Source organism: Actinoplanes ianthinogenes (assembly GCF_018324205.1).
In the GTDB taxonomy this organism is placed as follows: domain Bacteria; phylum Actinomycetota; class Actinomycetes; order Mycobacteriales; family Micromonosporaceae; genus Actinoplanes; species Actinoplanes ianthinogenes.
Genome location: NZ_AP023356.1, coordinates 8,658,401 through 8,772,073, shown reverse-complemented (window position 1 = coordinate 8,772,073; position 113,673 = coordinate 8,658,401). Strand labels below are relative to the sequence as shown.

At 72.0% G+C, this 113,673-nt stretch carries 102 protein-coding genes and 3 pseudogenes (2 of these 105 only partly in view); 56 read left to right on the top strand and 49 right to left on the bottom strand.

All coding sequences use genetic code 11. From position 1 onward, the window contains the following. Positions 1-394 carry the 3' portion of a glutathione peroxidase gene (locus tag Aiant_RS39545; protein ID WP_229831083.1) on the top strand. It extends 104 nt beyond the left edge of the window, so the window shows 394 of its 498 coding nt (coding positions 105-498); its start codon lies off the left edge, out of view; it ends in the stop codon at positions 392-394. A 5-nt stretch (positions 395-399) separates the two neighbouring features. Here Aiant_RS39545 and Aiant_RS39540 read toward each other — a convergent pair whose 3' ends face one another. Both Aiant_RS39540 and Aiant_RS39535 read right to left on the bottom strand, forming a co-directional pair. Further along, the gene (locus Aiant_RS39540) at positions 400-861 is read right to left on the bottom strand and encodes a hypothetical protein (RefSeq protein ID WP_189334865.1); all 462 of its coding nucleotides are present in this window, start codon (positions 859-861) and stop codon (positions 400-402) included. Between the two features lie 27 nt (positions 862-888). Continuing rightward, on the bottom strand, positions 889-1,521 hold the full coding sequence (locus tag Aiant_RS39535; RefSeq protein WP_229831085.1) for a GNAT family N-acetyltransferase: 633 nt from the start codon (positions 1,519-1,521) through the stop codon (positions 889-891). A gap of 147 nt (positions 1,522-1,668) precedes the next feature. Between Aiant_RS39535 and Aiant_RS39530 the strand changes: the two genes are divergently transcribed. The 7 genes from Aiant_RS39530 (at position 1,669) to Aiant_RS39500 (ending at position 12,337) form a co-directional block, all read left to right on the top strand. Then, positions 1,669-2,796: a hypothetical protein gene (locus tag Aiant_RS39530; RefSeq protein WP_189334866.1), complete on the top strand. Its 1,128-nt coding sequence runs from the start codon at positions 1,669-1,671 to the stop codon at positions 2,794-2,796. Between the two features lie 2 nt (positions 2,797-2,798). Next, positions 2,799-3,941: a hypothetical protein gene (locus tag Aiant_RS39525; protein ID WP_189334867.1), complete on the top strand. Its 1,143-nt coding sequence runs from the start codon at positions 2,799-2,801 to the stop codon at positions 3,939-3,941. A 27-nt stretch (positions 3,942-3,968) separates the two neighbouring features. Further along, complete coding sequence (locus tag Aiant_RS39520) at positions 3,969-5,453, top strand: hypothetical protein (protein WP_189334868.1); 1,485 nt, start codon at positions 3,969-3,971, stop codon at positions 5,451-5,453. Then, the gene (locus Aiant_RS46765; protein WP_189334869.1) at positions 5,444-8,836 is read left to right on the top strand and encodes a tetratricopeptide repeat protein; all 3,393 of its coding nucleotides are present in this window, start codon (positions 5,444-5,446) and stop codon (positions 8,834-8,836) included. The genes Aiant_RS39520 and Aiant_RS46765 overlap by 10 nt, the downstream gene beginning before the upstream one ends. Before the next feature lie 98 nt (positions 8,837-8,934). Continuing rightward, positions 8,935-9,138 (top strand): hypothetical protein, encoded by a 204-nt coding sequence (locus Aiant_RS39510; protein ID WP_189334870.1) that lies wholly within the window; start codon positions 8,935-8,937, stop codon positions 9,136-9,138. After that, positions 9,105-11,843, top strand: a complete 2,739-nt coding sequence (locus Aiant_RS39505; protein WP_229831088.1) for an ATP-binding protein — start codon at positions 9,105-9,107, stop codon at positions 11,841-11,843. The genes Aiant_RS39510 and Aiant_RS39505 overlap by 34 nt, the downstream gene beginning before the upstream one ends. A gap of 74 nt (positions 11,844-11,917) precedes the next feature. Next, positions 11,918-12,337: a VOC family protein gene (locus Aiant_RS39500; RefSeq protein WP_189334871.1), complete on the top strand. Its 420-nt coding sequence runs from the start codon at positions 11,918-11,920 to the stop codon at positions 12,335-12,337. A gap of 3 nt (positions 12,338-12,340) precedes the next feature. On the opposite strand, the gene Aiant_RS39495 is transcribed toward Aiant_RS39500, so the two are convergent. After that, positions 12,341-12,886, bottom strand: coding sequence for a hypothetical protein (locus tag Aiant_RS39495; protein ID WP_189334872.1), 546 nt, complete (start codon positions 12,884-12,886; stop codon positions 12,341-12,343). A gap of 192 nt (positions 12,887-13,078) precedes the next feature. Next, positions 13,079-13,651, bottom strand: coding sequence for a hypothetical protein (locus Aiant_RS39490; protein WP_189334873.1), 573 nt, complete (start codon positions 13,649-13,651; stop codon positions 13,079-13,081). Positions 13,652-13,848: 197 nt separating this feature from the next. Between Aiant_RS39490 and Aiant_RS39485 the strand changes: the two genes are divergently transcribed. From Aiant_RS39485 to Aiant_RS39470, 4 genes are all read left to right on the top strand, one after another. Further along, positions 13,849-14,991 (top strand): RCC1 domain-containing protein, encoded by a 1,143-nt coding sequence (locus Aiant_RS39485; RefSeq protein ID WP_189334874.1) that lies wholly within the window; start codon positions 13,849-13,851, stop codon positions 14,989-14,991. 53 nt (positions 14,992-15,044) lie between these two features. Next, the gene (locus tag Aiant_RS39480) at positions 15,045-15,551 is read left to right on the top strand and encodes a DUF2199 domain-containing protein (protein WP_189334875.1); all 507 of its coding nucleotides are present in this window, start codon (positions 15,045-15,047) and stop codon (positions 15,549-15,551) included. 86 nt (positions 15,552-15,637) lie between these two features. After that, positions 15,638-15,994 carry a YciI family protein gene (locus Aiant_RS39475; protein ID WP_189334876.1) on the top strand — a complete coding sequence of 119 codons (357 nt, stop codon included), beginning with the start codon at positions 15,638-15,640 and terminating at the stop codon, positions 15,992-15,994. Beyond that, positions 15,991-17,232: an RNA polymerase sigma factor gene (locus Aiant_RS39470; protein WP_189334877.1), complete on the top strand. Its 1,242-nt coding sequence runs from the start codon at positions 15,991-15,993 to the stop codon at positions 17,230-17,232. Before Aiant_RS39475 ends, Aiant_RS39470 begins: the two co-directional genes overlap by 4 nt. Positions 17,233-17,283: 51 nt before the next feature. Here Aiant_RS39470 and Aiant_RS39465 read toward each other — a convergent pair whose 3' ends face one another. After that, complete coding sequence (locus Aiant_RS39465; protein ID WP_189334878.1) at positions 17,284-17,577, bottom strand: DUF1330 domain-containing protein; 294 nt, start codon at positions 17,575-17,577, stop codon at positions 17,284-17,286. 94 nt (positions 17,578-17,671) lie between these two features. Next, on the bottom strand, positions 17,672-18,784 hold the full coding sequence (locus tag Aiant_RS39460; RefSeq protein ID WP_189334879.1) for an alkane 1-monooxygenase: 1,113 nt from the start codon (positions 18,782-18,784) through the stop codon (positions 17,672-17,674). Positions 18,785-18,907: 123 nt separating this feature from the next. On the opposite strand from Aiant_RS39460, the gene Aiant_RS39455 reads away from it, so the two are divergent. Both Aiant_RS39455 and Aiant_RS39450 read left to right on the top strand, forming a co-directional pair. Beyond that, entirely contained in the window at positions 18,908-22,063 is a 3,156-nt protein-coding gene (locus Aiant_RS39455; RefSeq protein WP_189334880.1) for a tetratricopeptide repeat protein, read from the top strand. Next, entirely contained in the window at positions 22,060-22,563 is a 504-nt protein-coding gene (locus tag Aiant_RS39450; protein ID WP_189334881.1) for a hypothetical protein, read from the top strand. Before Aiant_RS39455 ends, Aiant_RS39450 begins: the two co-directional genes overlap by 4 nt. Here the strand turns inward: Aiant_RS39450 and Aiant_RS39445 are convergent. Beyond that, positions 22,544-23,134: a TetR/AcrR family transcriptional regulator gene (locus tag Aiant_RS39445; RefSeq protein ID WP_189334882.1), complete on the bottom strand. Its 591-nt coding sequence runs from the start codon at positions 23,132-23,134 to the stop codon at positions 22,544-22,546. The genes Aiant_RS39450 and Aiant_RS39445 overlap by 20 nt on opposite strands. A 134-nt stretch (positions 23,135-23,268) precedes the next feature. Between Aiant_RS39445 and Aiant_RS39440 the strand changes: the two genes are divergently transcribed. Next, the gene (locus Aiant_RS39440; RefSeq protein WP_189334883.1) at positions 23,269-23,895 is read left to right on the top strand and encodes a hypothetical protein; all 627 of its coding nucleotides are present in this window, start codon (positions 23,269-23,271) and stop codon (positions 23,893-23,895) included. A 53-nt stretch (positions 23,896-23,948) separates the two neighbouring features. On the opposite strand, the gene Aiant_RS39435 is transcribed toward Aiant_RS39440, so the two are convergent. The 3 genes from Aiant_RS39435 to Aiant_RS39425 form a co-directional block, all read right to left on the bottom strand. Next, complete coding sequence (locus Aiant_RS39435; protein ID WP_189334884.1) at positions 23,949-24,896, bottom strand: nucleoside hydrolase; 948 nt, start codon at positions 24,894-24,896, stop codon at positions 23,949-23,951. Positions 24,897-24,991: 95 nt separating this feature from the next. Continuing rightward, positions 24,992-27,730, bottom strand: a complete 2,739-nt coding sequence (locus Aiant_RS39430) for a TIM-barrel domain-containing protein (protein WP_189334885.1) — start codon at positions 27,728-27,730, stop codon at positions 24,992-24,994. An 88-nt stretch (positions 27,731-27,818) separates the two neighbouring features. Further along, a complete protein-coding gene (locus tag Aiant_RS39425) occupies positions 27,819-29,534 on the bottom strand; it encodes an IlvD/Edd family dehydratase (RefSeq protein ID WP_189334886.1) in 1,716 nt (571 codons plus the stop codon). Positions 29,535-29,580: 46 nt separating this feature from the next. On the opposite strand from Aiant_RS39425, the gene Aiant_RS39420 reads away from it, so the two are divergent. Beyond that, positions 29,581-30,444 (top strand): SMP-30/gluconolactonase/LRE family protein, encoded by an 864-nt coding sequence (locus Aiant_RS39420; RefSeq protein WP_189334887.1) that lies wholly within the window; start codon positions 29,581-29,583, stop codon positions 30,442-30,444. A 22-nt stretch (positions 30,445-30,466) separates the two neighbouring features. Here the strand turns inward: Aiant_RS39420 and Aiant_RS46225 are convergent, their stop codons facing one another. After that, positions 30,467-30,733 carry a diguanylate cyclase domain-containing protein gene (locus tag Aiant_RS46225; RefSeq protein WP_229831091.1) on the bottom strand — a complete coding sequence of 89 codons (267 nt, stop codon included), beginning with the start codon at positions 30,731-30,733 and terminating at the stop codon, positions 30,467-30,469. A gap of 290 nt (positions 30,734-31,023) precedes the next feature. Here Aiant_RS46225 and Aiant_RS39410 point away from each other — a divergent pair, with 290 nt between their 5' ends. Continuing rightward, complete coding sequence (locus Aiant_RS39410) at positions 31,024-32,277, top strand: vanadium-dependent haloperoxidase (RefSeq protein WP_189334888.1); 1,254 nt, start codon at positions 31,024-31,026, stop codon at positions 32,275-32,277. Here the strand turns inward: Aiant_RS39410 and Aiant_RS39405 are convergent. Further along, complete coding sequence (locus Aiant_RS39405; protein WP_189334889.1) at positions 32,270-32,701, bottom strand: MarR family winged helix-turn-helix transcriptional regulator; 432 nt, start codon at positions 32,699-32,701, stop codon at positions 32,270-32,272. The two genes, Aiant_RS39410 and Aiant_RS39405, sit on opposite strands and share 8 nt — an antisense overlap. 84 nt (positions 32,702-32,785) lie before the next feature. On the opposite strand from Aiant_RS39405, the gene Aiant_RS39400 reads away from it, so the two are divergent. After that, on the top strand, positions 32,786-33,853 hold the full coding sequence (locus tag Aiant_RS39400) for an alkene reductase (protein WP_189334890.1): 1,068 nt from the start codon (positions 32,786-32,788) through the stop codon (positions 33,851-33,853). Continuing rightward, positions 33,850-34,425 carry an NAD(P)H oxidoreductase gene (locus tag Aiant_RS39395; protein ID WP_189334891.1) on the top strand — a complete coding sequence of 192 codons (576 nt, stop codon included), beginning with the start codon at positions 33,850-33,852 and terminating at the stop codon, positions 34,423-34,425. Before Aiant_RS39400 ends, Aiant_RS39395 begins: the two co-directional genes overlap by 4 nt. Here Aiant_RS39395 and Aiant_RS39390 read toward each other — a convergent pair. Continuing rightward, positions 34,376-35,560, bottom strand: coding sequence for an RNA polymerase sigma factor (locus Aiant_RS39390; RefSeq protein WP_189334892.1), 1,185 nt, complete (start codon positions 35,558-35,560; stop codon positions 34,376-34,378). The two genes, Aiant_RS39395 and Aiant_RS39390, sit on opposite strands and share 50 nt — an antisense overlap. Continuing rightward, positions 35,557-35,898 (bottom strand): YciI family protein, encoded by a 342-nt coding sequence (locus Aiant_RS39385; protein ID WP_189334893.1) that lies wholly within the window; start codon positions 35,896-35,898, stop codon positions 35,557-35,559. The genes Aiant_RS39390 and Aiant_RS39385 overlap by 4 nt, the downstream gene beginning before the upstream one ends. Before the next feature lie 155 nt (positions 35,899-36,053). On the opposite strand from Aiant_RS39385, the gene Aiant_RS39380 reads away from it, so the two are divergent. Beyond that, positions 36,054-36,242, top strand: coding sequence for a hypothetical protein (locus Aiant_RS39380; protein ID WP_189334894.1), 189 nt, complete (start codon positions 36,054-36,056; stop codon positions 36,240-36,242). 27 nt (positions 36,243-36,269) lie between these two features. On the opposite strand, the gene Aiant_RS39375 is transcribed toward Aiant_RS39380, so the two are convergent. The 7 genes from Aiant_RS39375 to Aiant_RS39345 form a co-directional block, all read right to left on the bottom strand. Beyond that, positions 36,270-37,118: an endonuclease/exonuclease/phosphatase family protein gene (locus Aiant_RS39375; RefSeq protein WP_189334895.1), complete on the bottom strand. Its 849-nt coding sequence runs from the start codon at positions 37,116-37,118 to the stop codon at positions 36,270-36,272. 167 nt (positions 37,119-37,285) lie between these two features. Continuing rightward, the gene (locus Aiant_RS39370; RefSeq protein ID WP_189334896.1) at positions 37,286-37,885 is read right to left on the bottom strand and encodes a biotin transporter BioY; all 600 of its coding nucleotides are present in this window, start codon (positions 37,883-37,885) and stop codon (positions 37,286-37,288) included. Further along, on the bottom strand, positions 37,882-39,543 hold the full coding sequence (gene atzF, locus Aiant_RS39365) for an allophanate hydrolase (RefSeq protein ID WP_189334897.1): 1,662 nt from the start codon (positions 39,541-39,543) through the stop codon (positions 37,882-37,884). The genes Aiant_RS39370 and atzF overlap by 4 nt, the downstream gene beginning before the upstream one ends. Then, positions 39,540-43,019 (bottom strand): 5-oxoprolinase/urea amidolyase family protein, encoded by a 3,480-nt coding sequence (locus tag Aiant_RS39360; protein WP_189334898.1) that lies wholly within the window; start codon positions 43,017-43,019, stop codon positions 39,540-39,542. Before Aiant_RS39360 ends, atzF begins: the two co-directional genes overlap by 4 nt. A 3-nt stretch (positions 43,020-43,022) precedes the next feature. Beyond that, the gene (locus Aiant_RS39355; RefSeq protein ID WP_189334899.1) at positions 43,023-43,613 is read right to left on the bottom strand and encodes an urea amidolyase associated protein UAAP2; all 591 of its coding nucleotides are present in this window, start codon (positions 43,611-43,613) and stop codon (positions 43,023-43,025) included. Beyond that, entirely contained in the window at positions 43,610-44,398 is a 789-nt protein-coding gene (locus tag Aiant_RS39350) for an urea amidolyase associated protein UAAP1 (RefSeq protein ID WP_189334900.1), read from the bottom strand. The genes Aiant_RS39355 and Aiant_RS39350 overlap by 4 nt, the downstream gene beginning before the upstream one ends. After that, entirely contained in the window at positions 44,395-45,951 is a 1,557-nt protein-coding gene (locus tag Aiant_RS39345; RefSeq protein WP_189334901.1) for an amino acid permease, read from the bottom strand. The genes Aiant_RS39350 and Aiant_RS39345 overlap by 4 nt, the downstream gene beginning before the upstream one ends. Before the next feature lie 243 nt (positions 45,952-46,194). Between Aiant_RS39345 and Aiant_RS46760 the strand changes: the two are divergent. From Aiant_RS46760 to Aiant_RS39330, 3 genes and pseudogenes are all read left to right on the top strand, one after another. Then, a pseudogene (locus Aiant_RS46760) lies at positions 46,195-47,343 on the top strand (methyl-accepting chemotaxis protein); the annotation flags it as partial. A 127-nt stretch (positions 47,344-47,470) separates the two neighbouring features. After that, positions 47,471-47,932, top strand: coding sequence for a DUF427 domain-containing protein (locus Aiant_RS39335; RefSeq protein ID WP_189334902.1), 462 nt, complete (start codon positions 47,471-47,473; stop codon positions 47,930-47,932). A 123-nt stretch (positions 47,933-48,055) separates the two neighbouring features. Then, positions 48,056-48,643: a TetR/AcrR family transcriptional regulator gene (locus tag Aiant_RS39330; protein ID WP_189334903.1), complete on the top strand. Its 588-nt coding sequence runs from the start codon at positions 48,056-48,058 to the stop codon at positions 48,641-48,643. Between the two features lie 7 nt (positions 48,644-48,650). On the opposite strand, the gene Aiant_RS39325 is transcribed toward Aiant_RS39330, so the two are convergent. Then, positions 48,651-49,355 carry a GAF and ANTAR domain-containing protein gene (locus Aiant_RS39325; protein WP_189334904.1) on the bottom strand — a complete coding sequence of 235 codons (705 nt, stop codon included), beginning with the start codon at positions 49,353-49,355 and terminating at the stop codon, positions 48,651-48,653. A gap of 269 nt (positions 49,356-49,624) precedes the next feature. On the opposite strand from Aiant_RS39325, the gene Aiant_RS39320 reads away from it, so the two are divergent. The 3 genes from Aiant_RS39320 (at position 49,625) to Aiant_RS39310 (ending at position 53,846) form a co-directional block, all read left to right on the top strand. After that, entirely contained in the window at positions 49,625-50,077 is a 453-nt protein-coding gene (locus Aiant_RS39320; RefSeq protein ID WP_189334905.1) for a carbohydrate-binding module family 20 domain-containing protein, read from the top strand. A 118-nt stretch (positions 50,078-50,195) separates the two neighbouring features. Next, positions 50,196-52,868, top strand: a complete 2,673-nt coding sequence (locus Aiant_RS39315; protein WP_189334906.1) for an MGH1-like glycoside hydrolase domain-containing protein — start codon at positions 50,196-50,198, stop codon at positions 52,866-52,868. Between the two features lie 36 nt (positions 52,869-52,904). Further along, complete coding sequence (locus tag Aiant_RS39310) at positions 52,905-53,846, top strand: hypothetical protein (RefSeq protein ID WP_189334907.1); 942 nt, start codon at positions 52,905-52,907, stop codon at positions 53,844-53,846. Positions 53,847-53,887: 41 nt separating this feature from the next. Here the strand turns inward: Aiant_RS39310 and Aiant_RS39305 are convergent, their stop codons facing one another. Both Aiant_RS39305 and Aiant_RS39300 read right to left on the bottom strand, forming a co-directional pair. Continuing rightward, positions 53,888-55,873, bottom strand: coding sequence for an RCC1 domain-containing protein (locus Aiant_RS39305; RefSeq protein WP_189334908.1), 1,986 nt, complete (start codon positions 55,871-55,873; stop codon positions 53,888-53,890). A gap of 189 nt (positions 55,874-56,062) precedes the next feature. Next, positions 56,063-56,482 (bottom strand): nitroreductase/quinone reductase family protein, encoded by a 420-nt coding sequence (locus tag Aiant_RS39300; protein ID WP_189334909.1) that lies wholly within the window; start codon positions 56,480-56,482, stop codon positions 56,063-56,065. 195 nt (positions 56,483-56,677) lie between these two features. Between Aiant_RS39300 and Aiant_RS46755 the strand changes: the two genes are divergently transcribed. From Aiant_RS46755 to Aiant_RS39280, 4 genes are all read left to right on the top strand, one after another. Next, on the top strand, positions 56,678-60,955 hold the full coding sequence (locus Aiant_RS46755) for a fibronectin type III domain-containing protein (RefSeq protein WP_189334910.1): 4,278 nt from the start codon (positions 56,678-56,680) through the stop codon (positions 60,953-60,955). 351 nt (positions 60,956-61,306) lie between these two features. Further along, positions 61,307-62,950, top strand: coding sequence for a glycosyltransferase family 2 protein (locus Aiant_RS39290; protein WP_189334911.1), 1,644 nt, complete (start codon positions 61,307-61,309; stop codon positions 62,948-62,950). Between the two features lie 140 nt (positions 62,951-63,090). Then, the gene (locus Aiant_RS39285) at positions 63,091-63,867 is read left to right on the top strand and encodes a biotin/lipoyl attachment domain-containing protein (RefSeq protein WP_189334912.1); all 777 of its coding nucleotides are present in this window, start codon (positions 63,091-63,093) and stop codon (positions 63,865-63,867) included. Beyond that, positions 63,864-66,014 carry a glycosyl hydrolase gene (locus tag Aiant_RS39280; RefSeq protein ID WP_189334913.1) on the top strand — a complete coding sequence of 717 codons (2,151 nt, stop codon included), beginning with the start codon at positions 63,864-63,866 and terminating at the stop codon, positions 66,012-66,014. The genes Aiant_RS39285 and Aiant_RS39280 overlap by 4 nt, the downstream gene beginning before the upstream one ends. A 152-nt stretch (positions 66,015-66,166) precedes the next feature. Here Aiant_RS39280 and Aiant_RS46205 read toward each other — a convergent pair. Then, a pseudogene (locus Aiant_RS46205) lies at positions 66,167-67,057 on the bottom strand (zinc-dependent alcohol dehydrogenase family protein); the annotation flags it as partial. A 146-nt stretch (positions 67,058-67,203) separates the two neighbouring features. On the opposite strand from Aiant_RS46205, the gene Aiant_RS39275 reads away from it, so the two are divergent. Next, positions 67,204-68,019: a helix-turn-helix domain-containing protein gene (locus tag Aiant_RS39275; RefSeq protein WP_189334914.1), complete on the top strand. Its 816-nt coding sequence runs from the start codon at positions 67,204-67,206 to the stop codon at positions 68,017-68,019. 39 nt (positions 68,020-68,058) lie between these two features. Here the strand turns inward: Aiant_RS39275 and Aiant_RS39270 are convergent, their stop codons facing one another. Together Aiant_RS39270 and Aiant_RS39265 are read right to left on the bottom strand one after the other, a co-directional pair. Continuing rightward, on the bottom strand, positions 68,059-68,799 hold the full coding sequence (locus Aiant_RS39270; protein ID WP_189334915.1) for an SDR family NAD(P)-dependent oxidoreductase: 741 nt from the start codon (positions 68,797-68,799) through the stop codon (positions 68,059-68,061). A gap of 201 nt (positions 68,800-69,000) precedes the next feature. Continuing rightward, complete coding sequence (locus tag Aiant_RS39265) at positions 69,001-69,888, bottom strand: LysR family transcriptional regulator (RefSeq protein ID WP_189334916.1); 888 nt, start codon at positions 69,886-69,888, stop codon at positions 69,001-69,003. A gap of 170 nt (positions 69,889-70,058) precedes the next feature. Between Aiant_RS39265 and Aiant_RS39260 the strand changes: the two are divergent. After that, positions 70,059-70,925, top strand: a pseudogene (locus tag Aiant_RS39260) (SDR family NAD(P)-dependent oxidoreductase). 34 nt (positions 70,926-70,959) lie between these two features. Here the strand turns inward: Aiant_RS39260 and Aiant_RS39255 are convergent. Beyond that, positions 70,960-71,802, bottom strand: a complete 843-nt coding sequence (locus tag Aiant_RS39255; RefSeq protein ID WP_189334917.1) for an aldo/keto reductase — start codon at positions 71,800-71,802, stop codon at positions 70,960-70,962. Positions 71,803-71,903: 101 nt separating this feature from the next. Here Aiant_RS39255 and Aiant_RS39250 point away from each other — a divergent pair, with 101 nt between their 5' ends. Together Aiant_RS39250 and Aiant_RS39245 are read left to right on the top strand one after the other, a co-directional pair. Next, entirely contained in the window at positions 71,904-72,446 is a 543-nt protein-coding gene (locus tag Aiant_RS39250; protein ID WP_229831093.1) for a TetR/AcrR family transcriptional regulator, read from the top strand. A 119-nt stretch (positions 72,447-72,565) separates the two neighbouring features. Beyond that, positions 72,566-74,572: a hypothetical protein gene (locus tag Aiant_RS39245; RefSeq protein ID WP_189334919.1), complete on the top strand. Its 2,007-nt coding sequence runs from the start codon at positions 72,566-72,568 to the stop codon at positions 74,570-74,572. A gap of 13 nt (positions 74,573-74,585) precedes the next feature. On the opposite strand, the gene Aiant_RS39240 is transcribed toward Aiant_RS39245, so the two are convergent. Then, entirely contained in the window at positions 74,586-74,903 is a 318-nt protein-coding gene (locus tag Aiant_RS39240; protein WP_189334920.1) for a hypothetical protein, read from the bottom strand. A gap of 125 nt (positions 74,904-75,028) precedes the next feature. Between Aiant_RS39240 and Aiant_RS39235 the strand changes: the two genes are divergently transcribed. Then, positions 75,029-75,826: a sterol desaturase family protein gene (locus tag Aiant_RS39235; RefSeq protein ID WP_189334921.1), complete on the top strand. Its 798-nt coding sequence runs from the start codon at positions 75,029-75,031 to the stop codon at positions 75,824-75,826. On the opposite strand, the gene Aiant_RS39230 is transcribed toward Aiant_RS39235, so the two are convergent. Then, positions 75,782-76,414, bottom strand: a complete 633-nt coding sequence (locus tag Aiant_RS39230) for a maleylpyruvate isomerase N-terminal domain-containing protein (RefSeq protein WP_189334922.1) — start codon at positions 76,412-76,414, stop codon at positions 75,782-75,784. The genes Aiant_RS39235 and Aiant_RS39230 overlap by 45 nt on opposite strands. A gap of 220 nt (positions 76,415-76,634) precedes the next feature. Between Aiant_RS39230 and Aiant_RS39225 the strand changes: the two genes are divergently transcribed. The 5 genes from Aiant_RS39225 to Aiant_RS39205 all read left to right on the top strand — a co-directional run bounded on the left by Aiant_RS39225 (position 76,635) and on the right by Aiant_RS39205 (position 83,178). After that, a complete protein-coding gene (locus Aiant_RS39225) occupies positions 76,635-77,141 on the top strand; it encodes a YlcI/YnfO family protein (protein ID WP_189334923.1) in 507 nt (168 codons plus the stop codon). 18 nt (positions 77,142-77,159) lie between these two features. Beyond that, positions 77,160-78,002: a DUF4097 family beta strand repeat-containing protein gene (locus Aiant_RS39220; RefSeq protein WP_189334924.1), complete on the top strand. Its 843-nt coding sequence runs from the start codon at positions 77,160-77,162 to the stop codon at positions 78,000-78,002. A gap of 63 nt (positions 78,003-78,065) precedes the next feature. Continuing rightward, positions 78,066-80,198 (top strand): MMPL family transporter, encoded by a 2,133-nt coding sequence (locus Aiant_RS39215; protein ID WP_189334925.1) that lies wholly within the window; start codon positions 78,066-78,068, stop codon positions 80,196-80,198. A gap of 475 nt (positions 80,199-80,673) precedes the next feature. Further along, on the top strand, positions 80,674-82,104 hold the full coding sequence (locus Aiant_RS39210; RefSeq protein WP_212846675.1) for an ATPase domain-containing protein: 1,431 nt from the start codon (positions 80,674-80,676) through the stop codon (positions 82,102-82,104). 27 nt (positions 82,105-82,131) lie between these two features. Next, positions 82,132-83,178 carry a sensor histidine kinase gene (locus tag Aiant_RS39205; RefSeq protein ID WP_189334927.1) on the top strand — a complete coding sequence of 349 codons (1,047 nt, stop codon included), beginning with the start codon at positions 82,132-82,134 and terminating at the stop codon, positions 83,176-83,178. A gap of 16 nt (positions 83,179-83,194) precedes the next feature. On the opposite strand, the gene Aiant_RS39200 is transcribed toward Aiant_RS39205, so the two are convergent. The 7 genes from Aiant_RS39200 to Aiant_RS39175 all read right to left on the bottom strand — a co-directional run bounded on the left by Aiant_RS39200 (position 83,195) and on the right by Aiant_RS39175 (position 87,149). Then, positions 83,195-83,971 carry an SDR family oxidoreductase gene (locus Aiant_RS39200; protein WP_212846673.1) on the bottom strand — a complete coding sequence of 259 codons (777 nt, stop codon included), beginning with the start codon at positions 83,969-83,971 and terminating at the stop codon, positions 83,195-83,197. Positions 83,972-84,194: 223 nt separating this feature from the next. Then, on the bottom strand, positions 84,195-84,557 hold the full coding sequence (locus tag Aiant_RS39195; RefSeq protein WP_189334929.1) for a hypothetical protein: 363 nt from the start codon (positions 84,555-84,557) through the stop codon (positions 84,195-84,197). A gap of 110 nt (positions 84,558-84,667) precedes the next feature. Beyond that, complete coding sequence (locus Aiant_RS46750; RefSeq protein ID WP_268248844.1) at positions 84,668-84,796, bottom strand: hypothetical protein; 129 nt, start codon at positions 84,794-84,796, stop codon at positions 84,668-84,670. A gap of 32 nt (positions 84,797-84,828) precedes the next feature. Then, positions 84,829-85,392 carry a dihydrofolate reductase family protein gene (locus Aiant_RS39190; protein ID WP_189334930.1) on the bottom strand — a complete coding sequence of 188 codons (564 nt, stop codon included), beginning with the start codon at positions 85,390-85,392 and terminating at the stop codon, positions 84,829-84,831. 86 nt (positions 85,393-85,478) lie between these two features. Beyond that, a complete protein-coding gene (locus tag Aiant_RS39185) occupies positions 85,479-85,685 on the bottom strand; it encodes a DUF7489 domain-containing protein (RefSeq protein ID WP_189334931.1) in 207 nt (68 codons plus the stop codon). 103 nt (positions 85,686-85,788) lie between these two features. Next, positions 85,789-86,190 (bottom strand): hypothetical protein, encoded by a 402-nt coding sequence (locus tag Aiant_RS39180; RefSeq protein ID WP_189334932.1) that lies wholly within the window; start codon positions 86,188-86,190, stop codon positions 85,789-85,791. A gap of 59 nt (positions 86,191-86,249) precedes the next feature. Next, a complete protein-coding gene (locus Aiant_RS39175; protein ID WP_189334933.1) occupies positions 86,250-87,149 on the bottom strand; it encodes a LysR family transcriptional regulator in 900 nt (299 codons plus the stop codon). A 95-nt stretch (positions 87,150-87,244) separates the two neighbouring features. On the opposite strand from Aiant_RS39175, the gene Aiant_RS39170 reads away from it, so the two are divergent. Further along, the gene (locus tag Aiant_RS39170; RefSeq protein ID WP_189334934.1) at positions 87,245-88,261 is read left to right on the top strand and encodes a nuclear transport factor 2 family protein; all 1,017 of its coding nucleotides are present in this window, start codon (positions 87,245-87,247) and stop codon (positions 88,259-88,261) included. On the opposite strand, the gene Aiant_RS46745 is transcribed toward Aiant_RS39170, so the two are convergent. Further along, positions 88,234-91,140, bottom strand: coding sequence for an AfsR/SARP family transcriptional regulator (locus tag Aiant_RS46745; protein ID WP_268248845.1), 2,907 nt, complete (start codon positions 91,138-91,140; stop codon positions 88,234-88,236). The genes Aiant_RS39170 and Aiant_RS46745 overlap by 28 nt on opposite strands. 230 nt (positions 91,141-91,370) lie before the next feature. Here Aiant_RS46745 and Aiant_RS39160 point away from each other — a divergent pair, with 230 nt between their 5' ends. Next, entirely contained in the window at positions 91,371-91,622 is a 252-nt protein-coding gene (locus Aiant_RS39160; RefSeq protein ID WP_189334936.1) for a hypothetical protein, read from the top strand. 50 nt (positions 91,623-91,672) lie between these two features. On the opposite strand, the gene Aiant_RS39155 is transcribed toward Aiant_RS39160, so the two are convergent. Then, positions 91,673-91,993 (bottom strand): MerR family transcriptional regulator, encoded by a 321-nt coding sequence (locus tag Aiant_RS39155; RefSeq protein WP_189334937.1) that lies wholly within the window; start codon positions 91,991-91,993, stop codon positions 91,673-91,675. A gap of 654 nt (positions 91,994-92,647) precedes the next feature. Here Aiant_RS39155 and Aiant_RS39150 point away from each other — a divergent pair. Then, positions 92,648-93,280: a class I SAM-dependent methyltransferase gene (locus Aiant_RS39150; RefSeq protein WP_189334938.1), complete on the top strand. Its 633-nt coding sequence runs from the start codon at positions 92,648-92,650 to the stop codon at positions 93,278-93,280. An 8-nt stretch (positions 93,281-93,288) separates the two neighbouring features. Here Aiant_RS39150 and Aiant_RS39145 read toward each other — a convergent pair whose 3' ends face one another. The 3 genes from Aiant_RS39145 to Aiant_RS39135 are packed head-to-tail and all read right to left on the bottom strand — an operon-like array spanning position 93,289 to position 97,392. Continuing rightward, positions 93,289-93,702 carry a PH domain-containing protein gene (locus Aiant_RS39145; RefSeq protein WP_189334939.1) on the bottom strand — a complete coding sequence of 138 codons (414 nt, stop codon included), beginning with the start codon at positions 93,700-93,702 and terminating at the stop codon, positions 93,289-93,291. Positions 93,703-93,742: 40 nt separating this feature from the next. Continuing rightward, positions 93,743-93,994 carry a hypothetical protein gene (locus tag Aiant_RS39140; RefSeq protein ID WP_189334940.1) on the bottom strand — a complete coding sequence of 84 codons (252 nt, stop codon included), beginning with the start codon at positions 93,992-93,994 and terminating at the stop codon, positions 93,743-93,745. A gap of 56 nt (positions 93,995-94,050) precedes the next feature. Then, positions 94,051-97,392: a TIR domain-containing protein gene (locus tag Aiant_RS39135; RefSeq protein WP_189334941.1), complete on the bottom strand. Its 3,342-nt coding sequence runs from the start codon at positions 97,390-97,392 to the stop codon at positions 94,051-94,053. Between the two features lie 263 nt (positions 97,393-97,655). Here Aiant_RS39135 and Aiant_RS39130 point away from each other — a divergent pair, with 263 nt between their 5' ends. Next, positions 97,656-98,321, top strand: a complete 666-nt coding sequence (locus Aiant_RS39130; RefSeq protein ID WP_189334942.1) for an esterase/lipase family protein — start codon at positions 97,656-97,658, stop codon at positions 98,319-98,321. A gap of 97 nt (positions 98,322-98,418) precedes the next feature. On the opposite strand, the gene Aiant_RS39125 is transcribed toward Aiant_RS39130, so the two are convergent. The 3 genes from Aiant_RS39125 to Aiant_RS39115 all read right to left on the bottom strand — a co-directional run bounded on the left by Aiant_RS39125 (position 98,419) and on the right by Aiant_RS39115 (position 100,323). Further along, positions 98,419-98,979, bottom strand: coding sequence for a TetR/AcrR family transcriptional regulator (locus tag Aiant_RS39125; RefSeq protein ID WP_189334943.1), 561 nt, complete (start codon positions 98,977-98,979; stop codon positions 98,419-98,421). After that, on the bottom strand, positions 98,972-99,805 hold the full coding sequence (locus Aiant_RS39120; protein ID WP_189334944.1) for an alpha/beta fold hydrolase: 834 nt from the start codon (positions 99,803-99,805) through the stop codon (positions 98,972-98,974). Before Aiant_RS39120 ends, Aiant_RS39125 begins: the two co-directional genes overlap by 8 nt. A 95-nt stretch (positions 99,806-99,900) precedes the next feature. Continuing rightward, positions 99,901-100,323, bottom strand: a complete 423-nt coding sequence (locus Aiant_RS39115) for a YybH family protein (protein ID WP_189334945.1) — start codon at positions 100,321-100,323, stop codon at positions 99,901-99,903. A 61-nt stretch (positions 100,324-100,384) separates the two neighbouring features. Between Aiant_RS39115 and Aiant_RS39110 the strand changes: the two genes are divergently transcribed. The 5 genes from Aiant_RS39110 to Aiant_RS39090 all read left to right on the top strand — a co-directional run bounded on the left by Aiant_RS39110 (position 100,385) and on the right by Aiant_RS39090 (position 105,898). Continuing rightward, a complete protein-coding gene (locus Aiant_RS39110) occupies positions 100,385-100,756 on the top strand; it encodes a YciI family protein (RefSeq protein WP_189334946.1) in 372 nt (123 codons plus the stop codon). Further along, positions 100,744-101,940, top strand: coding sequence for an RNA polymerase sigma factor (locus Aiant_RS39105; RefSeq protein ID WP_189334947.1), 1,197 nt, complete (start codon positions 100,744-100,746; stop codon positions 101,938-101,940). The genes Aiant_RS39110 and Aiant_RS39105 overlap by 13 nt, the downstream gene beginning before the upstream one ends. Before the next feature lie 107 nt (positions 101,941-102,047). Further along, positions 102,048-103,172: a protein kinase domain-containing protein gene (locus Aiant_RS39100; protein ID WP_189334948.1), complete on the top strand. Its 1,125-nt coding sequence runs from the start codon at positions 102,048-102,050 to the stop codon at positions 103,170-103,172. A gap of 81 nt (positions 103,173-103,253) precedes the next feature. Beyond that, positions 103,254-104,633 (top strand): M20/M25/M40 family metallo-hydrolase, encoded by a 1,380-nt coding sequence (locus tag Aiant_RS39095; protein WP_189334949.1) that lies wholly within the window; start codon positions 103,254-103,256, stop codon positions 104,631-104,633. Positions 104,634-104,836: 203 nt separating this feature from the next. Then, a complete protein-coding gene (locus Aiant_RS39090; RefSeq protein WP_212847319.1) occupies positions 104,837-105,898 on the top strand; it encodes a carboxylate-amine ligase in 1,062 nt (353 codons plus the stop codon). Here Aiant_RS39090 and Aiant_RS39085 read toward each other — a convergent pair. From Aiant_RS39085 to Aiant_RS39075, 4 genes are all read right to left on the bottom strand, one after another. Further along, complete coding sequence (locus Aiant_RS39085; RefSeq protein ID WP_189334951.1) at positions 105,861-107,030, bottom strand: sigma-70 family RNA polymerase sigma factor; 1,170 nt, start codon at positions 107,028-107,030, stop codon at positions 105,861-105,863. The two genes, Aiant_RS39090 and Aiant_RS39085, sit on opposite strands and share 38 nt — an antisense overlap. Positions 107,031-107,159: 129 nt before the next feature. Continuing rightward, complete coding sequence (locus Aiant_RS46740) at positions 107,160-107,291, bottom strand: hypothetical protein (RefSeq protein WP_268248847.1); 132 nt, start codon at positions 107,289-107,291, stop codon at positions 107,160-107,162. 65 nt (positions 107,292-107,356) lie between these two features. Continuing rightward, positions 107,357-108,295 (bottom strand): SDR family NAD(P)-dependent oxidoreductase, encoded by a 939-nt coding sequence (locus Aiant_RS39080; RefSeq protein ID WP_189334952.1) that lies wholly within the window; start codon positions 108,293-108,295, stop codon positions 107,357-107,359. 32 nt (positions 108,296-108,327) lie between these two features. Next, complete coding sequence (locus Aiant_RS39075) at positions 108,328-108,699, bottom strand: VOC family protein (RefSeq protein WP_189334953.1); 372 nt, start codon at positions 108,697-108,699, stop codon at positions 108,328-108,330. A 47-nt stretch (positions 108,700-108,746) separates the two neighbouring features. Between Aiant_RS39075 and Aiant_RS39070 the strand changes: the two genes are divergently transcribed. The 7 genes from Aiant_RS39070 to Aiant_RS39045 all read left to right on the top strand — a co-directional run. Continuing rightward, complete coding sequence (locus tag Aiant_RS39070; protein ID WP_189334954.1) at positions 108,747-109,457, top strand: phosphotransferase; 711 nt, start codon at positions 108,747-108,749, stop codon at positions 109,455-109,457. A 105-nt stretch (positions 109,458-109,562) separates the two neighbouring features. Further along, positions 109,563-110,516 (top strand): TauD/TfdA dioxygenase family protein, encoded by a 954-nt coding sequence (locus Aiant_RS39065; RefSeq protein ID WP_189334955.1) that lies wholly within the window; start codon positions 109,563-109,565, stop codon positions 110,514-110,516. Continuing rightward, positions 110,509-111,339: an ABC transporter ATP-binding protein gene (locus tag Aiant_RS39060; RefSeq protein WP_229831097.1), complete on the top strand. Its 831-nt coding sequence runs from the start codon at positions 110,509-110,511 to the stop codon at positions 111,337-111,339. The genes Aiant_RS39065 and Aiant_RS39060 overlap by 8 nt, the downstream gene beginning before the upstream one ends. Further along, entirely contained in the window at positions 111,336-111,755 is a 420-nt protein-coding gene (locus Aiant_RS46190; RefSeq protein WP_229831099.1) for an ABC transporter permease, read from the top strand. The genes Aiant_RS39060 and Aiant_RS46190 overlap by 4 nt, the downstream gene beginning before the upstream one ends. Next, on the top strand, positions 111,728-112,099 hold the full coding sequence (locus Aiant_RS46185) for an ABC transporter permease (RefSeq protein ID WP_342358082.1): 372 nt from the start codon (positions 111,728-111,730) through the stop codon (positions 112,097-112,099). Before Aiant_RS46190 ends, Aiant_RS46185 begins: the two co-directional genes overlap by 28 nt. Positions 112,100-112,104: 5 nt before the next feature. Beyond that, the gene (locus Aiant_RS39050) at positions 112,105-113,163 is read left to right on the top strand and encodes an ABC transporter substrate-binding protein (RefSeq protein ID WP_189334956.1); all 1,059 of its coding nucleotides are present in this window, start codon (positions 112,105-112,107) and stop codon (positions 113,161-113,163) included. Positions 113,164-113,170: 7 nt separating this feature from the next. Continuing rightward, positions 113,171-113,673 carry the 5' end (the start) of an MFS transporter gene (locus Aiant_RS39045; protein WP_189334957.1) on the top strand. 883 nt of this gene lie beyond the right edge of the window, so 503 of the gene's 1,386 nt are visible here — the first part of the coding sequence; it begins with the start codon at positions 113,171-113,173; its stop codon lies beyond the right edge, outside the window.

Genomic DNA, 113,673 nt, shown 5'->3' with positions numbered 1-113,673 from the left:
CTCCAAGTGCGGGCTGACCCCGCAGTACGCGGTGCTGGAGCAGCTCCAGAGGCGGTACGCGGATCGCGGCTTCACCGTGCTCGGCGTGCCGTGCAACCAGTTCGGCGGCCAGGAGCCGGGCACCGCCGACGAGATCGCCGAGTTCTGCAGCGCGACCTACGGCGTCACCTTCCCGATGACGGAGAAGGTCGAGGTCAACGGCGCCGACCGGCACTCGCTCTACCAGGCGCTCACCGAGGAGCCCGACGCCGACGGCTACACCGGCGACATCCGGTGGAACTTCGAGAAGTTCCTGATCGGACCGGACGGGGTGATCCGGGCCCGGTTCGGCCCGCGGACCTCCCCCGACGCGCCCGAGGTCATCACCGCGATCGAGGCCACCCTGCCGTCCTGACCCGATCAGTCGGGCTTGGCCTCGGTGTGCGCCTGGGCCACGATCTGCGCGGCGGCCGACTTCGCCTCGGCGATGATGTCGGCCGCCTGCTCCTCGGCCAGCGACAGGATCTTCTCGACCTGGGGACCGAGGTGCTGGAACGACGGCCGCTCCGGAATGACGGCCGACGTTGCCCGCCTCCTCGCGTCCCGCCCTGCCGCGGCCTGCGCGGTCGCGTCGCGCCCGGCTGCGGCCTGCGCTGTCGCGTCCCGCCCTGCCGCGGCCTGCGCAGTCGCGTCGCGCCCGGCTGCGGCCTGCGCTGTCGCGTCGCCGACCAGGTCGCGGGCGCCCGAGCGGCCGCCGAGCAGGAACAGGATCAGGCCGGCCGCGACGGCGACCAGCGCCGGCGCCGCGGCCGGCTCACCGAACACACTGCCGGCCAGCGCGCCCGCGCCGCCGATGAGCAGAAACCGGCCCCACCACCTCATGCCCGCATGCTATCGACGATCTTCACATCAGCCGAGAGCCTGCATGGCCGGGCTGAAAACCCGTCGCTGATCGCCGGGCGGCGACGCCCCGCCCCGGATCATCATCGTGACGGAGCTGCGCCAGACCGCGCCGGACCGCTCCACCCAGTCCCGCAGCGCCTGGTCACGGTCGAACAGATCGACGCGTACCGGAGCGTCCACGCCACCGGCCAGGTCGGTGATCAGCGCCGCGGCGCCGTCGTGATCCGGAGCCAGCACGGGACCGATCACGAACAGGTCGACACCGGGCCACGCCGCGCCGTAACCGACGACGGCGCCGCCCGCCTCGAGGACGTGCAGCCGGGTGGCGAACGCCGGCAGCCGCGCGATCAGCTCGCCGCGCGCGGCGCCGACGACCGCGGTGTCGAGGGCGGCGATCGCCGGCAGGTCCGCGGGTGTGGCCGGGCGGGACCGCGGCGCCGCCGGCGCCGACAGCCGCGAGTCGTACCGGGTCAGGATCGCCGTGGCAATCAGCTCGCCGTCCGTGTCCCGGATGCCGAACACGGTGCCCAGCTCGAACAGCAGCCGCCACTTGCGGTCCTCGGCGGGCCAGCCCCGATCCCGCGCGAGGGCGAGGCACTGGGAAAGGTCGTTCACGGTCAGCAGTTCGACGTCCCGCATCACGGCGTCCATGGTGGCACGGGCCCCCGGGCCAGTCGGGGTTCTGACAGACGGGGCAACCCGACTGAACGACGGCAGCCGGGGTGCCAGACTCGCCGTCGTAACAGCACGGGGGCAACGACGTCCGCACAGTGAGGCGAGGTCCCCATGTCTGCGTCGCCCATCTATCGGCACAACGTGCGCGGAGTCCTGAACGCCGCCCGCAACCTCGAGGAAGTCCTCGACAAGGGCGACGAGAGCGAGGTGCTCGCGCTGGCCGGCGACCTGCTGTCGGCCGCGCTCGCCCGGGAGTCCGCCGGCGCGGTGGCCGGACTCGAGGAGCACGACGCGCCGGCCGTCGAGGGTCTCCCGGCGCCCACCGCCGAGGACGAGCTGACGCTCGCGCTCACCGAACTGGAGGTGGGCGAGGTACTGCTCGCCTCGGCCGCCGCGACCATGCCGGAGGCGCCCGCGCCGGCCCCGCCGACGGTCCTGGCCGGCGCCGTCGACGGCCTGAGCGCCGCCGACCGGCTCCAGGAGGCGGGCACGTCCGCGGTCGGCAACCTGTTCGCCGGCGCCAGCGGCGACCCGCAGGAGTTCTTCACCGACCTGCCGGCCACCGTCGCGGGCATCGTGCGCCGCACCGCGCAACTCGGCGCCGACGCCGTCACCGGCCTGGCCACGATTCCCGGCTCGCAGGTGCAGCCGCTGTTCGGCGCGGCCCTGGGCACGGCCGAGGCCCTGCTGCACACCGGCGACAAGATCGCCGCGCTGGCCCGGGCCGGCATGCGGGCGGTCATGCGGGCGCTGCGCGCCCTGGCCCGGCTGGTGCCGGACAACCTCAAGGACCAGGTGGGCGAGTGGGCTCGCAAGTGGTGGGACGGGCACTCCGGCACCGTCGCGCAGAAGCTGGCGCGGGACGTCCTGGCCGTGTCCGCGCTGGAGACCAGGATGGCCACCGCGGTTCAGGCGGCTCGCGGCCGGACCGACCTGGACGCCGCGCTGCGCGAGGGCGCCGACCGGTTGAAGGAGCTGGAGCAGCGGCACGGCCGGATCGTCGACGCCCTCGACAAGATCGTGCGGGCACTCGGCCGGGTGATCGCGCCGGTGGCGGCGGCGTTCCCGCCGATCGCCGCGTGGGTCCTGGCGGCCGGTGGCGGCGGCATCGTGGCGGCCCTGGGCATCACCGTCTGGATGGGGCGGGACTACCTGGACACCGGCGTGCCGTTCGAGCGGGTGCCGGGCGTACGCCTCGTCGTCGCCCGCGCCACCGCCACCCCGGCGCTCGGCGACTAGCCATGCCCTCCGACAAGGACGTGATCCTGGCCCGGATCGAGCTCGACCGTTTCCGGCTGAGGCGGGCGCGTCAGGCGATGGCCGGCGTAGCCACCCAGCTGCCCGGCGCCGGCCAGGCCATGTATGCCAAACTCGCCACCACGATCGACGAGACCGACACCGGGCTGGCCGATCTCGCCGACCGCACCCGCAAGTACGACGTGAGCACCGACCGGCTGGCCGCCCTCACCGAGCGGCGCCAGGCCACCGACCGCGTGGTCGACGAGGCGTTCGCGCTGGCCACCGGAACGCTGGCCCGCCGCGACGGCCTCGACGACGGCGCCTGCGCCGAGGCCGACCGGCTGATCGCGGAGCTGGCCGCCACCGTGGATCCCGGACTGGCCCGCCCGACGGTGCCCGGCGAGTCCGAGTTCCTGCACCGGGCCGCCTTCGTGATCCGCCGCCGGGTGCCCGACCACGGGGTGTGGGACCTGCCGGTGATGGCCCACGAGTTCGGACACGTGCTGACCACGCGGTTCGACCTGTACGACCCGATCACCAACACCGTGCGGCCGCTCGGCGCCGAGGCCCTCGGCGGCTGGCCGGGCTGCACCGGCCCGCAGGCCGAGGAACTGTTCTGCGACGTGTTCGCCACCTTCGCGACCGGGCCCGCCTACCCGTGCACCATGCTGCTGCACCGCCTGGACCCCACCGCCGACGCCACGATCGACCCGCGGCGCAGCCATCCGCCGGATCCCGTCCGGGCGGCCGTGCTCCTGGAGGCGCTGAACCGGCTGACCGCGGGCGAGCCCCCGGAGGGTCGCTATCGGATGGTTCACGAGCAGCTCACCCTGGCCTGGGCCGCGCTCGGCGAGCACGCGCCGGCGTCCGCGGCGGTGAGCGCCGAGCAGCAGGCGACGATCCGGCGGCAGGTGACCACCACCCTCGCCCTGCTCGGCAAGAAGGTCCGGCCGCTGCGGTACGCCTGGCGCAACGCCGTCCTCCGGCAACTCGCCCAGGCCCTCGACGGCAACCGCAAACCGGACGGCGGGATCGGTTTCCAGATCCGCGACGTGCTGACCGTGGCCTGGCTGGCCCGGCTGGACGCCACCGCCGCCCACCCCGCCCCCGAGCACCTGGACGACTGGGTGCGCTCACTGATCTGAGCCGACCGCCGCCGAAGGAGTCCCGCCATGCCCGCCGACCTGATCCTGCAAACCCGGTTGGACGTGCTGAAACAGGCGCTGGAGGAGGTCACCTGCGTCATCGACGCGATGACCGAGCAGGACGACCGGCTCAACGCGGTGGAGGACTTCCTGTCCCCGGAAGGAAGCCTCGCCGCCGCCGAGAACGACCTCAGCGTGCACATCGGCGTGATCCGGCGGCGACTCGACGGCCTGCTCGGCAGGTCGGCCACCCCGGGCACCGGCCTGCCCCGGCCCAACGCCGTCACCCATCGGCCCGGCAAGGACACCGAAAACGTCCGGACGCAGCGGATCGAGCAGGTCCGGCGTCACCTGCGGGACGCCGACGCCGAGCTCAAGAGGCTGGGCGAGCTGCGGGACCTGGTGTACGAGTCGTTCCAGGACGTCCGGCGGTGGTCGGTGGCCGGGCTGCCGGTCCCGGCGCTGCGCGACGCCCACGACGAGTACCAGGCTCTGCTCCGGGAACTGGGCGAGGAGCCCGACCCGTGGCGGCGTTTCCGCGCCGAGATGCCCCGCCGCGGCCACGAGGTGCTGAGCCGCTACCTGGAGCTGCTGGCCGGGATGGCGGTACGCGGGCTGCCGCTGGAGACCGAGGACGTCTCGGCCGTCCCGGCACTCGTCCGCTTCGACCTCGACGCGACGCTGATGGCCGCCTACAAGGCGCTGGTCGAACACCTGATGGGCCCGGTGCCGCCGCGGCTGCGGGACGATCCGAACCGGTCGCCGCTGGCGCTGATGAGCGCGGTCGGGCGCCGGCACCTGCCGCTGGGTTATCCGCAGTGGAGCCTGTGGGCGCTGCCGCTGGTGGGCCGGCGGGTCGGCAAGGCGGTGGCGGCCAACTGGGCGCAGAAGAACCCGTTGACGCCCGGCCAGCGGCTGCTGTGCGCGGACAGGTACGCGTTGCACGCGCTGGGACCCAGTTATCTGTACGCCACGGTGTTCCTGGAGTTCGATCCCACGGTTGAACCGGCCGCCGGCGGCAAACCGGAATGGCCGTCCGACGCCCAGCGCGCCACCCTGCTGCTGCGGCAGTTGCGGGCGAACTCCGCCGGGCTGGACACCCCGCTGCGTAACCGGCTCACCACCGTCGCCGAGCAGGTCGAGAAGGCGTGGCGCGTGGCACGCGTCGCCGCCGGCGGCGACGAGCAGCCGGTGGAACCCGGTGACCAGGACGTCGTCGACCGTTTCGACGAGGAGCTGGCTCGGGCCAAGGTGATGCGCAACGTCGGCTACCCCCTCGACACGATCGCGAAGTTGCACAGCGCCGCGGAGGAGCTGATGGACGAGGAGAAGCCGGTGGTGTCGATGGTGCTGCGCGACCTGATGAGCGCGATGTGGATAGCCCGCCTCCGCGAGCCGGCGCAAGCACGGGTGATCCACACCCGGGCGAAGGAGTCGGCGTCGAAGATTCCGTTCGGCCCGCCGGTGCCGGTGGGCCGTGATCCTCTGGACGGAGGCCGATCATGGGTCTGATCGAGGGGCCGTTGGCGCTGACCTTCTGGCCCGGCGGGTCGCCCGAGTCCACCCTGCCCAGCGAGGTCCTGCCGGAGGCGCTGGTGCGGGCGGTCGTCGAACGCGCCCGGACCGAACTGCGGCTCGGCAATCTCTCGCGATGCGACACCCTGCTGAAGGCCGCGCAACAGCGGATCGACGAGCTGAACACCGGGCTGGAGGTGATCAGCGCGGTGATCCTTACGCTCCGCGGCGAGACCGCCCGTAACCGGGGACAGGACGATCGGGCGGCCGACCTGTTCGGCGAGGCCGTCGCGCTCTTCGAGCGGGAGCCGGTGACGACCATGTCGGCACGCGACCGCGGTGACTTCGGGATGGCGCTGGCCGGGCAGGGGCGGCTGGCGGAGGCGCTGCCGCATCTGGCGCTGGCCGCGGCGACGGAAGCCGGCGCGCCCGAGCACGGCCGTACGCTGGCCCGGGCCTACCTGGCGGCCGACCGCGTGAGCGAAGCCGAGGCGACCATCCAGACCGCCCTGCTCGCGCTGCCGGCCGACCCCGAACTGTGTCTGCTGCGCGCCGAGGTGCTGCGCGCCGGGCAGGACCCCACGGCCCTCCCCCTGCTGGTCGAGGCCGCGCGGCTGCTGCTCGCCGCCGGCCGCCCCGGCCAGGCGCTGCCCGCCCTGGAGGAGGCCGACCGGGCCCGGCCCGGCGTGGCCGCCGGAGTGCGGGCCGAGGCCCTGATGCTGCTGGACCGCCACCAGGAGGCCGTCGAGGCGTTCGACCTCGCGTTGCGGGCCGACCCCACCGACGCGCGGCTGCTGGTGCGCCGGGCCGCGGCGCGAGCCGCCATGGACGATCGGGACCGGGCCTCGGCCGACCTGCACGCGGCCCTGGCGGCCGCACCGGACGACGTGGACGTGCTGCTGCGCGCCGGCGAGACGTGGCTGTCCCAGCACGAGGCCAACGGTGTCGACGAGGCGATCCGGCTGGCCCGGCGGGCGCGCGCGCTCGACCCGGACGCCTGGCCCGCCGTCGTGCTGGAGGCGTCCGCCCTGCGGGAGGCCGGCGACCTCGAGGACGCCCTCGCGGTGATCAGAGGCGTGGCGCTGCAGGCCCGCACGCAACCCGAGGTGCTGCGTCTGCACGCCGAGCTGGCCCAGCAACTCGGCCTGGTCAGCGAGGCGGTCGACCGGTTCGAACGGCTGCACGCCAACCCGCGCTCGCATGCCGGCGACTGGTTCGAATACGCCGACACCCTGACCGTCGCGGGTCGCCCGGACGAGGCGCAGGCCATGGTCGAGCAGGGACTCCTGGCGTGGCCGGACGACCTCTACCTGCAAGCGCTCGAGGTCGAGTTGATGATCTCCCGCGGCGAGACGGACACGGCGCTGGCCAAAGCCCGGTCCGTGGCGGAGCGGCACCCGGCCAGCGCGATGGCCCACCTGCTCGTCGCGACGGCGCTGTTCCGGGGCTCCACCGCGCACCGGCCCACCAGCTCGGCCGCCCACAAACGCCGCACCGCGGCACTCGAGGCCACCGAGCGCAGTTCCACGCTGGCACCCGAGTGGGCCGAGCCGTGGTGGCTGCGGGCTCAGGTCCTGTTCGCCGACGGGGACCTCGACGGCGCCCGGGTGGCGCTGGACGAGCTGGAGGTCCGCGAACCTCATCGCCGGGACGCGAAGCGCCTCGCCGTGGACATCCACCTCGCCGCCGGCGGCGACCTCGCCGAGGCCGAGGCGACCGCGCGGGACCTGCTGATCGAGACCGGCTCCGAGGCACAGGACGTGTTCCGGCTCGCCCGGGTCCTGGCCCGCCTCGGCCGCAGCGACGAGGCCCTCGACCTGGTGACCGCGCCCGATGTCCCGGACACCCTGGACATCCTGCTGCTGCGTGCCGACCTGCAAAGCGCCACCGGCCGGTTCACCGACGCCGCGGCGACCCTGGCGACCGCGGCCCGGCTGGCCCCGCGGCGCGGTGAGATCCTGATCCGGCAGGCCGTGGTGGCGCGCACCATCGGCGACGCGGACGCCGCCATCGCCTACGCCCACAAGGCCCTCGGCCGCGGCGCCGGGAACCTCGACGCCCGGATCGAGCTCGCCGCCGCGCTGCTGCTGGCCGGGCGGCCCGAGGAGGCGGAGGTCCATCTCACCACCGTGCTCGGCCACCGTCCCGGCGACATCCGGGCGCGGCTGCTGCACGCTCAGCTGGTCGGGCGGCGCCACCCGGATCAGGCCCGTGCGGAGCTGACGGAGCTGGCCGCGGAGCACCCGGAGAACACCGACATCCTGACCGTACGGGCCCAGCTCGAGATCGACAGCGGGGACTACCAGGCCGCCCTGGACGTGCTCGACTCCGTCTGCACCCCGAACGCCTACGCCCTGCAAGCCGAAGCCCACCGGCTGCTCGGCAACACCACCGAGGCGATCAAGGGGAGCCGGCGGGCGTTGCGGGACGTGCCGAACCACTACGGCGCCCTGGCGACACTCGGCCTTCTGCTGCTCGGCACCGGTGATCACCCGGGCGCCGCGAAGATCTTCGAGCAGGCGCAGAAGGCGTATCCGCGGGACGCGGCGACCGCGACCCGGCTCGGCCAGACGTACGCGGCCCTCGACCGCTACGACAAGGCGTTCGAGGTGCTCGACCGAGCGGCGACCGCGGCGCCGCACAGCGCCTGGGTGATGGGCACGCTCATCTGGACGCTGGCCGACGCCGGGACGTTCGAGCCCGCCATCCGGCTGTCCCGGCTGCTGCTCGACGAGCACCCGGACGACGCAGACGCCTGGAACGTGCTCGGCTGGTGTCGTTACCATCTGGACAAGCCGGACCTGGACGGCGCCGAGCAGGCGTTCCGCAACGCGGTCCGGATCAAGGACACCCGGTGGTACCGCAAGAATCTGGCCAACGTGCTGTCCCTGGGCCGCGAGCCGGAGAAGGAGGCGGCCGAGCTTTACCAGCGGTCGCTCGACGAGTCGCTGAGCCGCCGCAGCAAGCACGACCTGAGCCTGGCCGGCTGGTGCCAGTACCGGCTCGGCAACCTCGACGCCGCGGCGCAGACCCTGTACGAGGCGACCAGCCTCCAGCAGCGTGTCGGCGGCGCGCACTTCGACCTGGCGCTGGTCCAGGTCAGCGACCAGCGGGTGGACTCCGGCACGAAACTGTACGACCGGCTCGTCCCGGTCGGCGAGAACGACCCGCTGCGCCACCGCGGCCTGCTGACCATCGCCGCGTCCGACCTGCGGCACGCCCGCAGCCAATACAAGCACCTGGCCCGCAGCGCGCGCATCACCAGAGTGCTGGCCACCATGGAGGAGACCGTCCTGACCCTGCCCACCGTGCCCGACCTCCGCACCGTCGATCTGACGAGGAAGCTAGGTATACCTAGACCCCTGACGAAGCGCACCTAAACCGTCCTGAGCTGGGAAGATAGGTAAGCGCTCCCCATGCCGCCCCGCTCTCGCCGATCGATGATTGACGCATCGGACGACGAGTTGGGGAGACGAAGATGTTGATGCACCCGGAGATCATGCTCACGCTCGCGAACGAGCGCCGCACCCAGCTGATCGCCGAGGCGGACCGCGAGCGGCTGATCACCGCGGCCGGCCTCCGGCGCCTGGTCCGCAGGGTGAGAAAAGCCTCGGCGGTACGCGGACAGCCCACCAGTACGCTGGCCTCGTGCGAACGGTCCGCGGCGGTGCCAGTCCAGTGATGATCGGGCGGGAGAGCGAGCTGCGCCGCCTGGCGCGGCTCGTCTCCGCGCGCGAGCCCGCGGTGGCGATCATCGCGGGTGAGCCGGGGATCGGTAAGACCCGGCTGGTGCACGAGCTGCTCGGCACCGTCTCGGCCGAGACCGTGGTCCTGGTCGGGCAGGCCGAGCCCGGTTCCCTCTCCCGGCCCTACGAGGTGCTGCTCGACGCCATCGACGGCCGGCCGGAGGTCGACGAGGAGCAGCTGGCGGCGCTCACCGACCCGAAGCGGAGCCCGGTCGAGCGGCTGCACGTCGGGCTGGCGATCGTGGCGGAGCTGATCGGCGACGCGCCCGCGGTCATCGTGTTCGAGGATCTGCACTGGGCCGACTCGGAGAGCGCCGCCCTGTTCGAGCGGATCGCCGACCAGCAGGGCCCGCGGCTGCTGATCGGGACGTACCGGCCGGACGAGGTGTCGCGCCGCCAGCCGGTGGCCGGCCTGCTGGCCCGGATGGAGCGGCGGCACGCGGTCGCGCACGTACGCCTGAATCGTCTGACGCCGGCGCAGACCGCGGCCATGCTGGCGGCCGCGACCGGCGCGCCGGCGCCGCTGCGCGCCGCGACGGCGTTGCATCACCGCACCGGCGGGAATCCGTTCTTCCTGGAGGAGCTCTTGCGAGCACTTCCGGGGTACGACGTGGAGGGCCTGGTCGAGCAGCCCCTCCCGTGGAGCCTCGCCGACGTGCTGCGCCGCCAGGTCGACGACCTCGACCCGGTCAGTCACCGGATCGTCGAGGCGGCCACCGTGCTCGGCCACCGGATCCCGTTCGACCTGCTCGCCGACGTGACCGGCAGCGGCGAGGACGAGCTGATCGCGGTGCTGCGCGACCTGGTCACCCGGGGTGTGCTGGTCGAGTCCGGGGAGGACGAGTTCGCGTTCCGGCACGCCCTGGTCCGGGAGGCGATCGCCGATCAGATGCTGGGCCGGCAGCGGCGGCGGCTGCACGAGGCCGCGCTCGACATCCTGCTGCGGGCCGGCTCCTCCGACCCGGCCATGGTCGCGCACCACGCCCGCGGCGCCGGGCGGTACGACGACATGATCGTCGCCGCGCGGCAGGGCGCCGCGCTGTACCTGTCGATCGGGTCCGCCTACCAGGCGTTGCAGATGGCCGAGATGGGTCTCGACGAGGTCCCCGACGACACCGGGTTGCTGGCCTCGGCGGCCCGGGCGGCGTGGCTGGCGGGGCTGCTCGACGACGCGCTGCGCTACGGACGGCGCTGGCGGGACCTGGCGACCACCAGCACCGACCGCGCCGAGTCGCTCTACCTGCTGGTCCGGATCGCGTGGGAGTCCCGGGAGACCGCCGAGATGGGCGCGCTGACCCAGGACATCGAGACGCTGATCGCGCAGCTGCCGCCCGGCGCCGACCAGGCCCGGGCGATGACCGCGATCGCCCAGTCCGCCACCCTGCGCGACGAGCTGGACGCCGCGCTGCTCTGGTCCGACCGCGCGCTGGCGCTCGCCGACGAGTTCGACCTGCCGGCGGTCCGCCTGGCCGCGCTGGTCGAGAAGGGTTCGGCGCTCGCCGACCGGCCGCAGTCGGCGGCCGACGGGCACAAGATCCTGGCCGAGCTGGTCGACGACGCCGAGCGCGCCGGCGAGTGGGTGCTGGCCGCCCGCGCCCTGAACGTGCTGGTCCAGGGCGAGCCGCCGTCGTCGCCGGACGAGCACGTCGCGATGCTGGAACGGATGCGCGTGGACGCCGAGCGGGCCGGTTTCGAGTCGCTGGCCGAGGCCACGTATTACCAGAACAGGGCCCGGCTCGCCGTCCGGGCCGGCGACCTCGGCGCCGCGATCAGCGCCCTGGAGAGCGGCCGCGAGGAGGATCTCAGCTTCCGCCGGCGCGGGCGCTGGGCCGACTATCACGGCGTCTTCCTCGCCGGGCTCTACCTCGAGGCCGGCGAGCTGGACCGGGTCGAGCAGCTGATCGCCGACCTGGCGGTGTACCCGAACAATCCGCCGACGATGATCCCCGGCCTCGCGTTCCACCTGGCCTGCCGCCGCGGTGACCTGCCCCGGGCCGAGGCGATCATGGACGAGCTGGTGGCCGCCTTCGCCGGGCAGACCTGGCGCAGCGGCGAGCAGGCGCACGACCTGATCACCGCGGCACTCCACGTCGGCCTGTCGCCGGCCCGGCTGGACCGGCTGGCCGAGACGCTGCTCGACGCCGAGGTGTGGGACGTGCACCGGACCGTCGTCGACGCCCAGCTGGCCGAGGCGCACGGCCGGCACGCCGAGGCGCTGGCCGGCTACCTGTCCGTCGCGGACGCCCACATCCTGCTGGCGCCGACCCGCGGCACCGTGCACGTGGCGGCGGCCCGCTGCCTGCTCGCCGCCGATCGCCGGGCGGAGGCGGCCACGCACGTCGAGGCCGCCGCGCCGCTGCTGGCCCAGTGGCGAGGCTGGCGGGTCGAGCAGCTCGACCAGGTCCGTGCCCAGCTGGGCATGGCCCCGGCCGACGCGGCGGACGCGGTGACCGGACCGGCCGCGCTGACCCCGCGGGAGCGGGAGGTGGCCGTGCTGATCAGCGACGGGCTGACCAACACCGAGCTGGCCCGGCGCCTCTACATCTCGCCGAAAACGGCCGCCGTGCACGTCTCGAACATCCTGCGCAAGCTGGGTGTCTCGTCCCGCACCGAGGTCGCCGACGTGGTCGGCCGCCGATAACCCAGCGGTTGTCCCCCGATCGATCCCGGCCGGGCCGCGATCGTGGGGCGTCACCTTCTCGACAGGAGCAGCTCATGAAGTTCAGTCTGGTCGGCATGGCGGTCGCGGCGGAGAGGCCGGCCGCGAGTGCGGCCTGGTTCGCCGAGCACTTCGGGTTCACCGTCGGCATCGACCTGGGGTGGTACGTGAACACCCAGCACGCCGACCACCCGGCCCTGAGCCTGGACTTCGTGCAGCGCGACCACGCGTCGTGGCCCGCGGCGACCCGCGGCAAGAACGTGGTCGGCACGCTGCTGGCGTTCCTGGTCGCCGACGTCGACGCCGAGTACGCCCGGCTGTCGGCCACCGGCCTGGACGTGGTCATGCCGCTGGTGACCGAGCCGTGGGGGCAGCGCCGCTTCCAGGTCGCCGGGCCGGACGGACTGCTGGTCGAGGTGCTCCAGACGGTCGCGCCCGACCCGCGGTGGCTCGCCGACAACGGGCTCGCGGGGTAGGCCTCAGACGCCCGGCGCGGTGACCGTGGCCAGCACCTTGCCGTCCTTGCCGGTCGCGGTCAGCACGGCCCGCTCGACCGGGGTGTCCGGGGCCCACACCAGGAACAGATCACCGTCGCGGGAGCCGGTCAGGGTCCGTCCGGACGGCAGCTTCGCCGTGATCCCGGTCGCCTTGGCCGGCAGCTTCCCGATCAAGACCTTCGCTTTCAGTACGGCATCCAGGTCGCCGTACAACGTGATCTTGTCGGCCGGCCCGTCCGTCGTGACGGTGCCGAACGTCTCCTCGGCACCGGACGGGCCGACCCGGCAAGTGCTGATCCACTTGTCGGCCTCGGACGTGTAGATGCGGATCTGCCGGTCGCCGTCCCGGACCACGAACCGCTCCCGCAGCCGCGGGGTCATCGCACTGTTCAGCTCGGTGAGGTCCTTCTGGCAGGCCGCGACCGCCTGAGCCTCGGTCAGCGGTCCCGACGGCTCAGCGGCGGGCTCACCGGAGCCGCACCCCGCCAGGGCCGCCACGGCGACGGTCACGGCAACGAGTCTCGACATGCATGCTCCAGTCACTGCGGGGTGGGGCCCGCACTGTACGTCATGCAGGTGCCGCGAGGTGGGGGCGGACCACCGCGAGGGGACGCTTCAGCCCGGATGCGGCCTCGCGGCCGTGAGGCGGGAGCGACCTGGCGTCGAGGCTCGGGACGGGGCTGTGCGGTGGGGCCGGGTGGAGGGCGTACCGAAAGAAAGTCAGACGGTGGTGATCTCGTTGACCTTCGCCTTGACGGTCAGCTTCTTGGTCGTGGTGCCGTCCGGGCCGATCGCGGTCAGCAGGTAGGTGTGCACCTGATAGCTGCCCGGGTCGCCGCCGCAGGAGAAGGTCAGGGTGGCGGAGTCCTTGGTGCCGTACTCGGCGTAGATGCCGGGGCCGTCGACCGAGAGCGTGGTCTTCTCGGCGCCGGTGACCTTCCACTCCAGGACCACCGGGTCACCCTCGTACTGGACCTGGTTGGTGCCGGACGGGCAGGAGGGCTTGCCGGTCACCCGGAAGTAGGAGATGGCCGGGCCGTCCGGGGCGCTGCCGGTGGGCGTCGTCGTGCTGCCGGTGGCGGTGACCTTCCGGGTCGTGACGCTCTTCGGCCGGCTCGTGGTCACGTCCGGCTCGGGGGCGGTGGAGGCCGAGGGGGCGGTGGTGACGGTCGTGACGACGGTGTCCGCACCCTGCGGGGTGCCGGGCTTCTTCAGCCGGGAGAGCGCGACGCCGGCGACGACCGCCAGCATCACCAGAGCGCACAGAAGCGCGACGAACCAACCGCGTCTCACTGACTTGTCCTTCCTGGTGGAGCCCGCTTTCGGCGCACTCTACGGCGGCCGGGGACGGCGCAGCACCACCCGCACGGGGGTCTGGCACGAAGCCGGTATCGACACGTTCGCTTCTAGTCAATGGCGACCGTCGATGGTAAGAATCACGTTGGGAGCGCTCCCACTCCCCTCGATCCCCGGCTTGGAGTGATCAATACATGCGCACATTCATGGCGCGCGCCCTGCTCACCGCCGCCGCCCTGACCGGTTTCGCCCTGAGCGGCACGACCGGTCCGGCCGCGGCCGCCGCCCCACCCGCCGGCGCCACCGTGGCCGCCGGTTACTCGCACACCTGCGCCGTCCGCGGTGACGCGAGTTTGTGGTGCTGGGGCGACAACGCCAAGGGCCAGCTCGGCGACGGCACCACGATCAAGAAAACCACTCCGGTACGCGTCGGCGCCGCGAGCTGGGCCAGCGTCGACGCCGGCACCAGCTACACCTGCGGCGTGCAGACCGGCGGCTCGCTCTGGTGCTGGGGTGCCAACACCCGCGGCCAGCTCGGCGACGGCACCACCGCCAGCCGCAACACCCCGACCCGGGTCGGTGCCACCGCCGACTGGGCGAGCGTCAGCGCCGGCGACAGCCACACCTGCGGCGTGAAGACCGACGGGACGCTGTGGTGCTGGGGCTTCAACCGGCTCAGCCAGCTCGGCGTCTCGTCGTCGGTGTACACCGCGACCACCCCGCTCCAGGTCGGCACCGCGACGAACTGGGCGAGCGTCACCACCGGGTTCGGGCACAGCTGCGGGACGCGGACCGACGGGACGCTCTGGTGCTGGGGCGACAACGGCGACGGGCAGCTCGGCCTCGGCCGGCTGACCGCGGCCACCACCCCCGCCCAGGTCGGCACCGGCACCACCTGGTCCGCGGTCTCCGCCGGGTACGCCTTCGCCTGCGCCACCCGCACCGACGCGACCCTGTGGTGCTGGGGTGACAACGGTTACGGCCAGCTGGGCACCGGCACCACGTACCAGACCGCTCCGGTCCAGGTCGGTGCCGCCGTCTGGAGCCGGGTCGACGCCGGCTTCAACACGGTCTGCGCCAACCGCGTCGACGGCAGCCTGTGGTGCTGGGGCAACAACATGACCGGCCAGGTCGGCGACAACTCCACGACCAACCGCACCGTTCCGGTACGCGTGGGTGACGCCACCACCTGGACGGCCCAGCACGTCACGGGTTACCACACCTGCGGCTTCCGCGCCGACGCCGCCCTGTGGTGCTGGGGCAACAACGCCAACAGCCAACTCGGCGACGGCACCACCACCCAGCGCTCCACCCCGGCCCAGGTCACCCTGCCCTGAGCCACCCGGCCGGCGCCGCCACCCGTGGCGGCGCCGGCCTGTACCGTCGCGGCGTGGATGATCAAGGTTTCACCTGCCGGGGCTGCGGCCGGCACCATGACGGACTGCCGTTCTCCTACGGGGCGCAGGCGCCCGCGCACTGGAGCGACCACCTCCTGGACGACGAGCGCAGCATTCTCGACGAGGAGACCTGCGTCATCCAGGCCGAGCACTACTTCGTCCGGGCGCGCCTGATCATCCCCGTGCTCGACGCCGACCAGGATTTCGAGTGGGGCGTGTGGGTGTCGCTCAGCCGCGCCAACTTCGGCCGCGCTCTCGACCTGTGGACGACGCCCGGGCGGGAACGGGAACCCGCGTACTTCGGCTGGCTCTGCACGCAACTGCCGGTGTATCCGGTGGAGACGCTCAGCCTCAAGACCCACGTCCACACGGGGCCGGTCGGCACCCGGCCCCACGTGGTGCTCTCCCCCACCGACCCCCACCCGCTGGCCGTGGAGCAACGCGACGGCATCACGACCGATCGGGTGCGGCAGATCGCCGAGACACTTCTCCATCCGTAGCCGCGGCGACGCTGTCGATCCGGGGTGGTTCCCGATCGTCGTAGGTTAGGAGGCCCCATCCGGGCCGCGACGTGAGGGGAACGGCTATGGCGAAGTACATGCTCCTGATCTACGGCGACGCCACTCGGTGGGACGCGATGAGCGCCACGGAACGGTCCGCGCTCGAGGCCGCCCACGCCGCGTTCCGCGAGGCCGCCGGCGCCCGCGTCCTCGGCGGGGAGGAGCTCGAAAGCGCACCGAGCGCGACCACCCTGCGCGGTGGGGTGACCGGCGACCTGATCACCACCGACGGGCCGTTCCTGGACACCAAGGAGGCGCTCGGCGGGTTCTACCTGCTGGAGGCCGCCGACCTCGACGAGGTGCTGGCACTGGCCGCGCTGCTGCCCGAGGTCCGTGCCGGGCACAGCGGCGTCGAGATCCGTCCCGTGGTGTTCCACGGGTGAACGAGGACGTGGTCGCGGCGGTCGCTGCGGCGCACCGCCGCGACTGGGCCCAGGTACTGGCCACGACCGCGCAGCTCACCCGGGATCTGGACCTCGCCGAGGAGTGCACCCAGGACGCGTACGCCCAGGCGCTGCTGGTCTGGCCGGACTCCGGGGTGCCGGCCCGCCCGGGCGCCTGGCTCACCCAGGTCGCCCGGAACCGGGCCCGGGACGTGCTGCGCCGGGAGTCCCGGTTCCGCCGGACGCTGCCGTTGCTGGTCGCCGAGGAGACCGTGCCGGGCCCGGAGGACGGCCTGGTCGCCGACGACCGGCTGCGGCTGCTCTTCACCTGCTGCCATCCGGCGCTGGCCCGGGAGGCGCAGGTCGCGCTGACCCTGCGGCTGGTCTGCGGGCTGTCGACGGCCGAGGTGGCCCGGGCCTTCCTGGTGCCCGAGTCCACCATGGCGGCCCGGATCACCCGCGCGAAGAAGAAGATCGCCACGGCCCGGATCCCGTACCGGGTGCCCTCCTCCGACCAGCTCGGCGAGCGGGTCGGCGCGGTCCTCCAGGTGGTTCATCTGATCTACACGACCGGGCACACCGCGCCGTCCGGTCCCGAGCTGATCCGCCCCGACCTGTCCGGCTGCGCCGTCGACCTGGCCCGCCTGCTGCACCTGCTGATGCCGACCGACGCCGAGGTCAGCGCCCTGCTCGCGCTGCTTCTGCTCAACGACGCCCGGGCCGCGGGCCGGGTCGGCCCGGACGGCCGGCTGCGCCTGCTCGCCGAGCAGGACCGCTCCACCTGGGACACCGAGCTGATCGCCGAGGGCGCCGCGCTGCTGACCGACGCCCTGCGCCGCGGGCCGCCGACCCGGTACGCGGTCGAGGCCGCCATCGCCGCCGTCCACGCCGAGGCCCGCACCTGGGAGGAGACCGACTGGGCGGAGATCGTCGCGCTCTACACGGTGCTCCAGCGGATGTGGCCGCACTCGCCGGTGGTCCAGCTCAACCGGGCCGCCGCCATCGGCATGCGGGACGGCCCGCGGGCCGGCCTGGACGCCCTGACCCCGCTGCTGCGCGAGCCGGCGCTGGCCACCTACAGCTACCTGAGCGCGACCCACGCCGACTTCCTGCGCCGCCTCGGCGACTGGCCGGCCGCGGCCGTCGCGTACGAGGAGGCGCTCACCCTCACCGGCAACGAGGTCGAGCGCGCCTTCCTCACCGACCGCCTCACCGAGGTCCGCCGCCACCTGCCCTGATCGGCGCGGCCGCGCGAACTCCGGCAGCCTGACCGAGTCCGTCGCCGGACGTCAGTCGACCCCCTCGACGATGCGAAAGTCGCGCTCGACGCCGTCGGAGAGGGCGACCAGCGCCTCCCGGTAGGCCGCGCTCTCGTGCGTCGCGACGGCCTGCTCGAAGCTGTCGAACTCGACCAGGACGGTGCGCTCGGCGATACCGGCGTCGTGCGCCACGACCCGGCCGCCACGGACGATCGTCCGGCCGCCCCCGGCCTCGACGGCCGTCCGAGCCAGCTTGTTGTAGGCAGCCAGCTTCTCCGGGTCCTTGATGGTGCGGTAGACGCTGACCCAGTAGCCCTTGGGCATGGAACCTCCAGTGACGCCGATGAGCACACCCTACTGACGGGCTCGAGCTTCGCGTCCCGGCGCCGGGCCGGATCGGTGATGCGCCGTCGTGTGGTCACCGGTCCTCGTGGCGTACCGAAAACGTGGGTTTGGTGTTGGCTTTGGTGACGTCGCCGTTGTAGTGGCGCAGGACGCGGGGGTCCATGACGCGGCGCCACAGGGGCGGGACCAGCGCGAGGACCAGCATCGTGGCGTAGCCGGCGGGCAGTTGCGGGGAGACGTCGAAGCTGCGCAGGGTCTGGTATCGGCGCAGTGGGTTGGCGTGGTGGTCGCTGTGGCGTTGCAGCTGGAACAGGAAGACGTTGGTGGTGAGGCGGTCGCTGTTCCAGCTGTGTCGCGGGTCGACCTTCTCGTAGCGGCCGGCGGCGTTGCGCTGGCGCAGCAGACCGTAGTGCTCGAGGTAGTTGACGGCTTCCAGGGTCGAGAAACCGACGACGGCCTGGAGGGCCAGGAAGATCAGCACGCCCGGTCCGAACGCGACGGCGAGGGCGGTGAACAGGACCGCCGTCATCGCCCACGCGTTCAGGATGTCGTTGCGCAAGGACCACGGGCTGCGCCCGCGGAGCCGGTGCCGGCTGGTCTCCAGCTTCCAGGCCGACAGGAAACTGCCCTTTACGGTACGCGGCCAGAAGCTCCAGAACGACTCGCCGAGCCGGGAGCTGGCCGGGTCCTCCGGAGTCGCCACCCGCACGTGGTGGCCGCGGTTGTGCTCGACGAAGAAGTGCCCGTAACCGGTCGGCGCGAGCGCGATCTTGGAGAGCCAGCGTTCCAGTGACTCGCGCTTGTGGCCGAGTTCGTGAGCGGTGTTGATGGCGATCCCGTTGACCAGGCCGGCGGTGAGCACCAGCCCGGCGGCGGCGGCGACGCTCGGGCCGCGCGCCCAGACGGCGCAGGTCACGACCAGGGCGGCGTACTGGGCGGGCAGGAACAGATAGGTGATCCAGCGGTAGTACGGCGAGGCCTGGAGTGCGGGGACCACCTCCTCGGGCGGGTTCACGCGGTCGTCGCCGACGAGGACGTCGATCAGCGGGATGACGCCGAGGATGAAGACCGGGGTGAGCCACCAGGCGTCGAGGAGCAGGGCGGCGAAGGGCAGCACGGGGACGACGAGGGCGAGGGGCCACAGCGGACGTTTGGTGTCACGCCAGGGGACGGCAGCGGCGGTCATGCATCGATGGTTTACAAACGGCGCACCAATGTCAAGAAGCTGGACGATGTGCGGCATCATGTCGACACATTCGACCCGGCCGGGGGAGCCGCCGTGGCGTCGCGTTCTGTTTGACTGACACGAGTGAGCACCGATGCCGCCGTGTGCGCGAAGTGCGGGACGCCGTCGCCGTTCCTCGCGCCGCCCGGTGCGGTGATGGTGTGCCGGGACAACAGTCCTGGCGAGCTGGCCGACCTGATCGCGGCCTTGACCGAGCCGCCCGTGCTGCGGTGTGCGGCCTGCCAGGCGCCCCTGCCCGTGCGTCCGACGGTCATCGGGCTGTTCACCGCACCCGACGACGGACGGCCCGAGCGGGTGTTGCAACTGGTGGTGCCGGGGACGTTCGAGCCGTCGTCCGACGAGTACGAGATGATCGCGCGGGAGTATCTCTACATCGACTGGTTCCTCATGCCGACACCGCTCGGCTACGACGTCCACGAGTTGACGGTCACCACCACGCGGGCCGTGACCAACCCGATGGCCGAGGTGGCGACCATCGTGCAGCGCCGCATCGCGGCCTCCGAAACGTTGCTGGCCGACGTGGGGAAGTCATGGCGGGAGCTCACCGGTCCGGTCCTCGCCGCGGCCGAGCTGTCCGGGGTGCCCGAGGAGCAGCTCGCCACGGCCGAGGTCGAGATCTGGCGGCGGCTGCTGGAGCACTGGGCCGGCGCGGACATCCGCCACCTCAGACATCTGCTGGACACCGACATCGGGCTCTACGTGCGGGCGGCGCCGGCCGCCTCCGCACTGGACGCGTTGAACGCGATGGAACCGCCCGAGGAGGACACCGGGCTGTACGCGTTCCATGCGTTGCGGGCCTTCGTCTGCCTGCGGCGCCGCGTCCCGAACCCGCGGGCGGCGGACTGGGCGGCGGTGTACCTGATGCACCAGCACATGGTTCGGCGTCATCCCGGCGCGCGCCTGTTCGCGGTGTCGCCGGCGCGGGCCGCGGCCACCATCGAGGTGGAGGCGGTGCGGACCGCGGTCGTCGGCATCCTGCACGAGGAGTTCACCAGGGGTGGAGACGTCGACACCGAGCTGGTGGAGACGCTGCGGCAGACCGTGGACGATCTCGGCCACGGAGGTCTGGTCGACGCGTTGCTCAGCCAGCTCTTCCGGGCCGGGTCGGTGCCGGAGGCCCGCGACCCACAGAACCTGGTGCTGTTCGAAGCCGGCCGCTTGGCCGAGGAGACCGCACGGCTGGAGGCGGCGCTGCCCGACGCCGACGACGACACCGTGATGCTGCTGGCCGGCGCCTACGATCAGGCGGGGTCGGTCGACCGTGCGCTGGCCGTGGTCGAAGATCTCCATCGGCGTCGTCCCGGATACTTCGAGCAGTTCGAGGCGGCGTTCGCTCGCACGGCCCTGCTGAGCAACAACGGCCGGCACGCCGAGGCGCTGGCCGCACTCGAACGGACCGCTCCGCTCGCCTACACGGCGACGGCGCGGGCGCTGGTCAGCGCCTCCCGCGGGCTGACCCTGCACGATCTGGGACGCGATGACGACGCGCTGACCGTGCTGACCGGCATCTCCCTGGACGACGCCGAGCCCGGCGACGTCCACTGGTGGCTCTTCATCCGGGTGCTGACCCGAGCGTGGCGCAACCTCATCGTCGCGGGAGCGGCCGACCCGGAGACCCACCGGGATCTGCTCGACCGGATCGATGCCGTGCTGGGCGAGGTGGCCGCCTCCGAAGCGCTGGGCTTACGGGCCCAGCTCGCGGAGGCTCGCGGCCGGGCCGCGACCTCGCTGTACTCCATCGCCGACGCCGACCGCCGGGCCCGCGGCGCGGCGCGCGACCCGCGTGAGGTCATCGAGCTGGCTCGCTCGGCCTACCAGGACGGACATACCGCCGGGCGTGCGCCGCTGCAAGCCGTCGCCGCCTCGATCGCCGCGCGGATCGGCGAGCTCGGTGACCCGCTCGTCGCGGCACTTCAGCTGCGGCCGCTCGCCGCGCGGCTGACCGAGGTGGCGGGCGCGGTCTGGGCCTACGCCGGGCGCGAGGAGGCCGTGGAACCGCTGGCCACCCTGCTGACCGTCGGCGAACTGCAGCGCGACACCGTGCACCGGATCCGGACCGCGGCCAGCGGCGCCACGTCCGGATCGGCGGGGGTGCTGCCGGATCTGTCCCTGGCCGCGCTGTCACGGCTCGCCCGGCCGGAGGGCAGCTTCGCCGTGGTCACCTGGTTCGAGCTGGGGCTCGGGCGGGACGGCACGCGATTCCCGCACATCGCGCAGCCGGTGATGATCGTCGTGCGCCCGGACGGCGAGCTGGGCCTGTGGGTGCCGGCGCCGGACGAGGTTCCGAGGGGCCTGCGGCACACCGTGCACCGGGTGCGCAGCCGGCTGGCGAACTGGCACGACGGCCGGACCGGCGACCCGCTCGACCTGCCCGGCTGGCAGGAGGCCGCGGCATGGATCCAGGAGTTCCTGGTCCTGGCCGGCTCCGGGTCCGGCCCACGGCCACACGTCGTGTTCATGGAACACCCCGAGATGCCCGGCGCCCCGTGGCACACCACGATCGGGCCGGGCTGGACCGCTTCGTACGTCAGCAGTTGGTCCGAGCTGTTCGACATCGTCTCCCGGCCACCCGCCCCGGCCGGGAACAGCATCGGGATCGTGCACGTGCCGCGCTTCAACGAACCGGAAGCCGTCCGGGACGCCCTGGCCGCGTCGGTCGGGCACACCCTGCGCCGCCACGGTGGCGAGCGGGTCGTCCGCCACCGCGCCCCGCCCGAGTGCGACCGCGACTGGCTGCTCGAACTGCTCCGGGACACCGACATCGTGAAGATCCTCTGTCACGGCTACGTCAGCCCGGAGGAGAACGAGGTGTGCCTGATGCTCGCGCACGCGGGCACGCTGCCGATGGCCGGCTCGCTGGCCGCGCACTCGCGCGGCCGGCCGCACCGGTTCGGCTGGCGGGAGTGCCGCGACCTCACCGGCTCACACGCCACGATCTTCTCGGCCGCCTGCTCGAGCCGGGCCGCGGTCTCCACGGCGGCGGGCGACCGGCTGGGCATCTTCGCCGCCCTGCGCCGGAGCGGCGTCCGTGCCCTGGTGGCGCCGGCCTGGGACGTGCAGGCCGGCCCGACCGCCGCGCTGCTGGACCACACCATCGACCTGTACGCCTCCGGCATGCCCCTGGCCGGCGCCGTGCGCGCGGCCGGCGACGCCGCCGAGGCGTCCGGACTGACCCCGTGGATCGCCCGTTCGCTCTCGATCGAAGGAGATTGGCGTTGACCCCGAGCCTCAGCACGTTCCTCACCGACCAGCGGGCGGACCGCGAGACGATCCTGCAGGCCGCCCGTTACGCGGTCGCCGAGTTCAGCGACGACCTTTCGGCCGCCGAGATGCGGGCCGAACTCGACGAGTCGTACGCCGTGGAGGCGGAAGCCGCGGCCACCGCGCTGCGGTCGTCGCCGGAGGAACTGTCCGCCACCGCACTCGCGGTGCTGAGCTGGCTCTGGTACGACGAGGGCCAGGCGGAGACCGTGCGTCAGGCGATCACCAACGCGCAGACCAAGATGCCGGTGATCGAGGTCGGGCTGATCGTCTCGGCGGTGATGTACGGACTGCATCTCTGGCGGACCAAGGGGGTCAAGCGCGCCTTCCACAAGATCGAGACGAAGCCGGACGGCACGTACTCCGAGACGGTCGAGATCGAGCACTTCGCACCCGCGATGCCGTTCCGCCTGGGCCGGCCCGACCGTGCGGACGAGATCAGCTCATCAGGCGAGTGAAGACCTCGGCCAGGGCGTCCGCCGTGAGCTCGGGGGATGCGGTCGGCAGCATGATGTGACTGACGGTGAGGCGGACGATGGACTCACCGGCCAGCTTCGTCGTTGCCGGATCGGTGTCCGGAACAGTGGCGGCCGCCCACTCCTCGATCACCGCGCAGGCCGCGGCGAGCAGCAGGTCGGAGCGGGTGGTGAGGTAGGGCAGCAGCTCGTCGGCGTCGCCCGGCCCGCCGGTCAGGATCGCCTTGATCAGCGGGTTACCGGCGGCCTCGCGCAGCGTGTGCAGGATCGCCGCGTGTCCGGCCGCGCGGACGTCACCGCCGTGCTCGTGCAACCGGGCCCGGACCGCGGCGGTGAACGCGTCGATCTCGCGCACCGCGAGCGCCTCGGCCAGCCCGCCCCGGGTGCTGAACTCGTTGTAGACGGTCTGCCGGCTGACCCCGGCGGCACGCGCCACATCGGCCATCCGCACCCGGTCCCAGCCGTTGGCGACGGCCAGCTCCCGGGCCGCGGACACCAGGGTGTTGCGCAGCCTGGCCCGGTTGGCGTCACGGTAGGAGAGAGCGGGTTCCATGGCGCGCCAGCTTACTCAGGACCCGATCCGCTCTCCGGCACGAGACCGCTCCGGATCAGCAACCCTTCGAAGATTGCCGCCTCATGGGTGTGCGGTGCTTCGCCGGAAGCCCCTGCCGGGGAGAGAATGGGCCCATGGTGGCGCGATACGGCGTGGACGGCCCGGACGACCGGGACCGGGCCGGACAAGCACGCGACGATGCCGCTGAGGTCCGGGACACGGTGGCACACGATCGCGACGAGGACGCCCGGACCCGCGATCGCGCGGCGACCGCCCGCGACGACACCGGGCAGCAGGCACACCGGGCCGCACGGGACCGGCTGCGAGCGGCCGAGCATCGTGATCGGAGGGCGGCCGATCGCGCGGAAGCCGCCCACCGGCGCGAGCAGTCGGCGGCAGCGCACCCGGAGCGACTGTCCGAGTTGTGGCAGCAGGCCGCAGCCGACCGCGATGCCGCGGCCACGGACCGCGAACAGGCGACCGCCGACCGGGCCGCCTTCCGCGACTACCTGGATCACGTTCGGGACGCCCGCTCGGCCGCGGCCGGCGATCGGGCCGCCTTCCGCGACTACCTGGATCACGTTCGGGACGCCCGCTCGGCCGCGGCCGGCGATCGGGCGGCCGCCGACCGTGACCGGGTGGCGGCGGGTGCCGACCGCGACTCCGCGGCGGCCGACCGCGCCGCCAACGACTCGGCACGCCAGCAAGCGGCTCTCGAACGCGCCATCAACGAGACCATCGACCCGCGGGACGACCGTTAGACCCACGATCGTGGGTGGCGGATCGTAGCCGGCTCAACGCCTACCGGCGCCGATCAGACCGCGTCGATGAGGGCGTCGAGCCTGGTGGTGAGGCTCTCGGCATCGGTCAGCACGAGGTACTGCTGGCGGTGACCGCCCACGGTCCAGGCGTTCAGCCCGTCCGGGGTGACGACGTTGTGGCCGCCGGCTCCGGCCAGCCGGAAGACGCCGTCGGTGCCGTAGATCGCGTAGTACAGCGCGGTCGGATCCCAGGTGCCGTCGTGCTGGTCGTTGCCGCAGCCGTACAGGACGTCGAAGGCGGCCCGGACCGGGCTGCCGGCCGGGTGCGTGGCGCAGACGTTGTTGCCGGCCAGCACCGGGAGGCCGGTCTCGAAGCCGTCGTACACGACCGGCGCCGGCCAGTCGGCCACCACGTGGCGGGTGGCGCCGAGGTCGAGGCCGAAGTTCCACTCCGGGGCGGTGGCACGCGGGTACTCGCCGCCCATCACGACGGTCCGGGCGACCTTGCGCTCGACGAGGGCGCGGTCGGTCTTCAGCAGCCGGGACAGGCCGGTGAGCGCTCCGATCGACAGGATCGTCACGCTGTGGTCCGGCTGCGCGCGCAGCAGTCGCCGGTACAGCGCCACCGAGTCCTCGGCGCGACCGGAATGCGGGTAGTTCTCGGCGAGCATCTCGCTGTAGTTCTGGTCGACCGCGGTGGCGCCGGCGGTCACGCCGATCGGGATGTCCGGCCGGCCGTACCAGGTGTCGAGCGCGTCCAGCGCGGGCGCGTTCCACTCGTTCCGCACGTCGGACACGATCCCGAGGATCCGGACTTCACCCCGGTCGGCCGCGGTGTGAACGGCGGCGAGGGTGGCGACGTCGTCCCACCACTGCCCGAAGTCGGTGTCGATGATCAGCCGGGTCGGTGCCCGGCCGGCGGATGCCGGGGCGGGCGCGACGGCCATCGCGAGGGCGGCCATGGCGAGGGCCACGCATGGTCGGAGGAAGGAGTTCTTCACGGGACCATCCTGCTGGCCGGTGGAAGCGTTTGGGAACGCTCCCACCGGCCTTTGAGGCCCTTCTCACGGCACGGGTGCGCCGATCGCGCCGGGGATCACCGGATCTTCGCGCCCGAGCGGACGAAGACCGGCATCGTGTGGAGAGTGGTGGTCACGGCGCCGGTGGTGCCGCCGGCGTACCGCTTGCCGGTGAAATAGTCGGTCCACGTGCTGCCCGGCGGGAACCAGACCGTCGTGGTGGCGCTCGCGCCCGGCGTGGTGACCGGGGCGACCAGCAGGTCCGGGCCGTACAGGTACTGGCTGCCCGCGGTCGCGTAAGCGTCCTGCTCCCCCGGGTACGCCAGGTACATCGGCCGGACGATCGGGGTGCCGGTGCGGGTCGCCTCGACCGCCGCGGCGTACGTGTAGGGCTGCAACGTCTTCCGCAGGGTGAGGAACTTCTTCGCGGAGGCGTTCGCGGCCGCTCCGTACTGCCAGGGCAGCCGGTCGCTGTGGTTGGAGTGCAGGCGGTCGATGGGCTGGAACGTGCCCAGCTGCACCCACCGCGCGTACAGGTCGTCCGGGAGCTTGGTGCTGCCCGGTTCGCTGCCCGGCTCCTGCAACCCGCCGGTGTGCCCGCCGATGTCGTGACTGATCGCGGCCAGCCCGGTCGCCGCCGACTCGCCCGGCGTGTAGCCGACCTCGAAGCGCAGCGTCTCCCAGTTCGAGATGGTGTCGCCGGTGAAGTGCAGCGTGTTGCGCTTCTCCGCCCACGGACCGGTCGCCACCGTACCCGGGTTGCCGTATCCGCCGGCCTGCAGCGACCCGTAGGCCCGGGAGAAGGCGAAGCCGGTCTTGTCGGCGTACTCCTTGTTGATCAGGGTGTCCAGGCCGCGGGAGCCGTCGCAGCACCAGTCCAGCCACCAGAAGTCGACCCCGGTCGCGCCCATCCGGTCGTGCAGCCAGAAGTAGGCTTTCAGCTGGTCCGGGTCGCCGAAGTCGAACACGTAGCAGTCCGGCCCGCTGTTGCAGCCGGTCCGCTGCAACTTGCCCTTGGCGATCTCCTGCGCCCCGGCGAAGTGCGGGTCGGAGCCGAGGATGCTCGGGTGGATGTTCAGCCCGGTGTGCACGCCCCGCTGTCGCAGCCAGGTCGCGAAGGCGGTCCAGTCCGGGAACCGGGACGGGTCGATCTCCCAGCCGTTCCACCGGTCCGGTGACTTGAAGTCGGTGTCCACGACGAGCGTGTCCAGCGGCACGCCCTCGGTCTTGAACCGGGTCACGATCTCCTGGAACTCGGCCGCCGTCCGGTCGTAGTACTCCGAGTACCACACCCCGTAAGCCCACTTCGGCAGCAGCTTCGTCGGCCCGGTCAGCGTGGACAGCTCGCGCAACGCCCGCCTGTAGTCCTGCCCGTAGGCGAAGACGTAGCCGTCCTGCCCCGCGCCGGAGTCGTCCAGCAGCGACCACCCGTCCTGGAAGAGCAGCCCCGGGTAGGTCCGGGCACCGCCGTTGACCCCGTCCAGCCCGCGCCGGTATCCGCCGAGCGGCGCATGCGGCGCGAGCAGCGGCGCCGTCCGACCGGTCACCGCCACGGTGTCCACGTTGACGTTGCAACTCTGGTCGCTCGGACAGCCCAGCGTCACCGTGTTCGTCCCGGCTTTCAAAGACACCAGGACCTTTTCGGTACGCCAGTAGTCCCACCCACTCGTCGGCGGCAGCGTCGCGGTCACCGGAACAGCGTCGGCCCCGGTCACCGTCATGGTCCGGGCCTGCACCGGCCGGCTGCCCGCCTGTGCGTTGGAATACCGCAACTGCACCTGGTAGACGCCGTCGGCGGGCACCCCGGTGACGGTGAACGCGGTCCCGGCGCCGGCCCGTTCGAGCCCGGCCAGGAAGCCCTCGCCGGAGTACCCGTTGTGGTCGTCGGCGAGCTTCGCCCCGCCGACGCCGGCGCCGGTGTCGGCCTCGCACACCGCGCCGAACGCGCACGGCCGCGGCCCGGCCGGCGTGGGAGCGGGATATGCCGCACCCGGCGCGAGCACCGCCAGGCTGTCGACGTTCACATTGCCGGAGTCGCTCGCGGTGCGCACCAGGCGGATCTCGTGCCGGCCGGCGGCCAGGGTCAGCGGCACCGAGGCGAGCGCCCAGGTGTCCCAGTTCCCGGTCGGCGGCAGGCTCAGCGTGCCGGCCGCGACGCCGTCGACCGTGACGGTCAGCGTGCGGGTGACGTTCTGCCCGTCCCCGCCGGTGCTGTTCGCGTAGCGGACGGTCAGCTGCCGCGGGCCCGCGCCGGCCGGGGTGACGGCGAAGGCGGCCGAGGCGCCGGTCCCCTCGAACCCGGCCGCGAAGCCCTTTCCGGTGTAGTCACGATGGTCGGTGGCCGTGCCGAGCCCGGCGAGCGCGAGGTCCTCCGCCTCGCACAGCGCGCCGGCGACGCAGTCGGGAACGCCCCTGCCGGCCCAGGGTGCGGCGGTCACCGTCTGGCGGCCGGCTTTCAGCCGTACCGAAAGGTTGTCCTTGGTGAACGGACCGGAACCGACCCGGTAGCGCAGGGTGGCGGCGCCCGTGTCGATGGTCAGCCAGCCGTGCGCGACCCGCTGGGTGAAGCGGACCGGCGCGAAGTCGTCGCGGCCGACGACGGTGAAGGTCTCGGCGTCGGTGAAGCGGCCGCCGGCCGCGTACTCGGTTCGGATCAGGGTCGGCGAGAGGATCTGGAAACGGGCGTCGCCGGAGACGACGCTTCTCGGGTGCCTGTGGGTGGCCTGGGCGGACGTGGACGGGATCAGCGCCAGGCCGCCCGTCACCAGGGTCAGAGCGGTCGCCGCGGCGACCCTCCGTCGGACATGAGCACGCAACGGTTACTCCCCCATCGGTGGCGATGAGATCTTGTGGAGTCACGCTGTCATCGATGTTCGCTGATTGTCAATGGATCAAACAAACCCGTCAGTGCGAGCCGCGGGCCACCCGGTCGCCGCTGGCGCCCCGCAGGAAGTCCAGGTCGGCACCGGTGTTGGCCTGCCCGACCGTGTCGATGTAGAGGCGCTCCCAGCCACGCATCGGCGCCGCGTAGGACGTGGCGGCCTCGGCGGACGGCTCGCGGGTGGCCCACTCGGCCTCGGGCACGTCGACGTCGAGACGCCTGGCCGGCACGTCGAGGACGACGATGTCGCCGGTGCGGACCTTGGCGAGCGGGCCGCCCGCGGCGGACTCCGGGGAGACGTGCAGGACGACCGTTCCGTACGCCGTGCCGCTCATCCGCCCGTCGCACACCCGGACCATGTCGCGCACGCCCTGCGCCAGCAGTTTCGCGGGCAGCGGCAGGTTGGCGACCTCGGGCATGCCCGGATAGCCCTTGGGGCCGCAGCCGCGCAGCACCAGCACCGAGTCGGCGGTGACCGGCAGGGACGGGTCGTCGAGGCGGGCGTGCAGGTCCTCGACCGAGTCGAACACCACGGCCGGGCCGCGGTGCCGCAGCAGGTGCGGGGACGCGGCCGCCGGTTTGACGACCGCGCCGTCCGGGGCCAGGTTGCCGTAGAGCACGGCGATCCCGGCGTGCGCCCGCACCGGCTGCTCGCGCGGCCGGATCACCTCCCGGTCGTGGGCGACCGCCCCGGCCAGATGCTCGACCAGCGGCCGGCCGGTGACCGTGATCGCGGCCGGGTCGAGCAGGTCGCGGACCTCGGTGAGCACGGCGTGCAGGCCGCCGGCCCGGTACAGGTCGTCCATCAGGAACCGGCCGGCCGGCAGCAGGTCGACGAGCAGCGGCACGTCCGCGCCGACCCGGTCGAAGTCATCCTGGGTGAGCGGCACGCCGAGACGACCGGCGATGGCGAGCAGGTGCACCACGGCGTTGGTGGAGCCGCCGAGGGCTGCGAGCGCGACGATCGCGTTGTGGAACGAGCCGCGGGTGAGCACGCCGCTGGGCCGGCGACCGGCGTCGATCATCTCGACGGCGAGCACGCCGGTGGCGTGGGCCGCCTCCAGCAGACGGCTGTCCGGGGCCGGGGTGCCGGCGATGCCCGGCAGGGTCATCCCGAGCACCTCGGCGAGCAGGCCCATCGTCGAGGCGGTGCCCATCGTGTTGCAGTGCCCGCGGCTGCGGATCATCGAGGACTCGGAGCGCTGGAACTCGGCGGCCGGCAGCGTCCCGGCGCGGACCTCCTCGGACAGCTTCCACACGTCGGTGCCGCAGCCCAGCGGCACGCCGCGGAACGTCCCGGTGAGCATCGGGCCGCCCGGGACCACGACGGCGGGCAGGTCGACCGAGGCGGCGCCCATCAGCAGCGCCGGGATGGTCTTGTCACACCCGCCGAGCAGCACCACGCCGTCGATCGGGTTGGCGCGCAGCATCTCCTCGATCGCCATCGCGGCCAGGTTGCGCCAGAGCATCGCGGTCGGCCGCACCTGCGTCTCGCCCAGCGACACCACCGGCAGATTCAGCGGGATCCCGCCGGCCTGGTAGACGCCGTCGGACACGCTGCGCGCCACCTCGTTCAGGTGGGCGTTGCACGGGGTCAGGTCGGAGGCGGTGTTGGCGATCGCCACGTGCGGGCGGCCGGCGAACGCGTCGGCGGGCAGGCCGCGGCGCATCCAGGCACGGTGGATGTAGCTGTTGCGGTCATCCCCGGCATACCACTGCGCGCTGCGGCGTGGCTGCATGCCCGGATGCTAGCGCTCATGCCCGTCGATGCGGAACGATCGCGGCATGACGTCCGCGTTCACCGCCCGCCCGGTCGAGGCGGGGACCTGCACGCTCGGTGAGGGGCCGGTCTGGGACGGCGAGCGGCGGCGGCTGCTCTGGGTCGACATCGACGCCGGGGTCGTGCACCAGGGCGCGGTCGACGGTGCGGAGATCGTTCCGGCCGGGGTGTGGCGGTTCGGCGCCGAGGTGGGCGCGGTCGCCGTGGCGGCCGGTGGTGACCTGCTGGTCGCCGAGCGGGAGGTGCTCACCCGGGTCGGCGTCGACGGGACGCGGGCCGAGCTGGCCCGGGTGCTCGCGCCGGGGAGCACGAGCCGGCTCAACGACGGGGCGGTCGATCCGGCGGGCCGCTTCCTGGTCGGCAGCCTCGATCCGGCCGAGCGGTCCGGGACGGAGGTGCTGGTCCGGTTCGAGGACGGCGGGCTGACCACGATCGACGACGACCTGACGCTCTCCAACGGGCTGGCCTGGAGCCCGGCCGGTGATCGGTTCTACAGCATCGACTCCGTGCCCGGGGTTGTCCGGGTCCGGGACTACGACGCCGTCACCGGCGCGACCGGCGAGCGGCGGGAGGCGTTCCGGATCGGTGACGGGCTGCCCGACGGCATGTGCGCCGACGCGAACGGCAACCTGTGGATCGCGATCTGGGGCGGCGGGCGGGTGGAATGCCGTACCCCGGAGGGTGTCGTCCTGGCGACCGTGACCGTCGGCGCGCCGCACGTGTCCAGCGTCGCCTTCGCCGGGCCGGACCTGGATCTTCTCGTGATCACCACGGCGCGCACCGAGCACGACCCCGGCTCCGGACGGCTGTTCACCGCCCGGGTCGGCGTGCCGGGCCTGCCCACCGCCTACTGGGATCCGGCGCGCTGACGCCGCGAGGGCAGGGCCTCGATCACGCCGCCGCGGGCAGCGGGCCGGCGCCGGCCACCACGACCCGGTTGCGACCGGCCGCCTTGGCCGCGTAAAGCGCCTGGTCGGCGATCCGGGTCAGCTCGGCGACGTCGTCCGGCAGGCAGGCGACGCCGACCGAGACGGTGACCAGCACCAGGTCCATCACCGGGTAGGCGACCGCGACCGCCTGCGCCGGGCCGGTCGCACCGGCCGACAGCGGCACGATCAGGTAGACCCAGCCGAGCAGGCTGGCCGCGACCGCGACCACGGTGGCGTCACCACCGGCGCCAGCAGGAGCACACCCATGCCGGACCCCTCCCGGAGAAAAAGCAGACCCTTTCCGTTCGGCAGTCCGCCCGCCGCGTGAAGTCCCGCCCGGTTGCGGTCCGGTTGTACCGCAGATCAACCCCGCTTTGGGGTACGTCCGGGGCGCGCGCTCCGGGCGTACCGTCAAGCGGCTCTCACCGGAGGCCGCGGCGGACCCGGCGGCGGGCGGCGATCCAGTCCGGTTGGCTACAGATCGATGCTTGTCGTCGTGGGGTGCGGGACCGTTTGCGGATGAAGAAGCTGCTGTTCGTCGCCATGCTCGTGGCCGGCGTGGGAGCCGGCACACCGGCGGTCGCTGAGGTGAAGCGGCCGGACATCGACAGCGTCCGCGTCTGGAACGAGCTCGCGCTCACCGCGGTCCGCACCACCCGGGCGACCGACGCGGACGCCGCCCGCCTGTACGCGATGGTCGACGTCGCGATCTACGACGCGACGAACGGGCTGCGTTCCGGACATGGTCGCCGCGCCCCGGCGCTGATCGGCGGCAGCGGGCCGCACGGCGCGGATCCGCAGGCCGCGGCGGCGTCCGCGGCGCACGCGGTGCTGGTGCGCGCCGACGCCGACCGCACCGCCACCTATGACGCGCAGCTCGCCGCCGACCTGGCCGCGCTCGGGCCGGGCGTGCCGGTGACCCGCGGCGCGGCGTGGGGTGACCAGGTCGGCGCGGCGGTCGTCGCGGCCCGCGCCGACGACGGATACCGGCCGGTGGAGACCCAGGCCGCCGGCGCCGGGCCGGGGGTGTTCCGGGCCGACTGGTCCGGCACGCAGTACCGCGACGTGCGCCCGTTCGGCGTGGAGGATCCCGCGCGCTACCTTCCCGGCGCGCCGCCGGCGCTGACCAGTGAGGCGTACGCGCAGGCGTTCACCGAGGTCAAGGTGCTGGGCGACGCCGCTGTCCCGGCGCCGGACCTGCTCGCCACGTTCCAGTTCTGGTCGCTGCCGGCCGGCAGTGACCAGCCGCCCGGCGAGTGGCTGCGGATCGCGCTGACCGTCTCCGGCCAGCGGCATCTGCCGCTCGGCGAGCAGGCACGGCTCACCGCGCTGCTGACCATGGCGCTGGCCGACACCACGGTGGTGACGGTGGCGACCAAGTACACCTACCGGCACTGGCGGCCGACGACCGCGATCCGGGAGGCCGACACCGACGGCAACCCGGCCACCGAGCCGGATCCGGCGTGGACGTCGCGGGCCGGCGCCGTGGGCGGATCGCCGGAGTGGGTGTCCGGGCACAGCTCGTACAGCGGGGCGGGGGCGGCGGTGCTGGCCGGATTCTTCCGCACCGACCGGATCCCGTTCACCCACACCACGGACTCGGCGCCGGGCGGCCTGCCGCGCAGCTATCCCGGTTTCTCCGCGGCGGCGGCCGAGGCGGGCCGGTCCCGGATCTACGGCGGGCAGCACTTCGCCTTCAGTGACCGGGCCGGGCAGACGATCGGCCGGGGCGTCGCGACGGAGGTGCTGGCCACCAGGCTGCTGCCTACGTAGGTTTCCCGAGCGCCTTTCGCAGGAGCCCGGCCAGTTGGGCCTGCTCCTGCAGGGACAGGTTGGAGGCGGCCGTGCGGGCGAACTCGAACGTCTCCTCGAAGGCGGCGTTGAGCTCGTCCCCGGCCGCGGTCCGGTGCAACTGGCGGGAGCGGCGATCGTCCGGGTTGGCGTGCCGCTCGACCAGCTCGCGGGCCTCCAGGCGGATGACGATCTGGGTGATGTTGGAGGCGTCGCAGCCGAGCTCGTCGGCCAGCTCGCGCATCCCCCGCGGCCGGGAGATCCGGCCCAGCACACAGGCCTGCGCGACGCTCATCCCGTGCTGCTCCGCCGCGGTCTCGTAGGCGCGATCGTAGGCATCGACGAAGTCGAACATCGCACGCTCGGCCTCCGTCGACGCGGAGACGGGCCCGGAGGGAACGGCCATGCCGGCGATTCTAACACTTGATTGACTCAAGCAATTGTGCCACCGTAATGCTTGAGTCAATCAAGCATCTGCGGAGGTGCCACCATGCCCCATCTCTTCGAGCCGATCACGCTCGGCAAACTCCACCTGCCGAATCGCCTGTTCATGGCGCCGATGACGCGGAGCCGCGCGTCGGCCGCCGGCGTCGTCACGCCGCTGACCGCGGAGTACTACCGGCAGCGGGCCGGCGCGGGCCTGATCATCAGCGAGAGCATCCAGCCCAGCGTGCTCGGGCAGGGCTACCTCGGGACGCCCGGGCTGCACACCGCCGACCAGGTCGAGGGCTGGCGCGCCGTCACCGACGCGGTGCACGAGCGGGACGGGCGCATCTTCGCCCAGCTCACCCACACCGGCCGGATCGGTCACCCCATCCTGTACCCGAACGGCGAGCTGCCGGTGGCGCCGTCCGCGGTCGCGTCCGGCGAGCAGCTGTTCAGCCCCGACGGGATGCTCGACCACCCGGTGCCCCGGGAGCTGACGATCGAGGACATCCGCGCCACGGTCGCCGACTTCGCGGCAGCGGCACGCAACGCCGTCGACGCCGGCTTCGACGGGGTGGAGCTGCACGGCGCGAACGGCTACCTGATCCACCAGTTCCTGGCCGACAACACCAACGTGCGGACGGACTCGTACGGCGGCTCGGTGGCGAACCGCATCCGTTTCGCGGTCGAGGTCGCCGCCGCGGTGGCCGACACCATCGGCGCCGATCGCACCGGGATCCGGCTGTCCCCGGGAAGCCCGGTCAACAACATCCGGGAGGATGACCCGGCGCCGCTGTACCTCGCCCTGCTGGCCGAGCTCGACCTCGCGTACGTGCACCTGCTCGAGGCCGGCGACCGGGACCTGACCGAGCGGCTGCGAGCGGCGTGGCCGGGCACCTTCCTCCTGAACCCGCACCCGGCGCCGGACGCGTTCCCGGCCTCGGCCGAGACCGCCGCCGAGGCGGTCGAGTCCGGGGTGGCCGATGCCGTGACGCTGGCGACGTTGTGGCTGGCCAACCCGGATCTGGACGTCCGGATCAGGGCGGGCGGGCCGTTCAACACCGCCGATCCGGCGACGTTCTACGGCGGCGACCAGGCCGGTTACACCGACTACCCGGTGCTGGGCCGGTGACGCACGCACTCGTGGTCCTCGCCCACCCGCGCGCGGACTCGCTGACCGCGGCCACGGCGGCGCGCACCCGCGACACGCTGCTCGCCGACGGGCGTACCGTCGACTTCCTGGACCTGTACGGGGAGGGCTTCGACCCGTCGCTGCGCCCCGACGACGAACCCGACTGGGCCGACGCCGCCAAGGAGTACTCGGCCGAGGTGCGCGCGCACATGGCCCGGGTCGCCGCGGCGGACGAGATCGTCGTGGTCTTCCCGGTCTGGTGGTTCGGGCTGCCGGCCATCGCCAAGGGCTGGGTCGACCGGGTGTGGAACCGGGGCTTCGCGTACGAGCCGTCCACCCTGCACGGCAAGCGGATCACCTGGGTCGGGCTGGCGGGCGGCTCCGCGGCCGAGTATGCCGCCCAGGGCCTCGACGAGATCCTCGACCGGCAGCTGCGGGTCGGCATCTCCGAGTACTGCGGGATAACCGACGTGACCGTGCACCTGATCTACGACACCCTCACCGAGCCGCAGGTGGTGAACGTCAGGTCAGCCGGCCCAGCAACCACTCCCGCGACGCCGTGTTCTCCGTGAGCTCGGCGGCGCGGGCGTAGGCCGCCGACGCCTCATCGGTGCGGCCCAGGCGGCGCAGGAGATCCGCCCGCACCGCCTGGTACACGTGATAGTCGTCCAGGGCGAGGCCGTCCACGATCCCGAGCGCCGGCTCCGGGCCGTGCACCTCGGCGACCGCCACCGCCCGGTTCAGCGCGACGACCGGGCTGGGCGCGGTGGCGGCCAGCAGGTCGTACAGCTGGAGGATCTGTGACCAGTCGGTGCGCGCGGCACTCGGAGCGTCACTGTGCACGGCGTTGATCGCGGCCTGGATCTGGTAAGGCCCCGGGCGGTTGCGGCGCAGGCACTCCCGCACGATCGCCTGCCCCTCGGCGACCAGGGCCCGGTCCCACCGCGAGCGGTCCTGGTCGGCGAGGAGCACCGGGGTGCCGTCCGGGGCCGTGCGGGCGTTCCGGCGGGACGCGACGAGCAGCATCAACGCGAGCAGGCCGTGCGCCTCCGGCTCGTCCGGCATCAGCTCGACGAGCAGCCGGCCGAGCCGGATCGCCTCGGCGCACAGGTCGTCCCGGACCAGCGCGTCACCGGACGAGGCCAGGTAACCCTCGTTGAAGATCAGGTAGACGACCGCGAGCACGCCGCGCAGCCGCTCCGGCAGGTCGGCCTCGGCGGGGATCCGGTACGGGATGCCCGCGTGCCGGATCTTGGCCTTGGCCCGCACGATCCGCTGGGCCATCGTCGCCTCCGGCACCAGGAACGCCCGCGCGATCTCGGCGGTGGTGAGCCCGCCGAGCAGCCGCAGCGTCAACGCGACCCGGACCGGCAGGGCGAGGGCCGGGTGGCAGCAGGTGAAGACGAGCCGCAGCCGGTCGTCCGAGAACGGCCCGGTCACCGGCTCGTCGTCACCCATCGCCATCGCGAGCGCCTCCTTCTCCACCCCGACCTTGGCCCGGCGCAGCCGGTCGATCGCCCGGTTGCGGGCGGTGGTGAGGATCCAGCCGGTCGGGCTCGGCGGCCGGCCCTCCACCGGCCAGCGCCGCACGGCCGCGGCGAACGCGTCCTGCACCGCGTCCTCGGCGAGATCGAGATCGCCGAAGGCGCGGGTCAGGATCGCGACCGCGCGGCCGTACTCCTGGCGATAAAGCTCCTCGACGGTCATGACGCGATCGGGCGGACCTCGATCGGCAGCGTCGTCACGTCGGCCATCCGGCGGGCCCACCGGAGGGCGGCGTCGAGGTCGGGCGCCTGGATGACGGTGAATCCGCCCAGGTGCTCCTTGCCCTCGGTGAACGGCCCGTCGGTGACGAGGTCCTGGCCGTCTCGCACCCGGACCACCGTCGCCGTCTCCGGAGCGTGCAACCCCGCGGCGAACACCCAGGCGCCGGCCGCCCGCAGATCGTCGTTGAGCCGCTGAAGACCCTGCATGATCGGGTCGAGCACCTCGGCGGGCGGCCGGCCGCCGTCGGGCTGGTAGACGCTCAGTAGATACTGCTTCATGCCGTCCTCCCGGCCGAATCCAAACGTGTGAGCGGGCTGTCCATCATGTCCTCCTCGGATCGCGGTTTCGCCTTCTGTACGAACGGCGCGCCGCCGGATCGACACTCGCGGGACGAAGAACTCAGCCGGGGCTCGAAGCGGCCGAAAAGAGTTCCATGCCGCTACGTCTGGCACGGGTGTGCACCGCGACGACGGTGATCGTGCTCCTCGCCGGCTGCGGCCCCCGCGCGGCGGAGAAGCCGGCCGGCCCGGAGCCGTCACCGGTCCTGCCGCCGGCCGGCACCGTCGTGCCGAGTTCCGCCCCCGGCCTGCTGGGCCCGGACAACATCGGTGTGCCTGAGTAGGCTCAGCCCGGTTCGGCTGTCGGTGGATCAGGATCGCCAGGCGCCGGGCGGGTGCTCCGGCACCGTCAGGTCGGCGACGACACCGAAATGGTCACTGGCCCAGATGTCGTCCACCGGTTCGGCGAACGCCAGCCGGCAGTCGGCGACGTCGAGGGTCGGTCCGTGCACCCCGCATCGGACCATGACGTAATCGATGCGGCGGCCCGATTCCAAGGACATCTCACCGGACCGCACCAGCGGGTTGACCGGTGTGAAGGTGTGGCCCGGGTCGGTCGGATGCGCCGCCGCCCACGCGTCGCGGTACGCGACGCTGATGCCGTGCAAGGACTGCTTGCCGGTCCAGAATCGCACGCTCGCCGAGTCGGGCTCGTCGTCGAAGTCCCCCGCCAGGACCACGTGCACGGCGCGGCCGGCAACCTGCTCCTCGACGCCCCGGGCGCAGGCGACGGCCTGCGACTCACGCTCCGCGGCATAGCCGGCCTGCCAGGCCGGCTTGTGGTGGACGAACACGACGGGGCCGATCGGTGACGGCATCTCGATCTCGCCGATCACTGCCGCGCTCCACGGCAGGTCCACCCGATCGGTGACCCGCAGATCGATCTCGCGCACCGAGGTGACAGGCCACCGGCTCGCGAAGGCGGCTCCGACACCGTCGCTCGATCGCTGGGAGTGGTGCACGACGTGATAGCTCTCGCCGAGCAGCTCCGCGACCTCACCGACGGCCACTTCCTGCAAGGCGATCACATCGGGCCGCCACCTCGCGATCCCCGCCCTCAGCACCGGACGCCGCCGGTCCCATCGGGCGTGCTCGGGCGCGAGCAGGTTGACCGTCATGATCCTCAGCCGTCCCGGCGCGCCTACCTCGAAGCCACTCATGAAGTTCATATACCCGGACGCCGGCCTCTGCGGCCGGCAACAAATCAGACCAAAAATGACATCCCTGCTAAGGGTATGGAATACCGGACGATAGACGGCTATCGTGATACCGCCCGCGCCGTTCCCCCCGTGACGGCGCGGGCCCCTCCTTCTGCGGGCGCAGCGCACTATCGGCGACGGCCGGGCCAGGATGACCGGGTGAGGTGCCAGGCGGCCGGGAGGACTCCGGCGGCGATCAGCACCTTCAGGGCGTCGCCGAGCAGGAACGGCACCAGACCTGCTCGGAGCGCGGTGGCGGCGGTCAGGTGCAGGGACACCGCCAGCCAGGAGACGCCGACGGCATAGATGATCAGGTTGCCGAGGAGCATGGCGAGGATCGTGCGCCAGGCGGTGCGGCCGGCGCCGCGGCGAGCCAGGGCACCGACGACCGCCGCGGCGGCGATCATGCCGAGGAGGTAGCCGAAGGTGGCGCCGGTGAGGCCGGACCCGCCGGCGGCGAACCAGGGGACACCGGCCAGGCCGGCGACGACGTAGACCAGGGACGCCGCCGAGCCGCGCCACGGGCCCAGGGCGGCGGCGCAGAGCAGGACGGCCAGGGTCTGGCCGGTGACCGGGACCGGGCTGCCCGGGACGGGCACGGCGATCTGCGCGGACAGGCCGATGAGAGCGGCGCCGCCGGTCACCAGGAGGACGTCGGCACCGCGGACCCGGGTGAGCAGCAGGTCGCCGAGGACGTAGCGGGGCGCGTGCAGGGCGAGCGAGTTCATCGGGACTCCTCGGGAAACGCGGTGGACACGGACGACAGGTAGGCGCGCCAGCCGCCGTGAGCGGTGATGTCCACGGCGTCGGCGGTGGCCACCGGCTCGCAGAGGAAGCCGGTGACGGTCGTGCCGTCCTCCAGGTCGACCGGGCCGAGCACCATCGGGCTCGGCAGCGCCGCGAGGAACCGGCCCAGCGCGGCCGGTGGCAGCTCCCACAGCTCGCCCTCGATCGCGGCGCCCGAGGCGGCGACCCGGACCAGGCCCGGCTTCGGCGGATCGGTGGGCAGCGCGTGCAGGCGATATCGCGGGGCGGTCCGGACCGTCCGCACGAACCGGCCGCCCGGCGAGGTGAGCTGGTGGTTGAGCGGCTGCCCGGTCAGGTGCGCGCCCACCACCAGCAACGGGAGGCCGCTGGTGGGCGTACCGTCAATCGGGTTGTCGCCGAGGACGCGGGCCGCGACGTCGGCGGCGACCGCGTCCGCGGATCCCCTGGCGATGATCTGGACGCCGAAGGCGGCCGGGACGGCGACGGCGCTGAGCCCGAACAGGTTGCAGAAGTTGGTGTAGGTGCCGAGCGCCGTGTTGACGCCGATCGGATCGGCGGCGACCTCGGCGATCGTCGGATGCGCCGGCGCGGTCGGCAGCAGCAGCGCGTCGGCGTCACCCCACTCGGCCATCGCCTCGGCGCGCAGCCGGTCGAGCCGTTCGGTATCGGTCACCAGCACGTGGGCCGGGATGTCACGGGCGGCCCGGATGATCGCGCCGACGGTCGGGTCGACCGCGTCCGGATGCGCGTCGATGAACGCTCCGACCGCGGCGTAGCGTTCCGCGACGAAGCCGCCGTTGTAGAGCAGCTTGGCGGCGGCCAGGAACGGGGCCAGCCGGATCGGGCGCAGCCGGGCGCCGGACGCTTCGAGGTCCTTCGCCACCTGGTCGAACGCGTCGAGCCAGTCCGGTGACAGGCCGGTCAGCTCGGTTCGGTCCGGGACCGCGACGACGGGGTGCGGCGGGGCAGCGGGTGACGGCGCCGACGCGCTCATGATGCCGAGCGCCTGGCGGCCCTCGTCGAGGGTACGGGCGAAAACGGTCACGCAGTCGAAGCTGCGGCAGGCGGGCACCACCCCGTCGGTGGGCACCAGGCCCGGGGTGGGTTTCATGCCGACGATGCCCTGGAACGCCGCCGGCACCCGGCCCGACCCGGCGGTGTCGGTGCCCACGCCCAGATCGGCGATGCCGAGCGCGACGACCACCGCGGAGCCGGAGCTGGAGCCGCCGGAGACCCGGGACGGGTCGCGGACGTCGCGGACCGCCCCGTACGGGCTGCGGGTGCCGACCAGTCCGGTGGCGAACTGGTCCAGGTTGGTCTTGCCGAGGATCAGCGCGCCCGCGTCGACCAGCCGCTGGACGGCGGTGGCGCTGACCGCCGGCTGGTAGGCGTACGCCGGACAACCCGCCGTCGTCGGCAACCCCGCCACGTCGATGTTGTCCTTGACCGCCACGAGCTTCCCGGCCAGCGGCAGTTCCTCCCCGGCCGCGAGCCGGGCCTCCACCACGGCCGCGTCGGCGAGCACGTCGGCCACCGGTCGCAGCGTGATCCAGGCTTCCGGCCGCTCGTCGAGGGCGAGCCGGTCGTACGCCGCGCGTACCCGGTCGGTAGGTCTCATGCCAGCACCACCAGCGGACTGCCCGGCGCGACCTGCGCGCCCGGGGTGACGAGGATGTCGGTGACCGTCGCGTCCCGAGGCGCGGTCACGACGGTCTCCAGCTTCATGGCTTCCAGGGCCAGCAGCGGCTGCCCGGCCGTGACCCGGTCGCCGGGCCGCACGTCGACCCGCCAGACGCTGGACACGAACGGCGCTTCCACCAGGGCCCCGCCCTCCGGCACGACCACCTGTCCGGCGGCCGGCGCCGGCTCCGGCTCGGGCCGCGGATCGAACTCCCCGGCGGCCGCCCACGCCTCGCGCTCGGCGCCGAACGCGGCCGCCTGCCGCGCCCGGAAATCGGCGATCGAGTCCGCGTTCGCCGTCAGGAAGTCCTCATGGTCGGCGAGCCGGAACGTGCCGTCGTCGATGCGCAGGCGGTGCCGCCCGGCGGCCATGTCGGCCCGCAGGTCGAGCAGCTCCTCGGCGCCGACCGGATACCACTGGATCCGGTCGAAGTGGCGCAGCAGCCACGGGTCGCCGGCCTCCCGCTGCCAGCGCGACCAGACCTGCACGGTACGCCCGACGAACTGGTACCCGCCCGGCCCCTCCATGCCGTAGATGCACAGGTACGCCCCGCCGATCCCGACCGCGTTCTCCGGAGTCCAGGTGCGCGCCGGGTTGTACTTCGTGGTCACCAGCCGGTGCCGGGGGTCGAGCGGGGTCGCCACCGGCGCGCCGAGGTAGACGTCGCCGAGCCCGAGCACGAGATAGCTGGCGTCGTAGACGGTCCGGTACACGTCGTCGACCGAGTCGAGGCCGTTGACCCGGCGGATGAACTCGATGTTCCACGGGCACCACGGCGCGTCGTCGCGCACCCCGGCCATGTAGCGGGCGATCGCCTCCCGGGTGGCCGGGTCGTCCCAGGACAGCGGCAGGTGCACGGTCCGGCTGGGCACCGCCAGGTCGCGGGTGGCGGGCAGCTCGATCGAGCGCACCACGTCGAGCAGCTTGCGCACCGGCAGCACCGCCGGGTCGACGTGGATCTGCAGCGACCGGATGCCCGGCGTCAGGTCGACCACGCCCGGCAGGCCCTCGGCGCGCAGCCGGTCCATCAGCGCGTGGCCGCGCATCCGCAGGCCCAGGTCGAGGGTCATCGGCCCGTACTCGACGAGCAGGTTGTCGTCGCCGGAGCGCCGGTAGGTGACGTCGTCGGCCCGGGCGAGGACGCCGTCGTCGCGCGTCCTGATCAACGGCGTGAAATCAAGATCATTTACGGGTACGAAGCGGACCGTGTCGCCCGGGCTCAGCTGCCCGAGCTTCCACCGTTCCGAGGTGAGCACCGTGGCCGGGCAGACGAAGCCGCCGAGACTGGGCCCGTCGGGCCCGAGAATGATCGGCACGTCGCCGGTGAAGTCGATGGCGCCGACCGAGTAGGGGGTGTCGTGGATGTTGGACGGGTGCAGCCCTGCCTCGCCGCCGTCGGTCCTGGCCCAGCGGGGTTTCGGGCCGATCAGGCGGACTCCGGTGCGTGCCGAGTTGAAGTGCACCTGCCACTCGGCGGCGTAGAAGGCGTCGATGTCCTCGCGGGTGAAGAACTCCGGGGCGGCGTGCGGGCCCTCGGTTACCTTGATCTGCCAGTCGTGGCCGATCTCCGGCGGCTTCGCAACGGATATTTCGGCTTTTGTCTCATTGAAGGCGGAGCGGAGCACGTCCCCGACCCGCAACGTCCGCCCACCGTGCCCCCCGAACTGTCCGAGAGTGAACGTCGCCGCGCTCCCCAGATAGCGCGGCACGTCCAGGCCCCCGGCGACCAGCACATAGGCCCGCAGCCCACCCTCGGTCGCCTTCCCGACGTCGAGCACCGCACCCGCCGGCACCACCACCGGCTCCCACTGCGGCACCGGTTGCCCGTCGACGCTCACCGGCACCGGCGCCCCGGTCACACAGACGGTGGTCGCCGCGCTGAACCGCAGCGCCGGCCCGTCCACCGTGCACTCCAGGCCGGGCGCGCCCTCCTCGTTGCCGAGGATCCGGTTGCCCAGCCGGAAGGACCGATCGTCCATCGGCCCGGACGGCGGCACACCGACCTCCCACAGCCCGATCCGCCCCGGCCAGTCCTGCACCGTGGTCATCGTGCCGCCCCGCTCGACGACGATCCGCGGCTCCGTGTCGTGCACGCCGGCCAGCGTCGCGGTCGAGTGCGTCGCCGCCAGGACCCGCGGTTCCGCCACCGCGGCCCGCAGCAGCCCGAGGTTGGTCTCGATCCCGTCGACCCTGGCGCTGCGCAGGGCCGCGCGCAGGTTGGCGAACGCCTCGTCCCGGGTCGCCCCGGAGACGATCACCTTGGCCAGCATCGGGTCGTAGGCGGTGCTCACCTCGGTCCCGGCCGCCACCCAGCCGTCCACGCGGACCTCGCCGGGAAAGGCCACGTCGGTGATCAGCCCGGCACTGGGCCGGTGACCCTGCGTCGGATCCTCGGCGTAGACGCGGGCCTCGACAGCCACCCCGCTCGCCCGCCGCGGCTCGTCGAGCATGCCCGCGTCGCCCTGCGCCAGGCGCAGCATCCACTCCACCAGGTCGATCCCGAAGATCTCCTCGGTGACCGGGTGCTCGACCTGCAGCCGCGTGTTCACCTCCAGGAACGACGCCTGCTCCCGGGCCGCGTCGTAGACGAACTCGACGGTTCCCGCTGACCGATATTCAACAGACGAGCAGAGTGCCGTGGCCGCCGCGTGCAGTTGCTCCCGCACGGCGTCCGGCAGGCCGGGCGCGGGCGCCTCCTCGATCACCTTCTGGTTGCGCCGTTGCAGGCTGCAATCCCGGTCCCCGAGCGCCACCACGCGTCCGGCCCCGTCGCCGAAGACCTGCACCTCGACGTGCCGGGCCGACTGCACGAACCGTTCGAGGAACACTCCCCCGCTACCGAAGTTCGCGACCGCGAGCCGCTCGACCCGATCGAACGCGGCCGCCAGGCCGGCCGCGTCGTGGCAGGCCTGCATGCCGATGCCGCCACCCCCACCGGTTGCTTTCAGCATCACGGGATAGCCGATCCGCTCGGCCGCCGCAAGGGCCTCGTCCAGGCCGGACAGCAGCCCGGTGCCCTCGATCATCGGAACGCCGGCCTGGCGGGCCAGGTCCCGGGCGGTGTGCTTGGCGCCGAACGCGGTCAGCTGCGCCGGCGTCGGCCCGACGAAGGCCAGCCCGGCCGCCTCGACGGCGGTGGCGAACGCGGCGTCCTCGGAGAGGAAGCCGTACCCGGGGTGCACGGCGCCGGCGCCGGTGGACAGCGCGGCGTCGAGCACCCGGTCGACCAGCAGATAGCTCTCCCGGGCCGGGGCCGGTCCGAGCCGGACGGCCACGTCCGCCATCCGGACGTGCGGGGCGGCGCGGTCGGCGTCGGAGAAGACCGCGACGGTCTTCAGCCCCATCCGGGCGGCGGTGCGGATGATCCGGCAGGCGATCTCGCCGCGGTTGGCGATCAGCAGGGTGTCGAACACGCGTCAGCCCTCCGCGACGAGCATGCGGACCGGCGTCGGGTCGAAGCCGTTGCACGGGTTGTTGATCTGCGGGCAGTTCGACACCAGGACCAGCACGTCCATCTCGGCGCGCAGGGTCACGGTCAGGCCGGGCGCGGAGATGCCGTCGACGATGCCGAGGCTGCCGTCCGGGTCGACCGGCACGTTCATGTACCAGTTGATGTTGCTGACCAGGTCCCGTTTGCCGAGGCCCCAGCGGCTGCCCTCGATCAGGAAGTTCTCCACGCAGGCGTGCTGGTGCTTGGTGTGCTGGCCGTACCGGAGGGTGTTGCTCTCCCGGCTGCACGCCCCGCCGACCGTGTCGTGCCGGCCCACCTCGTCGGCCACCACCGTCATCAGCGGGTTGCCCTCGCTGGAGCGCAGCACGCTGCCGGTGGTCAGGAAGATGTTGCCCTGCGCGGCGATCGTGTCCGGCGCCGAGTACCGCTCGGCGGTGTCGTGCGCGTTGTAGATCAGGCAGTCGACGGCCTGGTTGCCCTCCAGGTCCTCGATGGTCAGCGTCTGACCCTTTCTGATCACCGCGGACCACGGCGCGCGGGCCTGGACGATCGTCATGCGAGCCCCCTGGAGGCGAGGTAGTCGGCGGTGTTGAGCAGGGCCCGCTCGCCTTCCGGTGTGCGGGCATCGCGCGGTTCGCCCGGCCTTGCGGGACGAGCGGTTATCCGTACGGGTGAGCAGGTGTATTCCTCGCGCGGGTCGAGCGGGTGCGGAACGTTGACGAGCAGCACCGTGACCGGCATCTCCGCTCGCAGCTCGACGACGGCACCGGGTCCCGCCGAGCCGAGCCAGGTGAAGCCGCCGTCCGCGCCGACCCGCACACCCTGGAAGAAGGAGATGCTCGGCGGCAGGTCCCGGCGGGTCAGCCCGTGCTTGGCGGCGGCCAGGGTGAACAGCTCACGGCCGGCCGGAGTGGCGCTGTGCGGGCTGCCGTCGCCGTACCGTAGGGAGTTGCTCTTGAGGGTCGTGGTCCCGCAGAAGGTGTCCGACCGCTCCCGATCACCGGCCGTGACCGTGGCGAGGGCGCGCCCCTGGTCGGACAGGAGCAGGTGCCCCTCCCCCACGTACGCCTGCCACAGCACCTTGACGGTGTCGGCGACGTTGAGGCGCTCCCACGGCTCGTCGGCGTTGAACAGCAGCACCGAGACACAGGCGTCGCCGTAGAGATCGGTCAGCCGCAGCGTGGTCCCACGGGCCAGCCGCTTGCTCGCGTAGCCGCCGCCGGGGACGGTCTCGTCCCAGGTCAGCCCGTCCCCGGCCGGGACGGTCGGCATGCACTCGACGACGGTGCCGCCCTGGGCGCGGGCGTGCTCCCGCGCCCCGGTGGTGGTGGCGGTGCTCATGCCGGCTCCCCCTCGGTGACGACGGCCGGGACGGCGGCCGGGAACGCGGGCAGGTGCAGCGACAGCGCGCGGGTGCGGTACCGCAGGTAGGCCAGCCCGCCGGCGACCAGCGCGCCGCCGACGAAGAGCAGCGAGAAGTAGTGCAGGTACCAGTGGGCGCCGGCCGGGTCGTAGACCTCCGGGCGCGGCCAGCCCAGGTTGAGGATCATGCCGAGGCCGTAGAGGACGGCGACGACGTTGACCACGATCCCGGCCTTGCCGAGCGAGAAGAGCTTGCCGCCGCGCTCGGTGGTGGCGGCCTCCGCGCCGGACGGCCGGCCCTTGATCCGGCGGATCAGCAGCGGGACGGTGACCAGGGCGTAGGCCAGGTAGAGCAGCACGATGCAGACGCTGGTCAGCGCGGTGAACAGGGCCGCCTGCCCGATGTTGACGAGCAGGACCCCGGCCGCGCCGGCGCCGACCACGATGGCCGGCAGCGCCGGGGTGCCGGTGCGCGGGTTGACCTTGCTGAGCGCGGCGGAGAACGGCAGCACCCCGTCGCGGGCCATCGAGAAGACCATCCGGCTGCCGGCGGTCTGGATCGCCAGGGTGCAGACCGCGACCGCGATGGCCACGTCGACCAGCAGGATCTTCCCGCCGGTCTCGCCGAGGCGGCTGGTCAGCACGTAGGGCAGGCCCTCGGTGGCGAGCCGGCCGTCGGTCAGGCTCGGCGCGGCCATCAGCGCGACCAGCAGCATCAGCCCACCGCCGATGCCGGAGGCGGCGAGCGCCCGCAGGATCGTCCGGGGTGCGGTGTGCCGCGGGTCGCGGGTCTCCTCGCTGAGCTCGCCGGCGCTGTCGAAACCGACCACCACGTACGCCGCCATCAGCGCCGACACCAGGAACGGGCCGACGTACGACGCGCCGCTGCCCATGCCGCCGGTGTCGAACACGACGCCCGGCCCGCGCTCGACGTTGAACAGCAGCAGCACGACCACCGCGACCACGCCGATGATCTCCAGGGTCACCCCGGTGCTGTTGATGATCGCCATGAGCCGGACCCCGATGACGTTCACCAGCGTGGTCAGCACGATCAGGATCGATCCCAGGAGCACGGCGTTGGTGGCGCCGCTGGTCGAGGTCAGCGCCGGGTCACCGCCGACGGGCTGGAAGCCGGACCAGATCTGCGGCAGCACCACCTGGAGCGCGATCGCCGCGGCCGCGACCGTGACGATCTGCGCGATGATCATGATCCAGCCGGCGAACCAGCCGACCGTGGCGTTGGAGAGCCGGCGTGACCACTGGTAGATGCAGCCGGAGAGCGGGTAGCGCGCGGCCAGCTCGGCGAAGGTGAGCGCCACCATGAACTGGCCGAAGAAGACCAGCGGCCAGGTCCAGAAGAACGCCGGGCCGCCGAACGAGAAGCCGAAACCGAAGAGCTGGAAGACCGTGGTGAGGATGGAGACGAAGGAGAACCCGGCGGCGAACGAGGCGTAGCTGCCGATGCTGCGGCGCAGCTCCGGCTGGTATCCGAAGCCGCGCAGGTCAGCGGCGTCAGTGAGGGAAGTGGTCATACCGTCTCCCGGAGGTCCGGCGAATACCTGTCGGTTGACAGATTCTTCGACCGGCGATCGACGGTGGTTTCTCGTCCGTAAACCTTGGGTTACCAACGAATCCGGGTCGAGGCACTTGACTCACCTTGTACCGGCTTGCCCAGGCTCACGGCAACCGAGCTGCACTCAGCGCCGGCGCGGGCGGGTCGATGGGTCAGACATCGCGGGCACCCGTCTCGCTCCGTTCGCGCACGATGCGCGGGCGGCATGGTCGAGGCCGCGACGGTTCCCATCATGTACGACGGCGCTGTCACCGGGGTCCTGGAGTTCTACGGCAAGCGGCCGCTACCCGCGTTCGCCAGCGACAAGTGGGCGGCGATCACCCGGATCGCCGTGCTCGCCGGCCTGTACGCGGTCGCGACGTCCCGACTGCACGAGACCCTCGGTGACCAGGCCGCGGTCACGACCGTCGTCGGCGAGGTCGGTGAGGCCCTCGACCAGCAGTCCGCGATCCGGGCCGCGCTCGACCGGGTGCGCACCGCGTTCGGGTGGGCGTACGGCTCGTACTGGGCGCTCGACACGGCCGAGCAGGTGCTGCGGTTCGGGTATGAGTCCGGTTCCGCCGGCGAGGAGTTCCGCAAGGTCACTCTCGCCGCCTCCTTCGCCCAGGGCGTCGGCCTGTCGGGGCGGGCATGGCGGTCCCGGGACCTGGTGTTCGTTCGCGACCTGGCCGAGGTGACCGACTGTGTCCGGGCGCCCGCGGCACAGCGGGCCGGTGTGCGGTCCGGGGTGTGCTTCCCCATCATGGACGGCTCCACCGTGATCGGGACGATGGACTTCTTCACCACCGACAGCATCGAACTGAGCGAATCACGGGCCGCCGCGTTGCGTAACGTGCAACAGCTGGTATCGCAGCGCATGTCGGTGCTGCGCCGGGAGGAGAGCGACGCCGCCAAGGCGCGCCAGCTGCTGGACACCGTCGCGGAGCTGCGCGCGGCCTCCGAGGACGCCGGCCGGGTGGCCAACCTCGCCTCGAGCGGCTCCCAGGCGATGAAGTCCGAGGTGCAAGCGCTCTCGGACGCGTCAGCGGCGGTCGATGACGTCATCAAAATCATCTCGTCGATCGCGGAGCAGACGAACCTGCTGGCGCTCAACGCGACGATCGAGGCCGCACGTGCCGGCGAGGTCGGCAAGGGCTTCGCGGTCGTGGCCAGCGAGGTCAAGGACCTCGCCCGGGAGACGGCCGAAGCCACCCAGAAGGTGACCGAACAGATCGCCGGAATTCAGAGCTCCAGCAAGGCGGTCGCCGAGGGCATTCACACCGCCAACGACACCATCGGGCAGCTCGACACGGTGCAGGCCCGGATGAACCGGGTCCTGCAGCGGCAGGCCGACATGGCGGCCGCGTTCTGATCGTGACGTGTCGCTCCGGCCGGAGTCGCCTCACCGCCCGGCACATCCCGCGGGCCGGGCGCGCCGCGGAGGCGGATCCGCGGGCTGGTGGGGTGCGGGGCGGTGGCCGGGCTGGCACGCTGAGGTGATGGAGTCGGTTTGGGACTACCCGCGCCCGCCGCGCGTGGAGCGCACCGGGGCCCGGGTGACGATAGCGCACGCGGGCCGGGTGATCGTCGACAGCGACCGCTGCTGGCGGGTCTTGGAGACCTCACACCCGCCGGTCTACTACATACCCCGCGACGACATCGCCGACGCGGTTCTCGAGCCGGGCGAGGGCCGCTCGTACTGTGAGTTCAAGGGTGTCGCCAGCTACTGGGACCTGGTCGTCGGGACAACCCGGGTGCAACGGGCCGGCTGGTCCTACGAACGGCCCTCACCGGGATACACGGAGATCGCCGGAGCTGTCGCCTTCTATCCGAGCCGGGTCGGCGAATGCCGGGTGGGCGGCGAGCTCGTCCAGCCACAGGAGGGTGACTTCTACGGCGGCTGGATCACCGCCGACATCACTGGCCCGTTCAAGGGCGGCCCCGGCACGACAGGCTGGTGAGCTGCTCATCTGCTGGTGGCACGCCCGGCAGCACGGTGGCGTGCCGTGGGGCGGGGCGAATGTCACCGCCGTTACATCGCTCCGGCGGCAAAGGTGCGGGCGGCCGCGTGACACGATGCGGGGGTGAGTTCCCCGACCGCCTCCGTCGGCCGGCCCCGATCGGGCGCCCGCCGGCTGCCCTCCGGCTCCGCCCGCGACGAGATCCTCGACGCCGCCGCCGAGCTGTTCGCCGGGCGGGGCTACGCGGCCACCTCGACCCGGATGATCGCCGAGATGGTGGGCGTCCGGCAGGCGTCGCTCTACTACCACTTCAAGACCAAGGAGCAGATCCTCGCCGAGCTGCTCGAGTCCACCGTCCGGCCGTCGGTGGACTACGCCTCGGCGCTGTCCGATCAGGGCCTGGAGCCGTCCGACGCGCTGCGCGCGCTGGTCCGCTACGACGTCGGCGTGCTGCTCGGCGCCCGGTGGAACGTCGGCATCCTGTACGCCCTGCCGGAGATCGCCACCGAGCCGTTCACCCGCTTCCGCGCCGAGCGCGAGCGGCTGCGCCTGGCCTACCGCCGCCTGGCCGGCGGCGACGTCCCGGGTGACCTGGTGCTCGGCCTGGTGGAGAGCGTCATCGGCATGCGCCGCGACCTGTCGAGTCTGCCGCCGCACGAGCAGCTCCAGGACGCGGTCGCCGCGGCGGCGCTGCGCCTGACGACGGCCTGACGGCCGGTCAGACCGGCGTGTCGGGGCGCAGCTCGCCGGTGTCGGTGAGGTGCCGGACCACGTCGATGAGCTTGGTGCCGGTCCGCAGGCTGACCTGGACCAGCAGGTCGAAGGCCCGGTCGGCGTCGGTCGAGTAGCGCTCCATCAGGATGCCCTTGGCCTGCCCGATCAGGTCACGCACCTCGATGGTGTGCCCGCACCGCTCCTGCTGGCGCACCCCGGACAGGGCGACCGCGGCGTGCGCGGCGAACAGCCGGCCCACGTGCTCGGACTCGTCGCCGAAGGCGTCCGGCTCGGGGGCATACAGGTTGAGGGCGCCGAGGGTGTCGTCCGCCACGTAGAGCGGGAATGACAGCAGGCTGCGGATGCCCAGGGCCGCGGCCCGGCGGCAGAACTCCGGCCACCGCTCGTCGGCCGCCGTGTCGGGCAGCCGCACGATCCGCTGCTCGCGGATCGCCTGGCGGCCGGGCCCCTGCCCGGTGTCGTGCTGTGCCTGGTCGATCTGCCGGACCACCTCGTCGGTGACCGCGCGGATGTCGACGTCCCCACGGTGCTCGACCACCATGAGCCCGGCGTACCGGGCTCCGGGCACGGTGTCCACCGCGGCCGCGGTGATCGCTTCCAGGGTGTGCCGCTCGTCCTGTTCGCTCTGCAGCGACCGGGCCAGCTCACTGAACGCGGCGGCCAGGTCGTCGCCCACGCCGGGCCTCATGCACTGGTTATGCCCGCCCTGACCGCCGTTACGCTGCCGATCCGGCTGCAACATCTTGCGTTAAAAGACGTCATTTTTCGTACGCCTTTAGCAAGAGACTGTGACACTGCGGTGAACCGTAGACGCAGCTCACAGCTTTTGGTAACGCCTTGACCGGCACCGGGCACGTGGCCACTGTGGAGGGAGCCCGCCTCGCGACACCGAATCGCGAGCTGCAAGATCTTCCAAGGATTGCAGTTTCTGGCAGGTTACCTTACAGGAGAGACACCATGCAGAACCGCATCGCCGCCCGCGCCGGCCTGGTCGCCGCCGGGCTCGTCGCCGGCGTCCTCGGGATCACCGGCCCGGCCCTGGCCGCCCCGGTCACCGCCGCCGCGGCCCCGGTGACCGCCGGCGCCGCCGAGGTCACGCCGATCGCCGCCACCTTCAACGTCACCGCGGACTTCACCAGCTGGGGCCAGAACGTCTACGTGGTCGGCAGCATCCCGGCGCTCGGCAACTGGGACACCAGCCGGGCCGTCCCGCTCAGCACCACCAGCTCCACCTTCCCGGTCTGGACCGGTGGCGCCGCGCTGCCGCCCAACACCTACGTCGAGTTCCAGTACATCGTGAAGAACCCGAACGGCACCGTCGCCCGCTGGGAGAAGAGCTTCCAGAACCGGACCACGATCACTCCGCCGACCGGCACCTACATCACGCACGACACCTTCGGCGCCTACTGAGCACGCCGGCCGCGCCGAGAGATATGTCGCAGATACCTCTCGGCGCGGCATCCGGCAGTATCGCATCGGACAGACGAGCACGCCCTACTGATCTCCCCGGCGGCGCACGCTGAGGGGCATGGCTGAGAGCTTCGGCGCCGAGCAGCGACGCCTTCGGGAGGCCGACACCGCCGCCGTGCCGTGGCGGCGGTGGGGGCCCTATGTCAGTGACCGGCAGTGGGGCACGGTCCGGGAGGACTACAGCCCGGGCGGGGACGCGTGGGACTACCTGAGTCACGACATGGCGCGGTCGCGGGCGTACCGCTGGGGCGAGGACGGGATCGCCGGATTCTGTGACGACCAGCAGTGGCTGTGCCTGGCCGTCTCGCTGTGGAACGGGCACGACCCGATCCTCAAGGAGCGCTTCTTCGGCCTGACCAATCAGGAGGGGAATCACGGCGAGGACGTCAAGGAGTACTACTTCTACGTCGACGGGACCCCGACCCACTCGTACATGCGGATGGTCTACAAATACCCGCAACGCGCTTTTCCGTACGAGGACCTGGTCACCACCAACCGCAACCGCGACCGGACCCAGTTCGAGTACGAGCTGCTCGACACCGGCATCTTCGCCGAGGACCGGTACTTCGATGTGGAGATCGAATACGCGAAGGCGTCCCCGGAGGACATCCTGGCACGGATCACCGTGCACAACCGCGGTCCCGAGGCGGCCACCCTGCGGGTCCTGCCCACGCTGTGGTTCCGCAACATCTGGTCCTGGGACCGCCCCGAGCCCAGGCCCGCACTGCGCCGGATCGGCACGACCACGGTCGAGGCCGTCCACGAGAGGCTCGGCACCCGCCGGCTGACCTGCCTCGGCACCCCCGATCTGCTGTTCACCGAGAACGAGACGAACACCGAGCGGGTCTTCGGACGACCGAACGGCAGCGCGTTCGTGAAGGACGCCATCGACCGTTACGTGGTGCACGGCGAGAAGAGCGCGGTCAATCCGGCGGAGACCGGAACGAAGGTCGCCGCCGACTACACGCTGCGCATCGCCGCCGGTGGTTCCGCCGTGGTCCGGGTCCGCCTGAGTTCGACCGCCGACGAGGTCGACTTCGACCGTGTCGTGAACACCCGGCGGGACGAGGCCGACGAGTTCTACCGGAAGGTGCTCGCCCCGGAGCTGAGCGACCCGCAACGCCAGGTGGCCCGGCAGGCCCTCGCCGGCCTGCTGTGGAGCAAGCAGTACTTCGGCTACGACGTGGAGCGCTGGCTGACCGGGCACGGCAAGGATCCCCTGGAGGCCGGGCCGACCCGCAACGGCGAGTGGTTCCACATGATCTGCCACGACGTCATCTCGATGCCGGACAAATGGGAGTACCCGTGGTTCGCCGCCTGGGACCTCGGATTCCAGGCGGTGGCGCTCGGCATGGTCGACATGGAACTCGCCAAAAGTCAGCTGAGCCTGCTGCTGAGCCGCCGATACCTGCACCCCAACGGGCAGATCCCGGCGTACGAGTGGAACTTCGGCGACGTCAATCCACCGGTGCACGCGTGGGCCGCGCACCTGGTCTACGAGCTGGAGAAGGCGCGCACCGGGCAGGGCGACCACGGCTGGCTGGAAGGCGTGTTCCACCAGCTGGCCCGCAACTTCAGCTGGTGGGTCAACCGCAAGGACGCCGACGGCAACAACGTCTTCCAGGGCGGCTTCCTCGGCCTGGACAACATCGGGGTGTTCGACCGCAGCAGCGCGGCGTTACCGACCGGCGGCACGATCGACCAGGCCGACGGGACGGCGTGGATGGCGCTGTACTGCCAGAGCATGCTCCAGATCGCCCTCGAACTGTCGGTGCGCGATCCGATCTACGTCGAGCAGGCACAGGCGTACTTCGAGCATTTCGCCTGGATCGCGGTGGCGGTGAACCGCAAGTCGAGCACGGCGACCTTGTGGGACGACGAGGACGGGTTCTTCTACGACCTGCTGCGGCTGCCGAACGGCGACACCCGCCGGCTGCGGATCCGCTCGATGGTCGGGTTGCTGCCGCTGGCCGCCGCCACGGTGTACGACCCGGCGCTGGTCGCCCGGTTCCCGCGGCTGCTCGACGACGCGTGGGACTTCGTCTCGCGGCATCCCAGCATCAGCTCGGTGGTGACCCGGGGCCGGAGCGGTGAGCAGGACGGGGAGCATCTGCTGGCGTTCTTCGACGAGGAGCGGCTGCGGCGGATCCTGGCCCGGATGCTGGACGAGGAGGAGTTCCTCAGCCCGTACGGAATAAGGTCCCTGTCCCGCTGGCACCTGCACCACGCTTTCACGTTCCCGGTCGGCGACGAGGTTTTCCGGGTGTCCTATCTGCCGGCCGAGTCGGACAGCGGGATGTTCGGCGGGAACTCGAACTGGCGCGGCCCGATCTGGTTCCCGGTCAACATGCTCATCATCCGGTCGCTGCTGAACCTGTACGTCGGATACGGCGACGACTTCACCGTCGAGTGCCCGACCGGTTCCGGACGGCGGATGACGCTGTTCGAGGTGGCCCGCGACCTCGCCGACCGATTGACCGGCATCTTCATGCCGGACGCCGGCGGACACCGGCCGTGTCACGGCGGACAGGACATCTTCGCCACCGGCCATTGGCGGGATCTGATCACGTTCTCCGAGTATTTCCACGGCGACAACGGCGCCGGACTGGGCGCCGCGCACCAGACCGGATGGACCGGGCTGGTGGCCCTGCTGCCAAACCTGTTCGCCGGTCTGGCCGGGCCGGAACTGCTCGACAAACGGATGTCCGGGCTGTTTCCCAACCGCAATTGAGTTGTCAGACCCCGGTGCCCGGCCAAGTATGTCGGGATGAGATCGCCGTTGCAGGGTGGGCTGCCGCCCGCGCACGCGGTGACCGGCGCCGTGGTCGAGATCGCGTGCGACGAGTCCGGCTTCTCCGGCACGAACCTGCTGCACTCCGGCGCCCCGGTGATCACCCACGCGAGCGTCGACCTGAGCGTCGGCGAGGCGGTCGAGCTGATCGGCGCGCTGCGGTCCGGGTTCCGGTTCGCCCCGCACGAGCTGAAGTCCGGCAAGGTGCTGCGGCAGGGCACGGCCCTCGACTGGTTGCTGTCCGCGGTCGCCGGGCGCGCCCTGGTGCACGTGATCGACAAGGAGTTATTCCTGGTCACCCGGGTGGTGGACCTGCTGCTCGGCGAGCCGTCCTATGTCGCCGGCACCAGCCTGTCCGGGGAGCAGCGGGCCGCGGCGCTCGCGCTGTACCGGGCCGGGCGCTCGGCGGGCGCCACCTGGGACGGCTTCCTGTCCGCCTTCGTCGACCTGGTCCGCACCCGCCGGCGACAACCGGATCCGCAGGTCGCGGACCGCTTCCTCGAGGCCCGCGACAGGTTGCTGGACAACGGCCTGCGCGGCGACCCGGTCCTCACCGCCCTGCGCCCGGAAGCGGTCCGGACGATCATGCTCCGCCTGGACGAGGACGACCGATCCATCCCGCCGCCGCTGGAGCCGATGCTGCCGGCCCTGGCCGAGACGGTCCTGTTCTGGAGCCGCGGCGAACGCCGCGTCCTGGTCTTCCACGACGAGCAGAGCGCCCTGACCGCCGACCGCCTGACCCGCCTCCAGAGCGCCCTGACCGGCAACGGCATCTCCCCACTGGCCGGCCTGGTGATGGTCGACTCCCGCGACGACCCCCGGGTCCAGGTCGCCGACCTGCTCGCCGGCATCGCCCGCCGCTCGGCCATCGACGCGTCACTGCTCTCCCCGACCTCGCTGCACGACCCGCACGGCTGACCCGGACGCCGCGGCGCGGCGCGGCGGATCTGCTGCGCGACTCAGCGCCGGTAGGTGCGCCTGCTGGTGGACCGGACGTTGCCGGCGCGGTCGTAGGCCCGCAGCTGCACGGTGAACCGGGTGCCGTACTTGGCGGGGTTCAGGGTGAAGGTGTACCCGGCTCGGGTGGCGGCAGCGACCGGTTTGCCGTTGACCAGCAGTTCGACCCGGGCGATGCCGTTGCGGTCGCTCGCGGTGGCGGTGAGCGTGGTGGCCCGGGCAAGTTTGGCGCCGGCCTTGGGCGCCGCGCCGAATGCCACGGCCGGCGGGGTGTTGTCGACAATCACGGTGCGCGACGTGGTGGTCCGGTTGCCCCGGTTGTCCACCACGATCCAGGTGACGGTCCGGGCGCCGTCGGCGCCGGAGAGCACGGTGCCGCGGGTGTACGAGGCAGGCGACCCGGCGCCGTCCGGGCCGGCCAGGAACGATCGGCTGATCCCGGCCGGATCGGTGGCAGTGACGGTCGTGCTGAAATGTACGCTGCGGACCAGTGCCCGATCGCCGGGCGTGACGGTGACGACGGGTCCGCTGTCGTCCGCGACGGGGTCGGGAGTCACCGCGGCGAGTGCCTGGCTGGGCGCGGAGGTCCCGATGGTGGTCTCGGCAACCACGGTGACGGTGTACGCGGTGCCGTTGTACAACCCGTCGACCGTGCAGGTCAGGGTGGTCATGCTGGTACAGCCACGGTCGCCGGGCGAGACGGACACGCGGTAGTTGATCAGCGGGCCGTCGCCGAGATCCGGCGCGGCCCAGGAGACCGTGATCTTCCGGTCACCCGCGGTCGCGGTGACGTCGATCGGCGGTTGCGGGTCGGCCGGTTTCGTCCCGATCGGTAGCGTCTTCGCCGGGATCAGCGAATCGTGGTCCCCTCCGTTGCCGAGCCGGCCGTAGCTGCCGAGGCCCCAGCAGTAGCCACGGCGGTCGTCGCCCAGCGCACAGGTGTGTCGCCATCCGACGGTAAGTTGCGTGAACGTCACCCCCGCCGGGGCGGCTACCGGAAACGGCGTCGACCGGCTCGCCATGTCGCCGGATCCGATCGCGCCGCCGGCACCCCAGCAGTAGATCTCGCCGTCGCCGGTCAGCCCGCACGTGTGGTATCCACCCGCCTTCACCGCGGTGAATCTCACCCCGGCCGGCATGGCTACCGGCGCCGGAGCCAGCCGGTTGGTGGTGTCGCCCACGCCCAGCTGACCACTCGCGTTGTCGCCCCAGCAGTACGCCGTGCCGGAGGCGGTCAGCCCACAGCTGTGGCCGCCGTTGGTGTCGAGCTGAGTGAAGGTCACCCCGGCCGGCATGGCCACCGGCACCGGTGCCGTCCGCCCCAGGGTGCTGCCGTCGCCGAGTTGCCCTTTGTAGTTGCCACCCCAGCAGTAGGCCGTGCCATCACCGGTCAGCCCGCATGCATTGTCAGAACCCGCGGTGACCTGGGTGAAGAAGACCCCGGACGGCGAGGCCACCCGCAGCGGCCCGAACTCGGTCGGGGAGTCGGCGCCGAGAGTGTAGGGCGGGCCCCAGCAGTAGGCACTGCCGTCGCGGGCCAGGCCACAGGTGAGAACGCTGCCCGCGGCGAGCTGGGTGAAGGTCACCCCGGCCGGCGTGTTCACCGGCGCCGGGCTCACCCGGTCCTCCCGATCGCCGGTACCCAACTGCCCCTGGAGGCCGTAGCCCCAGCAATACGCCTGGCTGTCGTCGCCCAGCGCGCAGTTGTGCGGCCCACCCGCGGCCAGCTGGGTGAAGGTCACCCCGGCCGGTACGTCGACCTGCGCCGGGCCGAAGAACGGCTGCTCCGTCACGGCGCCGTCACCCAACCGGCCGAGGTCGTCGCTGCCCCAGCAGTAGGTATTGGTGTCGTCGGCGAGTACGCAGGTGTGGGCGCCGCCCGCACTCATCTGCAGGATCTGAACCACCGGTGTCGCCTGGACCGGCTCGGCGAAGGCCGGCGCCGCCAGCATCGCGGCAACCGCCATCGACATGATCACTCTCGGCACCGGACAAGCGCATCACGGCCCGAAGAGTCCCTCGAACGGGGTTGCTCCGGCTTCACCCTTTCCGGTGCTTCCGCTGCCGTTCCCGGGTCAGGACGGAGTTCACCGTGGTCGCGGACGCGTGGGCGCGCTCCGGGCGTACCGGAAATCGGCGGTCGTGAGCCGGAGCGCGCCTTCAGCGGGCCGGGGTTGTCAGGCGCGGGTCAGTTCGAGGACCGGGATGGTGCGGATGCCGGCGGTCTTCTGCTCGTACTCGGCGAAGCCGGGGTATCGGCGGGCCTGCTCGGCGTAGATGCGGTCGCGCTCGTCGCCGGTGATCTCACGGACGGTGACGTCGTAGGTTTCGGTCCCGACCTCGGCGGCGCCCTTGCCGGCCGTGATCAGGTTGTAGTACCAGTCGGGGTGCTCCGGGGCGCCGGCCTTGGACGCGAAGATGTAGATGACGTCCTGATCGGTCTCGTGCGGCAGGTACATCAGCGGGATGACCAGCTCACGCCCGGTCTTGCGGCCGCGGTTGTGCACCAGCACCATCGGCGCCCCCTCGAACGGGCCGCCGACCCGGCCCCCGTTGGCCCGGAACTCCTCGATGATTTTGGTATTCCAGTCGCTCATGGGACGAACCTATCCCGTCGCGACCGGCTCCCGCGCCTCGCCGAGACCACCAGCGACTGATTTTCCCGGTTCTCAGCGACGAGTCGGCTGCTCCGGAGATAGTGGGGTCGGGCAGTCGCCGACGATCCGTGTGACCTGCGGTTTCCGGGCGGGACGGCGACGTCGCGCGCCGGGGAACGCGGGGAGTGGAACGGCATGTCGGTGGAGAGGCTGCGTCGTCACGCGGCGGGGATCCTGGTCCTTCTGGTCACCGGGCTGTGCGTCCTGGTGGGGATGACCCGGGCGTCGGCCTCGGTGACCGTGGACGCGGTCGCGGGGCTGCTCACCTACACGGTGGACGCGGACGGGGCGATCTGGCGGATCCGGCCGGACGGCGACCTCACCCGGCTGCCCGACGTCGGACCGGCGCGGGACGTGGCGGTCGGTGACGGCGGTTACGTGTACGCGCTCGTCGGCTCCCCGGCCCGGGTGGTGCGGATCGCGCCGGACGGCGGCACCGACGAGTGGGGCGCCGGGCTGCTGACCGATCCGAACGGCATCGACGTCGATCGCACCGGCGGGCATGTGTACGTCACCGACGACCAGCTCTATGAGTTCGACGGGGACGGGGACGGGACGCCGGTCGTGATTCCCGGGCTGGTGAGCCCGCGGGGTGTCGCGGTCGCGCCGGACGGTGTCGTGTTCGTCGCCGACTACCACGCCGACACCGCCCGGACGACGCTGCATCGGCTCGACGACGGCTCGGCGTCCGTGGTGGGCACCCCGTTCATCTCCGGCGGGCAGACGACGGCTCTCGACGTCGACAGCGCCGGGAACGTGTACATCGCGGCGCCGGGGCGGGGTGAGTACGAGAAGGTGACCTCGGGCGGAGTACGTACGGTGGTGGCCCAACCCAGCGGGAGCGTGGGTGGGGTGGCCGTCGACGCGCACGACAACGTGTGGGCGTCGGACCCGGATCTCGGCACGGTGTCCCGGATCGCCGGAGACGAGGCGCTGGACGTGGCATCGATCACCGGGCTCACCACGCCCGTCGCGGTCGACAACTGGACCGTGCCGCTGCCGCCGGCCTCGGTCACGGCGGTGGCCCGCGACGAGGCCGTCGAGGTGAGCTGGACCGCCAGTGACGCGAACCGGTCGCACGCGGTCACCCGGTACACGGCCCGGGCGGTCGGGACCGACCACACCTGCACCTCGGCCGAGGTGTCCTGCACCATCTCCGGACTGACCAACGACGAGTCGTACACGGTCACGGTGACCGCGACGAACACTGGGACGAACGACCTCGGGCAGTCCGCGGCCAGCGCGCCGTCGGACCCGGTCACCCCGCACGAGCCGACCTCTCCCGGCGATCCGGTGGTGTCGGCCGAGCCCGGCAACGGGCAGGTGACGCTCGTCATCACCCCGGGAGACGACGGCGGCAGCCCGATCCTCAGGTGGGAGGTGGCGCGGGACGGCAACACCTGGACCACGCTCCCGACGACACCGGCGGGCGACGACGTGACCGCGACGATCACCGGCCTGCCGAACGGCTATCCGCTGACGTTCTGGGTGCGGGCGGTCAACGCGGCCGGATGGAGCGTGCCGCAATCCATCGACGTCACCCCGGTGCCGGGCCTGCCGGGCGCACCGGCCGGCCTGACCGCCACGCCGCTGGACCGGAGTGCGCACCTGGTGTTCACCGCACCCGAGGACGACGGCGGCTCGCCGATCGATCACTACGAGGTGAAGATCGACGATGGAAACTGGGATTCGGTGGCTCCCTCGCCGGCCGACGACGGCGCCTTGCAGGTCGACGTGTCCTCGCTGGAGAACGGAACGCCGTACACGGTGTCGCTGCGGGCCGTGAACGTCGTGGGCGGCGGTGCGGCGATCACCGACGACGTGACGCCGGCGACCGTTCCCGATGCGCCGACCGGCGTGACCGCCACGCGCGGGAACCGGGGTGCGCATCTGGAGTTCACTCCACCCGCGAGTGACGGCGGCGCCGCCATCGACTACTACCAGGTGGCTGTCGAAGGATCGTGGAGCCGGGCGTCGGTCTCCTCCGCCGGCGACAACGGCCGGTTGCAGCTCGACGTGACCGGTCTGACCAACGGGCAGAGTTACTGGCTGGGTCTGCGCGCGGTGAACAGCCGGGGTCCCGGTGACTCGGCCGGCGACTGGGCCTATCCGGCGACCGTCCCCGGCGCGCCGACCGGCCTGGTCACGACGCCGCTCGTGAACGGCGCCCACCTCACCTTCGCGGCGCCGGCGGACAACGGCGGCTCCTTCGTCACCTCCTACGACTACTCCGTCGACGACGGCGAGACCTGGCAGAGGCTCAACGGATGGCCGACCGAGGACGACCAGAGCGCCTGGGAGGGCTACCTGAGCGGGCTGACCTCGCGGGTGGCCTACCCGCTGCGGCTCCGCGCCGTGAACGAGGTGGGTACCGGGGCGGCGTCGGATGCCATCACCGCCATGGCGATCGGAACGCCGCTCGCCCCGACCGACGTGACGATCACGCGCAACCGGATGGAGGGCTACAGCACCGCGACCGTGGTCTTCGAGCCGCCGGCGGACACCGGTGGAAGTGCCATCGACTGGTACGAGGCGTCCACCGATGGCGACGACTGGTACCAGATGCCGGTCGAACCGACAGGTGACGACGCGACGACCTTGCGGGGAGAGATCAACTGGCTGGAAGAGGGCGCGACCTATTCCATCCGGATCCACGCGGTGAACTCGGCCGGTGAAGGGGATCCGAGCGAACCGCAGACCCTGGTGCTGAAATACCCGCCGGACACCATGGGATATCTCCAGGCGGACCCGGGGAACGAGGAGGCGCTGCTGTCCTTCGACGCACCGCAGGACGGTGGCGACCCGATCACGTCGTACGAGTACAGCATCGACGGCGGCGACTGGACGACGCTGGACGAGCGGTCGTCGGAGGACGGCGAGAACCTGGTCGCCACCCTGACCGGGCTGGCCAATGACGTCGAGGTGACGGTGCGGGTGCGGGCCCGCAACTCGACGGGCGCCGGCGGATGGGCGTCCACCACGGTGACACCGTCCGCCGAGGCGGCTCTGCCCGAGCCTTCCGAGGAGCCGTCCGCGACGGAGGAGCCGACTCCTGAGCCGTCCGCCGAATCGCCGGCCGCGGAGCCGTCACCGGAGTCGCCGGAGCCCTCGCCCAGCATCACGGCGGATTCGCCGTCGGTGACGCCGTCGCCGTCCCCTGGGCCGACCACGCCGTCGCCCACACCCGCTCCATCGCCCACACCGTCGGTTACGAGCGCGCCGTCGCCCACACCGACACCCTCGGTCACGAGCGCGCCGTCGCCCACACCGACACCCTCGGTCACGAGCGCGCCGTCACCCACACCGACACCCTCGGTCACGAGCGCTTCGCCGACCCCCTCGGTCACCGCCGTCTCGCCGGCTCCGTCGGCTTCCACCGCTTCGCCCGGCGTCCCGCCTTCAGCCAGCGCCTCAGCGAGCCCATCGCCGTCGCCCAGCATCACGCCCTCGGCCAGCGCCTCGGCCAGCCCATCGCCGTCGCCCAGCATCACGCCTTCAGCCAGCGCCCCGGCCAGCCCATCGCCTTCGGCCAGCCCATCGCCGTCGCCCAGCATCACGCCTTCAGCCAGCGCCTCGGCCAGCCCATCACCCTCGGCCAGCCCATCACCTTCGGCCAGCGCCTCGCCGAGCCCATCGGTCACCACGCCGTCCCCGGCACCCTCGGTGACCAGCCCGAGCCCGGCCCCGTCCGCCACCCCGAGCCCGTCCGAGCCGGCCGCTCCCCCGCCCTCCCCCGGTGGCGTCACCGCCGAGGCCGGCATCTCGTCGATCGTCGTCTCCTGGAGCCCGCCCGCCGACGCCTCCGGTGTCGCCCGATACCGCGCCATGGCCGAACCCGGCCCCGGCACCTGCACCTCCAGCGGCACCAGCTGCGTGATCGGCGCCGCCGCGGGCACCTCCTACACGGTGACGGTCGTCGCGCTCGGCAAGGGCGGCGAGTCGGCGGCGTCCGCGGCGTCGAACGCGGTCACCCCGGCCACGCCGGCGATCCCCAGCACCGTGCCCGTCACTGACAAGCCGCTCACCACGCCGGCCGGCACCAGCAACACGGTGGCGCCCGGCGGCACGGTGACGATCAAGGGCAAGGGGTACGCCCCGTTCTCCACGGTCACGGTGACGCTCTACTCCGACCCGCTGGAGCTGGGCATGGCGACCGCGGACGCGGCGGGCGAGATCAGCCTGACGGTGACCATCCCGACCGGGGTGCCGGTCGGAACGCACTCGATCGTCGCCTCGGGTGTCGACAAGTTCGGCAACGCGCTGGTCCGGCGCCTCGACGTGCGGGCGGCCCCGAAGCTCTCCTCGGAGACGCTGCCGACCACCGGGCCGGCCGTACTCTGGCTGCTGATCGCCGGAGCCGCGATCACCCTGACCGGTGCCGCGGCCCGCTTCCTCGCCGCCCGCCGTGGCTAGTGGCGTCACATGTTTCAGGATGGGCGCCGCCTCATTCCCAGGACGTTTCGCGGGCCTCGCTTTCCGTTTCCCGCGGGATGTAACGTCGCTCACTGATCAACTTATCGGTCGATCGAATAGTTTCCAAGAAGATACTTTCTTTTAACCGGGGCCACGGATTAACCGCAGCTCGGAAGGGTGCGGGAATTGATCGATTAAATCCGGCGACAAGGCCGCAATGAAAAATCTACAGCCTGGAAACATTGACACCAGATTAATCGGCGCCAGCACTCGCGAATCGACGACTTTTGCGGTTCTGTAGGTGACGGCACCGAATCCACGGTGCTGGATGCCGAAGATCTGGGAGCATTCATGACGGCACCGCCCGTACCTTCGGCCAGGCCGGGCACCCGCCTGGCCTGGCGGAAGCTGCAGCGCTCGACCCGCGTCGCGATCATCGCCGCGCTCGCCGCGACCGTCTTCTACCAGCTGTTCCTGCTCAACCCGGCGTACCGCGGACCCACCTGGCTGTGGATCGCCATGCTGGCGGCCGAGGGCCTGACCGCGCTGCACCTGATCGGCACCTGGTGGACCATCCTGGCCCACGACGACCAGCCCGAGCCGGTGGATGTCGTCGTCTGGCGCAACCGGCTGCGGGCCGGCGCCGAGGTGCCATCCATCGACGTGTTCATCACCGCTTACGGGGAGGATCCCGCAATGGTGCGGGCCACCGTCCTCGCCGCCCGCGACATGGACCTGCCGCACCGCACCTTCCTGCTCGACGACGGCGACAGCGACGCATTGCAGCGAATCGCTGGAGAGGCCGGGGTCGGATATCTGCGGCGGCCGGGCGGGGCCCACGCCAAGGCCGGCAACGTCAACGCCGGGCTGGCCCGCACCGACGGCGAGTTCGTCGTCATCTTCGACGCCGACCACGTGCCCGAACGCAATTTCCTGCTCAGCATCCTGCCGCACTTCCAGGACCCGGATGTCGCGTTCGTGCAGTCCCCGCAGTCGTACACCAACAACGTCAACCTGGTCGCCACCGGATCCGGCGAGGCCCAGCGCATCTTCTACGAGCTGGTCTGCCCCGGCAAGAACCACTTCAACGCCGCGTTCTGCGTCGGGACGAACGTCATGTTCCGGCGGGCGGCCCTGGACGGCATCGGCGGCATCTGGACGGGCAGCAACTCCGAGGACATCTGGACCTCGATCGAGCTGCACAAGGACGGATGGAAGTCGATCTACGTGCCGCAGGTGCTGGCCCGCGGCCTCGCCCCGGAGGACGTCCCGTCCTACCTCAAGCAGCAGATGCGGTGGGCCAGTGGCGGCTTCGAGGTACTGCTCCGCGGCCGGCTGCTCAAACGCGGCAGCGGCCTCACCATCGACCAGCGCCTGCAGTACCTCTTCTGCGGCACGCATTACCTGCTGTCCCTGGCAATGCTGACCTTCATGCTGTTCCCGTCGCTCTACCTGCTCTTCGCGCTGAGCCCGATCCGCGCCGACGGCTTCGCCTGGGCCACCCACTACCTGCCGTTCCAGGCTGCCGTGCTGCTGGTCACCTGGTTGCAGTCAGGCGGGTTCAAGCTGTCCGCGATCGTGGCCAGCATCGGTGCGGTCCCCGTGCACCTGCGAGCGCTGGCCGGCGTGCTGCTCGGCCGGCCGGCGAAATGGAAGGCCACCAACGCCGGCGGCGACAACGCGCGGTCGCTGTGGGCCGTCATGCCGCTGGTCGCCCTGTTGCTGCTGAACACCACCGCCATCGTCGTCGGTGTCCTGGTGATGGCCGACCCGGCGCCGACCTGGCTCTCGGTCGGCTGGGCGAGCATGATCGTGCTCATTCTCGGCCGGATGATCATCGAATCGGTCACCGGCGGCCGCATCCGCCGCCGGTTCACCACGCCTGCCACGCCCGAGGTGGGACCGCGGCGGCCGGTGACCCGGGAGCTGCCCGCGCCGCCCCGTATCGCCCTGGAGTCCGGCTCGGAGTCACAGCCGGTCCCGGCCAGCGCCTGACCCCGCTCCTCGACACCCCGGCGCCGGCCCGGGACGGGTCCCGGGCACTGCCCGCCCGCTCCGGGCTCGGCGGCACCACGATCGCTCCGCCGTCGCGGCCCGCGCCCGACACGACGACTTCCTCCGAGAGAGGCCTGACCATGAGCACCACCATCGAGAAGACCAGCATCGAACCCGACTCCGCACCGAGTGAGGCCGAACAGCCCGGACCGGCGCCCGCCCCGCCGAGGAAACAGCGATGGCGGGCGGTGGCGCGCTTCATCCGTACGCTGATCGTGGTCTTGATCTTGCTGGCGGCCGCTGTCGCGGGCGGCACGTACATCGTGCGGCAACGTCTCGCCGAGCGGACCATGCTGGACGCCGGCACGGCGGTGCTGGCCGCCCAGCCGATCACCGTGGGTTCGCCCGACGCCTCGGTCGTCAACCGGGTGGTGATCGCCGAGCGGGACAGTGTGACCGCCGGCGCGCCCCTCGCCACGATCACCCGCACCGCCGACGGCCGCGGGTCCCGCGTGCAGCAACTGAAGGCGCCGGCCGCCGGTATCGTCACCGAGATCAACGTCGCACCGGGGCAGATCGCCCGGGCCGGCGAGCCGATCATCACGCTCTACGACCCGTCCCGGCTCACCTTCCGTGTCGACGTGCCACTCGAGACGCTGCGCAAGCTCCGGCTGCGGATGACCGCCTACGTCTCGGGGCCCGGTCTGCCCGGCCGGATCGTCACCACGCTCGAAGAGGTCGAGCCCAAGGTCGGCAGCGACGGCGCGACGGCGCCCTCCGACCTGCTCACCGTCGTGTTGCGGCCCGACCCGGCGGCGCTGTCGACCGTGCGCACGCTCGTGCCCGGACTGCGGTTCCGCGCCGTGGTGGACACCACCACGGCCGCCGGTGGCACCCCGGCGGTGAACAGCGCATGATCCCTCGCCTACGGGCCGCGGTCGCGGTGGTAGCACTCGTCACAGTGGCCGCCTGCTCCGCCGAGCCGGCCGGTGAAGCGGCGGCGCCGGACGCCGGACCGGTCGTGGACGCGGCGGCGCCGGACGCCGGGCCGGTCATGGAGGACGCCTCGGCGTCGCCGATCACCGTGCCCCGGGTGTCCGGCACCGGCAGCATCGCCGACACCCTGCCGGCCGCGGCCCGGCCGACGAAGAACCCGGATCAGGCCGGTGCTCTCGCCGGCCAGGCGGTCCCGACCAACCAGTGGTGGAGTTCCGCGCTGACCGGACCGCGTACCCAGCCGATCTGGACGCACCCGCTGGCGGTGCGAGCCGCTGACGCGGGCGTGCAGATCAGCGGCGCGCCGGTCACGGCCTCCGCCAACGCCATCACCACGCCGTTCCTTCCGGCGCTGACCGTCAGCGCGGCGACCGGGGCGGTGCGGGTGGCCGGCTACGGCGCGTTCCACGTCGTGCTGCGCGTGGAACTGGCCGGTGGGGGGACGGTCGACGTCACCCTGGTGCAGGGCAGCCCGGTGGTCTGGCTCCGCTTCCAGGGTGCGAAGCCCAGCCTGACCGGTGCTTTCCGCGATGTGGGGAGCACGGCCGCGCGTGCCCGGCTCGACATCGCGGGCGGCCGGTGGGACGTCATCGGCGACGGCCTGGCGCTCAGCGGCTCCACGGTCACCGGGTCCGGTGAGCAGCTGGCCGTCGCCCGCGTGCCGGACGGCAGCGATCGGGCGAGCTGGGAACGGGCGAGCACCGCCGACCCGGTGGTGCAGACCACGGCGGCGATGACCTACGACGCCGCGGCGGGGACGGTCACCCAGACGCTCACGGCACGGCGAGCCGGCGGTGGGGCCGGGGTGTGGGCGCTGCTGCCGCACCAGCAGAGCGGGCTGCTGCCCGGACCGGCCGCCGTGGCCGGCTCCTATCCGGACGCCCGCGGGACGATGTCGCTGGTCTCGACCGGCACGGTGCGGGTGCGGGTTCCGATGCCGGGGCTGCTGACCGCCGTGCCGCAGGTGCCGCTGAGCGCGGCGGCGAGCCGCGCGGTCCGCGAGGACCTCGCGCGGGACCTGGCGGACCCGGAAGGCGCGGGCGGGAGCTATTTCGGGCTCAAGGAGCTCGGCCGGCTCGCCACCATCGCCGAGGTGGCGGCAGCGGTGGGTGCGAAACAGGAGCGTGCGACGGCTCTCTCCCGCCTGCGGCCGCTACTGATCGACTGGCTGACCTACTCCGGGCCGTCCGACGGGCGCTACTTCGGATATGACAAGGCGTGGGGCGGCCTGATCGCCGTGCCGGCCGAGTTCGGCGCTCAGGACTACAACGACCATCATTTCCAGTACGGCTACCTGGTCCGCGCCGCCTCCGTGCTCGCGTCGGCCGAGCCGTCGTTCGCCCGCGACTACGGCGACGTGGTCGACCTGATCGTCCGCGACTACGCCGGGTCGCTCGCCATCGGTCCGGCGTCCGGGCTGCCCCCGTTCCGGGCCTTCAACGCCTATCTCGGCAGCTCGGCCGCTTCGGGCTTCGCGCCGTTCGCCGACGGCAACAACCAGGAGTCGTCGAGCGAGGCGGTGGCGGCCTGGGAGGCGGTGGCCCGCTGGGGGCTGGTCCGGGGCAACAAGGCGATGACCGGATACGGCGCGGCCCACTACGCGATGGAGGCGGCGACGGCACGGTTGTACTGGCTCGGCGCCGGGCTGACCCGGCCGGCGGGATACGCGCACACCACCGCCGGGATCGTGTGGGACGCCAAAATCGATTACGCCACCTGGTTCGACCCGAAACCGGAGTCGATCCTGGGCATCCAGCTGCTGCCGCTGACCGCCGGCTCGTTCTACCGTGGCCCGTCCGAGACGCGCGAGCGGGAGCTCGGTCCCAGCCCGCGCGTCTGGGGCGACCTCTTCGCCGCCGATCTGGCGCTGTCCGACCCGGCGGCCGCGCGCCGCCGGCTCGACGCGGGAGTCAGCCGTGAGGAGAGCACCAGCCGGGCGATGGTCCGTTACTGGGTCGAGGCGCTGGCGGTGCTGGGCCCACCGCAGTCCGGTGTCCCGGCGCCGCTGGGGTCGCTGGCGTTCGGCTCGACCGGCAGCCCCCGGCTGGTCCGGTCACCGGCCGGATAGCCGCTGCCACCGGGGTGCGCGGCAGGAGCGCGCACCCCGGTCAGCGCATCGGTGCGATCCTCACCGTGCGGCAGCGGCGAGCCGGTCACCTCGATCACGACCTTTCCCAACGGCTGTCTTGCCGCGTAGTACCGGTAGGCGTCGACCGCCTCCGAGAACGGGAAGACCCGATCGACGACCGGACGCAGCCGGGCGACCGCGATGGCCCGATTCATCTCGAGGAATTGCGCGCGGCTGCCGACCGCCACCGTACGAATGGTGGCTCCCGACTGGAACAGCAGCCGGGGATCCAGTGCGGGCGGGGCGCCCCCGACGAATCCGACCAGCGCCACCTGTCCCCCGATGGCCGTGGCGCGCAACGATGGCGGCAGGTCGCCGACGACATCGACGAGCCGATCCGCCCCGCGGCCCGCGGTCAGTTCGCGCACCCGGGCCGGCCAATCGGGTTGGACCCGATAGTCCACGACCTCATCGGCGCCGAGGTCGCGCAGCTTTCGCGCTTTGTCGGCGCTGCTGGTGGTCGCGATGACGCGAGCGCCACGAATCTTGGCGAGCTGGATCGCGAAGAGCGACACCCCACCGGCGCCCAGCGTGACTACCGTGTCGCCGGCCACCACGCCGGCGAGGGCGTTCCATGCGGTCACACCGGCGCAGGGCAGGGTGGCAGCCTCGGCGAACGACAGATGGTCCGGCACCGGCACCAACGCCGTCTCCGGCAACACGACCAGTTCGGCGAGCATCCCGTCCAGCGAGCCACCCAACTGCGCGAGGTGTTCCGATCCGAAGGGACCGTACTGCCACGTCGGAAACAGCGTCGCCGTGACACGATCGCCGACCTGGACACCGCGGACGCCGGGGCCGGCCGCGACGACCTCGCCGGCGCCGTCGGACACCGGCACGAGCTCCGGTTTGACCGGCAGTGCGTACCGGCCCTGCAGGACCAGCAGTTCGCGATAGCTCAGCGACACGGCACGTACCGCGACGAGCACCTCACCCGGGCCTGGCTCCGGCGACGGACCCTCCCGCAGCGCCAGCCCTTCCATTCCCAGGCCGGGGGTCGCGCTCCAGCTACGCATCGGCAGCCTCCCACCTTGTTTCGGTCATGGGACCGATCGTTCGCGCGTTGTGGCGCCCCGCCAATTCCCTCCAGGGAATAGCCGACCGCCGTCCGAGGGGATAAAAGAGCTTTATGACCAGTCCCGGAACCGGCAGCACCATCGGCGCCGAGCTGCGCCGCTGGCGGGATGTTCGCCGCATCAGCCAGCTGGAGCTGGCGACCCGCGCGGGCACGACCCAGCGGCACCTCAGCTTCGTCGAGGGTGGCCGCTCCTCCCCCGGCCGGCATCTGGTGCTGCGGCTGGCCGAGTCGCTCGACCTGTCGCTGCGCGATCGCAACACGCTTCTGGCCGCAGCCGGATACGCCGCCGCGTACACCGAAACCAGCCTGGACGATCCGCGGCTGCAACCGGTCCGCCAGGCGCTTCGGCAGGTCGTCGCGGGGCACATGCCCTATCCGGCGCTGATCGCCGGGCCACACGGCGAGATCGTCGATGCCAATGCGGCGATCGATCTGCTGACCGAGGGTGCTTCGCCGGAACTGTGCCGTCCACCGCTGAACATCTGGCGCCTGGCGCTCCACCCGGAGGGCATGGCCGCCCGGGTGGAGAATCTGGCCGTCTGGGGCAGACACGTCGTGGCCGGGCTCAGGGCGCGAGCCGCCCGTCACCCGGACGCGCGGCTCGACGAGCTCGTCACGGAGCTTGTGGGATACCTGCCCGCGCTGCCGGCGACCGACCGCGACTATCTCGGATTCGCGGTGCCGCTGCGGCTGCGTACGGCCGACGGGACCCTGCGCCTCATCACTACGCTGACCTCGCTGGCGACCGCGGTCGACGTCACCCTCGCCGAACTCCACCTCGAAGCCTGGCTGCCGGCCGACGGCGAGACCGCCGACCTGCTCCGGCGGCGCGCCCGCACTCGTGGGCGTGGCAGCGCCGGATCGTGAGGACGAATGCGTGCCGGGTAGGGATCGCAGCGCCGCCGATCACCAGGCGATGGGGCCGAGGCGGTCGATGAAGGTGCCGGTGGGGCCGTCCCGGCCGATGGTGGCGAGCCGGAGGATCGAGTCGGTGCCCTCGGTGACGGTGAGCTGACCGGTGTGGTGATTCATGTCGGTCGCGGCGAACTTGTGGTTGGCGGTCTCACCCGGTGTGGCGACGTTGAACTTGATCTCTGGCAACGCCTGCGCGTACCGAAGGGTGATCATGTTCAGGGCCGCCTTCGACGAGCTGTACGCCAACTCGTGCATCGTCGAGACCGGCTGCGACGGGTCGGTGATGACGCCGAAGGAACCGGCGCCGCTGGACACCATCACCACTCGCGGGTTCTCGGCGGCGCGCAGCAGCGGCAGGAACGCGTGGGTGACCCGGATCGGCCCGTAGACATTGGTGTCGTAGACCGCGTGCAGCTCGTCGGCCGTCGCGTCGGCAGGTGCGACGATCCGCCCGGGCGCGCCCGCGTTGTTGATCAGTACGTCGAGCGTGTCGGTATGGTCGCGGACGAGGCGCACGGCGTCGGCGACGGACGCGTCCGACGTGACGTCCAGCGGAACCAGGACGACATCCGCGCCGGCGGCGAGGAGTTTGCCGGTGGCGGCTCGGCCGCGGGTCACGTCACGCGAGCCGAGGAAGACCCGCCAGCCGAGGTCGCCGAGCCGCCGCGCGGCCTCGAATCCCAGCCCCTTGTTGGCTCCGGTGATCAGCACCGAGGTCTGTTGACGATTCATGCCAAGCCCCTGTCGATGAGGTTCGTGCCGCGCATGCCGGCGGACAAAGATCATCGTCAGGATCTGCTGGCAGCGGATCAACGGTGGAATACGCATGGCAGCGATCACCCGCACTTATCAGTACGGCCGGGCCTGTCGACCCATGGCGGATGACCCGGCTGAAGGGGCGGCTGCCGTGACGTCCGACCGCCGCCGGGCCGCTCACGGCTGCGTGCTGCCTCCGGCGACGACCGACGCGAAGTCGCGGATCAGGCTGGTCTCGGTGCCGGTTCGCCAGACCACTGCCCACTGTGACGGTGGGGCGTCCGCGATCGGGACATAGACGATGTCCGGCCATTGGTAGTAGTCGGCGGCTTCGGCCTGGGTCAGTGCTACCGACGTACCGCTGGCGACGGTGGTCAGCACCTCTTGGAACGTGCCGACCCGCGGTCCACGCGGGATCGGCCGGCCGGTGGGTGTGGCGAAAGGGACGAGGCTGTCTTCCATGTATCGCGGGATCGGTCCGTTCGGTCCGAGCACGGTGCAGTCGGCCAGTTCCTCGAGGTCGATCGACTTCCGGTCGGCGAACGGGTGGGTGCGGCCCACCATGGCCAGGACCGGTGTGCTTCGCAAGATCGGGCCGACGGTGAGGTCGGGCTCGTGGATCGGCAGCCACGCGACGTCGACGTCGACGTCGCCGCCGCGCAGGGCGCTGAACGGATCGGGTGGGTGGATCTCTTTGAAACGCATCTCCACGCCGGGATGTAGCGTCCGGAACGCGTCGGTCGTGTCGCCGAGCGTCTGCGCGATGGCTCCCATCGTGCCGAGGGTCAGTACGCCCCTGGCGCCGTTCACCGTCGCCTTCACGGTGACGATGGCCTCGGTCAATTGGCGGTACGCGGGCTGCAGGCGGTCACGCAGGTCGACGCCGAGTGGCGTCAGCCGAACGACGCGGCTCGTGCGCTCGAACAGCGCGGCTCCGATATGGCGTTCCTGCGTGCTGATCGACTGGCTCACGCGGGCCTGTGAGATGAACAAACGCTGCGCGGTGCGACCGAAGTGCAACTCCTCCGCGAGCGTCAAGAAGATCTCGATGTCGCGTAGCTCCACTCCGTCTCCCTCCCGAGCGGCTCGTGAGCGGGCAGTGTAGCGCCGCGTCCAGCCGGCGTGGCTGAGCGGCATCCATAAGCCCGAGTGATCGCTGCGTTCCGGGCGTTGCCGTTGATCGCCTGGTCAGACCGCTTGACGATGAAGCAGACCGCCGTGCGAAAGGAAGCACCATGAACAAAGTCTGGTTCGTCACCGGATCGTCTCGCGGCCTCGGCCGCCAGTTCGTCGAGGCCGCCCTCTCACGGGGCGACCGCGTGGCCGCGTCAGCCCGCAGCACCAGCGGTTTCGACGATCTGGTCGCCGAGTACGGCGACGCGATCCTGCCGCTGGCCGTGGACGTGACCGATCGGCCCGCCGTGTTCGCCGGCGTCGAACGGGCCTTCGCGCACTTCGGTGGCCTCGACGTCGTGGTGAACAACGCCGGGTATGCCCAGATCGGCGCGGTCGAGGAGCTGACGGAGCGGGACCTTCGCGATCAGATGGAGACCAATCTGTTCGGCGCGGTCTGAGTGATTCAGGCCGCGCTGCCATATCTGCGCGAGCAGGGCTCCGGGCACATTGTCCAGCTGTCGTCGGCCGCCGGACTCATCGCGACGCCGCTCGGCGGGGCGTACATGGCGTCGAAGTGGGCGCTGGAGGGGCTGAACGACGCCCTGGCTCAGGAGGTCGCCGGGTTCGGCATCAAGGTCACCATCATCGAGCCGGCGGGATTCGCCACCCGGGGCGGAAAGAATCCGGATCCGCTCGACAACGGTCACGTCGCCGCGCACCACCCGGCGTACGACGCGCTCCGTCGGCACCTGGCCGGATTCGGGGGGAAGATGCCGGCCGGCGACCCCGCCGCGGCCGCACAGACGCTTCTCACCATCGTCGACTCCGACCGTCCGCCGCTCCGCGTCCTGTTCGGCCAGGGCTTCTATCCGATGATCCAGAAGGCGTACGCCGACCGGTTGCAGAACTGGGCCGCCACCCAGGACCTGTCGGCGCAGGCGCACGGCCCGTCACAGGCCGGCGGCGTACGCCCGGGAGACCGCTGAACGATGCGGTGCGGAACGCCACCGGCCCGGGCGATCACAGGCTGACGGTCGCCGCCGGCGGGACGTCCGCGACGGCCATGTTGGCCTCCAGGTGGGACAGGGTGGCGGTGCCCGGGATGAGCAGCACGTTCGGCGCGCGGTGCAGCAACCAGGCGAGACCGATCTGGGCCGGTGTGTAGCCCGAGGCCTCGGCGGCGGCGATCACGGCCGGGGCGTCGGTCACCTTCGCCAGGTGCGGGACGGCCCCGCCCAGCGGGAAGTACGGCACCCAGGCGATGCCCTCGTCCCGGCACAGCTCCAGCATCTTCTCGTCGGAGCGGTCCACCAGGCTGTACGCGTTCTGCACGCAGACGATGCCGACCGGCAGCGCGCGGCGCAGCACGTCGAGCGAGACGCTGCTCAGGCCGATGGCGCCGATCTTGCCCTCGTCGCGCAGGGCGATCATCTCGGCGAGCTGGTCGTCGAGGTCCACCACCTGGTCGGCGGGCAGGCGCAGCCCGACCGGGCCGGTGTCGGCGCGCCGCAGGTTGACCACCGGGATCTGCTCCAGGCCGAGCGTGGCCAGGTTGTCCTCGACGCCGGCCCGCAGCTCCCCGGGCCGCTGCGCGAACCGGATCGGGAACTCGCCGCCCGGATTCGACGTGGCGCCGACCTTGCTGACGATCAGCACGCCGTCCTCCGGGCGCAGCGCCTCGCGCAGCAGCTCGTTGACGAAGCCGTGCCCGTAGAACTGGGCCGTGTCGATGTGGTCGGCCCCCAGCTCCACGGCACGGCGCAGCAGCGCGATCCCGGCGGCGCGGTCGTCGCTCAGGCGGGCCAGCTGCATCGCGCCGAAGCCGACGCGGGACACGGGACGACCGGCGAACGTGAACGTCATGCGAACCTGCCCTCATGCGAGAATGCGGAAGCGGAAGGGCTTCCGCTTCATCAACGTAGCACGAAAACGGAAGGGCTTCCGCTTTGACTGATGGCGCACCGGTGAGCGGGCGTGCCGACGCCCGGCGCAACCGGGACAAGGTGCTGGCCGCGGCGCGCGCGGCGCTCGCCGGCGGCGGCGAGTCGCTGGCCATGGGCGCCGTCGCCCGCGCCGCCGGGGTGGGCGTGGGCACCCTCTACCGCCACTTCCCCACCCGGGAGGCACTGGTCGAAGCGGTCTACGACGCCGAGCTCGAGGACGTCACCGGCAGTGCCGCCACCCTGCTGGAGCAGTCACCGCCGGACGTCGCGCTTCGCGCCTGGCTCGACCGGTACGCAATGTTCCTGGCCACCAAGCGCGGCATGATGGACACCCTGCGCAGCACCTTCGCGGCCGGCCGGATCGGCCCGCAGACCCGCGAGCGGGTCGCCGCCGCCCTGGGCGCCATCCTCGACAGCGGGGCCCGAGCCGGCACGCTGCGCGCCGACGTCGACCCCGACGACGTCACCACCATGCTGCACGGCATCTTCCTCACCGCCGGCGGCGACCCGGAACGCACCGGCCGCATGCTCAGCCTGCTCGCCGACGCGCTGCGGGCTCGCTGAGCCCGCAGGCGGCAACGATGCGACCCATCGCACTTTCCTTGCGGAGAGTTCGTAACGATCGCCACCGGAGAGTGAAGCCCCGCTGGCGCGAGCATTCCCGGACCTCCATGATCTAGCCCATGACGGAGACCCGCGCGCTGCGTGATGCTGACTGGGCGACGGTGGAGCGGGGCTTCGTCGTATGGAAACTGCTCTCTGACCTGGCCGGAAGCGAAGAGATCACCCGGACCCGGGCGCTGCGCGACCTGCGCCGGCTGGCGCCGGACGGGGAGGACGTCCGCCCGTGGGTGGTTACCGCCCTGCCGATTCTGCTGGATCTCGTCACGGACGGTGAGCAGCCGGACCGGGGCCGGATCCTGCGGCTGATCGGGGACCTCGCCGGGGCCGATCGCACCTGGCAGTTGGCCGGCGAGACGCTGCGCGCCAAGCAGGTGCTGGCCGGGCATCCCGGGCTCACCGAGCTGCTGAGCGACGAGGATCCGCAGGTCAGGGAGGCGGCCGCCTACACGCTGCGGGCGGTGACGCGGCTGGCGCCGGGGGTGCTCTGGGATCGGTATGTCGAGGAGCCCGAGCCCGCGGTCCGGGTGACGCTGATCCGCAGTTGTGTGCTCGCCGGGGCGGTCGGCAGCGGCTACGAGCCGACCAAGCGGCGGCTCGCCTGGGTGGCCGGCAGCGACGCGGACCTGCGGGTGCGGATCACCGCGCTGACCGAGCTGATGGCGCTGCTCAACCCGCCACCGTTCGACGTGGAGACGGCCCGGGACACGCTGCTGGCCGCCTATCGCGAGGGCCTGAACCGGGAGCCGGAGCCGCTCGACGACGAGGTGGCGCCGCTGCTGGCCGGGCGGCGGATGGCGGCCCGGCAGTGGACGCCCGGCTACAACCAGGTGCTGAGCGCGATCCGGGCCACCTACCGCAACGACGCGGCCGCGCACCTGGACCTGATCGAACGCATGCTGGAATTGGACGCCTGGGACGCCCAGCAGGACGCGCTGCACGCGGCGCGCCCGCTGGTGCAGCGGCTGCGCGGCGACTACCGGGCGGTCGTGGCCCGGGCCGCCGGCCTGCTGCGCGACGGGGAACCGCAGGTGCGCGCGGCGGCGCTGCGCCTGCTGCACGGGGTCGACGAGCTGGCCCGCCCGGCCGCCGACGCCGTCTGGGCCTCGCTTCCCACCGACGTCGAGCGGATCCGGCCGAATGTGGAGGACGGCCCGTTCGTCTGGGTCACCCTCGGCGCGCAGGGCCCGGAGCTCGGACCCGCCGTGCAACTGCTCGCGGCCCTGCGCGACGAGCGGGTGCTGCCGATGCTGGAGCGGCTGCTCGACGAGGTTCCGGAGACCATCGACCTGCATCGTGCGGTGGCCGGGTACGGGGTGCGGGCCCGCGGGACGAGCCGCACGCTGCGCCGGCACCTGCGTGCCCTGCGGCCGGAGACGTTCGCCGAGCCGTGGCGTTACGAGACGCACCGGGCGAACCTGCTGCGCGCGCTGGCCGCCGTCGCCCCGAACGAGGCCGGCGAGCACCTCGCGGACAAGTCGATCGACGTGGCCACGCTCGGTCTGCTGGCCCGCGCCGGGCGCGCCGCGGCCGGCCGGCTCCCGGACATCGAGGCCACGCTGACCTGCGGTGATCCGGTGCTGGAACTGGCCGCGGCGCGCGCGGTCTGGCTGGTCGCCGGGGACGCGGAGGCGGCGACCGGTGTCTACGACCGCTACTTCGACGACCCCGCGGCCCGCCCGGAGCACGCGGTCGCGGCCATCGACGGCCTCAAGGAGCTGGGCATCCGGGTGAAGAGCCGGACCCGCCGGCTGTCCGGGCTGACCGGCAAGCGAACCGACGGCGCGGTCGCCGCGGCGGCTGCCGACGCGCTCTGGTGGATCGCCGGCAAGCGCGACGCCGCGCAGCGGCTGGGTCGCGTCTGGGAGACGAAGCCGCTGGTCCGGCCGCGGATCGCCCGGCTCTGGGTGGAGACCGGCGACACCCGGCTCGCCGCCCGGCACGCCCAGGCGGAGCTGCGGACGGCGCTCCGGCACAACCTCAGCGCGCACGGCGTCCTCACCGGAAAGATCGGCGATGACGAGCGGTTGCTGGACCTGTGCCGGAAGCTGGCCGGCATCCCCCGCTGAACGGACCGGGAACCTACGCCAGGATGATGTCGTAGGCGTTGGTCCGGTAACCGGTCCGGATGTCGCCGGACGCGCAGTAGGCGTAACTGCGCTTGTTCTTCTTGGCGTAGTTCCCGGTGTTCGTGTAGGCCCGGCCGTTGGCGGCGCGCCGGCACGACACCTGCACCGCCTGGGAGCCGCCCGGCAGCTTGGTGCAGATCGCGCTGGCACCGGTGGAGCCCTCGGCCCGGGTCGAGCAGCCGTACTCGTTCGCGGCCTGCGACGGGGAGGCGAACGCGGTCGCTCCCACGAAGGCGGCCGTGGCGAGCACGACGGCAATGCGCTTGCGCACTATGAAATCTCCTCACATCAGGTGAAACGCCCATCGGGCAGCGCCCATCATGGAGGCCGGTTCTTGGTGATCTCTTGAATCCGCTGGTCGATCCGGACTTGTGCCGGTGCAGCAGGATGCAGGCGGTGGAGTTCCTCGAGACGCTGCACCCGGGATGGTTCGCCCTGCTCGCCCTGGTGGAAAACATCCTCCTGGTGGGGCTGGGCGCGCTGCTCGGGCACGTGGCGCTGCGGCTGCCCGGCGCGCAGCGCCTCACGCCGGAGCCCGGCCCGGTGAGCCCGCTGGAGTATGCGCTGGTCGCCGGCACGGCGCTGATCAACACCGCGATCACCGTGGCCGGCTGGTGGCTGTGGAAGGCCGACGTCATCTCGCTGCGGACCGGCCTCGATCCCGGGTCGATCGCCGAGCTGATCGTGCTGGTGCTGGTGATGGACGCGCTGATGTACGCCGGACACGCGACCGTCCACCTGCGCGTGCTGTTCCCCTGGGTGCACCGGCTGCACCACGTCTTCGCCGACGCCCGGCCGATCACGCTGTTCGCGCTGCACCCGCTGGAGGCGATCGGTTTCGGGGCGATCTGGCTGGTGGTGCTCGCGGTTCACCCGTTCTCGGTGGCGGCGCTGGCCGCCTACGCGGGACTCAACCTGGTCTTCGGCATCCTCGGCCACCTCGGGGTGGAGCCGCTGCCGCCGGCCGTACGCCGCAGCGCGGTCTTCCGATGGGTCGCCACGCCCGCGATGCACGTCGGACATCATGCCGAGCCGCGCTACAACCTCGGCTTCTACACGACGGTGTGGGATCGCCTGTTCGGCACGCTGGAGCCGGACTACGACATCCGGCGGGCCGCGGTCGCGCCCGAGCCGTACCGTGGCGGATCGTCAGAGGGCGGCGATCGTCTTCGGGGCTCGCTCGGCTCGGCTTAGCGCCCGGATCAGCGCCGCCTGCCCGTGCCGGCGCGCGGCGAGCCGGCAGAGCACGCCGACGACCGTGTCGACGCAGGCCGCCGGAAACTCCGGTGTGGTCACGCCGATGCTGGCGGCCAGGTCGTCGCCGTGCACGGTCAGCTCCAGCAGCCGGGTGACCAGGTAGTCGTCCAGCGACAGCGACCACGGTCCCCACGGCAGTTGGATCACCCGGTCGGGCGGCTCGGCGGGCAGCCGCCGCTCCAGCTCCGCCAGTGCGGTCGCGGCTTCCTCGCGCACGGCCCGCGGCCCGGCGGCCGCCGCCTCCTCGGCCGCGCAACGAATGTAGGTGTTCACCTCGCTGTCGACACCGTCGTCGATCCAGGTCGACCTGGCGAAATGCTCCCGCAGCGGCACCCGCTCGTCCACGGCGCGCGCGTCCAGCACCGGTGGCACCTGACTGACCTGCCCGGCCAGGTGAGCCGCGACCCCGCCGACCCGCATCTTGACGAGCGCGCTCGGCGCATCCCAGCACGCCGCCACGGCGGGCTCGGCCAGCAGGGCTGTGGTGATCGCCGCCGACTCCAGGTAAACCTCTCGGACGCTCACGAACTCCAGTGTGGAGACGGCCGGGATCCGGCTCAAGAGGCGCGGCGTGCCTGACCCGATCACCGGGCGCCCCGCGAGTTCCGCGCACTTCGGCGTACCAGGGTTCGGCCGTGACGTGGCTGCCCACACCGCCGACACCGTCCGCCGGCAGCGCTGCGGGCTGCCGGATTTGGCGCCACCATGGCTTGCTTGTGTGCCAGAGTGATGCCACAGTGGTGCCGTGGACCTGACCTCGTACGTGAGCAACCTCGGCCGCGAGTTCGCCACCCTCGCGGAGGCCGGCGGTGAGGAGTCGCGAGTCCTGGTCGAGCGACTCACCGGCTCCCTCGAGTCGGCGATCCGGATGACCCTGCTGGACGTGCTCTCCGCGGCGGCCGACGACATCACCCGGGACCTGGCGCCCGGCTCGGTCGAGGTGCGGCTGCGCGGGCGCAACCCGGAGTTCGTGGTCTCCCCGCCCCCGACGGAGGCGCCCGAGCCGTCGGGCGCGCCCGACGGGGATCTGGCACTCAGCGAGGACGGGCCGGCAGCGCGGATCAACGTGCGGATGCCCGAGCAGCTCAAGGCCGGGATCGAGGAGGCCGCGGCCCGGGAGGGCCGGTCGGTCAACGCCTGGCTGGTCCGGGCGGCCGCCGCCGCCCTGCAACGGTCCGATCGGGATCAGCGCACCGAGCCGCGCAGCGCCGTGAAGCGCGGCCGGCAGGGCTTCACCGGCTGGGTTCACTGACTGACAACGGGGATGACCATGCCTACTTTCGAGACTCCGAAACCGATCTCGGCCACCGTCGAGATAACGGTCGGCAACGTCCGGATCACCGCCTCCGACCGCACCGACACCGTCGTCGAGGTCCGCCCGAGCGACCCCGCCGACGAGTCGGACGTGGAGGCGGCCCGGCAGGCGCAGGTCCACTACGCGTTCCCCGTCCTGCGGGTGACCGGGCCGAAACGCCTCTTCGACCTGTCCCGCAAGACGCGCTCGATCGAGGTGTCGATCGAGCTGCCGAGCGGTTCCGGGGTGGTCGCCGGCACGCAGGCCGGTGACATCCGAGGCGCCGGTCGGCTCGGTGGGTGCCGGTTCACGTCGGCGGCCGGCGACGTCATCGTGGAGAGCACCGGCCCGGCGTACCTGCACACCGGCGCCGGGCACATCAGCGCCGGGCTGGTCTCCGGTGAGGCCGACATCTCCACCGGCACCGGCCGGATCGAGTTGGGCGAGGTGGACGGCCCGGCCGTGGTGAAGAACTCGAACGGCAACACGACGATCGACGGGGTCGGCCGGGACGTGCGGGTGCGCGCGGCCAACGGCGACATCCGGATCGACCGGGCCGGGGCCGGCGTCGACGCGAAGTCGTCGAACGGCAGCATCCGGCTCGGCGAGGTGGTCCGCGGCGCGGTCACGGTCAGCACTGCCAGCGGCGATTTGGACATCGGCGTCGCCGACGGCAGCGCCGCCTACTTGGAGATCAACACCAGTTACGGGTACGTCCACAACCTGCTCCAGACCACCACCCGCCCGCAGCCCGGCGTCGAGACCGTCGAAGTGCGTGGCCGGACCTCGTACGGCGACATCACGATCCGCCGCTCCTGAAACCGATGGCTCACCTTCGCTCGATGTGCTGACATAGCTCTTTGCGGATATCGGGGGTCTTGAATGTTCGACAGATGGGGAAGGTTCGTCGTACGCCGAGCGTGGTGGGTGATCGGGGGCTGGCTGATCGCCGCCGGCCTGATCATCGGCCTGCTGCCCAGCCTCTCCGAGATCACCAGCGGGGACCAGGGCAGTTTCCTGCCGGACAGCTACGAGTCGGTGCAGGCCATCGACCTGGCCAAGAAGGCGTTCCCGGAGCAGGCCACCTCCACCGCGGTCGTGGTGGTGAAACGCACCGACGGCGCCGCGCTGACCGCCGACGATCAGGCGAAGGCGGGGGCGCTGGCGGCAGCGATCGGCGACACGCACATCGCCGGGATCGGGCAGCCGCTGACCGGCCCGCAGGCGGTCGCGCCGAACAAGCTGGTGCAGCTGATCTCGATCCCGGTCACCGCGGCGGCCACCGACGCCGAGGGCCAGCTGAACGCGGTGAAACAGACCCGTGACGTGATCAAGATGCAGCTGGCGGGCACCGCGCTGAGCGCCGGGGTGGCCGGGCAGGTGGCCCAGATCGTCGACAACAACGACACGTTCACCACCGCGTTCACCGTGGTCGGGACGGCCACGTTCGTACTGATCATCGTCTTGATCCTGATCATTTTCCGGAGCCCGATCGCGGCGCTGCTGCCGATCGTGGTGATCAGCGTGGTCATGCAGGTGTCGTCGAACCTGATCGCGGCCGCCGGTGAGGCGTTCGGCTTCAACGTCGACCAGAGCCTCCAGACACTGCTGCTGATCGTGCTCTACGGCATCGGCACCGACTACCTGCTCTTCCTGCTGTTCCGTTACCGCGAGCGGCTGCGCGCCGGGGTCGACAAGAAGACCGCGATGGCCGAGGCCGTCGCCCGGGTCGGCGAGGTGATCACGTCGGCGGCGGCCGCGGTGATCGTCGCCTTCCTGGTGCTGCTGCTGGCCAGCTTCGGCGGGTTCGGCTCGCTCGGCCCGGCCCTGGCGATCGCCGTCTTCGTCATGCTGGTCACCGGCCTCACCCTGATCCCGGCCCTGGTCAGCCTGATCGGGCCGGCCACCTTCTGGCCGTCGAAGGCGTGGAAGCGGGAGCCGAAGGGCACCCGGTTCGCCCGGATCGGCGCGGCACTCGGCCGCCGTCCGGCGGTCGCCGCGGCGATCTCCGGCCTGGTGCTGGTCGCGCTGGCCAGCGGCGTGCTGGTGTTCAAGGCGGACTACGACTTCGCGGCCGGCTTCCCGAGCACCACCGAGTCCGCGAAGGCCGCGGCCGACCTGGAGCGCGGCTTCCCGCAGGGCGCGCTCGACCCGACCGAGGCCTACCTGACCACCACCGACGGCAGCAAATTGACCGAGTCGCAGCTCGCCGGGTTCGCCGCGGCCGCCGCCAAGGTGAACGGCGTCGGCGGGGTGCAGCCGCCGGCGCCGGGCGCCGGCGGCACGGTCGCCCGGGTCGGCCTGCTGCTCAGCGTGAACCCGGCGTCCAACGAGGCGATCACCCTGGTCCACGATCATTTGCGCGACGACCTGCACAGCATCGCGCCGCCCGGCACCAGGGTGGTGGTCGGCGGCACCACCGCGCTGTTCGCGGACATCAACTCGGCGAACAACCGCGACCTGTCGGTGATCCTGCCGGTCGCCGCGCTGCTCATCGCGATCATCCTGGGCCTGCTGCTGCGCAGCGTCGTCGCGCCGATCTACCTGGTCCTGGCGGTGCTGCTGAACTTCGCCGCCACCCTCGGCGCCGCCGTCTACCTGTTCCAGGGCGCCGCCGGCCGTCCCGGAGTGACCTTCCAGCTGCCGATCGTGCTGTACCTGTTCGTCCTCGCGATCGGCACCGACTACAACATCCTGATGATCGCCCGGCTGCGCGAGGAGGCCCGGGCCGGCAACGAGCCGCGCGACGCCGCCGCCCTCGCGGTCCAGCACGGCGGCCCGTCGGTCGCCGCGGCCGGCGTGATCCTGGCCGGCACGTTCGCGGTGCTGGCCCTGGCCCCGGTGTCGTTCCTCCAGCAGATCGGCTTCTCGGTGGCGACCGGCATCCTGCTGGCCGCGTTCGTGATGTCGATGTTCCTGGTGCCGTCACTGACCGCGCTGATCGGGCACGCCGCCTGGTGGCCCGGCCACGGCGACATCGACCGCCGCCGGACCGAGGCGACGATCGCCGGTTAGCCCAGGTCCGCTGCCGGTCACGAGCAAACACGATTGACGGTACGCCCGGAGCACGCGCTCAGGGCGTACCGTCAATCGTCCTGACCGTGACCGGCAGCGGTCAGCGACCGCGCGGGCCGAGCCCGTCCCACAGTGCGCTGCGGCCCAGGGCCCGTCCGGTCGCGAAGCCGTAGGCGACCTCGCCGGAGGCCAGCTGCACCAGATGCGGGTAGGCGTCGGCGAACCGGACCTCGGCTGCTCCCGCCCCCGGCGCGCGCCGGAGCTTCCGGTCCGGTGGTATTCCGGCAGGTGCCACTCGGGGTCCCAGCGGGCGGCCTCCCACTCCGCGGGCGATAGCTGATCCCCGGGGTTCCCACGCGCGACACGCTAGGCGAGCGGCGGACCGCCGAGGCCGCCCGGATCACCGTTCGCCCATGCGGTCGGCACGCTTATGCCATGGTTAGGGGCGATATCAGGCGGTTGTAGGGAGTCATCAGTGCTTGACCGGTTGGGTACCGGCATCGGGGGACTGGACGAGATCCTTCATGGCGGCCTCCTTCAGCGGCGGGCATATCTGGTGCGCGGCGGGCCGGGTAGCGGCAAGACGACGGTCGGCCTGCACTTCCTCACTGCGGGTGTGGCGGCGGGCGAACCGACCCTGTTCATCAACCAGGGTGAGCCCGAGGACGAGGTGCGGGTCAACGCCGCGTCGATAGGGCTGGACGTCACCGGCGTGGACTTCGTCGACCTGGCCCCGTCCGGCACCCTGTTCGCGGACGGCCAGTCCTACGACGTCTTCCACCCGGCCGAGGTCGACCTGGAACCCACCACCCAGGCGATCGTCGAGGCCGTCCGGCGCACCCAGCCCACCAGGGTGTTCCTCGACGCGATGACCCAGATGCGCTACCTGTCGGTGGACAAGACCCATTTCCGCAAGCAGGCGCTGTCGCTGTTGCGCTATCTCGTCTCGGCCGGCGCGACGGTCCTGTTCGTCTCGGAGAGCCAGGACGCCGACCACGACGCGGATCTTCAGTTCATGTCCGACGGCGTCATTCACATGGACAACCGCGGTGGCTTGCGCACGGTCATGGTGTCGAAGTTCCGCGGATCGGCGTTCGCCGGAGGCAGCCACAGCCTGAGCATCGGCGCGGACGGCATGCACGTCTATCCCCGCCTGACGCCGCAGGACCACGGCAAACCGTTCGTCGCCGAGACGATCTCCTCGGGCGTGCCCGAGATCGACGAGCTGATGGCCGGTGGCATCGAACGAGGCACCGTCAGCATCATCTCGGGACCCAGCGGGGTGGGAAAGACCACGCTCGGCCTGCAATTCATGAAGGAGGCGGCCGGGCGAGGCGAGCGCTCGGTCATCTACACCTTCGAGGAGGGCGCCGACGTGCTGGCGCATCGCTCGCAACTGGTCAACATCCCGATCGCCCGGATGATGGCCACCGGCACGCTGTCGCTGGTGCCGATCGAGCCGCTGCGCTACACCGCCGACCAGTTCGGCCACATGGTGCGGGACGAGGTGGAACGGGCCGAGGCTCGGATCGTCATGATCGACAGCATCTCCGGCTTCGGGATGTGCATGCGCGAGGACCAGCCGGAGACCTATCTGCACGCCCTGACCAAGTACCTGCGCAACATGGGTGTCACCACCATTCTGATCAACGAGACGACCAACATCACGGGGGACTTCCGCGCCACCGACAACGAGATCAGCTATCTCGCCGACAACATCGTCTACCTGCGGTACATCGAGATCCGGGGCGAGTTGCGCAAGGTCATGGGCGTACTGAAGAAGCGGATGAGCGACTTCGAGAAGACCATGCGGGAATTCGAGATCACCCGGTACGGCGTCAAGGTGGGCGGCGCCCTGACCAACATGCGCGGGATCCTCCAGGGAACGCCCACCCTGCTGGAGTGACCGCCGTGCTAACAGCTAGGAGGATCGGTGAGCCGGATCGGCCTGCTCCTGCCCGCCGGACGCAACCGTGACCTGATCGAAGCGGCTCTCCGCCACCACGACCTCGACGTCGAGGTCGTGCCGTCCGCCGGGATCACCGACACGTCGGTCGATCTGCTGCTCGCCGAACCCCGGTCACTGCTCGAAGCACTCGCCGCGGCGGACCGGCCGCATCCCGACGACGAGACCGGCAGCCGCCCGCCGATCATGGTGCTCACCCGGGCCGGTGAGCGCCCGGTCCTCCCGGCGCGGGTCGTGGACGCGGCCGACGAGATCGTCACCGTGCCGGTCCCGCAGCGCGAACTGCTCGACCGCATCACCAGCCTGGCGGGCCGGCACCAGCAGGTCTGCGACGAACGGCGTCTGATGCGCGAGCATGTCGCCCACATCAGCCACGAGCTGCGCACCCCGTTGCAGTCGGTGCTGGCGTACGCCGAGTTGCTGGCGGACGAGGGACTCGAGCCCGAGCAGGGCACGCTGCTCGACCGCATCGCCAACGGCGGCCAGCGCATGCTCGACCTGGTCAACGAGCTGCTCGAGCAGAGCCGCGCCGAGGCCGGCCACCTGCCGGACCGCACCACCGTGATCGACCTCGCCGAGGCGGTCCGCGCCGCGATCGTGACCATTCGCCCGCTCGCCGAGAAGCGGCACCTCGACGTCTGCGTGCGGACCGACACCGACGTGGCGCCGTCGGTGCGCGCCGACCCGGTGCACGCTCACCGGATCCTGATCAACCTGCTGTCCAACGCCGTCAAGTACAACCGCGACCACGGCACGATTGGGGTCGTGGTGCGCGTCGAACCGATACGGGTCGAGGTCGACATCACCGACACCGGGCCGGGCATCGCCGCCGACGAGCTCGACCAGATCTTCGAGCCCTACCAGCGCCTGCCCGGATCGACCGCCACCGGCACCGGCCTGGGCCTGCACTATGCGCGGCTGCTCGCCGAACGCATGCAGGGCGCGATCATCGTGTCGTCCCGGCCCGGCCGGGGAAGCACCTTCACCCTCGCGCTGCCTCGTGCCCCGGGATGACGGCGCACGAGGCACCCTAGGCGAACCCGCCGTTGCTGTGCAGCAGCTGGCCGTTGATCCACTTACCCTGTGGTGAGCAGAGGAACTGCACCAGGTCGGCCGTGTCCCCCGGGGTGCCCAGCCGGCCGAGCGGCGTCTGCCGGGTCAGGTCGGCGCGCAAGCTGTCGCTCATCCACCCGGTGTCGATCGGACCGGGATTGATCACGTTCGAGGTGATCCCGAGGTGGGCCAGCTCGTGCGCCGCGGCGATCGTGATCCGGTCCAGTGCGCCCTTGCTGGCCCCGTACGGCAGGTTGCCCACCGTGTGATCGCTGGTGAGCGCCACGATCCGCCCGTCACCGCGCGGACCCCGGTAGCGCCGCCCGTGCTCGCGGATCAGCAGCCAGCTGGCCCGCGCGTTGACCGCGAAGTGCCGATCGAAACTCTCCACCGTGGTGTCGAGCAGCCCCGAGTCGACCGACTCGGCGTGACACATCACCAGCGCGGTCACCGGCCCGAGCTGCCGCTCCGCCTCGTCGTAGATCGCCGCCGGCGCCCCGGCATCGGTGAGGTCCGCCTCGATGGCCGCGACCTTCGCACCGGCGCCGGTCAGCTCCGCGACGATGGCGTCGGTGGCGCCACCCTCGGCACCCCAGCTCATCCGCTCGTCATAGGCGGTCCAGTAGGTGAGAGCGATGTCCCACCCGTCCGCCGCCAGCCGCTTCGCGATCCCCGCTCCGATCCCGACCGTGCGCCCCACCCCGGTGACGAGCACCGTCGGCCGAGATCCCGAAGTCTGCTTCTGATCTGCCACGTCCGGATCGTTCACCACAGGGTCACGCCCAGCAACCCCATTCCCCACCGCCGCGCACCGTCGGCAAGCAGCCGATACGTCGCGATCGCGGGTGGTAGCGGGTCAGTGTCCACGCCGATCCGGGCCGAGAAGTCATCAAGGACTCCCCGTCGACGTCAGCCGGCGCCAAGCTGCGCACTGGATGCTCCCCGCTCCCCCGTGCACCTCAGTCTCGCTAGTCTCGCTAGTCTCGCTCGGCGAGGATCGCGGCAGCGTCCCGGACCGCCTGCTCGTACTGCCGGCGTTCGAAGACGAACGGGCCGAAGTCCCAGTAGTCGCGTTTCGGGCGGTGGGGCTGCACGAAACCACGCCAGGTGACCCGCTCCTCGTCGGCGACCACCTGCGCTTGCAGCGGCCAGCAGCCGAACTCGCCGCAGTCGCAGCCGAGCAGTGCGATCGCCCCGAGATCGCCCCGGTCTCCGCCCTCCGGCCGCCCGAGCAGGTAGTCGGTCAGGTCGCCGTAACGGAAGAAGTCGACGACGAGCCCGGCATACTGCCCCGGCACGTCGAAGCCGGCGGCTCTCTCGTAACCGGCGACGAGGTCCACGAGGCTGACGCCGTCGACGACCGGGAGCAGCTCCCGGGGTGGGTCGAGGGAACCGTCCCAAGGGCGTACCTCGAATCGGGCCTTTCGAATCAGTGGTGGGACCGCTGGGCTCATGGCCGTGGCCGCCGAGCGTCGTCGAGGTGGTCGGCCGAGTCCCCGAGCCGCTCGGAGCCGGCCTCCTCGTCGTGGGCGCACGCATGTCGGGTCCCGACCAACGGGTCGTGTAGCGGAAGATCCATGCGCGGATCATGCCGGACCCGGGACGCGGTGGTCACGGCCGCGGTCGATAACTGGTCACGACGACTCTGCCGTCGATCAGGCGGGACCCGGTGGTGTCCAGAGTGAGCCGCTGCTTCGGCTCGGTGAACAGCTTGCGGCCACCGCCGAGGACGACCGGGTGCACGGCGATGTGGTACTCATCGACGAGGCCGTGCCCGGTCAGCGCGGCGGCGAGGCCGGCACCGCCGGTGAGCAGCAGGTCCTTGCCCGGCTCGGCCTTGAGCGCGGCGACCTCACCGGCCAGGTCGTCGCGGATGACGCGGGTGGTCCAGTCGTCGCCCTGATAACTCCGGGAGAAGACGATCTTTGGGGTGGCCCGCCAGAACGGGGCGAAGGCGAGTGTGTGCGGGTGCGGCGAGTCCGCGTCGGCGGTCGGCCAGAATCCCACCATCATGTCCCACACCCGGCGCCCGTAGAGCAACGTGTCGACGCGCTCGTTGAGCCCCTCGGAATAGGCCGACAGCTCCGGGCCCATCACCGGCCAGTCGAACTCCCCGCCCGGCCCGTCGATGAACCCGTCGACCGACGTGTGCACCCAGTAAATGATCTTCCGCATCGCTGCTCCCTCAGGCCGATGTCGCTTCCTCGCCAGGTGGTCGGAGCCGACGCGCCCACCTTGACATCGCCCACCGGCATTTTTCTTCAGCCGCGGCGCGCGGTGCCGCCCTCCGGCTTCACGAGCCGGTCGCCCACCGCGACCTCGTCCCACAAGCCCCGCTGGACCCGGACGTCCATCTGCTTCCCGCCGTCGAGCCGGACCCTGAGCCGCTGATGGAGATTGGACCCGTCCATCAGCGCCCGCGACTTCTTGACCACCGTCCCGCTCCACGCGCCGTCGCTCTTCGCCATCGCGCTCCTCCCCGTCCGCCGTAGTCCTCACCAACGGTAGGAGCCGGCAGACCGGAGCGCGTCAGACCCAGGTCTGGCTTTGCGCGTACGACTTCAGGATGAGTCAGCTGAGGCAGCGGATGGCGACCACGATCCGGTAGGTGGCGTCCGGCATCTCCGTCGAGACGACCTCGATCTCGGCGGGCCGCCGATCGGTGCGGACCGGGTCGCCGGCCGGTGCCACCAGGCAGGGCGGCACGCCACCCATGGTCCGATTCGCCCCGGGGCCCTCCCACTCGAAGACGGCCAGGTGATACTGCCCGCTGTCCGCCCGACGCCCGTCCGCCTCGAACAGGATCTCCTGCGCCTCCTGGTTCGACCAGATCACCGCACCCCGGACCGACCGCGGGCCGGCACTGTGATCGGGCCAGAACCACGCCACGGAGAAACCCACGACGAACGCCAGCACCAGAGCGGCACCGGACCGCGCTCGCTCGCCACGCCAGGCACGCCCGGGAGCCGTCACAAAGATCAAGCTACTGCCGCCGACGGCGCCCCGGCATCAGAATGGCGCGCGGATCCGCCCTACCGGCGCCAGGACTGGAGGACGCCGAGGAGCTGCTCCTGGACGGCGGTGACGGCTGCCGACGGCGGGGCGCCGGCGCGGCTGACCAGGTACAGCGTGTTCAACGGCGCCATCGGCGGACGGTGCAGCACCGTCAGCCGCCCGGCCTCGATCTCGGCGGCGCACAGATAGCCGGGCAGGACGCTGTACCCCGCGCCCGCCACCACCGCCGCGAGCACCGCGTGCAGGTTGGGGACCACCACCGCGGCGTCCCGCGGCGGCCGGACCTCGAAGACCGTCTGCCAGTACCGCCGGATGATGGGCAGTTCCTCGGCGTACGCGATCTGTGGTGTCCGGGCCAGCGCCGCGGCCACATCGCCCGCCGCGGCCACCCGGCTCGCCCACGGCTCCGCGGCGACCAGCACGAACTCCTCGTCGCACAGCGGCTGCACCCGCAGCCCCCGCTGCTTGGGCCGGACACTCTGCACGGTCAGGTCCACCGCTCCGGCCAGCAGCGCGCGGAGCAGGTCGTCGGCCACTCCGAGCACCACCCGCAGCTCCAGGCCCCGCTCCACCAGCCCGGCCAGCGCGGGCATCACCCGGGCGGTGACGAACTCGGCCGGACCGCCGAGGTGCACCACGCCGGCCAGCGACGCCGGCTGGTCCAGGCCGGCGTCGAGCAGACCGCTGAGCTGGTCGAGCGGCTCGGCGATCCGGCGGGCGAGCAGCTCACCCGCGGCCGTCGGCACGACACCGCGCGGCAGGCGCGTGAACAGCGGGCGGCCGAGCTGCTCCTCGAGCGTCCGCAGTTGCGCGGTGACCGCCGGCTGGGAGAGCGACAGCCGTTGCGCGGCCCGGGTCAGCGAGCCTTCCCGGTGCACGGCGAGGAACGTCCGCAGCAGGTCGAGCGAGGGAGCCATAAGTTCCATGATGGCACGTACAGAAATCATTATTTGTCTGATACATAGTGGCGCGGCGAGACTCGGAGGACAACGCGATCCGAAAGGAATCTCCCGTGTCCACTGGAACCATCCTCCTGGCTCTGACCAGCCACAACGAACTCGGCTCGACGGGGCGGCCCACCGGCTTCTATGTCTCCGAGGCCGCACACCCGTGGAAGGTGTTCGTCGACGCCGGCTACGCGGTCGACGTCGTGTCGACGGCGGGTGGGGAGCCGCCCCGGGACGGCGAGGATCGCTCCGACCCCGTGCAGGCGGAGTTCCTCGACCAGCTCGGCAGCACGCCCCGGGCCGACGAGGTGGACGCCGCGCAGTATGACGCGATCCTGTTCGCCGGCGGGCACGGCACGATGTGGGACTTCCCGGAGTCCGCGGCGCTGGCCGCGCTGGCCCGTGACATCTACGAACGGGGCGGTGTCGTCGGCGCGGTGTGCCACGGCCCGGCCGCCCTGGTCAACCTGGTCCTCTCGGACGGCACCCACCTGGTCGACGGCCGGTCGGTCGCCGCGTTCACCAACGCCGAGGAGGCCGCGGTCGGGCTCACCGACGTCGTGCCGTTCGCGTTGCAGACCCGGCTGACCGAGCTGGGCGCCCGGCACAGCGCCGCGCCCGACTTCCAGCCGTGGGTCGTCCGCGACGGCCGCCTCGTCACCGGGCAGAACCCGGCCAGTGCCCACGGTGTCGCCGTCGCGATGGTGGCCGCGCTGGAGAGCGCGAGCAGCCCCCGGGAGGTCACCGAGTCCTACTTCGCCGCCGAGAACCGCCGGGACCTCCCGGGCATCCTCGACCACTTCGCCGAGAACGTGCGCTTCGAGACCCCGGACGGCGCAACCCTCGTCGGCCGTGAAGCCGTCGGCCAGTTCTACGCCGCCAACCTCGCCGCCCTGGAGAAGCTACAGGTCGACCTGGTGGAGGACCTCTCGACCGGCGACCGCGGCGCCCTGCGCTGGCGAGCCGACGGCCGCACCCCCACCGGCGAGCCGGTCAGCATGCACGGCGTCAACGTGGTGACCGTGGCCGGCGGCCGCTTCACCGACTTCCACGCCTACTGGTGCACCCGCAAGTCCGCATAGATCCGCCGGGCCTGCTCCACGTGCGGCCGCGCCCCGGCGAGGTCTCCGGCGGCCCGCGACGCCGCCGCGAGCCCGTCGTGGGCGCGGGCCGTCTCGTACCGGTCGCCGATCTCCTCGGCCAGCTCCAGCGCCTGCCCGTGCCGCACCCGGGCCTCGGCCGCCTCCCCGGCCGCGCAGAGCACCTGGCCGAGGTCGTTGAGCGCCTCCGCCTCGCTGGCCCGGTCCCCGATCCGCTGGTGCAGCACGAGCGCACGGCGCAGCTGAGCGGCCGCCTCGCCGAGCCGTCCCTGCCGGGCCTGGACGGCGGCCAAGTCGGTCAGCGCGTACGCCTCCGCGGTCCGGTCCCCGGCACGCCGGACCGCGCCGAGGCTCCGCTCCAGCTCGGCGGCGGCCCGGTCGAGCCCGGCCGGGTGCTGCGGCAGCCGGGCGAGCAGCGACAGCACGTACGCCTCGCTGAACCGGTCGCCCAGCCCGGCGTACAGCTCCAGAGCCGACCCGAACCGCTCCGCCGCCCGAACCTGGTCGCCCAGCCGCCCGTCGACCAGCCCCAGCCTGACCAGAGCGTCGGCCTGCCCGGCTTTGTCGCCAGCGTCGGTGTACAGCTCCCAGGCCTGGCGATAATGAGAAGCGGCCTCCCGGTAGTCGCCGAGCCGCCAGTAAACGCTGCCCAGGTTTCGCACCACCAGCGCGGAAGCCGCGGGCGAGGAGAGCTGAGCGTACAGATCAAGCGCCCGCCGATAGGTGGCCGCGGCCTCGTGCAGGCGGCCCTGCCTGCGGTGCAGCCGGCCCAGCTGCGACAGTGACCGAGCCTGCGCCGCACGATCCCCGGTGGCCGACGCGGCGCTCACCGCGGCCGCGGTGACGGTGACCGCCTCGGCCACCGGTCCGCCCGCGTCGAGGTGGTGGAACAGGGAATCGGCCAGCTCGACGGTGTGCCGGTACCAGCCGTGCGCCGCACCGTACACACAGATCGCGGCCAGGTTGGACCGCTCGGCCTCGATCCAGTCCCGAGCGGAGTCCGGATCGCCGGCCGCGGCGAGACAGTGGTCGAACAGCCGGTCCAGTGCGGCCCGGCGCTCCACCTCCGGCTCCTGCCCGACGGCGAGCTCCGCCGCGTACGCCCGCAGCAGGTCATGCATGCCGTACCGCCCGCCCCGCCCGGCCTGGACCAGGCTCGCCCGGGTCAGCACGCCCAGCAACCTGCGCGCCTCACCCGGCGCCGTCCCGGTCAGCGCCGCCACCGCGCCGACGTCCGCCGACTCCCCCGGATGCAGCCCGAGCAGCCGGAACACCCGAGCCGCCGCGGCCGGCAGATTTTGGTACGACCAGGAGAACACCGCCCGCACCTCGGCCCGCGGATCCCCGCCCGCGTCCAGCAGGTCCAGCCGTCCCCGGTAATCACCCAGCTCGGCGACGAGTTCGGCGAGCGGCACGTCGGCCCGTTCGGCGGCCAGTTCGGCGGCGATCCGCAGGGCCAGTGGCAGCCGGGCGCACGCCGCGGCCAGCGCCTCGGCGGCGGCCGGTTCCGCGTCCACCCGTACGCCGATCAGCTTGCGCAGCAGAGCGAGCGCGTCCGGCAGCGGCAGCAGATCGAGGTTGACCCGCTCGGCGCCGTGCACCGCCACCATCCCGGGCAGCGAGTCCCGGCTGGTGACCAGAACCAGACACGAGCCGGTGCCGGGCAGCAACGGCCGCACCTGCTCCACCGAGGACGCGTTGTCCAGCAGCACCAGCATCCGCCGCCCGGTCAGCTCGGACCGGTACCGTCCGGCCCGCTCGTCGGTGCCGGGCGGGATCTCCGGTCCGCGCACCCCGAGAGCGGTGAGGAACCCGGCCAGCGCATCCGCCACCGCCACCGGCTGCTCGGCGTCGTAACCGCGCAGGTTCACGTAGAGCTGCCCGTCGGGGAACGAGTCCCGGACCCGGTGCCCCCACCGGATGGCCAGCGCCGACTTGCCGACCCCGGCCGTGCCGGACAGCAGCACCACGGTCAGCGGCGGCTCGTCCCCGCCCGGCGCCACCAGCAGCCGGTCCAGGGCGGCAAGCTCCCCGGTACGCCCGGTGAACGCCCGCACGTCGGCCGGCAACTGTGCCGGAACCAGCGTCGCCGTGGCCGGCGGCCCACCGGCGACAGCCACGTCCAGCGAGGGGGAGGCGACGAGGATCTGCTCGTGCAAAGCCCGGAGGGCGACACCCGGATCGCTGCCCAGCTCGTCGGCGAGGCTGCGCCGGATCCGCCGGTACTGCTCGTCCGCGTCGGCCTGCCGCCCACACCGGTACAGCGCCAGCATCGCCTGACCGGCCAGCCGCTCGTCCAGGGGATGCTCGGCGACGGCGGCGGACAGCGCCGGCAGCAGCTCGCCGTGCCGGCCCAGCCGCAGCAGCACGTCGTTGCGGTCCAGCTCGGCGGCGAACCGCTCAGCGAGCAGGGTGCGCCGCATCGCGCCCAGCCACGGCGTGTCCAGGCCGGCGAACGGCTCGGCCCGCCACAGGCCCAGCGCCTCAGTGATCAGGTCGGCGGCCACCCGGTCCGACTCCGCGGCGCGGGCCGAGGTCATCAGATCGCGGAACCGGTGCAGGTCGACCGCCTGCGGATCCACGGTGAGCAGGTAGCCACCCGGATCCCGGCGGATCTCCACCCCGGGCGCGGCAGCGACCGCGCGCCGCAGCCGGGACAGGTAGCTGTAGAGGGCGCCCGCGGCTCGCTGCGGCACGTGCGCGCCCCACACCCGGTCGATCAGCTGGTCCACGGTGACCGGACGGCCCGCCTCCACCAGCAGCACGCCGAGCACGCACCGCTGCCGGGCGTGCCCCAGGTCAGCGCTCCGCCCGTCGATCCGGGCCTCCACCGTCCCGAGCACCCCGAACTCCGCCGTCACCTGACCTCCATAGGACCGCCCCCGACCAGGGGATTCAAGAAATTCACCAGGACCGCTGAAGTCTCCCATGCTTCGCACAAGGTCCAGCGGCGAGCATGGGAGGCCGTTGCGAGGGGACGGATCGCTCACCCGATTGCGAAACATACGGGGGAATCGGGCGAGCGATCCGTCCCGCAACAGCGGTGACAAACTCCCGCATAGCGACCCGGCAGGCCGGGTAGATCGCGGTGGTGACATCGAAGAAGGAAACGTCGCCCGCGGAGCGCACCGCTGCGGCCATGCACCACACGGCCGAGCAGCTGGAGGTGGCCGAGTCCATCCTGCACCGCAGCGCCGAAGAGGCCCCGAACCCCGGCACGAGCGCCCGGCTGCACACTCTCGGCCACCAGGTCACCGCCCAGGCGCACGACATCGACCGGCGGGCCGACCGACTCGATCACGCATCACAGCCGGACCCGCCGGCGCGGCATCGGCATGAATGACGAACGGCCCCTCTCGTGCTGGAGAAGGACCGTGCGATGCGGAGGGGGTGTCAGGTGGTGTCGGCCTGCTGCCGGCTCTGGTGCTCGCGGTTGCGCTGGAGTGCTTCCTCGAGTTGGTCCTCGAGGACGATGATCCGGCAGGCGGCTTCGAGAGCGGTGCCCTGGTCGACCATCTCGCGGGCTCGTACGGCCAGGCGCAGTTGGTAGCGGGAGTAGCGGCGGTGTCCGCCGGCGGAGCGGAACGGAACGAACAGTTTCGCCTCGTCGAGGCGGCGCAGGAAGTCCTGCGAGGCGCCCACGATCTCGGCGGCACGGCCCATGGTGTAGGCCGGATAGTCGTCGTCGTTGAGCATGTCTTCGGATGGGGCCATGCACGTCCTCGTCATGAACGAGGGCCCCGGCGCAGAACGCGCCGGGGCCCGGGATTACGGGTTGAATACACCATCTACCGACAGGTTCGTCGGGTTCTCGTTTCCACACCGTGCCGCTATCAGCGACAGCAGGTGCGAGGATCGCGTAAGCGTGACCGGAGACCACCTCTCATTCGGTGTGACCACGGTGTCCGCCCCAGAACTGGCACTACGTCCTGACGGCGGGCGATCCAACGGCGTCAAACCCTCCCTTTCCTCTATTTTCACTTCCTGTGGTGCTCTCCGCCGGTGTCGGAGCCCCACGCGACTTCATGGCCCCGCACACGTGCGACGGATTTCCTGCATCAAGCGGCGCCGTCAACCTGCACCGGCCCCACCTGCGGTGCCCTGACCTGGAATTACGTCAAGGTCTTGTCGTGCACTTGCCGTGTTGCGCGCGGCGGAATCGGATCCGCCGCAGTGGCCGAGCGAGCCACGAGAACTTCCGGGCCCTGCTTGACGCTCGGCTTCTCACGTCAGCGTCTTCCACAGATCTCTGTCGTCAACGGAAGCTACCTTACACAGCTCTACGGAGAAAATCTAGCCGTGTCGCGCCAGATTTCCTGGCGACGATCATGACGATTCCGGCGGGGGCCGCCGCTAGAGTGGATGCGCATGGATGCTCTTGAATCTGGGCGGCGCTACTGGGAAACCACCGGGGCGACGAAGGACTTCACGCATCCCGTGCACGCGGAGTGGCTGGCCGGGGTCGATCGGGCCGCGCGGATTCTCGACTACGGATGCGGCTACGGGCGGGTCATGGCGGAGCTGAGCGATCTCGGCTTCGGCACGGTCACCGGTGCCGACGTCTCCGCCGCCCTGATCGCCCGCGGCGGCCGGGCCAGGCCGGATCTGAGCTTCGAGCTCATCACGTCACCGCCGGTCGTGGACCACCCGGCGGCGAGCTTCGACGTGATCGTGCTCTTCGCCGTGCTGACCTGCGTTCCGGGTGACGCGGATCAGCGTGCGCTCGTCGCGGAGACGCACCGGTTGCTGGCGCCCGGTGGGCTGCTCCATGTCAGTGACCTGCTGCTGCAAGCCGACGAGCGCAGCCGGCGCCGGTATGCCGGGCGCTCCCCGTACGGCGTCTTCACCACCGGCGACGGCGCGGTCTGCCGGCACCACGACGCCGAGTACCTGCGCCGCCTCCTGGCCGACTTCGACATCACGGCCGAACGCCACCTGGAGGTGCCGACGATGAACGGCAACCGGGCGGCGGCACTGCAGCTCCTGGCCCGCCGCCGATAGCCGGGGCCTTACCGCCGCCTTCTGCGGATCCTCTCCAGTTCCGCCGCGGCGGCCACGGCGGGTTTCCGGGCGAACCGGAGGGCCCGGCTGCCGTGCTGGAACGCCGACGCACGCACCTCGCTGCCATCGACCCGTCGCACCCACACACCGTCGTCGTCGCATCCGCAGCGAGCGACCTCGGCCCACCGCACAGCCACCACACGAAGCCAGTTGACCAGCACCAACCGCTGCGGGCCGGCCTCGATCCGCAGCACCCAGCCACGTGCCGCGCCCACCAGCGCCGCGGCCACGGCCACCAGCGACAACGGCAGCGCCCAGCCACCACGCCGCACGCCGACCGCGATCAGCACCGCCGACAGGGTGCCCAGCCCGGCCGGCAGCAGCATGCGCTGCCACAGCGGCGGCCGGAGAACATGGAGCACAGCACCATGGTGCACATCGTTTCCCCGGGCAGGGGCCGGATTACCGCGGGGCCGGCTCGATCTCCGCGCCGCTGTCCATCTCCCGGGCCTGTTCGGCGGCGAGATCGAGCCGCCGATTCTCGGAGTGCTGCGAGAGCGCGGACACGACGCCCATCGCGACGGAACCGCACACCGCCATGAGCCAGGACGCGAGGCTCCACTCGCGGACCACCGCAATGGCGCTCACCACGGCGATCCCGGCGAGGGCGAGCAACGCGCCCTTCCACGGAGACTTCGCGACACCGGTACTCATGCCAAGATCATGACCGCAGCCAGCGCATTCTTCAAGTTCGCCAGGGGCATCGGCCGTCAACAGGTGGCCTGCCGGGGCAGCTCGGGAATGTAGCTGTTCCACTCCTCGGCGGTGAGCCCGCGCCCACTGATCGCACAGGCCCGCCCCGCCGGATCGGCGGCCAGCTCCCGCGGCACCGTCGCATCCCAGAGGGTCACGTTCTGGCTCAGGTTCCCGAACACGCCGCCGGCCGCCAGCATCCGCCCGTCCGGGCTGAACGCCGCATAGACCGACTGCAAGTGAGGGCTCTTGAGCAGCGCGTACGGAACCGCCGTCGTCGGGTCCGCGATGTCCCACAGAATCATGGCGTCGTCCCCGCTGGCGCTCGCGAGCGTCCGCCCGTCCGGGCTGAACGACACCCAGTACACCGAGCTGGTGTGCCCGCTCAACGTAGCGATCTTGCTGGGCTGGGCCGGATCCGCGACGTCCCACAGCAGGACGTTCGCGTAGTCGTTGGTGCCGGCCGCCAGCGTCCGCCCGTCCGGGCTGAAGGCCAGCGAGTTCGCCGAGTAGCCGTAGACGTTCTTGAGCAGGATCGACCCCAGGCGCACCGGGGCGGTCCGGTCCCGCACGTCCCACAGCGACACGTTGTAGCCCTCGGCGACCGCCATGGTCCGCCCGTCCGGGGTGAACGCGATGGACGTCAGCGTCTTCTGCAGGGCGAGCTCCGCGGTCCGCACGGGCTGGCGGCGGTCGGCCAGGTCCCAGAGCGTCGTCTTGCCGTCGCGACGGCCGATGGCCAGGGTGCGCCCGTCGGGACTGAAGCGCACCGCGTACACAAGATCTCCTGGCTCTTTGATGGTCGCCAGCGGCCGCGGCCCGGCCGGGTTCGTCATGTCGAGCAGGGTGACCGTCGCGTCCGAGCCGGTGACGGCCAGCATGCTGCCGTCCCGGCTCAGGGTGATGTCCTCGACCTTGCCGTCACGCATCGGCCACGGTTCACCGCGGACCGGGGCGCTCGGTTCGGCGAGGTTCCACGGCACGGCCTTGCCGTCCCAGCCCGCGGCGATCAGCGAGCGGCTGTCCGTACCGAAGGAAAGCCCGACGATGTTGGCCGGGAACGGCCCGGGCAGTTCCGCGAGCTCCTCCCGGGCGAACTGCCCCTTGGTGGTCCACAGCGTCGCCGTCGTGCGCCCGCCGACGGTGGCCAGCGCCCGGCCGTCCGCGCTGAAGGCGAGCGACCGGATCGGACCGTCGGTGGTCGACACCGTGGTCAGCAGCGTCGACAGGTACACCCAGGTGCCCACCGTCTTGACGCTCCACAGCGCGGTCGCGCCGTCGGTGTCGGCCAGCGCGAGGGTCTCGCCGTCCCCGCTGAACGCCAGCGCGCTCAGGTGGGCCTGCCCGGTCGCGGAGAGCTCGGAGAGTCCCGCCCGCGGTTTGGCCGGATCGGTCAGGTCCCACATCCGCACGTAGTCGTAGGCGCTCTCGACGGCCACCACCGGCTTCTTCGGATTGAACGCGATGACGGCGTCGGGAAACTTGTCGTCGTCGGCGAGGGCGAGCGTGCTGCCCTGCACCGGGTGGGCCGGATCGGTCAGGTTCCAGACGGTGACCGCGGCTCCGCTGGTCAGTCCGGTCCGCCCGTCCGGGCTGAACTTCAACGGGTACGCACCCGTCAGGGTCGCGAGCGCGACCGGCGAAGCCCCGCTGACGTCCCACAACACGGTGTCCTTGGCAGCGTTGCTCGCCGCGACCGTGTGCCCGTCCGGGCTGATGCTCACCGCCGTGATCCCGGCCGCGTCGGTCAGCGATCCGGTCCGCACCGGGTGCGCCGGATCCGCGACGTCCCACAGCTCTGCCCCGGACTTTCCGTCAAAGACAGCTAGCGTACGACCATCCGGCCCGGCCGCCGTCGTCTTCGCGGTCGTCCCGCCGGCGGGCAGCGTGGCGAGCCGCACCGGCGCGGCCAGGTCGGTCGCGTCCCACAGCGACACCGTCCCGCCGGTGTCGCTGGTGGCGAACACGTGCCCGGCGACCGGCGCGACCCCGGTCACGTCCGCGAGGACCCCGCCGAAGTGGGTCGCCATGACCAGGTGGCTGAGCTGCTCCCGGGTCTGCGCGTCGGGGTGCAGCTGCTCGGCGGCCACCCCGAGCATGAGGGCCTTCTTCGGGTCGTCGGCGACCATGGCGCGAGCCCGGGTCAACAGCCGCCGGCTGATCGCGATGCGCTGCTGCACCGCGACCGCCTCCCGCTGCTTGCGGGCCTCCTCCGCGGCCTCCCGCGCCAGCCGCTCCTGCCGCTTGCGCTCCTGCTCGGCCTGGCGGGCCAGCTCCCGGTGCTGGTCGGCGAGCTTCTTCTGCTCCTTGGCCCGGGCCTCCGCCTGGCTCGCCAGCTCCTCCTGCCGCCGGGCGTTGGCCAGTTGCCGGTCGGCGTTGGCCTTCTGCCGCTCGGCCTCCTCGGCGGAAGCGGTCGCCCGGTTCTGCTGGCGTTCGGCGTTGGCCTTCTCGCGTTCCGCGTTGGCGTGGTACCGCTCGGCGTTGGCCTGCTCCCGTTTCGCCTCCGCGGACGCCTCCCGGGCCAGGGCCTGCTGGTCGCGGGCCAGCCGGGTCTGCCGTTGCGTCTCGGTCTGCGCGGCCTTGGCCCGGCCCTCCTGCACCCGGGCGTTCTCCTGCTGGCGCTGCGACTCCTCGGTGGCCCGCTCGGCGGTGTCACGCTGCTGGGATGCCACCACCTCCTGCCGGGTGGCCTCCACCGCGGCGGCGTTGGCCCGCTCGGCGTTGCGGACCGCGACGACCCCGGTCAGCGACGCGACCAGGGTCAGCAGCACCAGCGTCGCGACCGCCACGGCCGACAGCCGCCGGGCCCGCCGGTGCTGGCGGACGTCCTCGCCCTCCAGCTCGTCCTTGCTCACCCCGTGCATCGGCGCGGCGAGCTGGGCGATCGCGTCCCGAAACCGGATGTGCTGCAGGTTCAGCTGGAGGTCGTCGCGGGCCCACCGCAGGTCCAGATAGAGCGGCTCCTCGGCGAACACGCCCCGCAGCGCCTCCGGCACCGCCGTGGAGTCCGCGGTGAAGTCGTGGTTCTCGGCGTCCCAGCGCCACTCGCCGTCGGTCACCACCGGCAGGATGCAATCGGTCGACTTGGTCGCCAGCCAGTGCTCGATCTCCCGGTTCACCCACGGCGAGTCGGCCGCCTCGGGGGACGCGAGCAGCACGAAGTACTTCGAGCCGTCCATCGCCTCCTGGATGGACGTCCACAGTTTCGGGGTCACCGCCAGCCCGGTCTGATCGCGGAAGATCCACAGCGCACGGCGACGGTGCCAGGGTTTCGCCAATCGATGCAGACCGCGCTGGACGGCTGGGGCGAGCCGCCCGTCGGCAGCGTGGCTGTAGGAGATGAAACCATCGAAGCGCATAGATGTTCCCGCGGTCGGCGTGATCGGCGGGGACCGATTCTCCATGCCACCACCCGACAGGTAAAGCCGACCGGCCCGGCGTAGCGCGGATGCGGCACGGTGTGCTTTGATCTATGGAAGGCCGGGCACTCTCCCCCGTGGGTGCCCGGCCTTTTTCGTGCCCATTTCCCGGCCGCCGCGGCACGCCGCTGGCGATTTCGCCGATGTGTGGCCCACTTCTGTGCACTGAGGATGCAGAAACCCCGATGTCCCCTGGAGGTTTCATGCGTCGTCTCATCGTCCTCGTCACCGCGCTGCTGGCCGCGCTGGCGCTCAGCCCGGCCGTCCCCGCGGCCGCCGCGCCCGGCACGCCGGTGATCTTCGTACACGGTTACACCGGCAGTGCCTCGAACTGGACCACCGCGATGGCGGTGTTCCGGGCCGGCGGCTACTCCAGCAGCGAGCTGTTCGCGTACGAGTACAACTCCTACGGCAGCAACATCACCAACGCGCAGGGGCTGGCCACGTACGTCAACCAGGTCCGGGCCCGCACCGGCGCGGCCCAGGTCGACATCGTCAACCACTCGATGGGCGGTCTGGTCAGCCTCTGGTACCTCAAGCAGCTCGGCGGCGCCCCGTACGTCCGCCACCTGGCCTCGATCGCCGGCGCCAACCACGGCACCACGGCCGCGGGCTCCTGCCTGGTTTACGTCACCTGCCAGCAGATGTACCCGGGCTCGTCGTTCATCACCACCCTCAGCGCCGGCGACGAGACGCCCGGCAGCACCAAGTACGGAACGTGGTACTCCCCGTGCGACGGGGTGATCATCCCGTACACGAGCACGGTGCTCAGCGGCGCCACCAACAACTATGTGGCGTGCCAGACCCACATCGGCTACCTCACCGACACGGTCACGCTGGCCCAGGTCCGCTCCTTCCTCGCGAGTTGACCCGATTTCCGGTACGGTCGCGCGCCTCACCCGGGCGCGCGGCCCCGCGGTTTCCGCACCCCTCCCGCTATCCGGTGCGCGGGAGCACCCGATCGCCTCAGGCGGACAGGCCGCGGTCCAGGAAGCCGATCATCCACGCGAAGCTCTCGTCGACGCTCGTGTCCATCTCGAAGCCGCCCGCCGCCTCGATCACCGCGAAGCCGTGGAACAGGCTGCGCAGCATCCGCAGCGCGTGCACGGTGTCGGCCGGGTCCAGCTGATAGCCGGCGAGCACCGCGGCCAGCGAGTCGAGGACCCGGGCGCCCGCGACCGCCACCGGATCGTCCGGGGATCCGGCGTCGAGGCGGATGGTCGCGGAATACCGCCCCGGGTGCTCGACCACGAACGCGCGGAACGTGCGGGCCGCGGCGGCGAGCGCGTCACGCCCGGCGCGGCCCTGCAACGCGTCGCGCAGGCTGTCGCCCAGCTCGGTGAGGGCCAGCGCGGCGATCCGCCGGGTCAGGTCGGCCTGGCTGGCGACGTGTTTGTAGAGCGACGGCGCCCGGATGCCAAGCCGCTCGGCGAGCAGGCCCATCGTCACGTTCGCCAAACCGACCTCGTCGGCCAGGTCGGCGGCGGCGGTGACGACGGCCGCCGGGTCCAGCCCCGCCCTAGGCACGGGCGTGCGCCTTGAGGAACGGCAGCAGCAGCGCCACGGTCTCGTCCGGGAACTGGGTGTGCGGGTAGTGACCGGCCCCCTCGATCACCTCGACCGTGCCGATCCCGGCCGGCATCGCCGCCACGATCGCCTCGCCTTCGGCGCGCGGATCGGCCCAGTCCGGGTCGAGCGAACCCTCGATGATCAGCGCGGGCACCCGCACGGCGCCCAGCTGCGCCCCGGCGTCGGCCGGCGTGGTCCTGCCCATGCCCTGCAACGCCCCCATCCGGCCGGGCTCGCCGAGCATGCTGGCCACGTCGCGCAGCTGCTCGTCCCAGTCGGCCGGCTTGCGCCCGGGGAACGCGACGTCGAGATAGCGATGCCACCATGTCACGCTGCCCAGGATGCCGGTCAGCAGCAGCCGCGTCATCCCGGTCCGGAACCGCTTCACCCGCAGGTCGCTCAGCGCGATCGACTGCTTGCGGGTGAACGGCGCCAGCTCGGCGATCCCGGTGATCAGCTCGGGCGCGGTGGCCGCCGCGACGGTGGCCGCGCCACCGGAGATCGAGTGCCCGACCAGCACGGCCGGCCCGCCGAGGTGCCGGATCAGGGCGACCAGGTCGCCGGCGATGTCGGTGCGGCTGTAGGACGGCCACCGCGCGCTCGACTCGCCGGTCCCGCGGATGTCGGTGGTGACCACCCGATAGCCCGCCGCGACCAGCTGTGGGACGACGAACCGGTAGGCCGAGCGGGTGTTACCCATGCCCGGCGCGAGCACCACCAGCGGCCCCTCGCCGGTGATCTCGTAAGCGATCGTGCCGCCGTCGACGGTGAGCATCTCGGTCATGACAACCCCTCAGGCCTAGCTAATGTTGTTAGCTATAAGCTAACTTCATTAGCTAGATCCGTCAAGGCGCTTCCCTCACGACCGCTCGTCAGCCCTCAGGGCGTAAGCCCCGTCGAGGCCCGGAACGAGCCGTCCATCTCGAACGGCACCGACTCGTGCTCGTGAGTCACCAGCCACCGGCCGTCGATGCGGCGCAGCCCCACCGTCACCCTGAACCACAGGCTGAACGCCTCGGTCGACCCGCGCGGCACGCCGCTCATCCGGTCGATGCTGGTCGCGAACGCCACGTCGCCGTCCGTGGTGATCTCCAGCTGGGTGACCTCGCGGCGAGGCGGCTTCTCGAACCCGGCCATCCAGGCCTCCAGCCCGGCCGCACCCTGGCCCTCGACCGGCTGGCGCAGCGGCGGGGCGAGGTTGTACTCGACGAAGCCGGGCGCGTAGTACGCCATGATGGCCTTGGCGTCGCCGGTCTCCAGCAACGCCGCCTTGCGTTCGATGACTTCCTGAATCTCGTTCATGCCAGGGTGTCGAAGCCGCACCGGCCGGTTTCGACACCCTGGCGAGTGAAAGGAGAAAAACGTGAAGTACCTGATCCTGATCCAGTCGAACCCGCAGTCGCTCGCGGTCTGGGAGACGATGACCGAGCAGCAGCGCACCGACTTCGGCCTCGGGCACCTGCGGCTGACCGAGGAGATGCGCGAGGCCGGCGTGCTGGTGGTCAGCGAGGGGCTCGGCGACCCGGCCCTGGCCACCCAGGTCTCCGTGCGCGACGGCAAGACGATCACCTCCGACGGCCCGTACGCCGAGGTCAAGGAGCACCTGGCCGGTCTCTACCTGATCGACGTCGCGGACCTCGACGAGGCGATCGCCTGGGCCGCGAAGGCGCCGGACGCCGCGTACACCAGGGTCGAGGTCCGTCCGGTCCTCGACATGAGCGCATGGGAGATCTGAGCGGGCTGCCGGATCTGCTGCGCGAGTGCGCGCCGCGCGTGCTGGCCGCGGTGGTGCGCCGCTACGGCGACTTCGAGGCCTGCGAGGACGCGGTGCAGGAGGCGCTGATCGCGGCCGCCCAGCAGTGGCCGCGGACCGGCGTCCCGGACCAGCCCCGGCACTGGCTGATCACCGTGGCCGGTCGCCGGCGGGTGGAGCTGCTGCGCAACGAGACGGCCCGGCGCCGCCGCGAGGACGCGGCCGGGCAGGAGCCCGCGCCGCAGCCGCGGGGCGACGACGAGCTGGCGTTGCTGCTGCTCTGCTGCCATCCCGCGCTGAGCGTGCCGGCCCAGGTCACGCTGACCCTGCGGGCGGTCGGCGGGCTCACCACGGCGGAGATCGCCCGGGCGCTGCTGCTGCCGGAGGCCACCGTGGGCCAGCGGATCAGCCGGGCCAAGCAGCGGATCCGCGACACCGGCACCCGGTTCGACCTACCCGCGACCGACGAGCGGCTCACCGCCGTCCGGCACGTGCTCTACCTGATCTTCAACGAGGGTTACACGGCCAGCTCCGGCGACGCGCTGAACCGGGTGGAGCTGACCCGGGAGGCGATCCGGCTGACCCGGCAGCTGCACCGGCGCCTGCCGGACGACGGGGAGGTGGCCGGGCTGCTCGCGCTGATGCTGCTCACCGACGCCCGGCGGCCCGCGCGCACCGGGCCGGACGGCGCGCTGATCCCGCTCGCCGAGCAGGACCGCGGCCGCTGGGACGCGACCGCGATCGCCGAGGGCGTCGAGATCATCACGCGCACCCTGGCCCGCGCGCCGATCGGCCCCTTCCAGGTGCAGGCCGCGATCGCCGCGGTGCACGACGAGGCGGCGCGCGCCGAGGACACCGATTGGCGGCAGATCCTGCTTCTGTACGCGATGCTGCACACGCTCGCCCCGAGCCCGATGGTGACGCTGAACCGGATCGTGGCGGGCGCCATGGTGGACGGCCCGGAAGCCGGGCTGGCGGCGCTGGACCGGGTCGCCGGGGACCCGGTGCTGGCCCGGCACCACCGGACCGCGGCGGTGCGGGCGCACCTGCTGGAGCTGGCCGGGGACCGGGCCGGGGCGCGGGAGCACTACCGGCTGGCGGCGCGGCTCACGCTCAGCCTGCCGGAGCAGCGCTATCTGGAGTCACGGGCCGCGCGACTGCGGTGATGGGCGGGGTGGGACGGCTCTGGGCGTACCGAAAACCGGTTTTTAATGTTCACCCGTCCGGGAACGCGTTGGTGCAGCGTGGACTGTGGTTGTGGCAGGGTGGCGCGATGGCGCGGCGGGTGCTCAGTGACCGATATGAATTGCTTTCATTGCTGGGCCGGGGCGGCATGGCCGAGGTGTGGGAGGGCGTCGACCGGCGGCTGGGGCGCGCGGTCGCGGTCAAGGTGATGCGCGCCGGCGGGCGGGCCGACTCGTCGCTGCCGGCCCGGTTCGACCGGGAGGCGCGGACCGTGGCCGGGCTGTCGCACCCGAACATCGTGCCGGTGCACGACGTCGGCGCGCACGACGGCGTGCCCTACCTGGTGATGGAGCTGATCGACGGGTACAGCCTGGCCGACCTGCTGGAGCTGGAGGGGCGGCTGGCGGTGGGCGAGGCGGTCCGGGTGGCGATCCAGGTGTGCCGCGCGCTGGAGGCGGCGGCCGCCGCGGGCGTGGTGCACCGGGACCTGAAGCCGGCCAACATCCTGATCACCGGCGGTGGGCAGGTGAAGGTGTGCGATTTCGGTCTGGCCCGGCGGGCCGGGGCCGCGCAGGCGGAGCTGACCGGAACCGCGCAGATGATCGGGACCAGCAGTTACATGGCGCCGGAGCAGGTCACCGGCAGCTCGGTGGACGCGCGGACCGACCTGTACGGGCTGGGCTGCGTGCTGTACACCATGGTGACCGGGCAGCCACCGTTCGTCGGCGACACCGCCATGGAGATCGCCTGGAAACACGTGGAGGACACCCCGGAGCCGGCCTCCCGGCATCGCCCGGACCTGCCCACGGAGCTCGACCGGCTGCTGCGGACGCTGCTGGCGAAGTACCCGGCGGACCGGCCGGCCGGTCCGGGCGTGGTGCGGACCGCCCTGGAGAGCCTGGGCACCGCGCCGGCCACCGGCGATCGGGCTCGGCCGTGGTTCCGGGCCGCCGCGGTCGCGGTCGTCGCCGCGGTGGGCATCGGCGGCCTGGTGGCGTTGCTGCCGCCGGCGGCTCCGGAGATGAGCAGCCCGACCCGCCTGCCGGCGTCCTTCTCGCCGTCGCCACCGGCGTCGTCACCCGCGCGGCCGGCGCTGCCGACCCGCCCGCCGACCGCCGCGGCTCCCGCGCCGGTCGCCCAGCAGTGCGTCGTCCCCGGCCGCGGCCAGGGCAAGCACCGGGGTAACTGCGGCAAAGCCCACGGCCGGGACTGACCACTCGACCGGCGTCAAGCCCGCCACCTTTCGCACCCGCGCGGACCGCGTGACCCGCCCGGATCCGGGTAGCCGCACGCCATGGCCGACGAGACCCACCAGTATCTGTCCTGGCACATCGACGACCTGATCGGCGAGCTGACCGAGTGGGTGCGCATCCCGTCGGTGGCGGGGGTGCCCGAGCACGCCCAGGACCTGCTGCGCTCGGCACACTGGCTGGCCGGGGCGCTGCGCGCCACCGGCTTCCCGGAAGTACAGGTCTGGAACGCGCCGGACGCCCCCGCGGTGCACGCCGAGTGGTGTGCCGCGCCCGGCGCGCCGACCGTGCTGATCTACAGCCATCACGACGTGCGGGCCGCCAAGGAGGAGCAGTGGGTGGAGACCGCCCCGTTCGAGGCGGTGGCGCGCGACGGCTACGTCTACGGGCGCGGTGCCTCGGACGCCAAGGGCCAGGTGCTCAGCCACCTGTGGGGCATCCGCACCCACCTGGCCGTCACCGGCCGCACCGCACCGGCGGTCAACCTGAAGGTGCTGGTGGAGGGCGAGGAGGAGACCGGATCGGCGCACCTGGCCGGCCTGCTCGACGAGCACCGCGACCGGCTCGGCGCCGACCTGGTGGTCTTCTCCGACACGATGAACTGGCACACCGGACAACCCGCCGTCTGCACCAGCCTGCGCGGCATGGTCAGTGCCCAGTTGCGGGTGCACGGGCCGCTGCGGGACGTGCACAGCGGCGGCGTGTCCGGCCCGGCGCCGAACCCCGCCGTCGAACTGGCCCGGCTGATCGGCGCGCTGCACGACGACCGGGGCCGGATCACGCTGCCCGGTTTCTACGACGACGTGCTGCCGCTGACCGGCGCCCGGCGCGCCGAACTCGCGGCGCTGCGCTACACCGACGAGGACTGGCTGGCCCGCTCGGAGACCCGCGGCATCCACGGCGAGGCCGGCTACACCGTGCTGGAACGCCTCTGGGCCCGCCCGGCCGTCGAGGTGATCAGCATGCTCGCCGGCGACCCGACGGGTCCGTCCCGGGGCGCGGTGCCCGCGCTGGCCGAGGCCGCGCTCAGCTTCCGCACCGCACCCGGGCAGTGCGCCGCGAAGGTCGCCGACCGCCTGCGGCAGTGGGTGGCCGAGGAGATCAAAGACGGTTTTCCGTACGACCTGAGCGTCGCCGAGCAGATCTCCCAGGAGCCGTACCAGACGCCCGCGGACCTGCCCGCGCTGTCCGTGCTCGCCGACGCGACGCACGCCGGTTTCGGGGTGGCGCCGGGACGGATGGGCAACGCCGGCAGTGGGCCCGCCGCCCTGCTGGCCGAGCGGATCGGGGCGCCGGTGCTGTTCTTCGGCACCGGCCTGGTCGAAGATCGGTGGCACGACAGTGACGAGCGGGTCGCGGTGTCGATGCTGACCCGTGGCGCCGCGACGCTGGCGCACTTCTGGCAGCGGTTGGCGGCCGCGTGACCGCGCCGGTTCCCGCCGTCGGCGCTCCCGCGTCCTCCCCGGCGCCCACCGTCGGTGCTCCCGCGTCCTCCCCGGCGCCCACCGTCGGTGGTCCCGCGTCCTCCCCGGCGCCCACCGTCGGTGGTCCCGCGTCCTCCCCGGCGCCCACCGTCGGTGGTCCCGCCGCCTCCCCTGGGCCCACCGTCGGGGTCGAGGAGGAGTTTCTGCTGCTCGACCCGGTCACCGGGCACAACGTGCCGGTGGCCGAGCAGGTGCTGGGCGCGCTGCCACCCGAGGCCCGCAGGCAGAGCAGCCTGGAGTTCCGGCGCAGCATGGTCGAGCTGGTCACCCCGGTCTGCACCGGCCTGGACGAGGTGCGCGACTCGCTGATCGCGCTGCGCCGGGCCGCCACCGCCGCGGCCGAGCGCTCCGGTGCCCGCCTGGTCCCGGTCGGCGCCACCCCGGTCGCCGAGCCGCAGCGGACGGTCGCCGACGAACCCCGGTACCGCGCGATCGTCGAGCACTACGGGCCGATCGCCCAGGACGCGGCGGTCTGCGGCTGCCACGTGCACGTCGGGGTCGCGGACCGGGAACTGGCCGTACAGGTGTGCAACCACCTGCGCGTGTGGCTGCCGACGCTGGAGGCGCTGGCCGGGAACTCGCCGTTCTACGCCGGGGCGGACACCGGTTACGCCAGCTGGCGGTGCACCCAGTTGGAGCGCTGGCCGAGTCTCGGGCCGACGCCCTACTTCGCCTCGGCGGAGGACTACGACCGTACCGTCCAAGCCTTGATCGTCTCCGAGGTGATCCTGGATCCGGGGATGGTCTACTGGTACGCCCGGCTGTCGCCCCGCTACCCGACCGTCGAGGTGCGGGTGGCCGACGCCTGCCCGACGGTGGCCGACGCGGTGCTGCTCGCCGGGCTGGTCCGGGCATTGGTGGCGACCGCGATCGACCGGGTCGGTGACGGCGTGGCCGCACCGCCGATCCAGGACTGCCTGCTGACCGCCGCACACTGGCACGCCGCGCACGACGGGCTGTCCGGCACGCTGATCGACCCACGATCCGGGGCGGCCCGGCCGGCCTGGGACCTGGTCGACGACCTGGTCACCACGGTGACGCCCGCGCTGCGCCGGCACGGCGATCTGCTTCGTGTCCGGGCCGGACTGGTGCGGCTGCGCCGGCAGGGCACCGGGGCGGCCCGCCAGCGGTACCTGTTCGCGCGAGCCGCGAGCCTGCCCGCGCTGCTCAGCGAGCTGGCCGAGGGTTCGTCCGCGGCGGGTTGATCATGGGGCCCAGACCGGCGCCGGTCGCCAGCCGGCGGACCAGCGGGTTCACGCCGGTCGCGGTGACCAGCACACCGCGGGCGCAGGCGGCCTGGTAGACCGCGAGCAGCACCCGGATCCCTGCGGCGTCGAGCAGCGGCACCCGGCGCAACCGCAGCACGACCCGCTGCCCGGGAGGCTGGTTGCGGATCAGGTCGAGCAGCGCCGTCCGCAACAACCCGGCGTTGTCCCGATCGACCTCGCCCACCACGACGATCTCCAGCTCGCGGCCCGGCAGCAGCGTGGCCCGCACCTCGAACGGCGCCTCGGCGGTCGCCGGCCAGCGCGGCACCAGGTCGGTCAGCAGGCCCTCGCGCAGCCAGGCCAGTGCGCGGGCCAGCGCGCGCGACACCTGCATCTGCGAGATGCCCATCTCCGCGGCGACCTGGGTCTGCACCTGGCCGTCGAAGAAGATCGCGGACACGATGTGGCGTTCCCGCTCCGGCAGGCGGGCCAGCAGGTCGGCGGTGGTGAGCCGGTCCGCGGCGTTCTCCACCGCCTGGTCCAGCTCGCCGAACAGGTCCAGGAGTTCGGAGTCGCCCGCGCCGACCGGCGAGTTCAGCGACACCGGCTGGTAGGCGGCCGCCGACACCCGGATCCGGTCCAGGTCGCCCGGGTCGATCCCGGCCCGCCGCGCCAGCTGCGCGTCGGTGGGCTCCCGGCCCAGCTCCCGCTCCAGCGCCGCCTGGTGCCCGGTCAGCTCGCGGACCGCGTCCTGCATGCGCCGGGGCACGTGCACTCCCCAGGAGTGGTCCCGCAGGTGCCGTTTCAGCTCGCCCAGCATGGTGTTGACGGCGTACGCCGTGAACGACCCGCGTCCCGGGTCGAACCGGTCCACCGCCTTGACCAGGCCCAGTCGCGCCACCTGCTCCAGATCCGCGAGTGACTCGGACCGTGACCGGAACCGCCTGGCCAGCCGCGTGGCCAGGGGCATCGCCGCCGCGATCATCTCGTCCCGCAAGCGCTGCCGCCGGTCCCGGGCACACCCCTGCCGCGCCTGGTTCCAGGCGGCCGCGACAGCGTCGAGATCCTCCCGGCCCGCGCTGCCGGAGCCGGTGCTGCCGAGGCCGGTGCTGCGTTGGTCGACCGACATGCCAGGCCTCCGCGTTGTGGTCCCGCCTCACCGAGGATGTCGGCTAACCCTCCTAAAGGCCACCCACACCACCCGGATTGGTCACACTCCGGCAACTCGGAACCATCCGATAGGGGGCTGTCCTGCCGGTCACCGCCAGCGGCGCGGGCACCACCCGCGGCGCCGCAGCCGGCCGAGGACGTCCTCGGCCGCGTAGACGCCCAGCATGCCCGCCAGGCCGGTCACCGCCGTGGTCACGATGTCGGAGATCTCGAGATGCATACCGGGCACTTCGGCGGGCCCGGTGGCGAGAGGTCCAGCGATCGCGGTGCGAGTGGGTTGCCAACTCACCGCTTCGTCCGGCGCCGCACCGACAGCACGCCGGCCAGCGTCACCCCGGCGACCGCGGCGCCGGCCCAGGACCGCTTGCGGCCACCCCGTACCGCCTCCGCGCCGGGCGGCGCCGGGACGAACACGTTGCCGTCGTGCGGCCCGACCCGCTCCCGGGACAGCCCGGCGACCCGCATGAGCGGCCCGACCAGCACGTCGTAGAGCGCCGGCGTGGCCACGAACCCGAACTGGATGAGCCGGTTGGCGAGGCCCACGGTCACCGTTCCGCGCGGCCGGCGGGCGCATCGCACGATCGCCGCGGCCACCTTCTCCGGCGAGTCGATCGGCGGCGGTGGCCGCCCGATCCGACCGGCGAAGTTCGCCGCGTTGCGGTAGATCGGTGTGTCCACGGCGCCCGGCGACACCAGGCAGACGTGGATGTCCGGAGCGTCCCGGGTCTCCAGCCGCAGCGCCCGCACCAGGGCGCGCAGCCCCCACTTGCTGGTCACGTAGGAGCTGGTGTACGGCGTGACCACGGTGCCGAGCAGCGAACCGCCGAAGATCAGGGTCCCGCTGCCCTGCCGGCGGAAGCAGGCCAGCGCCACCCGGGCCACGTTCGCCGCGCCGAGCAGGTCGGTGGTCACCACCCGGTCGAACACGTCGGCGGGCACGTCCTCGAACCGCCCGTACGCCATCACCGCCGCGGTGTGCACCCAGACGTCCACCCGCCCGAACGAGTCCACCACGGCAGTGAGCGCCTCGGCGTGGATCACGTCCGCGACCACCACCCGGACCGTGGCGCCGAGGGCCCGGCACTCCGCGGCGACCTCCCGCAGCGCCGGCTCGGACCGGGACACCAGTATCAGACGCACCCCGGTCCGCGCGAAGGCGAGCACGGTGGCCCGTCCCACGCCGCTGGACGCCCCGGTGACCGCGACGACTCCCACGGCGACCATGTACCCGCCGAGGGCCGCCCCAACCCGGACCGCTAGCTCTCCGGCCCGGTGGACAGCTCGAACACCTTGCCGTCCGGCAGCCGGAAGTGCTGCCAGCGATATCCGTTGCTGCCGGATTGCTGCGGTCCGAGCAACTCGATCCCGGCCGCCCGCAGCGTCGCGCTCGCCTCGTCGATGTCGTCGACCTCCAGCCCGGCCACCACCTTCTCCCCCGCGAACTGCTCCGGCGGATCGTCGGCGCCCGGGCCGAACACCTCCAGCAGGTCCCCGCTGGGCAGCCGGAAGACCGCGAAGTCCGGCCTCTCGGCAGCGACGGCCAGCCCCGCGACGTCGGCGAAGAAGTCCCGTGTGGCCTGGTAGGAGTCGGTCTTCACGCCGACCCAGGAGATCCCTCTGACTCGCATCGGCCCATGCTCACCCTTGAACCCGGCTTGAGGTCAAACTGGACGACATGCCCGACCGCGAGGTGCCCCTGAACGGCGGCCGCCTGACCGCCGGTGTCGTACGGATCGGCGACACGGTGCGGCGCCCGCCATCGCCCGCGTCCCCGTTCGTGGCCGGCCTGCTCACGCGGCTGGAGCGGGCCGGTTTCGACGGCGCGCCCCGCTACCTGGGCCGAGACCCGCAGAGCCGCGACATCCTCACCTTCATCCCGGGCGAGGTCCCCGCCAAGTGGCGCACTTTCGGCGACGAGCAGATCGCCGCGGCCGCCACACTGCTGCGCGGCCTGCACGACGCGAGCCGTCCCCTCGGCGACGGCGCCGTCGTCTGCCACCACGACCCCGGCCCGAACAACACCGTCTTCCAGGACGGACTGCCGGTCGCCTTCATCGACTTCGACTTCGCCGCGCCCGGTGACCCGCTCCAGGACGTCGGCTATCTGGCCTGGTCGTGGTGCCTGTCCTCGAAGCCGTCCCGGGGCGATCCGGCCACTCAGGCGGCCCAGGTCCGCGTCCTGGCCGACGCTTACGGTCTCACGCCTGATCAGCGCCGCTCCCTGCCCGCCGCGATCGAGCAGCGGCTGCTCCGCAACGAGCGTTTCTGGCGCGACCACCCCGGACGCGTCGCCGGCCCGGACCCGGCCGAGGTGCTGGCCTGGACCCGCACGGAGCTCGCTTTCGTCCGCGGCTGCCACGCCACCCTCACCGCCGCCCTGAGGTAACCCGTTACGGACTCGTGACAGGTCGTTACGACGAGCCAATCCCTAGTTGACATATAGGAGATGCGGATATTTGATCGAGGCACGCCGAACGAAAGGAAGCCCGTCATGGCTATCAAGATTGACCGCGTCGCCGGTCGCATCGGTGCCGAGATCTCCGGTGTCGACCTGTCCCACCGGCTCGACGAGGGCGACGTCGCCGCGATCCGCGATGCCCTGCACGCCCACAAGGTCGTCTTCTTCCGCGGCCAGAACCTCGACCACGCCCAGCAGATCGCCTTCGCCCGCCAGTTCGGCGATCTCACCCACGCCCACCCGCACGAGGACGCGGCCCCGGAGGACGCCCCGGAGATCCTCACCATCGACCCGCGCCGATACGAGGAGCAGTACGGGATCGACCGCAAGCAGCAGAGCCGCCGTCAGTACAGCTACTACGCCGGCTGGCACACCGACGTGACCGCCGCGGTCAACCCGCCGGCCGCCTCGATCCTGCGCGCCGAGGTGGTGCCCGCCTTCGGTGGCGACACCGCCTGGAGCAACCTGGTCGCCGCCTACGAGGGCCTGTCCGAGCCGCTGCGCGACTTCGTCGACGGCCTGCGCGCCGAGCACCGCTTCCTGGCCAGCGTCGACACCAGCGAGCTGAACGGCTACCAGGACCGGATCAACAAGAACCTGCTGGTCGCCGTCCACCCGGTGGTGCGCGTGCACCCGGAGACCGGCGAGCGCGCGCTGTTCGTCAACCCGGGCTTCACCACCAAGATCCTCGGCCTGTCGGCGGCCGAGAGCCGGCAGATCCTGGACCTGCTGTTCGCGCAGATCGCCCGCCCGGCGTACACCGTGCGGTTCCGCTGGCAGCCGGGCGACATCGCCTTCTGGGACAACCGGGCCACCGCCCACCTCGCCCCGGAGGACCTCGACCACCTGGACGTGCAGCGCACCCTGCACCGGGTCACCCTGATCGGGGAGCGCCCGGTCGGCCCGAACGGCTTCGTCTCCGAGCTGATCGCCGGAACCGAATTCCGTGCCCAGCGCGAACCGGTCGCGGTGGGATCCGGTGCCTGACAGATCCATCAAGGTGCGTGCCCGCGGCGTAGCCAAGGAGTTCCCGGCCCGCGCCGGTGACACCGAGGGCTACGTCGCGGTCCGCGACTTCGACCTCGACGTCCGCGACGGCGAGTTCCTGGTCGTCGTCGGCCCGAGCGGCTGCGGGAAGTCCACGGTGCTCAACCTGCTCGGCGGCCTGGACCGGCCGACCGGCGGCGAACTCCTGCTCGACGGCCGTCCGATCGACGGCCCGGGCCTGGACCGCGGCATCGTCTTCCAGCAGTACGCCCTGTTCCCGTGGCGCACCGCCCTGGAGAACGTCGAGTTCGGCCTGCAGTCCAAGGGCGTCGCCCGCAAGGACCGCCGGCGGATCGCCCGTGACTACCTGGGCCTGGTCGGCCTGACCAGGTTCGCCGGCAACTACCCGCACACGCTCTCCGGCGGCATGAAGCAGCGGGTGGCGATCGCCCGGGCTCTCGCCTACGACCCGGACGTGCTGCTGATGGACGAGCCGTTCGCGGCCCTGGACGCGCAGACCCGGGAGAGCTTGCAGGCCCAGTTGGTCCGCATCTGGCAGGAGACCCGCAAGACCGTCATCTTCATCACGCACAGCATCGAGGAGGCCGTCTACCTGGGCGAACGCGTCGCCGTGATGACCGCCGGGCCGGGCCGGATCAAGCAGATCGTGGACATCGACCTGGGCGGGGCGGAGCGGGTGAACGAGGGGGACATCCGCTCCAGCTACGAGTTCACCCGGCTGCGGCACGAGCTGTGGACGCTGCTCAAGGCCGAGGTGGACAAGACCGCCGTGGAGCCGGAACCGGTCGGGGTGGGTCGGTGAAGACGAGACAGCGGACCCCGCGACGGGTGGTCAAGCGCAGCGTCGCACTGCTCGCCTTCCTCGCCCTCTGGGAGATCCTGCCCCGGACCGTGGTCCAGCCCGGTTACCTTCCCCCGTTCTCCACCGTGGTCGAGGCCGTCTGGGACCTGTTCGCCACCGGCGAGATCTGGCTGCACCTGGAGATCAGCCTGGCCCGCAGCCTGGAGGGTTTCCTGCTGGCGGTGCTGATCGGGGTCCCGGCCGGCCTGCTGATCGGCTGGTTCCACGAGGTCGAGGACTACCTGGACCCGCTGGTGCAGACCCTGCGCCAGACCCCGGTGCTGGCCCTGTTCCCGGTGTTCATCCTGTTCTTCGGCATCGGCGAGACGTCGAAGGTCGTGATGATCTTCTGGGCACGGTCTGGCCGATCCTGCTGAACACCATCGCGGGCGTCAAGGACGTCGACCCGGTGGTGATCCGCTCGGCGCGGGCCATGGGCGCCCGCCGCCTCGACCTGTTCCGCCGGGTGATCCTGCCGGCCACCGTCCCGTCGATCATGACGGGCGTCCGGCTCGGCGCCACCTTCTCCATCCTGATGCTGGTCGTCGCCGAGTACGTCGGCGCCAAGGCCGGCCTCGGCGCCCTGGTCATCAACAGCCAGTACGCCTTCCTCATCCCCAAGATGTACGCGGCCATCGTCGTGCTGGCGTTGCTGGGGCTCACCACCAACGCCGTACTGGTGCGCCTGCAACGCCGGGCCACCCGATGGAAAGAGAGCTGACTCCCATGAGACGACCCATCGCACTGGTCACCGCCCTGCTGGCGCTGACCACCGCGGCCGGGTGCGCCCAGTTCCGCGGCGACGGCGACGACGCCGACGTGAAGCCGGAGGGCGCTGCCGCCGCGGACAACGGCAAGCCCAAGGTGACCTTCCGCTACCAGAGCGGCGCCTCGTACGGCTCGATCGCGCCGTTCGAGCTGGCCACCAAGCTGGGCTACTACGAGGGCACCAGCGTGCAGATCAAGAGTGTCGGCATCTCCAAGTCGGGGCCGGAGGACATCCAGGCGATCGCGGCCGGGTCCAACGACATCGCGTGGACCAACACCGCGCCGATCATCCACGCCGACGTCTCCGGGCTGAAGATCAAGGCGATCGTCGCGGCCGGCACCACCCTGACCAAGGACACCGGCGGCAAGACCATCTCGATCGGCGGCCTGCTCGCCAAGAAGAGCAGCGGCATCACCACCGCCAAGGACCTGGAGGGCAAGAAGGTCAGCGTCAACGTGCGCTCCGCCCAGGCCGAGTACGCGATCCGCAAGTGGGCCGAGGCCGGCGGCGCCGACCCCGAGAAGATCGACTACGTGGTGGTGGCCCCGCCGAACGAGATCCAGGCCCTCCAGCAGGGCCAGGTCGACGCGGCGTACTCGTGGACCCCGGCATACAACAAGGGCCAGGAGGACCCGGGCATCAAGGTGGTGGCGACCGAGGGTGACATGCTCGGCGACTTCGTCACCGGCGGCTTCGCGTTCTCCCAGCAGTTCCTGGACGCCCACCCGGAGGCGGTCAAGGAGTTCGTCGCCGGTTACGTGAAGGCGTGGTCCTGGGCCTGGGAGCACCCGGCCGAGTTGCAGGAGAAGGCCGCCGCGATCATCACGGACTTCAAGGGCAACGCCGACCTCGCCAAGTACGTCTACCCCTTCGGCAGCCGCCCCAACGCGCTGATCAAGGACGCGGACATCCAGTTCTACATCGATCAGCTGACCAAGAAGGGCGAGCTCACCGCCGGTCAGGTCAAGCCCACCGATTTCTACACCAATGACTACAACCCGTACGCGAAGTCGTAGCGCTCTGGTGGTCGCCGTCCTCTGTGCCGGCGCCACCGCCTACTCGGTCCTTCAGTCGCTCGCCGTCCCGGCCCTGGGCACCCTCCAGCGGGAATTGCACACCACCGCCGGCGGTGTCTCCTGGGTGCTGACGTCCTACCTGCTCAGCGCGTCGGTGCTGACCCCCGTCATCGGCCGGCTCGGCGATCTGCACGGCAAGCGCCGGGCCATGGTCGGCGCGCTGGTCGCCCTGGCCGCCGGCGCCGCCCTGTCCGCGCTCGCGCACAGCCTGCCGGTGATGCTGGCCGGCCGGCTCGTGCAGGGCGCCGGCGGCGCGGTGTTCCCGCTGGCCTTCGCCATGATCCGGGACAACGTGCCGAGCGAGTCGCGGGCCCGGGCGATCGCCGCGGTCTCCGCGGTGCTCAGCATCGGCGGGGCGCTCGGCACGCTGGCCGCCGGACCGATCCTGCACCTGCTGTCGTACCACTGGCTGTTCTGGATACCGGCCGGACTGTCGCTGGTCGCGGCCGG

Excerpts from the sequence above, each read along its gene's own strand:
- Aiant_RS39540 (WP_189334865.1), bottom strand. The coding sequence starts at position 861 with ATGAGGTGGTGGGGCCGGTTTCTGCTCATCGGCGGCGCGGGCGCGCTG.
- Aiant_RS39535 (WP_229831085.1), bottom strand. The coding sequence starts at position 1,521 with ATGCGGGACGTCGAACTGCTGACCGTGAACGACCTTTCCCAGTGCCTC.
- Aiant_RS39530 (WP_189334866.1), top strand. The coding sequence starts at position 1,669 with ATGTCTGCGTCGCCCATCTATCGGCACAACGTGCGCGGAGTCCTGAAC.
- Aiant_RS39525 (WP_189334867.1), top strand. The coding sequence starts at position 2,799 with ATGCCCTCCGACAAGGACGTGATCCTGGCCCGGATCGAGCTCGACCGT.
- Aiant_RS39520 (WP_189334868.1), top strand. The coding sequence starts at position 3,969 with ATGCCCGCCGACCTGATCCTGCAAACCCGGTTGGACGTGCTGAAACAG.
- Aiant_RS46765 (WP_189334869.1), top strand. The coding sequence starts at position 5,444 with ATGGGTCTGATCGAGGGGCCGTTGGCGCTGACCTTCTGGCCCGGCGGG.
- Aiant_RS39510 (WP_189334870.1), top strand. The coding sequence starts at position 8,935 with ATGTTGATGCACCCGGAGATCATGCTCACGCTCGCGAACGAGCGCCGC.
- Aiant_RS39500 (WP_189334871.1), top strand. The coding sequence starts at position 11,918 with ATGAAGTTCAGTCTGGTCGGCATGGCGGTCGCGGCGGAGAGGCCGGCC.
- Aiant_RS39495 (WP_189334872.1), bottom strand. The coding sequence starts at position 12,886 with ATGTCGAGACTCGTTGCCGTGACCGTCGCCGTGGCGGCCCTGGCGGGG.
- Aiant_RS39485 (WP_189334874.1), top strand. The coding sequence starts at position 13,849 with ATGCGCACATTCATGGCGCGCGCCCTGCTCACCGCCGCCGCCCTGACC.
- Aiant_RS39475 (WP_189334876.1), top strand. The coding sequence starts at position 15,638 with ATGGCGAAGTACATGCTCCTGATCTACGGCGACGCCACTCGGTGGGAC.
- Aiant_RS39465 (WP_189334878.1), bottom strand. The coding sequence starts at position 17,577 with ATGCCCAAGGGCTACTGGGTCAGCGTCTACCGCACCATCAAGGACCCG.
- Aiant_RS39460 (WP_189334879.1), bottom strand. The coding sequence starts at position 18,784 with ATGACCGCCGCTGCCGTCCCCTGGCGTGACACCAAACGTCCGCTGTGG.
- Aiant_RS39445 (WP_189334882.1), bottom strand. The coding sequence starts at position 23,134 with ATGGAACCCGCTCTCTCCTACCGTGACGCCAACCGGGCCAGGCTGCGC.
- Aiant_RS39440 (WP_189334883.1), top strand. The coding sequence starts at position 23,269 with ATGGTGGCGCGATACGGCGTGGACGGCCCGGACGACCGGGACCGGGCC.
- Aiant_RS39425 (WP_189334886.1), bottom strand. The coding sequence starts at position 29,534 with ATGCAGCCACGCCGCAGCGCGCAGTGGTATGCCGGGGATGACCGCAAC.
- Aiant_RS39420 (WP_189334887.1), top strand. The coding sequence starts at position 29,581 with ATGACGTCCGCGTTCACCGCCCGCCCGGTCGAGGCGGGGACCTGCACG.
- Aiant_RS39410 (WP_189334888.1), top strand. The coding sequence starts at position 31,024 with ATGAAGAAGCTGCTGTTCGTCGCCATGCTCGTGGCCGGCGTGGGAGCC.
- Aiant_RS39405 (WP_189334889.1), bottom strand. The coding sequence starts at position 32,701 with ATGGCCGTTCCCTCCGGGCCCGTCTCCGCGTCGACGGAGGCCGAGCGT.
- Aiant_RS39400 (WP_189334890.1), top strand. The coding sequence starts at position 32,786 with ATGCCCCATCTCTTCGAGCCGATCACGCTCGGCAAACTCCACCTGCCG.
- Aiant_RS39390 (WP_189334892.1), bottom strand. The coding sequence starts at position 35,560 with ATGACCGTCGAGGAGCTTTATCGCCAGGAGTACGGCCGCGCGGTCGCG.
- Aiant_RS39385 (WP_189334893.1), bottom strand. The coding sequence starts at position 35,898 with ATGAAGCAGTATCTACTGAGCGTCTACCAGCCCGACGGCGGCCGGCCG.
- Aiant_RS39380 (WP_189334894.1), top strand. The coding sequence starts at position 36,054 with ATGCCGCTACGTCTGGCACGGGTGTGCACCGCGACGACGGTGATCGTG.
- Aiant_RS39375 (WP_189334895.1), bottom strand. The coding sequence starts at position 37,118 with ATGAGTGGCTTCGAGGTAGGCGCGCCGGGACGGCTGAGGATCATGACG.
- Aiant_RS39370 (WP_189334896.1), bottom strand. The coding sequence starts at position 37,885 with ATGAACTCGCTCGCCCTGCACGCGCCCCGCTACGTCCTCGGCGACCTG.
- atzF (WP_189334897.1), bottom strand. The coding sequence starts at position 39,543 with ATGAGACCTACCGACCGGGTACGCGCGGCGTACGACCGGCTCGCCCTC.
- Aiant_RS39355 (WP_189334899.1), bottom strand. The coding sequence starts at position 43,613 with ATGACGATCGTCCAGGCCCGCGCGCCGTGGTCCGCGGTGATCAGAAAG.
- Aiant_RS39350 (WP_189334900.1), bottom strand. The coding sequence starts at position 44,398 with ATGAGCACCGCCACCACCACCGGGGCGCGGGAGCACGCCCGCGCCCAG.
- Aiant_RS39345 (WP_189334901.1), bottom strand. The coding sequence starts at position 45,951 with ATGACCACTTCCCTCACTGACGCCGCTGACCTGCGCGGCTTCGGATAC.
- Aiant_RS39335 (WP_189334902.1), top strand. The coding sequence starts at position 47,471 with ATGGAGTCGGTTTGGGACTACCCGCGCCCGCCGCGCGTGGAGCGCACC.
- Aiant_RS39325 (WP_189334904.1), bottom strand. The coding sequence starts at position 49,355 with ATGAGGCCCGGCGTGGGCGACGACCTGGCCGCCGCGTTCAGTGAGCTG.
- Aiant_RS39320 (WP_189334905.1), top strand. The coding sequence starts at position 49,625 with ATGCAGAACCGCATCGCCGCCCGCGCCGGCCTGGTCGCCGCCGGGCTC.
- Aiant_RS39315 (WP_189334906.1), top strand. The coding sequence starts at position 50,196 with ATGGCTGAGAGCTTCGGCGCCGAGCAGCGACGCCTTCGGGAGGCCGAC.
- Aiant_RS39310 (WP_189334907.1), top strand. The coding sequence starts at position 52,905 with ATGAGATCGCCGTTGCAGGGTGGGCTGCCGCCCGCGCACGCGGTGACC.
- Aiant_RS39300 (WP_189334909.1), bottom strand. The coding sequence starts at position 56,482 with ATGAGCGACTGGAATACCAAAATCATCGAGGAGTTCCGGGCCAACGGG.
- Aiant_RS46755 (WP_189334910.1), top strand. The coding sequence starts at position 56,678 with ATGTCGGTGGAGAGGCTGCGTCGTCACGCGGCGGGGATCCTGGTCCTT.
- Aiant_RS39290 (WP_189334911.1), top strand. The coding sequence starts at position 61,307 with ATGACGGCACCGCCCGTACCTTCGGCCAGGCCGGGCACCCGCCTGGCC.
- Aiant_RS39285 (WP_189334912.1), top strand. The coding sequence starts at position 63,091 with ATGAGCACCACCATCGAGAAGACCAGCATCGAACCCGACTCCGCACCG.
- Aiant_RS39280 (WP_189334913.1), top strand. The coding sequence starts at position 63,864 with ATGATCCCTCGCCTACGGGCCGCGGTCGCGGTGGTAGCACTCGTCACA.
- Aiant_RS39275 (WP_189334914.1), top strand. The coding sequence starts at position 67,204 with ATGACCAGTCCCGGAACCGGCAGCACCATCGGCGCCGAGCTGCGCCGC.
- Aiant_RS39270 (WP_189334915.1), bottom strand. The coding sequence starts at position 68,799 with ATGAATCGTCAACAGACCTCGGTGCTGATCACCGGAGCCAACAAGGGG.
- Aiant_RS39255 (WP_189334917.1), bottom strand. The coding sequence starts at position 71,802 with ATGACGTTCACGTTCGCCGGTCGTCCCGTGTCCCGCGTCGGCTTCGGC.
- Aiant_RS39245 (WP_189334919.1), top strand. The coding sequence starts at position 72,566 with ATGACGGAGACCCGCGCGCTGCGTGATGCTGACTGGGCGACGGTGGAG.
- Aiant_RS39220 (WP_189334924.1), top strand. The coding sequence starts at position 77,160 with ATGCCTACTTTCGAGACTCCGAAACCGATCTCGGCCACCGTCGAGATA.
- Aiant_RS39215 (WP_189334925.1), top strand. The coding sequence starts at position 78,066 with ATGTTCGACAGATGGGGAAGGTTCGTCGTACGCCGAGCGTGGTGGGTG.
- Aiant_RS46750 (WP_268248844.1), bottom strand. The coding sequence starts at position 84,796 with ATGGATCTTCCGCTACACGACCCGTTGGTCGGGACCCGACATGCGTGC.
- Aiant_RS39190 (WP_189334930.1), bottom strand. The coding sequence starts at position 85,392 with ATGCGGAAGATCATTTACTGGGTGCACACGTCGGTCGACGGGTTCATC.
- Aiant_RS39185 (WP_189334931.1), bottom strand. The coding sequence starts at position 85,685 with ATGGCGAAGAGCGACGGCGCGTGGAGCGGGACGGTGGTCAAGAAGTCG.
- Aiant_RS39175 (WP_189334933.1), bottom strand. The coding sequence starts at position 87,149 with ATGGCTCCCTCGCTCGACCTGCTGCGGACGTTCCTCGCCGTGCACCGG.
- Aiant_RS39155 (WP_189334937.1), bottom strand. The coding sequence starts at position 91,993 with ATGGCCCCATCCGAAGACATGCTCAACGACGACGACTATCCGGCCTAC.
- Aiant_RS39150 (WP_189334938.1), top strand. The coding sequence starts at position 92,648 with ATGGATGCTCTTGAATCTGGGCGGCGCTACTGGGAAACCACCGGGGCG.
- Aiant_RS39140 (WP_189334940.1), bottom strand. The coding sequence starts at position 93,994 with ATGAGTACCGGTGTCGCGAAGTCTCCGTGGAAGGGCGCGTTGCTCGCC.
- Aiant_RS39135 (WP_189334941.1), bottom strand. The coding sequence starts at position 97,392 with ATGCGCTTCGATGGTTTCATCTCCTACAGCCACGCTGCCGACGGGCGG.
- Aiant_RS39130 (WP_189334942.1), top strand. The coding sequence starts at position 97,656 with ATGCGTCGTCTCATCGTCCTCGTCACCGCGCTGCTGGCCGCGCTGGCG.
- Aiant_RS39120 (WP_189334944.1), bottom strand. The coding sequence starts at position 99,805 with ATGACCGAGATGCTCACCGTCGACGGCGGCACGATCGCTTACGAGATC.
- Aiant_RS39115 (WP_189334945.1), bottom strand. The coding sequence starts at position 100,323 with ATGAACGAGATTCAGGAAGTCATCGAACGCAAGGCGGCGTTGCTGGAG.
- Aiant_RS39105 (WP_189334947.1), top strand. The coding sequence starts at position 100,744 with ATGGGAGATCTGAGCGGGCTGCCGGATCTGCTGCGCGAGTGCGCGCCG.
- Aiant_RS39100 (WP_189334948.1), top strand. The coding sequence starts at position 102,048 with ATGGCGCGGCGGGTGCTCAGTGACCGATATGAATTGCTTTCATTGCTG.
- Aiant_RS39095 (WP_189334949.1), top strand. The coding sequence starts at position 103,254 with ATGGCCGACGAGACCCACCAGTATCTGTCCTGGCACATCGACGACCTG.
- Aiant_RS39085 (WP_189334951.1), bottom strand. The coding sequence starts at position 107,030 with ATGTCGGTCGACCAACGCAGCACCGGCCTCGGCAGCACCGGCTCCGGC.
- Aiant_RS46740 (WP_268248847.1), bottom strand. The coding sequence starts at position 107,291 with ATGCATCTCGAGATCTCCGACATCGTGACCACGGCGGTGACCGGCCTG.
- Aiant_RS39080 (WP_189334952.1), bottom strand. The coding sequence starts at position 108,295 with ATGGTCGCCGTGGGAGTCGTCGCGGTCACCGGGGCGTCCAGCGGCGTG.
- Aiant_RS39075 (WP_189334953.1), bottom strand. The coding sequence starts at position 108,699 with ATGCGAGTCAGAGGGATCTCCTGGGTCGGCGTGAAGACCGACTCCTAC.
- Aiant_RS39070 (WP_189334954.1), top strand. The coding sequence starts at position 108,747 with ATGCCCGACCGCGAGGTGCCCCTGAACGGCGGCCGCCTGACCGCCGGT.
- Aiant_RS39065 (WP_189334955.1), top strand. The coding sequence starts at position 109,563 with ATGGCTATCAAGATTGACCGCGTCGCCGGTCGCATCGGTGCCGAGATC.
- Aiant_RS39050 (WP_189334956.1), top strand. The coding sequence starts at position 112,105 with ATGAGACGACCCATCGCACTGGTCACCGCCCTGCTGGCGCTGACCACC.